This window comes from Pseudoalteromonas sp. NH0006-46 (assembly GCF_057547735.1).
The window spans coordinates 1-115,343 of sequence record NZ_BAAJML010000008.1 but is presented as its reverse complement, the minus strand read 5'-3'; the positions used below and the strand labels follow the sequence as shown (position 1 = coordinate 115,343).

Sequence of the window (115,343 nt, the reverse complement as noted above, 5' to 3'; positions counted from 1 at the left end):
AAAGCGACGCAGCTACAGCTTCGTCTGAATAATCTTCACGCGTTTCTGGGTTCATACCTAACTTTTTAATAAGGTTCATGTCTGCATCGGCTTCTGGATTTTCTGTAGTAAGTAGTTTATCACCATAAAATATAGAGTTAGCGCCCGCAAAAAAGCACATTGATTGCATTTGCTCATTCATGGCGTTGCGCCCTGCCGACAAACGTACATAGCTGTGCGGCATCATTATACGTGCAGTTGCTATGGTGCGTATAAACTCAAAATGATCTAAATCGTCCACGTTTTCAAGCGGGGTACCTTTTACTTTTACCAGCATATTAATAGGCACACTTTCTGGCTGCTGTGGTAAATTAGCTAACTGCATTAGTAAACCATAACGGTCGGCGGCTTGCTCTCCCATACCGACTATACCGCCTGAACACACTTTCATACCGGCATCGCGCACATGATCTATGGTATTTAATCTGTCTTCAAAAGTACGGGTTGATATAATTTGCTCGTAGTATTCAGGTGATGTGTCTAAATTATGGTTATAGTAATCTAAACCTGCACTGCTGAGTTCATGGGCTTTTTCGTTTGTGAGTTTGCCCAGCGTCATGCAGGTTTCAAGGCCAAGCTCTTTTACTTCTTTTACCATTTTTGAAATGTATGGCATGTCTCTGTCTTTTGGATCTGACCAAGCTGCACCCATACAAAAACGTGTAGCGCCTTTTTGTTTAGCAAGGCGTGCTTGCTCTACTACTTTTTCTACTTCTATTAGGCGTTCGCGTTCAAGGTCGGTTTTATAATGCCCCGATTGCGGGCAATATTTACAGTCTTCTGGGCAAGCGCCTGTTTTAATTGATAACAAAGTAGAAATTTGTACTTCATTTGGATTGAAGTTAGCACGGTGAACCGACGCAGCTTTAAACAGTAAATCGTTAAACGGCATTTCAAATAATGCTTTAACTTCGCTATGGGTCCAATCGTGACGAACAGGTGCACGTTCCATAATTCTCTCTTTATTTTTTTCATATTGGTGATGTTGGATTAGTCTAAAACTTCACGTACCATTGTCAACGAAGCTCACCCAGTTAAAGTTTACATATGAATAAAAAACAACCAATTGATTTAAATTTTGATCGTGAACACATTTGGCATCCATACACATCAATGACTCAGCCTATTCCTGTTTACCCTGTCACCCATGCTAAACACAATATAATTCACCTCGAAACAGGCGAACAACTAATTGATGGGATGGCATCGTGGTGGAGTGCTATTCATGGTTATAACCACCCTGCTATTAACCAAGCAATGGTTGGACAAATTAATGACATGAGCCATGTAATGTTTGGGGGTATTACGCATTCAAGTGCAGTTGAGCTGTGCAAAAAGCTCGTCAAAATTACACCTAGCAGCTTAAACAAAGTATTTTTAGCTGATAGTGGCTCAGTGAGTGTTGAAGTAGCTATTAAAATGGCACTGCAATACTGGTTAAGCCAAGGTATTAAAACAAAACAAAAATTAATGACGCCTTATAAGGGCTATCATGGCGATACGTTTGCTGCAATGAGTGTATGCGATCCTGTTAACTCTATGCATAGCCTATATAAAGGTTTTTTACCTGATCACATATTTGTACCTGCCCCGGCCAGTAAGTTTTCTGGTACTTTTGAAAAAAGTGAAGCGATTGAACTTGAACATTATTTTAAAAATAATCACCAACACGTAGCCGCTTTTATCATTGAGCCTATTGTACAAAACGCAGGTGGTATGAATTTTTACCACCCCGACTATTTAGCCTGTGTAAGGCAGCTATGCACGCAATATAATGTACTTTTAATATGCGACGAAATAGCCACTGGATTTGGCCGAACAGGTAAATTATTTGCGGTTGAACACGCCAATATCGAACCCGATATCTTATGCATAGGTAAAGCACTAACGGGTGGCTCAATGACTTTATCTGCCACACTGACTAGCGATAAAATAGCCAAAGGCATAAGCGAAGGTGAAGCCGGTGTTTTGATGCACGGTCCTACCTTTATGGGTAACCCGCTAGCGTGTGCAGCTGCGTGTGCCAGCATAGATTTATTACTTGAGCAAAACTGGCAACAGCGTGTATCTGATATAAATGACCAACTCCAGCAATTACATCAATGTATGGAGCTCAAAGATGTTGCTGATGTTAGAACCTTAGGTGCAATAGGCGTTGTAGAATTATCTGATGAAGTGGGAAGCATTGATGTTGCCACTATCCAAGCTTATTTTGTAGAAAAAGGCGTATGGATCCGCCCTTTCGGTAAACTAATTTATCTTATGCCACCGTATATAAGTGACGAAAACAGTATTAAAACGCTTTGCAATGCAATATACAGTGCAATTAAAGGCAAACATTACGCTAAAGCTTGTTAATTATTGTCGGTCTAAAAGTGATGCTAATTAGCCAAGGGCGGATTTAACTTGATGTAGATCATCTACATTAATTAAATTCGTCTTCAAGCCTTCAAATATGTGATTAGCGGTTTTAGTATATTGCTCTTCGTAATATTTACGGATATGATAATACCTATCATTTACAATTACCTTTTGGACGTCTTACATGAACTTATTTTTTAAACCAGCCAAAGCATTAGGTGCCTCTTTTTTAATCGCGTCTGCATTTATTTCACAACCTTTATTTGCTAACGGCCCTATTGGCGAGCATGTAAATCACCTTCAAGCTAACCTTAAAAGTTATAATGAAGAAGTTGAGTGGATGGTAGGTAAAGTGGACACGCTTGTTAGCACCTACGAAAGTAAAGGCGCTAAAGCTGTAAACACCGACGATTTAATTGAATATTGGGAATCGGTAAAATTTCACAGTGCAATTGAAACTAACTTAGTACCTGTTTATGCCTCTATTTGGCAAGGTTTGTACGGTGTAAAAATGGCAATTGATGGTGGTAAATCAGCAGCTGAAGTACGTACACAACAACACGCTATGAATACTGCCTTATGGCAAGGTTTAGGTGCAGTTAAACTAGCGGCTAAATTTCAACAAAAAGGCTTGTTAAAGGCGGTTACAGCCACAGCAAGCAAAGAAATGACACAAAGTGCAACAATAGACGAAATAAAGCACAAACTAGACCGCGTTATCGCAAAACTTGCTGAACGCCTTCAAGACGAAGCAACTGAAATTGTACACGACACCTACCTACACTTATTCGAAGGCGTTGAAGGAACACTTATTGAGCAAGATGCCAATTTAGTGGAGGCACTTGAAAAAGATTTTAACGTAACGCTTCCAAAAGCGATTGCAGACAACAAAAGTGTTGATGAAGTGCGTGATGTAGTAACTGACATGCAAACAAAATTAGACCGCGCTAAGGGTTTAATTGAAAAAGCCGAAAAAAATCGTAAGGACGTTTTTTAGTGGAACGCAGAACCTTTATACAAGGGTTGGCTGCATTAGGGGTAATGGGCTCATTGCCATTACCTCTATCGCAGGCTTTTGCCAATACGGTAAATAACCCCGTGTCGGTTGACGATTTACCAAAGCTTAAAGGTGATTTAACCTTATATTTAGGCCGAGGTGAAGGCGGTTTGTACGAAAATGTATTACAAGCTATCCAAAAAAATAACCCTGATTTTAATTTAGCTATTCGCCGCGGACCCACCGCTGCGCTTGCCAACACAATTGTTGCAGAAGCCAAAGCTGGCGTTAAACGCGCTGATTTATTTTGGGCTGTTGACTCTGGTGCTATTGGCCTAGTAACTGATGCAGGACTTGCTAAGCCACTGCCAAACGATTTATCAGTGCAACTGCAGCCACAATTTAAGTACAAAGAGTGGGCACCAGTAACTGGCCGTATACGTACATTACCTTATAACACATCACGTTTAACGAAAGATCAAATTCCAACGAGTATTATGGAAATTGCTCAAAGCGATTTGAGTATAGGTTGGGCGCCTGCCTATGCGTCTTTTCAATCATTTGTTACTGCAATGCGTATTTTAGAAGGTGATGATAAAACAGCTAAATGGCTCAAAAAAGTTAAAAAGCGTGCAAAAACCTACGCTGGTGAATTAGGTGTTGTTATGGGTGTAGAACGGGGTGAAGTAGATATCGGCTTTGCCAATCATTACTACACCTTGCGATTGAAGTCAGGCAAGCCTGATGCAAAACTTGATTTAGCGTTTACTCAAAACGACGCAGGCTGTTTGGTAAATGCTTCTGGCATTTTAACGCTTAACAGTGACCCGCTTGCAACTAACTTTATGCGTTATTTACTGAGTAAAGAAGTGCAAGGTTATTTAGCACGTGAAGCATACGAAATACCGCTAGTAAACGGTATTGAGCAGCCAGACGGTTTACCTTCGCTTTCAAGTGTTTTACCACCTAAAATTGATTTAACACAACTTGCAGATTTACGTCCCACTATTGACTTAATGCGCAGCAACGGCGTTTTATAATGCGAATACCTCCATCTTATCCAATGGCGCTGCTTGCAGCGCTCATTACGCTTACTCCTATTTGTATATTAATGGTGCTTGCAAGCGACTCAAGCTCTTATTTTGATAGCCATAACTTGGCCATTTTAGGCAATACACTGGCTTTAATGGGCTTAACTGTTTTGGGTTCTATTTTGATTGGCGTGCCACTGGCATTTATAAGTGCCTATGTTCATTTACCCTTTAAAAAAGCATGGCTTGTATTGTTTGCAGCCCCGCTTGCTATTCCCAGTTATATTGGTGCATTTACGCTTTACGCGGCATTTGGCCCTGGGGGCGAAATAAATAATTTATTGGGATTTGAAACACCCCCTATGTATGGGTTGTCAGGTGCTGCAATAGTTATGACACTGTATACGTTTCCATTTGTAATGATGACTACCCGATCATCGTTATTAAGTTTAGATGCCAGCATGGTAAACGCAGCACGTACATTGGGTATGTCGATGACCCAAAGTGTATTCAACGTTATTTTACCCCGTGTAGTGAATGGCATTGCTGCTGGGTCGTTATTAGTGGCACTTTATACTTTATCTGACTTTGGCACCCCAGCCATGATGCGTCTTGATACCTTTACACGTGTTATTTATGTTGAATACAACGCCTTTGCACTGGGTCGCGCAGCGATGCTGTCGCTTCAGTTAATGGTTATTGTAGGTTTTTTACTACTTATAGAATCACAAATAAAAACGGCTACTGAGCGCCATGGCCGCCCTCTTATTTTATTTCCAAATAAGCTACAACTAGGTGCTATATTTACTCTGTTCGCTCCTGTCCTACTACTGGCTATAGGTTTACCACTGGCCATATTTTTTATATGGCTTGCGAGAGATGGCGTAAGTAATTTTGACTTTACAATTGCATGGCACTCTACTTATGCGTCTGCGCTTGCTGCTATGGTGGCAGTTATTGTAGCTGTGCCAGTTGCACATGCAGCCCTTAGTGGTAAAGCTGGTCGAATTATGGAGCGAGTAACCTATTTTGGCTTTGGCATACCTGGCATTGTAATGGGCACGGCGCTCGTTTATGGCGGGTTACAATTACCATTTTTATATCAAACTTTAGGGCTATTAATCATAGCGTATATGCTACGTTTTTTACCCCTAGCGGTTGGTTCAATTCGCACCAGCACCGAACATTTAGATCCAAGCTTGGTGAAATCTGCTCGCGTCCTTGGCGCAAGCCCGCGTGAAGCCTTTACGCGTATTACCTTGCCTTTAACCATGCGCGGTATCGTGGCTGGTGGCGCATTGGTGTTTTTAGAATCAATGCGTGAACTTGAAGCAACCTTATTATTAGGTCCAACAGGGTTTGAAACTCTGTCTACTTATTTATGGCGTGTATACGAAGCTGGCTATTTTGGCCGAGCTGCCATTCCTGGGCTGTTATTAGTGGTGATCTCTGCTTGTGGTTTAGCTATTATGATGTCTGGCGAAAAACGTAACCAGTTTGAACATTAAGGATTAGAAGTAAATGCTATCTGTAAGTCAGTTGTCTATAGATTATGGCAGTAATCGTGTTGTAAGCGATTTAAATTTAACGCTTGGTGAAAACGAAATCCTAATGCTTGTTGGTCCAACCGGTTGTGGTAAAAGTACAATATTACAAGCACTCGCAGGCTTAATACCTATCTCTGAGGGTGAAATAAACGCAGATAAATGGCGTGCAACCCCTAATAAATCGGTGCCCCCTGAAAAGCGCAGTGTAGGTATGGTTTTTCAAGACTTTGCGTTATTTCCGCATTTAACGGTTGAGCAAAATATTTATTTTAAATTAAAAGATAACAGCGTTGCGAATCATTGGATTAACTTACTTGGTCTTGAAGAGTTTAGGACTAAGAAACCTGCAACTCTGTCTGGCGGTCAAAAACAACGTGTTGCTCTAGCACGTACCCTTGCCCACCAGCCAGAATTTGTATTACTCGATGAGCCGCTATCAAATTTAGACGCAGCTTTAAAAGACATGTTGCGTTGGGATATACGAAATGCACTTAAAAATGCGGGTGTGCCTGCTATTTGGGTAACACATGACCAAGAAGAAGCCCTATCTGTTGGTGACCGTGTTGGTATTTTAAAAGGCGGAGAAATACAACAAATTGACACTCCCGAAAAATGCTTTAGTACCCCCGCTAATCGTTTTGTTGCGCGTTTTTTGGGTGAAGCTAGCTTTATAAAAGGCACGTTAAATAATGGCCAAGCACTTACCGACATTGGTAATGTTCCCGCTCACGGTGTTGACTGCGCTCTAGGCGATGTTGATGTCTTATTGCGTCCAGACGATGTTTTATTAGTGCAAAGCAGTGTAGGTAATAATGGCGAAGTTATTTGGGTACGTTTTGAAGGCGGAAGCCGATTATGCGCAATAAAACTTGCCTGTGGTACATTAGTTACTAGCCGTGTGAGTCATGAAGTGGTTGTTCACCCTGGTGATAACGTGCATGTTTCGCTAAGCACTTCTCATCCACTGGCGGCATTTAAAAGCTAGCGGATTAACCATGTTACTTTGGAGGAAACTATGAACGGACCAAACCCAAATAACCCATCTCCAATGCCAGGGTTTCCTCAAGTAGGTTATTTAAAAAATTTTATTACGTCACCTAATATCGAAGTAGGTGATTACACGTATTACGACGACCCTGATGGGCCTGAACATTTTGAAAAAAATGTCCTTTATCATTTCGATTTTATTGGGGATCGTCTCATCATAGGTAAGTTTTGTGCGATAGCCAAAGATGTGACCTTCATAATGAATGGGGCCAATCATCAAAGTGCTGGTTTTTCTACCTACCCTTTTTTTATATTTGGTAACGGGTGGGAAAAGTCTGCACCCCAACCAGGTGATTTACCTTTTAAAGGCAATACTGAAATAGGGAATGATGTATGGATTGGCTATAACGCCACCATCATGCCTGGGGTAAAAATAGGAAGTGGCGCAATCATTGCCAGTAAATCGGTAGTGACCAGCGATGTACCTGCTTATGCTGTCGTTGGTGGGAATCCAGCAAAAATAATCAAACAGCGTTTTGACGATAAAACGATTAGTGCACTGCTATCCATAGCATGGTGGGACTGGAGCAGTGACAAAATCACTACTCATTTAGATGCTATAACTCACAATAATTTAGATGTACTGTCTAAACTTTAGCACTACCACTCAAACATATACGCCATTTTACTTATCGTTTTAAGCGGCACATTATGCGAGTTACGTTTAGCGTATAGGTGCTGCATAGATTTATCTTTAACTTCACCCACAATCACTTCTTTTACTTGATAACCTAATGCAACAGCTGCTTGAGTGTATGCCACAAATTCCCATTTTTTAATATTGGTGTTGTCTACAATTACAAGCGGAATGTCTTGTGCGAGGGCCTGTATAAAACGGGCTAAATTTAAATTATGGTATTGGGGTAATTTAAATTTATCAAAGTGATACTCACCCTGCTCGTTTAAAAAGTAATCGTCTGTTGAGCAAATTAAATATTGGCTTTCATCTGCAGTCGCTAATTCGTCTGCTAAATTTTGTGCATAATACGACTTACCGCTTCCAGGTAGTCCACGTAAAATAAAAACTTGTTTCATAGCATCCATTTCTAAAGTAATGGTCATTATTGAGTAATCAAAAAATATATAATGCCACAAAATCGTTAAACTTCAGAGCAGCAAATAACAAACTTAGTCATTTGTGCCTTAAAATCGACTAAAAATAAACCGCATTGATAAAAACTTTTAAAGAGTTGCCCGCAACAGTTTTTTTATTTTACTTTACTAGGTAAGATACAGGGTTCTAGTACAGCACCTTCTATTAATAAAATAGAGCGCATGTGTTGTACATATTTAAATAAATAAAGTTAGGCAACTTATATCATTGGAGTGAAGATGAGCCATTTAGCGATTTCAGAGCTATTAAAAGGCAATGTTGCGGTAGACAGCCAAGTAACAATTAAGGGCTGGATCCGTACTCGCCGCGATTCAAAAGCAGGAATATCATTTTTAGCCGTTCATGACGGTTCGTGTTTTGATCCTATTCAAGCGGTAGTTCCTAATTCACTAAATAATTATGATGAAGTTACTAGCTTAACAGCCGGTTGTTCTGTATCGGTTACTGGTGTTTTAGTTCAATCTGCTGGCCAAGGTCAATCGTTTGAAATTCAAGCTAATTCAGTAAAAGTTTTAGGTTGGGTAGAAAACCCAGATTCATACCCAATGTCGGCAAAGCGCCACAGCATTGAATACTTACGCGAACACGCGCACCTTCGCCCTCGTACTAACATGATTGGCGCTGTTACACGTGTACGTAACTGCTTAGCACAAGCTATCCATCGTTTTTATCACGAGCAAGGCTTTTATTGGATCAGTACGCCAATTATCACAGCAAGTGACTGTGAAGGCGCAGGTGAAATGTTCCGTGTATCGACACTCGATATGCAAAACCTTCCACGTACAGATAAAGGTGATGTTGATTACAGCGAAGATTTTTTTGGTAAAGAAGCATTCTTAACTGTATCTGGCCAGTTAAACGGCGAAACTTACGCGTCTGCAATGTCAAAAATTTATACGTTTGGCCCAACTTTCCGTGCAGAAAACTCAAATACTTCACGTCACTTAGCTGAATTTTGGATGGTTGAACCAGAAGTTGCGTTTGCTGATTTAGAAGACATCGCAAAACTTGCAGAAAACATGCTTAAGTACGTATTTAAAGCGGTACTTGAAGAGCGCCGTGACGATATGGAGTTTTTTGCACTACGTGTTGAAAAAACAGCCATTAGCCGTTTAGAAGAATTTGTAGAAAAAGACTTTGCCCAAGTTGATTACACTGACGCAGTAGAAATACTTAAAGCCTGTGGTAAAAAGTTTGAGTACGCTGTTGAATGGGGTGTAGATTTACAATCAGAGCACGAACGCTACTTAGCAGAAGAACATTTTAAAGCACCTGTAGTAATTAAAAACTACCCACGTGATATTAAAGCATTTTACATGCGCCAAAACGAAGACGGCAAAACCGTTGCCGCTATGGACGTAGTTGCACCGGGTATTGGTGAAATTATTGGTGGTTCTCAGCGTGAAGAGCGTTTAGATGTGCTTGATGCGCGCCTTGAAGAAATGGGCTTAAACAAAGAAGACTACAGCTGGTACCGCGATTTACGTAAATACGGTAGCGTACCGCATTCAGGCTTTGGTTTAGGTTTTGAGCGCTTAGTTGCTTATGTAACAGGTATGGGCAACGTACGTGATGTAATTGCCTTCCCTCGTACAAAAGGCAGCGCAACGTACTAAAATTTAGATTAATAAGTTGTTTTAATATTTAAAACCAGCCAATTGGCTGGTTTTTTTATAACAATAACTTAGCGTATAAAAAAAGCCGCAGCACCCATAAGGCACCACGGCTTTCAACCAGAATAGTTTTAATAAATGACTATAGTGCGCTTTCTAATTGCGGTAACACATCAAATAAATCGGCAACGAGTCCGTAATCTGCAACTTGAAAAATAGGCGCGTCAGGGTCTTTGTTAATTGCGACAATCACTTTTGAGTCTTTCATTCCCGCAAGGTGTTGAATAGCACCGCTAATACCCACAGCAATATACAGGTTAGGCGCTACAATTTTACCTGTTTGCCCCACTTGCATATCATTAGGTACAAAGCCTGCATCCACTGCTGCACGCGATGCTCCAATAGCAGCCCCCAGCTTATCTGCAACACCATTTAGTAATGCAAAGTTTTCACCATTTTGCATGCCACGGCCACCCGATATAACTACATCAGCTGCAGTAAGTTCAGGGCGCTCTGACTCAGTTTGTTCAACACTTACAAAACGACTTAACTGTGAAGCAGACACCATTTCTACAGTAGTAACAGGCGCTTGGGCTTGTTCACCTTGAAGATCAAAACTACTTGCACGAACAGTAATAACTTTCTTGCTATCAAGTGATTTTACTGTGGCGATAGCATTACCTGCATAAATTGGGCGTTTAAACGTATCGGCATCGATTACAGCAATTATTTCAGATATTTGCGCTACATCTAAAAGCGCTGCAACGCGTGGCATAAAATTTTTGCCCGTGGTAGTGGCGCTTGCCACAATATGACTGTAGTTATCAGCAAGGCTCAATACTAAGTCTGTCATGCTTTCAGCTAGTTGATGCTCATAAACAGCGTTGTCTGCTGTAAGTACCGCATTAACACCTGCAATACTCGCTAGCTTTTCGCTCATAGCGCCTATATTTAAACCTGCAACAAGTACATCTACGTCTAAGCCTAATTTAACAGCGGCGTTAATTGTTTTTGAGGTTTCTGGTTTTAAGGCACCGTTATCGTGCTCTGCAATTACAAGTGTTTTCATTTAAATCACCTTTGCCTCTGTTTTTAATTTTTCTACAAGTTGTGCAACGTCTTCTACAATAATACCGCCACTGCGTTTAGCGGGTTCTTCTACGCTAACAAGCTGAACACGCGGTGTTAGGTCTACGCCTAAAGAATCTGCTGCTATTACATCAAGGGGCTTACGTTTTGCTTTCATTATGTTGGGTAGTGATGCATAACGAGGTTCGTTCAAACGTAAATCAGTCGTAACAATGGCAGGCAATGAAAGGGCTACCGTTTGCAAACCGCCGTCTACTTCACGCGTTACATTTACTTTGCCATCAGCGACAACGACCTTAGAAGCAAACGTACCTTGCCCACGATTAGTCAAGGCTGCAAGCATTTGCCCTGTTTGATTATTATCTGAATCAATCGATTGCTTGCCTAAAATTACAAGCTCAGGTGCTTCTTGCTCTACTATTTTTGCGAGTAATTTAGCAATGTGTAATGACTCTAATTTTTCATCAGTTTCGATGTGAATTGCTTTATCTGCACCCAGTGCAAGCGCTGTACGTAATTGTTCTTGCGACGTTTTAGCGCCAATAGTAACAGCTACCACTTCAGTGGCAGTACCCGCTTCTTTTAAACGGATGGCTTCTTCTATTGCTATCTCACAAAACGGGTTCATCGCCATTTTGACGTTGGCTAAATCTACGTCGCTGTTGTCACTTTTGACACGCGCTTTTACGTTGTAATCTATAACGCGTTTTATTGGTACAAGAACTTTCATAGGAACTCCATAATTATTTAAACCTACAACCTAACGTGTACGTCAACCTATTTATTTTATGAAATCAGACTACTTCCTGTTGACGTAAACGTCAACCTAAAATAACCTTTAACTATTCACAGCCTGTAACGAAAAATTTGCATTGTAATAAATAGGCTGAACACCTTATTCAAATACTGATGCAGTATTGAGTGAGTCCGTCATAAATAAAGAGGTTATTATGGTCGAACGTGAAACCATGGAATTTGATGTAGTTGTTGTAGGCGCAGGACCTGCAGGACTTGCCAGTGCAATAAAACTCGCACAACTTGCACAAGAAAAACAACAAGAATGCATGATTTGTGTTGTTGAAAAAGGCTCTGAAGTGGGTGCACATGTTCTGTCGGGTGCTGTTTTTGAAACCAAAGCTTTAGATGAGTTACTGCCCAAATGGCAAGAGCAAGGCGCACCAGTCACTACAAAAGTAACCAATGATGAAATTTATTGGTTTAATAATGAAGAAAAAGCAACGTCAATCCCCCACTTTGCTACACCTAAAACGTTTCATAATAATGGCAACTATATTGTATCGATGGGTAACGTATGCCGTTGGCTTGCAGAGCAAGCTGAAAGTTTGGGCGTAGAAATATTTCCAGGCTTTAGTGCACATTCACTTATTATTGAAGACGACACTGTAAAAGGCATTATTACAGGAGACATGGGTGTTGATAAAGACGGAAACGAAAAAGACGGTTACATGCCAGGTATGGAACTAAGAGCTAAATACACTATTTTTGCTGAAGGTTGCCGTGGACATTTAGGCAAACAACTTATAAACCAATTTGCGCTTGATGCTGATTCATCGCCTCAACATTACGGTTTAGGTTTTAAGGAAATATGGCAAGTAGATGAATCGAAACACCAAGAAGGAACGGTGGTTCATGGCACGGGTTGGCCGTTAAATGGTGATACAAGTGGTGGTGCATTTATTTATCATAGCGAAAATAATCAGGTCGTTGTTGGCTTAATTGTTGATTTAAATTACGCAAACCCACACTTAAGCCCGTTTGATGAATTTCAGCGAATGAAACATCACCCTGTTTTTAAACAAGTGCTTGAAGGCGGTGATCGAATTGCTTATGGGGCGCGTGCTATTGCAAAAGGTGGATTGCATTCTTTACCTAAAATGCATTTTCCAGGGGGGTTATTAGTAGGCTGTGATGCTGGTACTTTAAATTTTGCAAAAATTAAAGGAAATCACACGGCAATGAAATCGGGTATGGTGGCTGCTGAAGTCATTTTTGAAGCACTTCAAAATGAACAAGAAAATACTGACTTAAAAAATTACCGCATACGATTTGAACAATCTTGGGCCTATAAAGAACTTTACCAGTCGCGTAACTTTGGCCCGGTAATGCATAAACTAGGTAAGTTTTTAGGGGGTGCATATAACACACTCGATCAGAATGTATTTAATGGTGCTTTACCGTTTACCTTTAAAGACAACGTACCAGACTACTCTACTCTTGTTGATGCTAACATTGCTGAAAAAATAAATTATCCCAAGCCTGATGGGTCACTGAGTTTTGATAAACTTTCAAGTGTGTTTTTATCAAATACTAACCATGAAGAGTCTCAACCTTGTCATCTAAAACTTAAAAACGCAGCAATACCAATACACGTTAATCTTGTAAAATATGATGAACCCGCACAGCGCTATTGCCCAGCAGGTGTTTATGAAGTTCAAGAAATAGAAGGTAAAAACGAGTTTGTCATTAATGCACAAAACTGTGTGCACTGTAAAACCTGTGACATTAAAGATCCAAGCCAAAACATAACATGGGTTACACCTGAAGGTGCTGGCGGTCCAAATTACCCCAATATGTAATATCTTTTACATATAAATTATAAACATATCCTAAATTGCAGGGGCTTCGGCCCCTTTTTTGCGCTATGCTGATTATATAATTAATAAAAAGAGTAAAGTTTATGCCGTCGTCAAATGTTGTTTTTCGTTTTTTAGCAGAGCCCACCGATGTTAATTTTGGAGGAAAAGTGCATGGTGGTGTGGTCATGAAGTGGATTGACCAAGCTGGCTATGCCTGTGCCGCTGGCTGGAGTGGTCATTATTGTGTAACCGTATCGGTGGCGGGTGTTAAATTCAGACGCCCTATTTTGGTTGGGCAAATAGTAGAAGTAGAAGCAAAAATAGCGCATACCGGTAAAACAAGTATGCAAATATTTATACAAGTTCGATGCGGCGACCCAAAAACACAAAACATGGTTGAAACCAACCATTGTGTAATAAGCTTTGTCGCCATGGATGAAACGGGTTACCCCGTTGCAGTGCCAGAGTTTAAAGCGGTTACCAATGAAGATATAAAATTAGAAAATTACGCAATTAAGATGAAAGAAATTGCGATAGAAACCGAAAACTTACTTCATCAAGTATAGTTACGCGTTAGCTAATTTTTGTACTGTAAAAAAATCCTAATACATTGTAAAAAATACAATTTATTTAAAATCGCTAAGTGTCACTATTTAGCGATTTGTTTAATAAAAAACCTAACCGACCCAAAAATCCAATCCTAAATAACTAGTCCTGCTGGTTTATTGATCTATTTAATCATTGGCACGTTCACTGCAACTAAGTAATTGAAGTTTGAATAAATCAAATCATATTATTTTTTTAAAGGAGCTATTTAATGATTAAATCACTTTCTCTTTCAGCATTAGCGCTAGCAACGCTTGGTTTTAATTCTGCAGCGCAGGCAGATATTTCCGATTTTGATTCTCCGCGTATTTATACCGGTATAGGCTACGGACAATATTCTTTTGAATTTGAAGACAGTGAAAACGATACTGACTTTGATGATGATTCGCAAATGCTAAAAGGATACATTGGTACACAATTTAATGAGTATTTGAGTGTAGAGCTGGCTTATCAAAATTTTGATGAAGTTAGCGACATTGACAGTAAAGCAGAGATTGATGGTGTGTCATTGGCCGCGCGCTTGGGTATTCCCCTAACTGAAAGCTTTTCGGTGTACGCTAAAGGTGGTTGGTTAGAATGGGATGCTGATATAAAACAAGAACTCCCAATTGGAAGCATCTCTACATCGCAAGATGGTGGTGATGCATTTTATGGTGCAGGTTTAGAGTTTGCCTTTTCAAGCAATGTACAAATGCGTTTAGAGTACGAACGTTACAAATTAGACGACGATATTGACCCTGATATGGATGTAGCATCTGTATCGTTGCAATACATGTTTTAAACTTTAAACACTATAGTTAACAAAGGTAAGCTAAAGCTTACCTTTTTTTCATTAAATATAAACCGCTCAGTCTAAAAGCGCTTTTAAACCACTGGGTCTAAATAAAATTCTTTGTATTAATGCGATAGCATCTAAATACAGGTAGAATAAATCTCTATTCTATTTGTACTTGAGTGACATGAGCGACTACAGCATTTCGGCCGTTGGCCATATACAATCTCCCTATAAACAAAAGTTTGCCATTCCAAGACAGCCGCGTTTAGTGCCTGAAGCTAAAGCCAAACTTATTTTTGCGCCCGACTTTAATCGCGAAGAATTTGTACGCGGCATTGATGAATTTACACACATTTGGTTATTGTTTCGCTTTCATGAAACCGCAGATAAAGGCTACTCAGCCATGGTGCGCCCACCTCGTTTAGGCGGTAATGAACGCAAAGGTGTATTTGCAACCCGCGCTACTTTCAGACCAAACGCCATTGGTATGAGCGCAGTAAAGCTTGAGGGTATAGAATATAAAAATGGCCAACTAAGTTTATTACTTGCCGGAATAGACCTACTTGATGGCACGCCCATCATCGACATAAAGCCCTACTTGCCTTACTCAGATGCCATGCTTGACGCAAGTGCTGGCTTTGCAGATACACGCCCAGAAACACAAATGAGTGTAGAGTTTACCCCCGAGGTGACTTTATTCATTGAGCAGCAAACTCAATACCCTGATTTATTAAACTTTATTAGTAATGTTTTAAAACAAGATCCACGCCCTGCTTACAAAAAACAAAAAGACGGCGAGCAGAGTTATGGAATGACTTTGTATGATTACAATATTCGCTGGCACGTTAATGGCGAGCACAACCTAGTAACAAATATAGAAAAAAGCTAAATAACTCACTTAGCGCTTTTGTGTAAAAGCAACCGCTGGTAAACTTAAGCTCTATTAAAAGAACATATTACTCTATTTCGGAAAAATAATGCGTACCAGTCAATATATACTCGCAACACTTAAAGAAACGCCTTCAGATGCTGAAATTGTATCGCATCAGTTAATGCTTAGAGCCGGTATGATCCGCCGCGTCGCTTCGGGTTTATACACTTGGTTACCCTCTGGTTTACGCGTTTTGCGTAAAGTTGAAAACATTGTTCGTGAAGAAATGGACAAAGCAGGCGCAATAGAAATGCTGATGCCTGTTATTCAACCTGCTGATTTATGGGAAGAGTCGGGTCGTTGGAGCGAATTTGGTCCAGAGCTCATGCGCTTTACAGACCGCCATAATCGTGAATTTGCCCTTGGTCCAACACATGAAGAAGTGATCACTGATTTTGTTCGTAAAGAAGTGAATAGCTACAAGCAGTTACCGCTTACTTTATACCAAGTACAAACTAAAGTACGTGACGAACGACGCCCTCGCTTTGGTGTAATGCGCGCACGTGAATTCACCATGAAAGATGCTTATTCGTTTCATTTAAGCGAAGAATGTTTAAATAATACTTACCAAGCAATGCACAAAGCATACTGTAATATTTTTGAACGTTTAGGCCTAGATTATCGCCCTGTAATTGCCGATACAGGCTCTATTGGTGGTAGTGTATCTCACGAATTCCATGTTTTAGCCGAATCAGGCGAAGACGCTATCGCATTTAGTGATGGTAGCGATTATGCGGCTAACATTGAAAAAGCCGAAGCCCTTGCGCCAACAGAGCCACGTGCTGATGTGACAAAAGAGTTAAAAGCGTTCCCTACTCCAGATGCTAAAACAATTGAAGAGCTTAAAAAGCATTACGGTGTTAAACCACATCGTAGTGTTAAAACTTTAATTGTTTATGGTGCGCCAGATGAAAACGAACAACGTGGTTTAGTTGCGCTTGTTATCCGTGGCGATCATGAGTTAAACGAATTAAAAGCAGAAAAGCACCCGTTAGTTGACTCACCTCTTGAAATGGCAAAAGAAGCAGATATTATTGCTGCAATTGGTGCAAAACCTGGCTCACTGGGCCCTGTAGGATTAACAATGCCAATTATTGTTGACCGCACAGCCAACGTAATGGCTGATTTTGTCGCCGGTGCTAATAAAGACGATGAACACTTTAGTGGTATTAACTGGGACCGCGATGTAACAAACTACGACGTTGCTGATATTCGAAACATCGTAGAAGGCGACCCTAGCCCTTGCGGCCAAGGCACATTACAAATTAAACGTGGTGTTGAAGTAGGCCATATATTTCAACTTGGTACTAAATACTCAGACGCCATGAAAGCAGGCGTATTAAACGAAGATGGCAAAAACCAAGTAATGACCATGGGTTGTTACGGTGTGGGTGTATCGCGTATTGTGGCTGCTGCTATTGAGCAAAACAACGATAAGTACGGTATTATTTGGCCGCAGTCTATTGCGCCATTCGATCTAGCAATTGTACCAATGAACATGCATAAATCGCATCGTATTCCTGATATTGCTAACAACCTTTATCAAGGTTTGAAAGATGCTGGTGTAGATGTGTTATTTGACGACCGTAAAGAGCGACCTGGTGTTATGTTTAACGACATGGAACTTGTAGGCGTGCCTTTCACGCTCGTAATTGGCGAGCGTAACCTAGACGAAAATAAAGTAGAACTTAAAAATCGTCGCACAGGTGAAAAACTTATGATCGACATAGATACCGCAATCGAAAGCATTAAAGCGGCTATGCAGGCCTAAACACTTACTCGTTATTCAATAACGTTAATAAAAAACCGCTTTTTTAGCGGTTTTTTTATGGCTGAATTTTGTGTCATATAGCTTTACTAAAAGTGTCGTGTAACTGTCATTTTTTCTCTCTAAAGTAATTTATAGTTAACAAAACTAATGAGGGACACTATGAAAGGCGCTGAACAACAAGCTAAATACCCTGCTATATGGATATCAGATGTTCACCTTGGCTATAAAGATTGTAAAGCTGATTATTTACTCAACTTTCTCAACTCTGTCGACACTGATGTTTTATATTTAGTGGGTGACATTATTGATTTATGGTCAATGAAGCGCCATTTTTATTGGCACCCTTCTCACTATCAAGTATTAAATTGCATTCAACAAAAAGCAGCCAACGGAACGCGTGTAATTTACATCCCTGGTAACCACGACGAAACGTTTAGACACTATGTGGATAAAACAATTTTTGGTGTTGAAGTCCACCAGCAATATATTCATACCACTCAAGCAAATAAGCGTTTTTTACTTGTCCACGGAGATGACTTTGATAGCGCAACTCGCTATAACAAAATTATTAGTATTGCAGGCGATGCTGGCTACGATTTACTTTTATTTTTAAATCGTTGGAGCAATAAAATAAGAAAGTTGTTTGGGGGTAATTATTGGTCGTTAGCGTCGTGGATAAAAGCACGGGTTCATAAAGCTCGTGAAGCAATAAATGCGTTTGAAGACGCCGCTATTCATGAAGCCAAAAAGCAAAAAGTAGATGGCATTATTTGTGGGCATATACACCACCCTAAAATAAAAGTGTGCGACGGCATAGTGTATTGCAACGACGGAGACTGGATAGAAAACTGCACTGCATTAGTAGAACAATCTGACGGAAAAATAGAACTACTTCACTGGTCAGATACACATACAATTTTAGACAGCGCCGACATATCTAACATATCATCGCCACTAATGAGTGATAACACGTCAAAACCCAATAAGTCAGCAGCTTAATAACTTCTGACTTTAGTACAAGTAATACGTTTTAATCCTTACCTTGATTCTAAAACAAAAAAGCACCACTTAAGTGATGCTTTTTTACAACCAGAAACACTATCTAAATAGTACATCTTCTCGGTTAAACCATTTAACACAAAATGCGAGTAGTGCCCCTGCAATAAGTACGGTTGCTAAAAATATTAGCCCTACAAAGGTGTAATCAACGGTGCCTTTAATGATGTCTTTAATGGCTAATGCAACGTTAGTGACCGGGATAAACGCGGTTTTAGCTGTCAATTCCATATTTGGCATTATTGAAATAATAATAGGGAAAAACACCCCCATACTCAACGGAGCCATATAATTTTGTGCTTCTTTAAACGTTCGCGCATAAATTGAGATAGCTAACGCTAAAGAAGAAAATATGGCAGCCAGTGGAAGTAATAATACAAAAATCATCAGTAAATCAGTTACCGCCAAGGTACTAAAGGCCGTTTTAATAAAATCTAAGTCAGCAAACGCCAATGCCACTGCAACCCAACACCCCATACTCACAACCGTAATAGTGGTTGATGCAATAGAGGTAGTAAGTAATGTAATAAACTTACCAAGTACTAGCTCTGTGCGTGTTATGGGTGTAAGTAACAATGTTTCTAATGTTCCGCGCTCTTTTTCACCTGCCCCCAAGTCAATTGCTGGGTAAGTAGCTCCCATTAAAACCAATGGGATAAGTAAATAAGGTAAATAGGCACCTATTTTTTCGCCTAAGTTTTCACGTTTATCGGCTGTATCTACTTTCACAACTTCAATAGGGTTAAGAATAGATTTATGCGCAGACTCTTCTATCCCAAAGCTTTTTAATTTTTCGGCTTGCAATACGTCGCTGTATTCTTGCGCTAGCTCTTTGACCCGATCAAATAAAAAGTTTATTGATTTAGCGTCGTTAAATACAACTTGCCATTTACTTTGCTCGCCGCTGTCGAGCGTTTTTACAGCATTACTTGGCAAGTAAATACCCATATCTATGTCACCGGCAGTAACACCTGCTTTGAGCTCTTCTATTGTATTAAAGGTTTTACTGCCTTTATAAAGTTCAAAGCTTTTGTGGTAAAACACTTTGTCGGTAAATTCTTGTGCGTATTCGCCGTTAATAATTACGTATGTATTCACTTTTTGATCGGCATCAAGAGCTGCTTGCGTACCAATAAATGCTACAATAGCAAAAATGACTGGAAAAATAAGTACTGGCAATAACACAACAAACATCAGCGTTTTCTTGTCGCGAAGGAGCTCTTTTAATTCCTTTTTATATACTTCAAACATTATGCTTCTCCGTTAATATGTTCATAAACGCTTGGTTTAACTCTTCACTGTTTCCGGCTTGTTTAAACGCTTCAACGGTGCCATCAAAGCAGCTTATGCCTTCGTTAATTACCGCTACGCGGTCACATAACAATGCAACTTCATCTAAATGATGAGTTGAGAAAATCACCGGTGTACCTTGTGCTTTTAAACCTTTGATAAATTCGATCACTGTTTGTGTGGTCATGATGTCTAGACCTGTTGTAGGTTCATCGAGCACAACCACCGCTGGGCGATGAACAACTGCACGGGCTATATTTGCTTTTTGTTTCATACCTGTTGATAAATTTTCAGCACGTTTATCTATAAATTTATGCATATCAAGTAACGTGAAAAGCTCATCACAACGTAAGGCTATATCGCTTTTTTTCATCCCGTGGAGTTTAGCAAAATATTCAATATTTTCTTTTACAGTTAAACGCCCGTATAAACCGGTAGAGCCTGATAAAAAGCCGATAGACTTGCGTCCTAAAAGAGGTTTTTTAACAATGTCGTTGCCAGCAATAGTAATAGAGCCTTCATCGGGCTTTAACGCCGTTGAGATCATTCTTAACGTGGTTGTTTTACCTGCGCCATTAGGGCCTAACAACCCTAATACTTCGCCTTCAGCACAGCGAAAGCTCACGTCTCGGACTGAATGAAAGTAGTCTTTATCTTCACGCGGATCGATATCATCTACTTTATTTTTTTTATGGTCTTTGGTTAGCTTAAAACGTTTTTTAAGCCCGGCAACTTCTATCATGCGCATGTCCTTCGTTTGGGTCTAAAGTAATCCGTATTATTGTAAAATGTGTCGTTTTCATTGTCTTCATGCCAGCCAGGTACACCTAACAATGGTAATGGCGAAAGCTGTGAGTTATCGGCTAAGCAATGATCTACTTTAATCTTCTCATAAAGTACTTGATCAAGGTACTGGTATTGCGTTGCTAAATCTTTACAAAATATTTCATCGGGCACATTTATAAACAATGCTTTTCCTGTAAGCCCAATATAGGGCCGAGTAAGCATTTCGTAATTTGCGTGACCAAACATAAAAGCCTGAATTGACTGCCCCCACTCGTGGCGGTGCTCTACAAATGCTTTTTGCCATTCGTGGGCACGTAGCCAGGTTTGCCACTTACTGTTGCTAATGGCAACTACAACACCACATTCATCAAATAGAGTTAGTGCGTTTCGATGTTTTGTGCGCTTAGTTAAACCATATTCGGCAATGTCTTGAACATGCCGTTGGTTTATAAGTGATTTGGTTTTAGGAAATAAGCACCAAATAAATCCACCAAATAGGTCGTGCCAATTTTCTGTACGAGTGGGGACTTCACCGGTTTCAAAAATAACTTGTTCGTAGTAGCGATCTGCAAAGTCTATTTTGGCGTCGTCAACAAACTGTATGGGTAAATTATTTTCGTTCGTTGCGTTTAAATAAGGAGTAAACCATTTTGGTGAAGGCCATTGAGTTTGCTCGCTAAGTTTAAACAAGCTGTTTATGTGATCGAATGCACCCGTTCTTAGGCAATTGGGTTGCCATTGTTCAGGAGGAGTAAAACGCTTCATTATTATAACTTTCTAACTTGTATAGGCCTTTAATTTTGTAACAGTTTACCGCAAAAACTAGCCCTACTTAATAGAAGTTAATATACTAATTTAATCTTAAAACAATAATCGAGTTAATATGAAACGCAATTTTTCTCTTACACTCCTTGCTGGCGCTGTTTTAGCTGGCTGTGCAACAACAAGCATTACTCCATCAGATGTTACCAATGGCTATAACAGTATTAAAGCCGATGAGTTAGCAAAACACATAAAAGTATTGGCATCTGACGAATTTGGTGGTCGTGCACCTTCATCACCGGGCGAAAAGCTAACATTAGATTATTTAACAAATCAATTTAAAGCATTGGGTTTTGAGCCTGGCAATGGCGATAGCTTTTTACAAGAGGTACCACTTGTATCACTTGAAGCTGATTCAAATATGGTTTTATCAATTGGTGGCAAAGATTACCAATACAAAAAAGACATGGTTATGGGCAGTAGCCGCATTAGTGCAAAGGAAGGCATTGAAAACTCTGAGCTTGTTTTTGTAGGTTACGGCGTTAATGCACCAGAGTATAACTGGAACGACTACGAAGGGATTGACGTAAAAGGTAAGACCGTGGTCATGCTTGTGAACGACCCTGGTTTTGCAACTAAGGATCCGGCTTTATTTACCGGCGATGCCATGACTTATTATGGTCGTTGGACATACAAATATGAAGAGGCAAGTCGCCAAGGTGCTGCAGGCGCTATTATTATTCACGAAACAGCCCCCGCTTCATACCCTTGGTCGGTTGTAGAGAACTCATGGAGTGGTGAGCAATTTGGTTTTCAAAAAGAAAACAACAATATGGATCGTGTTGCTGTTGAAGGCTGGGTAACTACTGATGTAGCTAAAGAGCTTTTCAGTAAAGCTGGTTTAGATTTTGATACTGTTAAACAAAATGCTGCTAATGGTGCTTATAATGTTGATATGGGTGATTTAACCGCCTCTGTTAATGTGAGCAATACAATTAAAACGTCAGTGTCTTATAACTTTATTGCGACATTACCGGGCAGCGAAATGCCAGATGAGCATGTAATATATTCAGCGCATTGGGATCACTTAGGCACAGATACAAGCCGTAAAGGTGACCAAATTTATAACGGTGCTCACGATAATGCAACGGGTACTGCAGGCTTAATAGAAGTTGCAGAGGCATTTACTAAATTACCTAAGCACCCTAGCCGTTCAATGACGTTTTTAGCAGTAACTGCTGAAGAGCAAGGGTTACTTGGCTCTAAGTATTACGCCGCAAATCCTGTTATTGCCGCAAACAAGACGGTTGCTAACATTAATATGGACAGCTTAAATTTATTAGGCAAAGTAAAAGATATGAGTGTGGTAGGCATTGGTAAATCTCAAATGGATGAGTTTTTAGCTAATGCAGCAAAAGATCAAGGCAGAACTTTATCAGGCGATCCTAAACCATCGTCGGGTGGTTATTACCGTTCCGATCATTTTGCGTTTGCTAACATGGGCATACCTGCAATGTACGCTGGTGGTGGTACACAAGCAGCCGATGAAGAAACGGCTAATTATCGTAAACGAATGAGCTTAGTATTACGCGGCTGTTACCACCAGCCTTGTGACCGTTACCGCGATGAGTGGGATTTATCAGGCGCTGTTCAAGACTTACAATTATTTTATAAAGTCGGTTTTGATATTTCTGAGCAACAGCAATGGCCTACTTGGAATGCAAACTCAGAATTTCAACGCAAATAGCCTAAAATTTAACATCGAAAAACTCAAAGTGAGTAATCGGTTTAAATACACCAAATGATATTGATTATCATTTACTAAAATTATACAGTGTTACCCTGTTTATTTAATTGGTAACACTGTATGACCTCAATAGTTCAAATAGGATTAATTACGGCTTCTTCAAAACGCTTTGTTAGCCAAAATAAACGCTTATTACTCCCTCTTTTTTTGTTGGTATGCTTTGCTGTGCCATCACTTCGTGATACTGCAATTACCGCACTAAGCGACGCGTTTTTTCAAGTCAGTGTATTTGTTGCTGCTACGTTACTGATTTATTACTACGCTATTGAGCGTTTACCTCAGTTGGAGCTTAGTTATCTAAGTGCCAAATCACCGGCATTAGAGGTCTTTTTTGCGGCTTTATTAGGTGCCTTACCTGGCTGCGGGGGCGCTATAATAGTGGTTACACAATTTACCAAAGGCCAAGCAAGCTTTGGTGCTATTGTTGCCGTACTAACAGCGACAATGGGCGATGCTGCATTTTTACTTTTAGCTACACGCCCTTCTGAGGGCGCCGTAATAATGGCTATAGGATTAGTTGTTGGAACAATATGTGGTGCTGTTGTTAATACAGTTCATAAACACGACTTTTTACGCCCTTCTTTAACAGAACAAACGCGCCAAGTTAAAATATTGCCTACCCGAATTATCAGAGTCAGTAAGCCTATTTGGATGTTGGCGATTTTTCCAAGTTTAATCATCGCGTTTTTAATCGCATTTAACGTGGACTTTAATCAATTTGGAGAGTACACAAACACTGGTATACATTTTTTTGGTGCGGGCATGGCTCTGTTTATTGTCACGGTATGGGCTTACTCGTCTAAAGGCGAAACATATAAACAAATTACCAGTGAGGAGGATGAGTGTAATCCACCCTCTAAAGTGATTAAAGTGCTCCAAGACACACACTTTGTGACTGCATGGGTAGTGGCATCATTTATGTTATTTGAAATACTCGTAAATGTAGCCGGACTTGATTTAAAAACATGGTTTGCCCATTACGCTTATTTAGCACCGCTGATTGCTGTATTCATTGGTTTTTTACCAGGTTGTGGGCCGCAAATAATTGTCACCACGCTTTATATACAGGGCATCATTCCATTTAGTGCTTTAACAGCCAATGCAATTTCAAACGACGGAGATGCTTTATTTCCTGCAATTGCCATGGCACCTAGAGCGGCTATAATTGCGACTTTGTATACGTCTATTCCTGCATTAGCTGTTGGCTATGGCCTTTACTTTTTAAGCTAAAATTGCCAAGCACAAAAAAGCTCAGCAATTGCTGAGCTTTTTATATTAAGTTATTTTTTATACAGTAGCTGGCTCTGCTGCTAGCTCTTTTGGATTTGGGCCAAAATCATTCTCGCCTTCATGTGAGTCTTGTGCAAGGAACACAATTAAAACAATCCAACCAATAATTGGCACTAACCAAAGTAGCTGCCACCAGCCAGAGCGGCCTGTATCGTGAAGACGGCGTGCACCTGCGCTTAAACCTGGTATTAATAACGCTAAGCTATAAATAGAACCAATAAACATTGTACCTAGTGCGCCATCAATTACATTACAGATAATTGAGAAAATAGTATTAAATAATACAAACATCCAATATGCTTTACGGCGATTACGGCCTGAAAAATCGGCGTAGCTGCGAAGAGCGTTCATGTAATATTCCATAAAAATTCCTTAGTATTAGTTTTTATATTCCCTAATGGGTTTAATTTTATTACTTTTTAGTAACACTTGTATCTTAAATAAAAACAGGCTCTTTTAAAACAAAAAACCAGCAAATTGCTGGTTTTTTATAAGTTTAATTTTTAACTCATTGCCATCATCATTGCCGACGGATTTTCTAAGTACGATTTCCATAGGTTATTAAAGCGAGCAATTGTTCCGCCATCAATAACGCGATGGTCGCCAGACCAACTCACTTGCATTATTGCCTTACTTACAACATGGCCGTTTTTATCAAAGCGTGGTAGGTGTTGCAATTTCCCAAGCGCTACAATGGCAACTTCAGGTTTATTAATAATTGGCGTGGCAATTGTGCCGCCTATTGCACCTATGTTTGAAATGCTAATAGTACCGCCTTTTAAGTCTTCAGGTGGTACTCGCCCTTCGCGAGCAGACTCAGTTAGCCGTGTAAGCTCATTGGCCACATCAACAATATTTTTACTTTGACACGACTTAATATTTGGTACCAGCAAGCCAATTTTAGAATCGACGGCTATACCAATATTATGATCGTCAAAATAAGTAAGCTCAGAGCAATCTTCATTTACTTTAGAGTTAAGAACAGGGAATTCTTTAATCGCAAGCGAAAGGGCTTTAACAAAGAAAGGCATCATAGTGAGTTTAACGCCTTGTGCTTTATACTGCTCCTTCATTGAAGCTCTTAGTGCAATAAGGTCTGTTAAATCTATTTCATCACAAAATGTAAAATGTGGAATGGTTGAAACAGAAGCAACCATTTGTTTTGCCATCGCCGCTTTTATGCCTTTAATTGGCTCGACACGCACGCCAGAGGTCTGTGTTCTACTTTGTGTGTTTACTGCACTGGCATTAAGTGGTGACGTATCAATACTGTTTGGTACTTCAGCTTTGATAAACTCTTCTATATCTTGCTTATAGATACGTCCATTTTTACCACTACCCGGTACTTGTGTTAAATCAACATCAAGCTCACGGGCTTTACGTCTAACAGCCGGTGATGCAACCGCTTTTGTGTTGACCACTTTTGCTGGTTTATTCACTTTTACTGGTGCTGCTTGCTCTGCTGCATTTGTTTGCGCTTTTACTACGGCTTGGTTTACATCTATATTTTGTTTAGATGCAGTTCCAGCAATAGTCATCTGAAACAATGGGCTATGTACTTTAGCTATTTCACCTTTTTGATAATAGAGCTTTTGAACAGTACCTGTGTATTTTGCTGGTATTTGCACAAGGGCTTTATCAGTCATTACATCACAAACAGCCTGATCTTCTTCAATTTCATCGCCTTCGGCGACTAACCAGTCGACTATTTCACATTCGACAATCCCTTCGCCAATATCTGGTAAAATAAAATCTTCTAATTGTTCAGTTTCACCATTGTTGCTTTGTGGTGCATTACTGGGCTGTTGTTTTTCAACACTGACCTCTTCGCCAGCTACATTCATTGCAAACAAGGGGGCATGTACTTTGGCAATTTCGCCTTTTTGATGGTAGAGCTTTGTAATTACTCCATCGTGCACAGCAGGTATTTGTACCAGTGCTTTATCAGTCATTACATCGCAAATAGGTTGATCTTCACACACGCTATCACCCTCTTGTACCAGCCATTCAACCACTTCACACTCAACAATGCCTTCACCAATATCGGGTAATATAAAATCTTTAGCCATGGTATCCCCTAAAAATCCATTGATTGTTTAATTGCGGCTAACACTTTGAGCGCATCAGGCACATACTCTTTCTCTAGTGCCAGTGGGTATGGTGTATCTAAACCACACACACGTAGAATAGGCGACTCTAAATGAAGGAAGCATGCTTGTTGAATTGAAGCTGCAATCTCTGCGCCAAACCCATTTGTAATAGGTGCCTCATGGCTTATTACCAAACGACCTGTCTTAGTCACTGATTTAGCAATCGTATCTATATCCCACGGCAAAATACTACGTAAATCTATAACCTCACAACGTATGCCTTGCTCGCTTGCTTGTTTTGCAGCGTCTTCAATAATTTCCATTTGAGCACCCCAAGCAAGGACTGTAATGTCAGTGCCTTCTTGCACAACTTCAGCTTTACCTAACTCTATTGAATAATCTTCTTCAGGTACTTCACCCGTCGATGCACGGTACAAACGTTTGGGCTCAAAAAATATAACCGGATTGTCATCTTTAATACTTGCACGCAGTAAACCTTTAGCTTGATATGGGTTACGTGGCACCACTATTTTTAAACCTGGCGTATGCGCAAAGTAAGCTTCTGGTGATTGCGAATGATACAAACCACCTGCAATACCACCACCATATGGGGTGCGTATAGTTAAGTTACCAACATTAAACTCGTTTCCGCTTCTATATCTAAACTTAGCCGACTCGTTTACTATTTGGTCAAATGCTGGAAAGATATAATCTGCAAATTGAATTTCTGCTAGTGCTGGTGCACCAAAAGCCGCTAAACCATTGGCAAAACCCAATATACCTTGCTCTGTTAGAGGCGTGTTGAATACACGGTGTTTACCGTATTTTTCTTGCAAACCTGAGGTTGCTCTAAATACACCGCCAAAATACCCGACATCCTCGCCAAATATGCACGCTTGCGGGTGTTCATTCATGGTTATATCAAGAGCAGAATTAATTGCATGTAGCATGTTCATTTTAGCCATTACTTAATTCTCCCTGCAGTAACTGGGTAAGCATCTGGGTGCTTTTGTATATGTTCTTTTAGTTCATTATATTGACGAACAAGTGATGGGATAGGTGTGTCGTAAACATCTGACACCAATTCCTCTAAAGCAGGCTTTTGTACTACTTCTGCACGCTTTAGGGCGGCTAAAATATCTTCACGTATAGACTCTTTCGCTTTTAAATCGTCTTCTTCGTTAAGCCACTCTTGTTTTACTAGCCACTTTCTAAATTTTTCTATTGGGCAGGTTTTATAATTCGCTTCTTCGTCTTTTGAACGATAGCCACTTGGATCATCTGACGTAGAGTGCGCACCTAAACGATAAGCTATTGATTCAATTAAAACAGGTTCGCCTTGTGTAGAGGCAATTTCACGGGCTTTTTGCGTTGCTGCAAACACAGCTAGTGCGTCTGTACCATCTACCCTAATTGTTTTTATGCCATAACCCACGCCACGCGAAGCAATACCATCACCTTTAAATTGCTCATCTGCTGGGGTCGAAATAGCATAACCGTTGTTACGTGCAAAAAATATCACGGGTGCTTTATGCACTGCAGCCATGTTTAATCCGGCATGAAAGTCACCTTCAGATGCAGCGCCTTCGCCAAAGTAACAAATAGTCACGTTGTCAATGGTGCTTGCAAGTTCGCCTGTTTTTGCATCTATATGCTTTACTTTTTGTCCATATGCATACCCTGTCGCTTGTGGTATTTGTGTGCCAAGTGGAGAAGAAATTGTCATATAATTTAATTCGTTAGAACCATAATGAATTGGCATTTGACGACCTTTGCCTAAATCTAATTCATTTGAAAACATTTGGTTCATAAATTGGTCTAGCGTAAAACCGCGGTAATGAAGTGCAGCTTGCTCACGGTATTGCGCCATTATCATGTCTTCTTGATCAAGCGCAGCAGCAGATGCCGTAACGGCAGCTTCTTCGCCTAAGCATTGCATATAAAAGCTTACACGCCCTTGACGTTGAGCACCTTGCATACGCTCATCTAATAAACGTATAAAACGCATAGTTTCATAAAGTTTAATTGCGGTATGTTTTGAAATAGCGGGTGCTGTCGCACTTGGGTGAATGTCGCCATCCTCAGTTAAAATACTAAGGGTTGGAATATTAAGCGCATTGCCGTCAATAAATTCAAGCGCATGGTTAATATTCAGCGATACGTTATTTGGATTACTCATAACCTACCTTCTGTTGTTGTCAGTAACATAGTGCCCCTATTACATTATTATTATGGGTGATTATTGCTGAATAAACTTTGCAATATCTGCACTATATTTAATTAAAGCTGCCAACACTTTACGTTAACGTAAAGTGTTATTCAACAAATCTGTGACGAAACAAAAGTAAATATTGGTTAAATAAGTGGCAAGTTAACAATACAGCTACTTAAATTTTTAGTAATCAGTGAGTTAACTTGCGGCTTAAAGAGGTCTAATGAGTTTAATTATACAAAGTTACTGTCTATTTCCATTGGAACAACTGTTAATAATGCACGTTGTCCTAATGCTACTTTTGCATTTGGGAATATAATAGCCTCGCCTTCAACGTCTGCATAATAGAGAGTATCACCGTCTGTTGCGAGGAGTTCTCCTTTGGCAAAACCAGTAAAGTTCTCTGCATCATCAGAAAAAGGGAAACTAAAATCATCTTGAGTGCGATTAATTGTACGGTGAACAGCGAACAGCTCAAAGTCTTTTGCATTAAATTGCGGATATTCAACTTCACTTTGACTAATTAATGCAATTAACGTTTTTTTGGTTTTTTCAAAACGAGTCATGTCGTTTTGCCCAAATGGTTTTACTTGCCCAAGCTCAACTGTGAACGAATCTGCACCATGTACAAACGATGAATAATAACTAAATGTGGTTGCTGGCGACTTCATCATTAAAACGGTATTTACACCACAGCTTAATAAAAACTGTAGCTGTGATTTTTTCCATGGTTTACCATGCAAAAATGGATACACGGCAAACTTTTCATTTTTAGACCCGCGTATAGCCGTATGCAAATCGTAATGACTACGCTCACTGCCCTTTTCGCCTCTAGCAAAAAAGTCACTTACATAACCTTCAAGTTTTGCCGCTCGAACACGTTCGTCGTTCATTTCAATACCATCAACTGTGTGGTGGCCATTAAATAAACGGTTAAGGTTTTCTTCTACAAAACGCAAACCAATATTAATAGATTTAGGGTTACCGTATATAAAAAGCACTCTTTGTTTAAGCTCAAGCTTTTGCAAAATAATTTGTTTTATTAGCTCATCACAAATTTCAATAGGCGCTGTTTCGTTACCGTGTACGGCACTTGATAACACAATATCTTTTGATGTAGTGAGCGCAGGCTGAAACTCAATAACGCCCGTATCGTGAACATTAACTTGGGTACCATTGTTAAGCGTAAAGTGGCTAGGCGCTAAATGCCATTCGTTATTTCGGCTAATGGTTAGAAAATCACCGGTTGATTGTAATAAATTTAAATAATCGGGTGTGGCTGACATAATAAAAGCCCTTTATAGTGTGAGAGACAAAAAAACGGCTGAATAATTCAGCCGTTTTTACATAGTTTAATCGGTATCAGCTAATTACTGAGTCAACTAACTTTTTAGCTTCTTTTTCTAAAAGGGCTAAATGTGCTTCGCCTTTAAACGATTCTAGGTATATTTTATAAATATCTTCAGTACCCGATGGGCGAGCAGCAAACCAGCCGTTTTCTGTAACAACTTTTAAGCCGCCAATCGCTGCGTTGTTACCAGGAGCATGAGTTAGCTTTTGTAAAATAGGCTCGCCAGCTAATGTATCGGCTTTTACATCGTCTGCACTTAATGCTTTTAAGCGCGATTTTTGGGCGCTGCTTGCTGGTGCATCTAAACGCTTATAAAGTGGGGAACCAAACTCTTGCTCTAACTCTTTATAAAGCGCTGATGGTGTTTTACCGGTTACTGCAAGTATTTCAGCTGCAAGTAGCCCCATGATAAATCCGTCTTTGTCGGTACACCATACGCTGCCATCAAAACGTAAAAACGCAGCGCCTGCACTTTCTTCGCCACCAAAAGCAAGATTTCCTTTGTTAAGGCCTTCAACAAACCATTTAAAGCCTACTGGCACCTCTTTTACTTTACGCGCATTACGCGCAACGACACGATCAATCATCGAGCTCGAAACGAGTGTTTTACCTATTTCTACACTGCTATCCCACTCGCGGTGTTTTAATAAGTAATCAATAGCGACAGCTAAGAAGTGATTAGGGTTCATTAAACCATCTGGAGTAACAATGCCGTGGCGGTCGTAATCAGGGTCGTTGCCAATCGCTATATCAAAATCATCTTTCAATTTAATTAAGTTAGCCATTGAGTAAGGTGATGAGCAATCCATACGGATTTTGCCATCTTTATCAAGTGGCATAAATGCAAAACGCGGATCGACACTGTCGTTTACTACGGTTAAATCTAAATTGTATTTTTGTGCAATTACAGGCCAAAAATTAATACCCGAACCACCTAGTGGGTCAATGCCCACTTTAATTCCTGCATCACTAATCGCTTTAAGATTAACGATATTTTCTAAATCGTTAATATACGGCGTCATTAAATCTTCGTAGCGAATAAAACCTGAACGAGAAGCTTTAGCAAATGGAAATAATTCAACCTCAACTAAATCTTCAAGTAATAATTTGTTAGCCCTGTCTTCAATCCAGTTTGTTACGTCTGTATCAGCAGGCCCGCCGTTAGGTGGGTTATATTTAAAGCCACCATCTTCAGGAGGATTATGCGAAGGCGTAACAACAATACCATCAGCCAATTCATTTGGATTAAGTTTGTTATGGCAAACTATCGCGTGGCTAATAACAGGAGTGGGTGTAAAGTCGCCGTCTTGCTGAGTAATTACCTGTACTTCGTTAGCCACAAGCACTTCTATTGCAGAGTTGAACGCAGCTTCACTAAGCGCATGTGTATCTTTACCTAAAAATAACGGTCCAAAAATATCGTTTTGCTTACGGTAATCACAAATTGCTTGGGTAATTGCTAAAATATGGGATTCATTAAATTTCACATCATATGAGCAACCGCGGTGTCCAGATGTACCAAAGGCAACACAATGCTCTGGGTTTTGCTCTAAATCTGGCTCATTTAAATAGTAGGCCGAAACTAATTTAGGAACATTAACAAGTGCCGATTGTGGTGCAGTTTTGCCTGCGCCTGAGTGAATAGCCATTATATTTCCTTACAGGTAATCGCGAATTTTTTCAGCTTGCTCTGCACTGTATCCTAGGCAAAGCGCAACTTCGTGAAGCATCATCTTTTTGCGTGTTGTATTAGAGTTAGTCATAACCCAATATTCACTGTCGGTGATATTTTTTGGATTCATGCTACTTCCACTATTTACTAAATCTTCTTTACTTGTTGCAAAGTAAACACGGTCGCGGCCTTTAATATCAAGCACAGCCGAAAAATCAGATTTATGAGTGCGATAAAATGCACTTAAAATAAACAAAAAACGACCCACAACGCCTTTCTGCATTGCCAGTTCTTCTTTATTTAGTACATTAAAAACGTTAGCATTTTTTTGCTTCACTGGTGTGACAGTTTTGGGGGTCTCAGTGTCCGCTTGTTGAAGCTCTGGCTCAACAGATACTGAAGATGCCGCAGATGCAGTGGTTAATTGTTGATTTTTTATTATTTCTACGTCGGCGGTTAATTGTTTTTCGCCGCTCATATTTAATAAACGACGCAAAATTGTGGATGCACTTTCACCAATACTTTGCGTGTTGCTGGCAATGTATTGATATAACTCGTCGTCTATGTCGATTTGTTTCATGGTCTTCCTGTCATTACGGGTCACATTTTTTTCTCACGCCTGATTATACCCAATCCAATAATAAATGCGAGTTACAACAAGCACTCCCAATCATTTCAAGCATACATACCCGATTAAGCCTGTTTTACTAGATCGATAGGTTAAGTTTTAGCAGATCTATCTGATAAATTGGTTTAAAAGGCACTATTTTTTGCTTTTTTATGTATAGCTCGGCAAACTAAGTCAATATTTGTAGGAGCAATGTATGAAGCTAAATTATAAGCAACTTGGGCAAGGTCCAAATGTTATTTTAATACATGGACTTTTTGGTTCTTTAGAAAACCTCAACGTAATTGCTAAGCCTTTAAGTGAAAACTTTATAGTCACTAATGTAGATTTGCGTAATCATGGCCTATCACCTCACAGTGACGAGATGAATTACCCTGCTATGGCAAAAGACATTGTGGAGTTACTACAACACTTAAATATAGACAAAGCACATATAATTGGCCATTCGATGGGGGGTAAAGTGGCAATGGAACTTGCATTAACTCAACCGCAATTGATTGAAAAATTAGTTGTACTGGATATTGCACCCGTTACCTACCCGCCACGACATACTGAGATATTGAAGGCACTTAACGCAGTTGCCTCTGAAAATATTGAAGACAGAAAGCATGCAGATGTAATAATGCAGCCTTTTATAGATGAGCTAGGAGTTCGTCAGTTTTTACTAAAAAGCTTAGCTAAAAATACAGCCGGAAACTTGACGTGGCGATTTAACTTACCTGTTATTGATAAAAAATATTCAGAAATACTCTCAAACGTTAATGAAAACAATTCTTGTTTATGTAATACTCTTTTCATTAAAGGAAATGACTCTGACTATATTTTACCCGAGCACCGTACAGCAATTACTACCCGTTTTAAAAACACCAATGCAAAAATCATTCATGGTGCCGGGCATTGGTTGCATGCCCAAAAGCCAATTGCAGTTAATAAAGCAATTAGTGATTTTTTGATTCAAAATTAAAGTTATTTTAATCGCTTGTTTTTAGATGTACGTACTAAATAAATGAATATTTTTATGCTATAGTACGCGCCGTTTAATTTAAAGGTTATACGTTGATGGTCAGTCAGTTAATTAACGAATTTGATACCCTAGGGTTGTACTTTGGCTTAGCCGGTATTTTGATATTCATCGGCTTGGCGATTAAAGACGTACTTAAAAGTGGTAATGTACCGAAGTTTGGTCGCTATATAGTATGGACCGTACTCTTTTTAGGCTGTTCAGGCTTTATTGCAAAAGGACTTATTCAAGTATTTTGGCAAGGCGCAGGTGTAGGTTAGGCATGGCGAAGTCAGAAACAGATAGAACAACGCTTGATTTATTTGAATACGAAAAACGACCAGGCAGACCCAAAACAAACCCCCTTTCTCGGGATATGCAGTTAAAGGTTAATAAACGTAATCAAATAAAAAGAGATAAAGCACGTGGTTTAAAACGTGTTGAATTTAAAGTTTCATCGCAGTTATATCAAGCATTAAGTGATATGGCAGATGCACAAAACATTAGCCGCAGTGCGCTGATTGAAACGATTTTACAAGAAAGATTGGCTATTGATACATAAAAGGTTGTAAATCCATGGCAAGTGTAGGCATTTTTTTCGGAAGTGACACAGGTAACACAGAACACGTAGCAAAAATGATCCAAAAAGAATTGGGTAAAAAGCTGGTGGCTGTTCATGACATAGCAAAAAGCTCTAAAGAAGAGATTGCAGAATTTGATTTAATCTTATTTGGTATTCCAACTTGGTACTACGGCGAAGCACAATGTGACTGGGATGACTTTTTCCCTGAACTTGAAGAAGTAGACTTTGAAGGCAAACTTGTTGCTATTTTTGGTTGTGGTGATCAAGAAGATTATGCTGAGTACTTTTTAGATGCTATGGGCATGATCAACGATATTGTTACTGAGCGTGGCGCTATTGTTGTAGGACATTGGTCTACAGAAGGCTACGATTTTGAGGCTTCAAAAGGCATGGCCGATGACAAGCATTTTGTTGGTTTAGGGATTGATGAAGACCGTCAACCAGAGCTTACTGAGCAGCGCGTTAAGGCTTGGTCAGCACAGGTATTCGATGAAATGTGTTTAAGCGAACTCGCAGACTAATTCACACAACATATCGCTAACTGTTTAAATAGTTATCAAACAGTTAGCGTTTTCTTTATTTGCTGCAATATAAATCAATTCTTCTTTGCACTTAAGGCTTAGGCACGTTATCCTATTTGTTGCTTATGTGTCGTGAGCATCTTTGCAAGATGTCTAGTATAACCAAATAAAATTGAGACAGATTTAATGACTGATCATAACTTGGAACTTAAAAAAGCCGGTTTAAAAGTAACTTTACCGCGTATTAAAATTTTAGAGATTTTACAATCTCCAGATAACCAACACATCAGTGCTGAAGATGTTTACAAAATTCTTTTGGATTTAGGTGAAGAAATAGGCCTTGCAACAGTATACCGTGTACTGAACCAATTTGATGATGCAGGCATTGTAAGTCGTCATCATTTTGAAGGTGGAAAATCGGTATTTGAATTATCAGGCAGTACTCACCACGATCATTTAGTTTGTTTAAAGTGTGGCAAAGTTGTTGAGTTTGAAGATGAAATGATTGAACGTCGTCAACTTGAAATTGCTCAAGAAAACGGTATTACATTAACCAACCATTCTTTATACCTTTACGGCGAATGTGATGACAAAGCTGCATGTAAAGCTTTTAGCGACGCAAACAGCTAATATAATTTAGTTATAAAAAAACCTGCCAATGGCAGGTTTTTTTGTGTCTAAATTACTATACCCGTAAATTAAAGGGGATAGTAATAATCAACTTATTGAGTTTTAGACCAAGAATCACGCAGACCCACTGTTTGATTAAACACGATATTGTCTGATTTAGAGTCTCGTGAAAAGTAACCCGTTCGTTCAAACTGAAAGCCCTGCTCTGCTTGAGAGTTAGCTAATGACGGTTCAAGTTTGGCATTATCTAATACAACTAACGATTTAGGATTCAATGTTGTTTCAAACTCCTCAGCTGCTGCTGGATTTGGCACATTGAACAAGCGATCGTATAGACGAACTTCAGCAGTGATAGCCTGTGAGGCCGATACCCAGTGAATAACGCCTTTAACTTTACGACCGTCACTTGGGTTTTTACCTAGTGTTTCGTTGTCGTAAGTACAGTAAATAGTCGTTATTTCATCGTTTTCGTCTTTTTCAACTCGGTTAGCTTTAATGACATAAGCACCACGTAAACGAACTTCCTTATCAAGCACTAAACGTTTAAATTTATTATTAGCCTGCTCTTTAAAGTCTTCTCGTTCAATGTATATCTCACGAGTAAATGGTACGTCACGTCTGCCCATTTCTTCTTTATTAGGGTGATTAGCCACCGATAAAGTTTCTATGCTCTCGGCATCATAGTTTTCAATAACCACTTTAACCGGATCGAGTACAGCCATGGCACGCGGGGCATTTTCATTTAAGTCATCACGAATACACGCTTCTAGCATACCCATTTCAACCATATTTTCTTGCTTAGTTACGCCTATTCGTAAACAAAATTCACGAATTGAAGCCGGTGTATAACCTCGACGACGCAGGCCTGCAATGGTAGGCATACGAGGATCATCCCAACCTTCAACCATATTATTAACAACTAGGTCATTTAACTTACGCTTAGACATAATTGTATATTCAAGGTTTAAACGAGAAAATTCTATTTGCTGCGGATGACACTCAATGCTGATGTTATCAAGTACCCAGTCGTATAAACGGCGATTGTCTTGAAACTCAAGAGTACATAATGAGTGGGTAATGCCTTCAATTGCATCAGAAATACAATGCGTGAAATCGTACATCGGATAAATGCACCACTTATCAGCAGTTTGATGATGATGAGCAAAACGAACACGGTATATAATTGGATCGCGAAGCACCATAAACGAGCTTGCCATATCAATTTTCGCACGCAATACACATTCACCCTCTTTGAAGCCCCCTGCACGCATTTTTTCAAATAGTGCGAGGTTTTCTTCAGGAGATGTATCTCTGTATGGGCTGTTTTTACCTGGCTCCGTTAAAGTGCCGCGGTATTCTCGTGCTTGGTCTGCAGTTAAAAAACAAACATAGGCTAAACCTTTGTTTATAAGCTCAACGGCATAACCGTATAGAGTGTCAAAATAATTAGAAGAATACTTTATGTCACCATCCCAATTAAACCCTAACCACTGAACGTCTTCTTTTATAGAATTAACGTAGTTAATGTCTTCTTTTTCTGGGTTTGTATCATCAAATCGTAAATTACATAAGCCGTTATAATCTTTTGCAATACCGAAATTTAAACAAATTGATTTTGCATGACCAATATGTAAAAAACCATTGGGCTCAGGTGGAAAACGCGTATGCGTTGAAGCATGCTTTTTACTTGCTAAGTCTTCATCAATTCGGGTTCTAATAAAGTTACTTGGGCGATTCTCAATTTCCGCCATAGGAGTACGATCCTCTAAATATTACTTATTAACAAAACTAGTGCATTATTACAAAAACAGTCACTAACATACAGCAATAGATTACGCTTTATCTTACTTATTGATAAACTTTAATCCATCTAATCTGTTTTTAACGAATAAAGTTTGTTTTAGCGCAATATTTAATTCATAGAAGCGCTTTATAGTGCGTCAATACCGTACTTTATAAGGATTAAGAGATGGCTACACTTAACCAGCACCGTGTTTATATACCTAGTAATGCACGTGCTAATCATTACTTACTTGCAGAAGTTACCCCTAACGATAGTTTTTACGAAAGCTTTAACTCAATAAACTGTTGTTACGAAAGAATAGCACGACAATTATTTGCAGCATGCGATGAATATGAGCTGCATAATGTGCATATTTTAGCAAACGACAAACTTCCTGTTGTCAGGTTTCATGATGAGTCTTATCAGTTAGAGACTAATAAGCAAATGCTTATTTTTTATAACCCACGCTATCACGAAGCACACAAACTCTATTATTCAACCGACACGCAAAGTAAAAAAGTGCGCTTACTCTTTTTAGCTACGGGTGATGATATACGAGCTAACTCCGCTGTATTTCACAGAAAAGTCCAAAAAGTATTAACGCTTATGCAAGAACAGTTATTTATTGATCAACCACAATTTAAAGTGCGTGATCATCAACATTTAACTTATGATTTATTTGCCAAAAATAAAGGTAATAAAGAAACCTACGGCTACAAATTGAGGAGTTTGTATCCTAGGTATCAAAATCGTCACTGTGTAATACCTAAAGACCATGCCGAGATGACATACGCGACATTTTCTATTCCTGTATCAAGGGCTATTAAAACTCAATTTCAAACTTTAATTAACAATGGCGACTTTAATCAATTTTATGATTACTTTTTAGATAGCTTTAAGCGATGTTGTGAAGTGAATAAACTCACCCATGGTGCTTTACTGGCAAATGGTGCTAAACCAATTATTCGTAATAGCAAAGTCAATGTAAATGAAGGAAATGAAGAACTTCAAAAATTAAGCTTTGAACTAGACAACGAAGAACAACAAGTAAAGTATTTTTACGATAACAAAAAGTTAGTCGAAACAATGCATTTTGTAATCGTTGCTACAAAGCAAAACAAGCAAGAAATTGGTTACGGTAAATTTATGAATCAGGTTGAAAAAACGATTTTTAGTCTTTGTGATGAGCTAGATATAAATAAAGAACGACAAGATTTAACGGTTAGATTTTTTCAACATATAAGTTACCCATTTTAATTGGGTACATAAACAAAAAGGCTCGCTAAATGCGAGCCTTTGCAAAGATTAAGCTAAGCTGATTACCAGCCTGTTTTCTCTTTAAGTGCTTTACCGATATCAGCAAGTGAACGTACAGTTTGTACGCCAGCAGCTTCTAATGCAGCAAATTTCTCATCAGCAGTACCTTTACCGCCTGCGATGATTGCGCCAGCGTGACCCATGCGCTTACCTTCTGGTGCAGTAACACCAGCAATGTAAGATACAACAGGTTTAGTTACGTTAGCTTTGATGTACTCTGCTGCTTCTTCTTCTGCAGTACCACCAATTTCACCAATCATTACGATTGCTTCAGTTTGTGGATCTTTTTCGAACATTTCTAGAACGTCGATAAAATTAGTACCTGGGATTGGATCACCACCAATACCAACACACGTAGACTGACCAAAACCAGCATCTGTAGTTTGCTTAACCGCTTCGTATGTTAAAGTACCAGAACGAGAAACAATACCTACTTTACCAGGCTTGTGGATGTGACCAGGCATGATACCAATCTTAGTTTCGCCCGGAGTGATAACACCTGGACAGTTAGGACCGATCATACGAGTACCTGTTTGATCTAGTTTAACTTTAACGTCAACCATATCAAGCGTAGGGATACCTTCGGTAATACAAACAATTAGCTCGATGCCAGCATCGATTGCTTCTAAGATTGCATCTTTACAGAAAGGTGCTGGTACGTAGATAACTGAAGCAGTTGCGCCAGTTTCTTGTACTGCATCACGTACTGTGTTGAATACAGGAAGACCAAGGTGCGTTTGACCGCCTTTACCTGGGCTAACACCACCAACCATTTGAGTACCGTACTCAAGCGCTTGCTCTGAGTGGAAAGTACCTTGGCCACCAGTGAAACCCTGACAGATAACTTTTGTATCTTTATTGATTAATACAGACATTATTTGCCCTCCGCAGCAGCAACAACTTTTTCAGCAGCGTCTGTTAATGATTCAGCAGCGATGATGTCTAAGTCAGAGCTCTTAAGAACTTCACGACCCAATTCAGCATTAGTACCTTCTAAACGTACAACTACAGGTACATTTACGCCAACTTCTTTAACTGCGCCAATGATGCCTTCAGCAATCATGTCACAACGAACGATACCACCAAAGATATTAACTAAAACAGCTTTAACATTGTCGTCAGAAAGGATGATTTTGAATGCTTCAGAAACACGTTCTTTAGTCGCGCCGCCACCAACATCTAGGAAGTTAGCTGGCTTGCCGCCATGTAGGTTTACGATGTCCATAGTACCCATCGCTAGGCCTGCACCGTTAACCATACAACCTACGTTACCATCTAATGCTACGTAGTTAAGCTCAAAGCTTGCTGCATGTGCTTCACGTGCATCTTCTTGAGATGGATCGTGGAACTCACGGATTTTTGGTTGACGGTAAAGTGCATTACCATCGATACCGATTTTACCGTCAAGACAGTGAAGGTTACCTTCGTCTGTGATTACTAACGGGTTGATTTCAAGAAGTGCGAAATCGAAATCGTTAAACATTTTACCAAGACCCATGAAGATCTTAACGAACTGTTTCATTTGTGTTGGGTTAAGACCCAATTTGAAACCAAGTTCACGTGCTTGGTAAGCTTGAGGACCAACTAATGGATCGATCTCAGCTTTGTGGATAAGTTCTGGTGTTTCTTCAGCAACAGTCTCAATTTCAACACCGCCTTCAGTAGACGCCATGAAAACAACTTTGCGAGAAGCACGGTCAACTACTGCACCTAGGTACAATTCGTTGGCAATGTCTGTACAGCTTTCTACTAAAATTTTAGCAACTGGCTGACCATTTTCGTCTGTTTGGTAAGTAACTAGGTTTTTACCTAACCAGTTAGCTGCAAACGCTTTAACTTCATCGATAGTTTTAACTAGCTTTACACCGCCAGCTTTACCACGTCCACCTGCGTGAACCTGAGTTTTAACAACCCACATATCACCGCCGATTTTTTCAGCAGCTGCTGCAGCTTCTTCAGGTGTATCGCAAGCGAAACCTTGAGAAACTGGTAAACCATATTCGGCAAAAAGTTGTTTTGCCTGATACTCATGCAAATTCATGATGCTTTATCCAATTTTTTATACTAAAAGAGCTGAATACTTTTTCAAATAAACAACTATCCCAAATTGCGCACCTAGTATAGTTGCCAAGGCTTAACATGAAAACCCCAGTACGACCAAAGGCGCAAAAAAAAAGCTGTGAACATCCATTCACAGCTTACATTTTATACAACTAGATTAAACATCTAGTAATAAACGTGTTGGATCTTCTAGTAACTCTTTAATTGTTACTAGGAAACCAACAGATTCTTTACCATCTATTTGGCGATGATCATAAGAAAGTGCCAAATACATCATAGGGAGAATTTCAACTTTACCATTTACTGCCATTGGACGGTCTTGGATTTTGTGCATTCCCAAAATTGAAGACTGTGGCAAATTAATGATAGGCGTAGATAGTAGCGAGCCGAATACACCACCATTTGTAATTGTAAAGTTACCACCCGTCATATCGTCAAGTGTTAGCTTACCGTCACGACCTTTAAGTGCTAGTTCACGGATACCTTTTTCAATTTCAGCAACTGATAACTTATCGCAATCTTTAAGAACTGGTGTTACTAAACCACGAGGTGTAGAAACAGCAATACTGATATCAAAATAATTGTGATATACAATATCGTCGCCATCAATAGATGCATTTACATCAGGGAAGCGTTTAAGTGCTTCAGTGACTGCTTTCACGTAAAAAGACATGAAGCCTAAACGAATACCGTGACGCTTTTCAAAAACCTCTTGGTACTGCTTACGAAGATCCATAATTGGTTTCATATTAACTTCGTTAAACGTAGTTAACATTGCAGTAGAGTTTTTAGCTTCAAGAAGACGGTTAGCAATCGTTTTACGTAAGCGTGTCATAGGAACGCGTTTTTGAGTACGATCACCCATTGGTGCAGCTGGAGCAGCTGACTCTGCTTTCTTAGCTGATGGTGCAGGTGCTTTTAAGAAAGTATCAACGTCTTCTTTAGTTACACGACCGTTTTTACCCGTACCTTTAATTTTAGAAGCGTCTAAGCCTTTCTCAGCAATTAAACGACGTACTGATGGCGTTAATACATCAGAGCTGTCAGCTGAATCAGCAGCAGGTGCAGCTTCTTGTTTTGCAGCAGGAGCTGCGGCTGTGCCACCGGCTTTAACTGAACCGATAACTTGTTCACCAAGAACAGTGTCGCCTTCAGCGTTAATAATATCACCCATAATACCGTCTTCTTGAGCTACCACTTCAAGAACAACTTTATCAGTTTCGATATCTACCAAGTTTTGATCGCGTGTTACCGCGTCGCCAGGTTGTACATGCCATGTAGCAATTGTTGCGTCTGCAACTGATTCCGGGAGTACAGGTACTTTAATATCCACTTCTTTACCTTCTGATGCTGGTGCTGATGGCGCCGCTGGCGCGTCTTCTGATTTTTCTGATTTGTTTGAAGATGTGCTTTCACTCGCAGGCGCTGCATCAGCATCGCCGAGCAAGCCCATAACTTGATCACCAAGTACAGTAGCACCTTCTTCTTGAGATATTTCTGTAATTACACCGTCGTGTTGTGCAACTACTTCTAACACTACTTTGTCTGTTTCAATGTCTACTAAGTTTTGATCGCGAGTTACTTTGTCGCCAACACTTACATGCCATGTAGCAACGGTAGCATCCGCAACCGACTCAGGAAGAACAGGAACTTTAATTTCTGTGCTCATCGCTTATCCTTTATTTTCTATAGTAAGCGCGTCGGCAACGAGCGCTTGTTGTTCTTTAGTATGTACTGACATGTAACCACACGCTGGTGACGCAGAAGCTTTACGGCCTGCGTATTTTAACTTAGCACCTTGTGGAATTGCATCAACAAAATGATGCTGAGAACAGTACCATGCACCTTGGTTTTGTGGCTCTTCTTGACACCATACAAAATCAGTAACGTGTTGGTAACGTTCCATAATAGTTTTCATTTCGTCATGTGGGAACGGGTATAATTGCTCTACACGAACGATGGCAATATTATTTTGTTCCAGCTTACGACGCTCTTGAAGTAGCTCGTAGTAAACTTTACCACTACAAAATACAACGCGTTCAACGTCATCAGATTTAATATCATCAACTTCGTCGATCATATTATGGAATACACCATTTGAAAGTTCTTCAAGTGAAGAAACAGCAAGTGGATGGCGTAGTAACGACTTAGGTGTCATAACAATCAGTGGTCGACGAAGAGGTCTGACCGATTGACGTCGTAACATTGCGTAAACTTGCGCTGGTGTAGACGGAACACAAACTTGCATATTATGATCAGCACAAAGCTGCAAGAAGCGCTCTAGACGTGCAGAGCTATGCTCTGGACCTTGGCCTTCATAACCATGAGGTAACAAAATGGTAAGACCACATAAACGGCCCCATTTTTGCTCGCCTGAACTCAAGAATTGGTCAAATACAACCTGTGCACCATTTGCAAAGTCACCAAACTGAGCTTCCCAAAGTACAAGAGAAGTTGGCTCCGCAGTCGCATAGCCATACTCAAATGCAACAACAGCTTCCTCAGAAAGTACCGAGTCAAAAACTTGGAACGTGCCCTGATCTTCGCTTAAATGCTGCAAAGGGAGGTAAGTTGCACCGTCTTTCTGGCTGTGAACAACTGCGTGACGATGGAAGAACGTACCTCGACCAGAATCCTGGCCAGTCATTCTAATATCTGTGCCTTCGGTTGCGATAGTTGCATAAGCAAGAGTTTCTGCCATCCCCCAATCAAGCGGCTTTTCGCCAGCGGCCATAAGCTTACGATCTTCGTAAATCTTTTTAACACGCGATTGAGCTTTATATTGTTCAGGGTAACTAGCTACCTTTTCACCAAGCTCTTTAAGCTTTTCTACCGAAACGCTTGCGTCGTAATCTACATCCCAATCGTGGCCTACGTATTTAGCCCAATCTGAAGAATGAGACGTTTCTTGCTGAATTTCAGATACAACACAATTGCCGTCATCTAATGCATTGCGGTACTCATCTGCAAGGGCTTTAATTTCCTGCTCTGTAAAAGAACCCTCAGCAATTAACTGATCCGCATATACCAGACGTGGAACTGGGTGTTTTTTAATTTTTTGGTACATTAAAGGCTGAGTAGCATTTGGCTCATCAGCTTCATTGTGGCCATGTCGGCGGTAACAAACTAAATCAATAACCACATCACGCTTGAATTTATTTCTGAAATCAAGTGCTATCTGCGTTACAAATGCAACTGCCTCAGGATCATCAGAATTCACGTGGAAAATAGGCGACTGTACCATTTTTGCAATATCAGTACAGTAATCTGTAGAGCGAACATCGTCTTGTTTAGAAGTAGTAAAACCAACTTGGTTATTTACAACAATTCGAATGCTGCCACCACAACTAAAGGCATTAGTTTGAGAAAGATTAAACGTTTCTTGAACCACACCCTGACCTGTTACAGCAGAATCACCATGAATAGTGATCGGGAGCGCTTTTATTCCCGTACTGTCACCCAAACGATCTAAACGAGCGCGTACAGAACCCATAACTACTGGATTAACTATTTCAAGGTGAGAAGGGTTGAAGGCCAACGCCATGTGAACATTGCCACCTTTAGTAGCAAAGTCTGATGAATACCCCATATGGTATTTAACATCACCAGAGCTAAGGGTTTCTTTATGCTTACCGGCGAATTCATCAAAAAGCTCTGATGGATTTTTACCTAAAACGTTTACTAAAACATTTAATCGTCCACGGTGAGCCATGCCTATTACAGCTTCTTGTTGGCCACTTTCACCAGCGCGGTGAATAAGTTCTTTTAGCATAGGTACCAGCGCGTCTCCACCTTCTAGTGAAAATCGTTTAGCACCTGGGAACTTAGCACCTAAATATTTTTCAAGACCATCAGCAGCGGTTAATCCTTTAAGGATACGTAGCTTTTCTTCTTTTTCGAATTTAGGCCTAGATTGAACAGATTCTAAACGTTGTTGTAACCAACGCTTTTCTTCTGTCGATGTGATGTGCATATACTCTGCACCGATAGAGCCACAGTATGTGGTTTTAAGCGCTTGGTATAGTTCACCTAAAGGCATAGAGTCTGAACCAACCGCAAAAGACCCTACATTAAACTCTCGCTCAAAATCAGCTTCTGATAAGTCGTGGTAATCTAGCTCTAAATCTCGAACACGCTCTCGTTCCCAAATACCCAATGGATCTAGGTTTGCATTTTGGTGACCACGAAAACGGAAAGCATTAATAAGTTGTAGAACTTTAACCTGTTTTAGGTCACCGCCACTACCCTCTGCTACCACTACTTCTCTATGCTTGTTTTTTGCAAGCTGTGCAAACTGTGCACGAACTTCTGAATGTTTTACTTCAACATCCACACCATTAACTTTTGGTAATTGTTCGAACACTTCTCGCCATTCATCTGGCACAGAAGTCGCATCGTCTAAATACGCTTCATAAAGCTCTTCTACATAAGCAACGTTGCCGCCGTTTAAATGTGAAGATTCTAACCATGCCTTCATCACACCTTCGTGCATTTATAAGCCCTTTTCTTTAGCGCAGAAATTAATAGTTATAATAACAAGATGGCTAATAATTAATACTAGCCATCTTACGTTTCTATATAATTAAACCGAACGGTTTAGTAACATAGATTTGATTTGCCCTATTGCTTTAGTCGGGTTAAGACCCTTAGGACAAACGCTAACACAGTTCATGATACTGTGGCAACGGAACACACTGAACGCATCGTCTAAGTCTGCTAAACGCTCTTCTGTTGCTGTATCTCGGCTATCAGCCAAGAAACGGTAAGCATGAAGAAGGCCTGCTGGACCAATGAACTTGTCTGGATTCCACCAGAACGAAGGACACGATGTTGAACAACATGCACATAAAATACACTCATATAAGCCGTCTAATTTGTCACGCTCTTCAATAGACTGAAGACGCTCACCAGCAGCAGGCGTGTCATTAATTAGATACGGTTTAACTTTTTCGTATTGAGTGTAGAACTGACTCATGTCAATAACAAGGTCACGTACCACTGGTAATCCAGGAAGAGGACGAACTACTATTGTACCTTTACCATTATTTTGCAACGTTGATAAAGGAGTAATACATGCTAAACCATTCTTACCATTCATGTTAACACCGTCAGAACCACACACGCCTTCACGACATGAACGACGGAATGAAAGTGAAGGATCTTGCTCTTTTAAAAGTAAAAGTGCATCCAACACCATCATGTCGTGCCCATCGTCTATTTGCAAGGTGTAATCTTGCATACGAGGTGCGTTGTCAACATCTGGATTGTAACGATAAACTGAAAATTGTACTTGTGCCATCGTCTCGCTCCTAGTATGTACGTGCTTTAGGTGGAAATGCTTCACGCGTCTTAGGCGCGTAGTTAACTTCACGCTTACTCATTTCATCCGTAACCGGATTATATACTGAGTGACATAGCCAATTCGTGTCATCACGATCTGGGAAGTCAAAGCGAGAGTGCGCACCACGGCTTTCTGTACGGAAGTTTGCAGCTACTGCTGTTGAGTAAGCTGTTTCCATTAAGTTATCAAGCTCAAGACACTCGATACGCTGCGTGTTGAAGTCTGACGACTTATCGTCAAGACGTGCATGCTGTAGTCGTTCACGAATTTCTTTAAGTTCTTGTAAACCAGTAGCCATAGAGTCACCTTCACGGAATACCGAGAAGTTAAGCTGCATACATTGTTGAAGATCTTTCTTAATTTGAACAGGATCTTCACCTTGCCCAGCTGTTGAGTTTTCCCAACGATTATAACGAGCAAGTGACGCTTCTAAGTCTGACTCAGACGCCGCTTTAGATACCTCGACCTCTCTTAGGTATGTGCCTAAGAAGTTACCCGCAGCTCGACCAAATACAACTAAATCTAGTAACGAGTTACCACCAAGGCGGTTTGCACCGTGTACAGATACACACGCAATCTCGCCAACCGCAAATAGACCTTCAACTACTTTTTCATCGCCTTGAGCGTTGATTTGAAGTACTTGACCATTTACGTTAGTTGGTACACCACCCATCATGTAATGACATGTTGGTATAACTGGAATCGGCTCTTTAGCTGGATCAACGTGAGCAAATGTTTTTGCAAGATCACATACGCCAGGAAGACGTAAGTTAAGTGTTTCTTCACCTAAGTGGTCAAGCTTAAGCTTGATATGAGGACCCCAAGGACCATCACAACCACGACCTTCACGTATTTCGGTCATCATTGAACGTGCAACAACATCACGAGATGCTAAGTCTTTTGCATTAGGTGCATAACGTTCCATGAAACGCTCGCCATCTTTATTTAAAAGATAACCACCCTCACCACGACAGCCCTCAGTTACAAGCGTACCTGCTCCTGCAATACCTGTCGGGTGGAACTGCCACATTTCCATGTCTTGCATAGATATGCCAGCACGCGTAGCCATACCAACACCGTCGCCAGTGTTTATATGAGCATTTGTGGTTGAGGCGTATATGCGACCTGCACCACCAGTAGCGAGAACAACTGCCTTTGATTTGAAATAAGTGATTTCACCTGTTTCAATTTCAATTGCAGTACAGCCAACAACATCACCATTATCGTTTTTAACTAAATCAAGTGCATACCACTCAGAGAATACATTTGTTTTGTTTTTAACATTTTGTTGATAAAGGAGATGTAATAAAGCGTGACCAGTACGGTCAGCTGCGGCTGCAGTACGTGCTGCTTGCTCACCACCAAAATTTTTCGATTGGCCACCAAACGGACGTTGGTAAACACGGCCATTTTCAAAACGAGAAAATGGTAAACCCATGTTTTCTAATTCAGTAATAGCTTCTGGGCCAGTTTGACACATGTATTCAATAGCGTCTTGGTCACCGATAAAATCGGAACCTTTAACGGTATCGTACATATGCCATTCCCAGTTATCTTCGTGTGAATTACCAAGCGCTACTGTAATACCGCCTTGAGCGGATACAGTGTGTGAGCGTGTTGGGAATACTTTAGATATTAATGCACACGTTTTGCCAGATTCAGTAATAGCCAAGGCAGCGCGCATACCTGCACCACCAGCACCGATTACTACGGCGTCAAATTCACGAACAGAATATTTCACTTAAACACCCCATAATACAATTAGACCAATAGCTACGTAAGCAACGGCCATTAGGTTTAGAACAAACCCTAAAAATGCGCGTAACTTTGAGTTTTTAACATAGTCTGTTAAAACCTGCCAAAGGCCAATGCGGGTATGAACCATGATGCATATTAGAGTTACTAACGTAAACCCTTTCATAGCTAGGTTAGAGAAGAGGCCTGTCCAGGCTTCGAAAGTGACTTCTGGCGTCGCTAAAAAATAGCCGATAATAAAAATAGCATATGCGCTAATTATTAATGCCGTGGTACGTAAAGATACATAATCTTGTACACCATCACGTTTAAGAGTTGCTTGATTTAAGACCATATCCACACTCCCGCCAATACAGCGAATACAACGCCAAGAGCCATTGCAATTTTAGCGCTTAGGTTACCTGACTCAAGTTCTTCCCAGTGTCCCATATCCATTACCATATGACGGATACCACCAATTAAGTGATAACCTAGTACTGAAATGGTGCCCCAAGCTATAAATTTGGCAATAAATCCGTTAAACAGACCCTTGACGAATTCAAAACTTTCAGCTGACGAGAGAGACTCAGACCAAGCCCAAATGACAAACGTTAAAGCAAAAAATAATGCAACACCGGTGACGCGGTGAAAAATTGATGCTTTAGCCGTTGCCGGCATAGATATAGTTGTTAGATCTAGATTTACAGGTCTTTGCTTTTTCACAGTTACTTGCCCATCTTGCTCACAGTGGAGCTCATCTACTTGCTTTTCTAAAAACCCACCAAATGTTTCTGGTGGAACTATCAAGATAAACGAATTAAAACACTAAAAGTTCACATTAATGTAAATTTTTTGGTGTAAAAATATCTTTACCCAAATACAATACGGTTTAAAACCTCCGTTAGTATATATACCCACAAGGCTTTTTACAATTCTTGTTTATTTAGAGATGTTTGCGAATTAGCCAATAGTATAATACTTATATGATACAGAATATTTATTATACAAATGTGCATAATGTTTATAAAAATTGACTTTAACCCCCTCTTTCACGTTAAAATGCGTAGATGTGCTTAAAACAGATTTCAGAACTTTAAAAATCTAAAAATCAGAATAGATATCTTAATAGGAGATACATAGCGATGGCAGATAAAAAAGCCACAGTTCATATTGATGGACTTGATCCAATCGAACTTCCAATTTATCAAGGCACTGCTGGCCAAGATGTAATCGACGTACGTACGTTAGGTTCACACGGCCACTTTACTTATGACCCAGGCTTCATGTCGACTGGTTCTTGTGAATCTGCAATCACCTATATTGATGGTGGTAAAGGTGTTTTACTTCACCGTGGTTACCCAATTGAGCAACTAGCTGAAGAGTCAGATTACATCGAACTTTGCTATTTATTGCTCAATGGTGAATTACCATCAAAAGAGCAATACGATGCATTTGCTGAGAAAATCACTCGCAGTACTATGCTCGATCAAAAAATTGCCAACTTCTTCCAAGGCTTCCGTTTTGACGCACACCCGATGGCTATGCTTTGTGGTGTTGTTGGTGCTCTTTCTTCTTTTTACCATGAAGATCTAGATATCACTGATGCTGAACAACGCAAAACAAGTGCTGTTAGATTAGTTGCTAAATTACCAACAATTGCAGCAATGGCTTATAAAACAAATATTGGCCAACCTTTTGTATATCCACGTAACGATTTAAGCTATGCAGAAAACTTCTTACACATGATGTTCTCTGTTCCAGCTGAAGAGTACAAAGTAAATCCAATTACTGCTAAAGCCATGGATAAAATATTCATGCTTCACGCTGACCACGAACAGAATGCTTCGACGTCTACAGTTCGCCTTGCTGGTTCTTCAGGTGCTAATCCTTATGCATGTATTGCGGCAGGTATCGCATCTTTGTGGGGCCCTGCTCACGGCGGCGCAAACGAAGCATGTTTAAACATGTTAGAAGAAATTGGTTCAGTAGATCGTATTGACGAGTACGTTGCTAAAGCAAAAGATAAGTCAGACCCGTTCCGCCTAATGGGCTTTGGACACCGTGTTTACAAAAACTTTGACCCACGCGCTACAGTAATGCGTCAAACGTGTCATGAAGTTTTAGAAGAGTTAAACATTCAAGATCCACTTCTAGATATCGCTATGAAGCTTGAGCAAATTGCTTTAGAAGACCCGTACTTTGTTGAGAAGAAACTATACCCTAACGTAGACTTCTACTCTGGTATTATCTTAAAAGCGATTGGTATTCCGACAAGTATGTTCACTGTAATTTTTGCAATGGCTCGTACTGTTGGTTGGATCACTCACTGGGATGAAATGCTTTCTCAGCCTGGTCATAAGATCAGCCGTCCACGTCAAATGTATACTGGTTACACTGCCCGTGACTACGTATCTACTGACAAACGCTAATACTATTTAGCTATAAAAGGCCGCTTTTGCGGCCTTTTTTGTTTTTGGCTACTTGAGTTTAAATTCAAAGTGGCTACAATCCTCGCCAACAATGATAACGTTGATATTACCATGCCAGAATTAAAGTTTGACATAACGCGTGTGCGACAAGATTTCCCCACATTAAATCAAAGTATTAACGCCTGCCCGCTCGTTTATTTAGATTCTGGTGCAACAACACAAAAACCGCAATGTGTGATAGACACTACTGCTAAGTTTTACACTGATGAAAATGCAAATGTTCATCGGGGGCGCCATACCCTGAGTGAAAATGCGACAATTCAATACGAAAATGTAAGAGCACAAACAGCCACTTATTTTGGTGTTAACAGTAGCGAAATTGTATGGACTAAAGGCGCCACCGAGGCAATTAATCTTGTCGCAAATGGATTGCGTAAGCAAGTCACGGCAAACGATACAATTATAATTACCCCCATTGAGCACCATGCTAACCTTGTACCTTGGCAGGTGCTTGCCCAGCAAACCGGTGCAAAGTTAGCTGCAATGCCACTTAACAAAGATGGAACATTTGATACTGAGCTCTGTTTAAAATTTATCAAAAAGCAAAAGCCTGCAATAGTTGCAATTTCTCATGCATCTAATGCTTTAGGCAATATTACTGATTTGCCCGCTATTATTGAGTGTGCAAAATCACTTGGTGCTATTGTGGTTGTTGATGGTGCACAAAGCGCCATGCATCTGAAACCAAACTTAAAAATTCTAGATTGTGACTTTTATGTTTTTTCAGCTCACAAAATGATTGGCCCAACAGGTGTTGGTGGTTTATACGGGCGCTATGAGCTCTTAAACGCCTTAACACCTTATCAGACAGGCGGAGAAATGATTCAAACCGTCACCCTGTATGAAAGCGTCTATAGAGATGCTCCTGCTAAATTTGAGTCTGGTACCCCCAATATAGCTGGGATCACCGCTTTTGGTGCAGCTCTTAGCTACTTAAGCCAATTTCGTCATGCTGAAATATTTGAACATGAACAAGCAGTATTTAATTATGCGCACTCAAGATTAGCTAAAATAGATGGCATTTATTTATACAGCTCTGTAAAAAATAATATTGGTACGCTTTGTTTTAACTATAAAGACGAACATCCGTTCGATGTGGCAACATTACTTGACGGTTATGGCGTTGCGGTAAGGGCTGGCCATCATTGTACTCAACCATTAATGGCACACTTAGGAATTAACGGCAGTGTCAGAGCAAGCTTTGCATTTTACAATAATTACAGTGATGTAGATAAGTTTATAGATGCACTTCAAGCGTGCATTGCAATATTAGACTAATTTGGGATAACTAATGACAAATACATTTAACAAGGTGAGTGAGTCGATAAGAAACGCATATGTATGGCAGCAAAAGTACCGTGAAATCATGCTACTTGGCAAAACATTACCTAGCTTACCTACAGCGCTTAAGATTGATGATGCTTTAGTACCGGGTTGTGAAAGTAAAGTATGGATGTATGTAGAATTTGACCTCACAGAAAACGTTCTAGTTGTTGCAGGTGATTCTGACACACGAATAGTTAAGGGGTTACTTGCACTTATCCTAGCGCTTTATAACGGACTAACGCCAGAACAGGTTTTACAAGTTAATGCTTACAATGAATTCGAAAAACTTGGATTAATAAGCCACTTAAGTCCTTCTCGTGGTAATGGTATTAAAGCCATGGTTGAAAAAATTCAAACCATGGCAAAGCAAAAATTAATCTAAAATTGTTTTTATCTCTCTGCCACGTTTATCTAAGAATTTACGAACAGCTTTGGCCGCTACAAAAAAACCAAAACTGCCTGTAATCATAGTTACAGAACCGAATCCATTATTGCAATCCATATTCATCGAGCCATCAGCCCCCTGTTTAGCACTACATACTGTGCCATCTACAGCAGGATAAACTAATTGCTCTGTTGAATACACACAATCTATATTAAACTTTCGTTTGGGATTATTACTAAAGTTATACTGCTTACGTAGTATGTAGCGTACCTTTGCAAGTAAAGGGTCTTGCGTTGTTTTAGCTACATCACCAAATGTAATTTGACCAGGGTCTGTTTGCCCACCTGCTCCACCCGTTGTGATGATTGATAACTTATTTCGTTTACAATGTGCAATTAACGCTGCTTTTTCTTTTACGGCATCGATACAATCAATAATATAATCAAAACCTTTAATATGTTCTTTAATATTGTCGATTGTAATAAAGTCATCTATTACATTAACGTCGCAATCAGGATTAATTAATTCGCAACGAGCTTTCATCGCATCTACTTTAGCTTGGCCAATTGTACCTGATAAAGCATGAATTTGACGGTTTACGTTTGTTGCACATATGTCATCAAGATCTATAAGTGTTATTTTTCCTACGCCAGTACGGGCTAGTGCTTCAGCAGCCCAACTGCCAACACCACCAATGCCAACAATACAAAAATGTGCTTCTTGCAGCCAATTAAATTGCTGATGGCCATATAAACGTTTAATACCGCCAAAGCGGATGTCAGTTATTTTTTCACTCATTTACCAATCCAGTTGCCATGGCGAGCGCCATGCTTGAAAATTTTCATGTTGTACTAAAGCCATAAACTCATCATCGTTGCTTGGTAATTGCATATATTGTAAATGTTCACCCTTCCAATTAAAGCTCAATGCATAAGCATGCAAATAAGTTCTGTTTGACTGCGTCCCCGTATAAGCAATATCACCCAATATTGGTGCTCCAATACTTTTTAAAGCGACCCTTAATTGGTGCGTTTTACCGGAAAAAGGCTTTAAAATAAACGCCCTAAAACCTGGTTTAAAACTAATAGAATAAAAACGAGTAATCGCAGGATTTAATTTTGATACCAAAAGTTTATAAGTGCCACGACGAGACTTTACCATGTCTCCTTTAACCCACCCTTGCTTTTTTTTAGGTTTTGAATCTGTGATAGCAAGATAAAATTTATCGATAGCATGCTGTGTAAAAAGCGCTGTTAAATCTGCAGCAGCGTCTTTATTTCTAGCTAAAATAATTAGACCCGACGTTACTTTATCTAATCTATGCACTGCGTAAAGTTTTTCGTTAACTTGCCGCTCTGCTAAAACAACAAAGCCAGGCCCATCTTCTGAATGAAAGCTAAGTTCTGCAGGTTTTTCTATAATATAAAAATCAGCATGTTTACATACCACGTTTAATATTAAGCTCATTCAAAGATCACACGTTTTTGCTTTGTAAAAAGGCGATTACCTTAGCTAAATCTTCGGCGGTATCAACGCCTGCGTGAGGGGCTATTTTAGCTTGCTCTATTTTAATAGTATAACCATGGTACAAAACACGCAGCTGTTCTAATGACTCTAATAACTCCAAAGGTGAAACACTAAGTGCAATATATTGATTAATAAAACCCGCTCTGTATGCGTAAATGCCAACGTGGCGCTGAAATGAGGAAAGTTCTAATTCAGTTTTTTCGTCTAGCATAGCATTTCGATCAAACGGAATACTGGCACGCGAAAAATACAACGCGTTTTTGTTTATATCACTTACAACTTTGACAGTATTAGGATTAAATACTTCGTCTTTATCCTCAATAGCGACACTTAACGTTGCCATAGGTGCTGATGATTCATCAAGTAACTTAGCTACTTGTAAAACGTTATCTGGTGCTAAAAGTGGCTCATCACCTTGAACATTCACAACTATGGTGTTGCTATCTAAATTTAATAAAGCAACCACTTCAGCTAAGCGTTCAGTGCCGGATTGATGATCTTCACGTGTCATTACTACGTCGTTAGTAAACGTACTTACTGCATCAAACACTTTTTGATGATCGGTTGCTATTATTACTTGGCTTGCACCTGATAAACATGCTTTATCATAAACATGCTGAATCATTGGCTTGCCACAAATATCCGCCAATGGTTTACCTGGTAACCTAGTTGAAGCATAACGCGCAGGTATTACAACTACGAATTCCACTTTTCAACCTCATCTAAAGATAACTCTCTTGCTTCATTTTCTAGTAATACCGGAATATCATCTTTAACAGGGTATGCTAATTTTGCAGCAGTACTAATTAGTTCATTGTTATCTTTGTCAAAACGTAATTTTCCCTTACATACTGGGCAAGCAATTATTTCGAGTAATTTAGTATCAAAGGCCATTTAGGATCCCTTTTTCTTTTAATATTAAAGTTAATTTGTTTATTACAGCCTGTGTTGGCTTTGCATCTACTGGTAAATAATACCAGTTATCTTTGGCGAACTCGCCGCATTTAACTGCGTCTTTTTCGGTCATTAGAACATTGTCATTGCCAAATTGTTTGAAATCCTCAGCTGTATACGCATAGTGATCTCTAAAATGATTTGAAGACAATAGTGTTATGCCCTGTTTTATTAGGGTATTTTCGAAACGTTTAGGGTTTCCTATAGCACTAACTGCATGGCCTTTTGTAATCGATTCAACAACAGGGATGGAGTTTTTAACTGATTTGAGCGCTGCAGGTTGTAATGTATAGTTGTTATTACTTTGTCCACCATTTTCAACAACCAAATCCACCGATTTTAAACGTTGTGGGGTTTCTCGTAATGGTCCAGCAGGCATTAATAACCCATTTCCAAATTGCCGTTCACTATCTACAATACAGCATTCAATAGTCCGTGCCATTTTATAATGCTGCATGCCATCATCTGAAATAATGATATCTAAATTATATTCACGTACCAGTAACTCAATATTGTGTTGCCGATTTGGGCCTATCGCAATTGGGCATTTAAGACGATGAAACAAAAGTTTAGGCTCATCACCCGCCTCAGATGCTGACGTGTTATTAGTAACAATTAAAGGGTAACTACCTGCTTTTCCACCATAACCACGGCTGATCACTCCAACTGATAACCCTTGCTTTGTTAAAAAGTCATAAAGCCATAACACAAACGGTGTTTTACCATTTCCACCTACACTTATATTACCGACTACGATTATGGGTATTTTGCTTTTAAATTGCCTAAGTATTCCCACACTGTACAACCACTTTCTTGTAATCGAAATTAGCCAAAATAAAACTGACAATGGCAACAATAGTAATGTTATTAGCCCAACCGGTTTATACCAGCTTTTTTCAATGGTATTCACGAGTGATCGCCAAACTGCATTTTACATAGTGCTGAATAGGTTCCATTGTTTGAGAGTAGGCTCGTGTGGTCACCACTTTCAATAACGCGGCCATTATCAATAACGTAAATTTTATCGCTGTTTTCAATTGTAGATAGCCGATGTGCAATTACGATGGATGTTTTATCCTTCATTAAGTCATCAAGCGCATGTTGAATCAGTTTTTCTGATTCTGTATCCAATGCAGATGTTGCCTCATCTAATATTAAAATAGGGGCATCTTTTAAAATAGCTCTGGCTATAGCAATACGCTGACGTTGACCACCAGAAAGCATCACCCCATTTTCTCCTACCATTGTATTTAGCTTTTCAGGTAAATCTTTTACAAACTCCCACACGTGAGCTTGCTTAGCCACTTTTTGTAACTCAGTCTCTGAAATTTCTCGCTGTATTCCGTAACATATATTGTTAGCAATAGTATCGTTAAACAAAACAACCTGTTGCGATACTAGAGCAAATTGGCGGCGCAAATCCGTAAGTTTATAATCACTAAGAGGAACTCCATCTAAGAGAATTTCACTAGGTAGATCTAAATCATAGTAACGAGGCAATAAATTTGAAATTGTTGATTTACCGGAGCCCGACCGCCCAACTAACGCAATGCTCTGGCCAGCCTCAATTGTAAGTGTTAAGTCATTTAACACAGGCTCGTCTTTTGTTGGATATTTAAAGGTCACATTTTTAACCTCAATTAAACCTTTGGCCTTCTTAACTGATACCGTGCCTGTGTCTTTTTCTATGTTTTCGTCAAGAATTAAAAATATGCTCTGTGCTGCAGAAATACCACGCTGCATATCACTATTAACATTAGCTAATTGTTTTAGCGGGCGAAGTAACATCATCATAGATGAAATAAGCACAACAAAGTCGCCTGAGCTGATTGTATCTATCATTGAAGGCATTGATACCACCCACAAAATAACTGCCATAGCGCTCGCTGCAAGTATTTGAATAATTGAAACGCTCAGCGCTTTAGTAGCATCCATTTTTATACGCTGCTGGCGATTATGATTATTAATTTTAGAAAACTTACTCACTTCTTGTTCTTGCCCACCAAAACCATGAATCACTTTGTGGCCGCTTAACATTTGCTCTGAGCTTCTTGTAACTTGACCCATAGCAGATTGAATGTTTTTAGAAATATGACGAAATCGCTTAGATACAATGGCAACAATTAAGGCAACTAAAGGAATAATAACTAAAAATATAAGTGATAGCTGCCAACTGGTATAAAACATAAGTGCAAGTAAAAATATAACAAACGCCCCCTCACGCACTACTATTAATAATGCTTTAGTAATCGCTTGTTGGACTTGCTCTGTATCAAACGTGATTTTAGAGATTAAATCACCCGTTGAGTTCTTATCATGAAAAGATACGGGGAGATGTAAAATATGGTCGAATAATTCCTGGCGTAAAGAACGAACAACTTGCGAGCCAACGTAACTGAGGCAATAAGACGACATAAAATTGAAAATACCACGACCAATAACCAAAGCAATAACCACAAAAGGGGCATACTTTAATACTTCGGTATTACGTTGATTTAAACCTTCATCGATAAATGGTTTCATTAATTGAATAAATAGTGCATCCATACCTGAATATCCAATCATGCCGACAACAGCAACAACGGCTACACTTTTAAAGGCTCCAACGTAGGAAATTAAACGCTTGTAAATTTGTGTAGTACTTTGATCCATAACACTCTCTTTTTACAATTACAGCCCCTATTGTATCCTTGCTTGAACTAAAACAAAACGTCAATCTTTTATAAACCAGTAGCTTTGCTGAGTTCTTGCTGAAATAACAGACGTATCACCTTTATAGAATTCTATCGTGATTTGCCCTTGAACACCGGTGCTATATTGCAAGGCATCAATTTTATTATAACGTTCAACAACTTCAGCTTTGGGAAATTGCCACTGTCCTTTATAAGCACTAGAGTGAATAACGACCTGTGGCATAACTGTATTAATAAATTCATTACTTGATGACGTATTACTTCCATGATGTGGACTCAGTAAAACGGTGCTCTTTAAAGCATCACTGAGGTTTACAAGCTGAGATTCTCTATTTTTTGAAATATCGCCCGTTAGTAGAACGCTATGCTCCTCATCTGAAACTTTAATCACGCAAGATTCATCATTTTCATTACCAAATAGCTCTGTTGGAAAGCTTTTAATTTTAAGCCCCACCATGTTTAACTCATTTTGTATGCAGCTCTTTTTAGGTCCATCAGGGTGAAATTCATTAAATGAAAACTTTAACCCAGCATCGATAAAATGCATCAAACCGCCTGAATGGTCGTTATCAAGATGACTAACGACCGAATGAATAATTGTTATGTTGTTTGCTTCAATAAAAGGCAACAAAATACTCTTAGCCCGACTAAAACGATTAAAGTAACTTGGCCCAAAATCATAAATAAACCCCTTTTTATCTTTTTCAATAAGCACCATAAGGCCATGACCTACATCAAACACATGTAATTTCCATTTAGGCTTATCAGTCAGTAAAGAGTCGATATAAAGTATAGTTAAAGGTAAAAAAATGAGCCGTTTGTATGGTGCAAAATAAAATAGTGCAAGAGTAAGATAAACATAAATAATGACACCTCCCCCCATAAAGCCAAGGTTTAGCCAACCAAAACCTGGCGGTAGTTTATTTAAACAGGCGAAAATAAACGCTAAACCACTATCGATAAAAATAATAGCGATACTAATATCAAACACAGCACTGATAGCCGTTAATAAGATTAAACAGGGCATTAAAATAAATGAAAGAAATGGAATAGCGACTAAATTTATGACTAAACCAGCAATGCTAACCCCATTAAAGAAATATAAAGACAAAGGCAGTAAACTAATGAATAGTGTGGCCTGAATAGCAATTAGAGCAAAAACCATTTTTAAAAATATATTGTTAAAGGTAGGTAGTTTTTTTATAACTAAAAATATAACCGCGACTGCAAAAAATGAAAAATATAATCCAGGATTCAACACATTAAACGGATTAACTACAAGTACAATAACAAGCGCGAATAAAATACTGCGCCATCTCATCGGCTGTCTTTGCAAATTGTACAATAGCAAATAACAGCCAAGCATAATTAGGGCTCTTGTTGCAGAAACCAAAAAATTGCTTAAATATACATAAACAAACGCTAGTACAAAACCTACCACGCTATATACAATTGAGAAATTAAGCGTTTGATTGTTTACAAATTTAACTTGTATGAATACAAACTTTGTAATAAAAAAACCAAAACCAAATATCAACCCAATATGTAAACCGGAAATGGCAAGTAAATGGCTTAAACCAAGTGATTGCATAAGCTGCTTATCACTCGGCGTCATCAACGACTTATCTCCTGTTAATAACGCATAATAAAGCCATTTTAGTGTTGTATTTTCATATGTGACTTTAATAAAGCTTCTGTAGTTTTCAACGGTGCTTTGCACTAAAGTGCTTTTAATTTTTAACTCTTTATTAAGGACTTTACCTTTAAAAAATACTCGCTGCTTGAATGCATACAATTCATTATCAAATACATTAAAGTTTTTCGTACTTCTAAAATTTTTTAGATTAACACTCGCTTCAAACTTATCATTGGTACGCAGTGGTTGTTCTACATTAACACTTAGCATCGCGCTTGGTGCGGTGAAATCAGAGTAGTATTGGCCATTAATTTTAACTAATTTCGCTTTGATGTATTGTGGAGCCTTGCTTGAAACTACTTCTTGAATGACAACTTCGACTGGATACGCGTATTTATCATGTTTTATTATGTGGTTAAAGTCATAAAACATAAAATAATGAACTACAACTAGGCAAATACCTAAAATAAAGCCTAACAATACGGACAAAAACGGCTTAAAATAAGCACCTATTATTACAATAGAAATTGTAATAATAGAAAACTCGAGCGTTTCGTAATAAAACACGGTTGAAATACAGCCAATTACCAAACCAAGACTGATCCACACTGATGTAAATGGTTGCTTTAAATGGCTAAGAAAACTATCCAAAGATTTTTACCCGATCCGAATAAAATTAGACATCACAAATCGTTAAAAATTTTTGGTAAACTTTTGCAAGACGCAAACCTTTGGCACTTAAACCGGCGCTCTGCACGTGGGGCCTTTGCAGTTGGTTTATTTTTTGCGTTCATCCCTGTTCCTTTTCAAATGGTTTTAGCCGCAGCAACCGCTATTGTGTTTAGAGTCAACTTACCTATCTCAGCAACACTTGTTTGGCTCACTAATCCGCTGACTATGCCACCTATTTTTTATGGCTCTTATCTCGTAGGTACGCTTGTTTTAAATCAGCCAGAGCAACACTTTGCCTTTGAACTTAACTGGGCTTGGTTCGAGCAAAGTATCGAAACTATTGGCCCTGCATTCCTTGTAGGCTCGCTTGTATGCGCCTCCATAGCATCAATTATCGGTTATTTTGGAATTGATATTTTATGGCGTCGCTCTATTGTTAATGCAAGAGCAGCTCGTAATAAACATTAGTATTCACTTTATTATAGACGAAAAAAAACCCAGCTGACTAGCTGGGTTTTTTGTTAAAAAATTTAGTTAAAAACGAAATATGCGTCTAAAACCAACTAATGGTAATAACAAGAACGCTAACCAAGACATACTCGCTGAACTTCTTTCATAAACTTCAGCTTCTGGCGGTGCACAATTTTCAATTGAACCATTCTCAAGTGGTGTTAATTTAACTGCAACAGCTACACTTTCAAATTCTATATTGCCATTTACATCGGTAACTATTCCGCCGAGTGTATCACGCTTTTCTACGGTTTTGGTTGCAACACCAAAAACTTCGTTATTCTCATTAATAACATTCGCTTCTACGACCGTATATGGATAATCAGTCTCACCGTCTGTTTCATAACAAGGTAAAAGATCATTTAAATTGGTTATTTTGTCTTCACCAATTTTATAAATAAATGCAGCTTTGTCGCGTGAACTGTCCGATCCACCTAACTCGCTCTCACCCACAATGTAACCTTGATTATTTATATCGTTAGCAGTCGAGTTTGCAGCTAAAAAGAAGTTTGTAGGGTAAACCGTGTTGCCTGTGGCGATATCATGATAAAAGAATTTTCTTATCCGAGTGTTTTCAACTATTCGAGTTGCATAACCAGCAATGATATTATCATCATTTATTGCTGAAGAAATTCCAGTTTGACTAGAGTCATTTTCTTGCTCAATAAAGGTAACAACCTCTCCATCTTTGAAGTACACAGGCATTGTAACGAATATATTATCATTATTTTTATAACGTGTATGTGAAGAGCCTACTGCAGTACCATTCGCATTTACTGAAAAAGCCGTACTGGTAAATGTGTCCTCTTCTATTTCATCTTCATCAGGAGTTAAAGCTAAACCAAGTTCTTCTACAGAAGTAATATTAAGGGAGGCGTCCAACTGCCATTTCACTGCTCGCTTGTTAAAAATCCCACCAAGAAAATTACTATTTAATAGGTTAATACAAGAAGAAACAGGTTCATCTTCGCCATCGCAGTTCTCATCAATATCTTCTAATCTATCGAAATTAATATCCGTTGATATATTACCTACAACAATATACCCATTATTAGTTTTGACAATATCATTGGCTCGGCTTGTACCGCCGTATTCATTGAACTCAGGTACAAGAGGCACTTCTGTACCATTAGCACCTATTACAATGCCTCGTTCTATAAAATCATGGGTAAACCAAATTTCAGCATCGTCTTCACCATCGGGCGTAAAAGAGACTTTATCATAAGGCGCACTGCCCCATCCGACTGAAACACCGTCTTCACTCACTGCATTGTAAACATTAAAGGTAGAGCGTGTTAAACCATCATAGTCTACTGAGGCAATATCAAAAAGAGGCTGTTCAACTACTCCATTTTCACTAAATCTAATACCGGTAAACGAATTTAGTTTTTGATATTCAAAATTAGTCGATAAACCAGACAAAAACCTAACCATAAAATTGTGTGCATCAGGATTAGTGGAAGCTGCATTATTATTTTCAATATCATCAAGTGTAAAAGTTATTACCTTATCACTCAGTTCAAAAATTGAAACTTCATTATCATATGCATTTTCTATAAGGTTATCAGTAAAATCTATATAGCTAATATCAATTGGTAAATTATATAATCCGTTTGTTAAACCAATTATGTGTCCACTCTCACTTGCATCAGTAACATAAGAAAACTTCGCATTATCAGGAGTCCCTAATTCACTTAATTGGTATGTTGCACTAATAGCTGATGTACTCAATGTTGCTAAGATACTGGCAGCGAGTAATTTATATTTCATTTTAGTCCTTACTACTGATTCTGTAATTCTTCAAGTTCTTCCCATCGCTCAAAAGCGGCTTCAAGGTCAGACTCAAGTTGTGCTAAATGGTTCAATGCTTTGGTTGTTATGTCACTGTCTTGTTTAAAAAAGTCAGGATCGCCTACCACGTTTTGTTGAGCTTCTACGTCAGCTTCAAGTTGCTCCATTTTATTCGGCAACTGTTCTAATTCAAGTTTTAATTTGTAAGATAGCTTATTCGTTTTAGCGGCTGGCTTTGCAACTGGGGTCGGTTGCTTTTCTACTTTTTTTACACTTGGTTTAACCGTTTGTTTTTCTTGTTCTGCTAAATAACTTACATAGGCTTCATAGTCACTATAACCACCGACTATATCTGTTACTTTGCCGTTTCCTTCAAACGCCCACACACTAGAACACGTATTATCAATAAATTCACGGTCATGGCTTACAATAATTACGGTGCCTTGATATTGATTGATAATGTCTTCTAACAGCTCAAGTGTTTCAATGTCTAAATCATTTGTTGGCTCATCCAACACCAGAATATTCGATGGTTTTAAAAAAAGCTTAGCAAGTAATAATCGATTTTTCTCGCCGCCCGATAAAGCTTTAACTGGTGTTCTCGCTCGTGCAGGTGGAAACAAAAAGTCTTGTAAATAACCTAATACATGACGAGAGCGGCCGCCCATCATCACTTCTTGTTTTCCTTCGGCAACATTGTCTTGAACCGTTGCTTCTTCGTCTAATTTTTCACGGTATTGGTCAAAGTAAGCAAACTCTAAGTTAACACCCTGCTTAGTTTCCCCGCTGTCAGGTGCTAAATCACCAAACATAAGTTTTAATAGTGTCGTTTTACCTACACCATTAGGTCCAACTAATCCAATACGATCGCCACGCATTACTAAGGTAGAAAAATCGCTTACAATAGTTTTTTCTTTAAAAGCATGAGATAAATGTTTCGCTTCAAAAACTAACTTTCCTGAGCGGTCTGCAGTCTCAATATTAAAATCTGTTTTACCAACTTGATCAACCCGTTGCTTGCGCTCATTACGTAATTGTTTTAATTCACGTACACGACCTTCATTACGAGTTCTTCGGGCTTTTACGCCCTGACGGATCCACGCTTCTTCTTCAGCTAATCGTTTATCAAATAATGCGTTTTGGCTTTCCTCTACCTTTAAATCATGCGCTTTTTGTTCTAGATAAGTGGCGTAGTCACCTGGGTATGAAATAAGTTTGCCGCGATCTAAATCTAAAATACGCGTAGCAATTGCACGAATAAACGCACGATCGTGAGATATAAATACAATCCCACCTTTAAAGTCTTTTAAAAACTGCTCTAACCACATCACACTTGTCATATCTAAGTGGTTTGTTGGTTCGTCTAATAGCAACAAGTCTGGCTCACTAACTAATGCACGTGCCAGTGCAACTTTACGTAACCACCCACCTGACAGCGATTCAAGTTTTGCATCGGGTGTGAGCTCAAGCTTTGTTAAAACGAGTTGAATGCGGCTATCAAAGCGCCAGCCATCCGCAGCTTCTAATTTATTCGATAAACGCTCAAGTTTATTTAATAATTGATCAGTACATTCAGTTTGAAGCTCATTACTAACATGATGATAATCAATAAGTAAATTAGCTATATCTGGCATACCTTGCGCAACGTAATCAAATACAGTACCGCTGGCCCCTTTTGGCGGGTCTTGTTCAAGACGAGATATTTTTAAACCACCTAACTGGTTTATTTCGCCATCATCTAAAATTACTTGGCCGTCTAACACTTTTAACAGTGTCGACTTACCTGCGCCGTTTCGACCAACAATACATACTCGCTCGCCACTTTCAATAACAGCCTCTGCGTTATTAAGTAACGCATGTGTACCAAAGGCGAGTTGGGCTTTTGAAATTCTTATTAAATCCATAATTCTACTATGCTCTTAATCTGCCAGTGCTAAAAAGATTTGCACTTGTTCTGCAGTAAAAGGCCAAAAAAGTTGTTGGCCATGTTCATTTTCTAAAACAGGAATACTTACCTGGTACTGCGCAATAAGTTGCTTGTCAGTCATTATGTCTGTTAAAAGTAAACTTTTTTCACTCGTTAATAACGGTGTTATTAACGAATGAGCTTGTTCACATAAATGGCAACCTTCCGTATGGTATAACGTCCATTTAGCCATGGGTAATTAACCAGCTGTTATGAATTTTTTTATTACGCTTAAAGTCTGGTGACAGTGTTTTGTCAGAAATATTAACGGCTTTTAAACCCAAGCCAATCAAGCCAACTTCATCCATAACGAAACCGCGTTTATTGTTAGAAAAAATCAATGTGCCAGACGGGCTAAGAATTTTTTTAACCCAAGTGAGTAATTTGATGTGATCGCTTTGCACATCAAACGCATCTTTCATTCGCTTTGAGTTTGAGAATGTAGGCGGATCAAGGAAGATTAAATCATATTGCGCAGTCGCATGTTCTAACCACTTAAGACAGTCTGCTTGTTCAAAACGGTAACGCGTATTGCTGATATTATTTAAATCAAAGTTATCTTGCCCCCATTTTAAATAGGTTTTGGATAAATCGACTGTGGTAATAGCCTTTGCACCACCAAGGGCTGCATGGACTGATGCACTACCCGTGTAGGCAAATAAATTTAAAAAACGTTTGTCTTTAGCATTTTCTTGGATGTAACGGCGCACTAAACGATGATCTAAAAACAACCCGGTATCTAAGTAGTCAAATAAATTAACTTTAAACTTTGCACCAAACTCTTCAACAACCATGGTTCTATTTTGCTTAGCCATAGGTGTGTACTGCTCTTCACCTTTTTGCTTTTTACGGACTTTTACAGCTATGTTTTCAGGTGCAATATTTAATTGTTGCGCTGTTAAGCTAATTACGTCTTGAAGGCGTTTATCGGATACTTTTTCATCTATTTCTTTCGGTGCAGCATACTCAAAAATTACAGCACTGTCGTTGTAAACGTCAACTGCTACATTATATTCCGGAATATCAGCATCATAAACACGATAAGCATCTACTTTATTTTGCTTTAACCAATTTTTGAGGCCTTGTTTATTTTTTTTCAGACGATTAGCAAATGACATTGAACCTTCATAATTAAGGGCTTTTTTATCATCCGTAGTCAAACTGACTTGCTTATCATCTAGTTGATATAAATTAAGCTCAACATCTAAAGGACCATTTTTAAATTTATAACGTTTTAATTTAACCAGCTTTAAAAGTTTAAATAAACTTTCATCCATGCCCAATAACGCCAGTTTCCAATGATTAAAATGCTTTTTAAAGCCAACACCTAAGTTGCGGTGTAAATTAACTAACTCAGCCATAGAGCCAATACGTTCGCCATAGGGTAAATTTGAAATAACTACACCAGGTAATTTAGCCACTGCGGTTAACTTTGTCGCATCGCTTTGTTTAAATTTAATTATGTCATCAAGCTCTGCACGTTTTGCGTTATCAATGGCTTTACCTAGTACCTGAGCATCGTAGTCGTGGCCTATTAACCATAATTTTGGATCTGTAATATTTTCGAACAACTCTTCTTTTAATGCGTTGAATTTTGCCACTCTAAAACTAGGTAAACGCTCAAAAGCAAACCCTTCACGAAATAGCCCTGGCGCCTCATTACGCGCCATACCAGCAGCTTCTATTAAAATAGTACCCGCACCACAACATGGGTCAAACAAAGGTTGCTTTACATTATCAAGCCATCCACTGCGCTTAATAATTGCCGCCGCTAAATGTTCTTTTATTGGCGCTTTACCTTGTCCTTGACGATATCCACGTTCAGATAGTCTTGGTCCTGAATAATCAATGTAAAGAGAAACACCGTGTCGATTTAAACGCGCAACAACACGAACATTGGCATCCTGTTTATCAACATTAGGACGCTGCTCGTACAAGTCATTAAAATAGTCAACAATTGCGTCTTTAATGACTAAACCTGAAAACTGTGTATTTTTTAATGAATCATTAGTACCGTTAAAATCTACAGCGAATGTTTGGGTTGGGCCAAACCATTCTTGCCAAGGTTGAAAACGAGCAAATTTATACAAGCTATCTTTATCATTAACGCCTTCTTTTTCTTCGATAAGCATAAGCACACGAGTAGCAAAACGGCTTGATAAACAAACCTTTTGCGCCAGTAATGAGTCAGCCTCAAAACGAACAGAACCAACAGTTTGCTTAGACACAGCAGCGCCAAGTTCTGTTAACTCATCAACCAATAAATTTTCGATTCCGATAGAAGTAAGTGCGATAAATTGCAAAGTAGTAACCCTTAATAGCTAATTGCGCAGGATTATACCATAGGTTGAGGGACAAACACGCCATAACGCATGCTTAATAACGTAAATTTGATTAGGCGGTTTTAAATTTAAACTGCTGGGTTAAGATGGGATGAACGCGGTTGTTTAAAATTTTTATAACTTCAAACTGAGCAAGAGATAAATTTTCGTCTAGCTGAAAGTTCTCGCTTAAGTTTAAGCAAACTGACGCATCGCTGCAATGATCGACGATTAGAAAGTCCCCAGATTGCGCCTTAGAAACTAATTTAACGACAGCTTCAACACTGGGTTGAGTGCCTGTATATTCGTTAAAAAACCAGCTTTTAGCTAACACTGGTTTTAAATGAAATTTTACAGCGGTGGCATTGAGCGCTATCTGACAAACTTGCACACTAGACCAGATTTCAAACTCATCTAAGTAATTATAAACTTGTTCGTAAAAAGCGGCATCTTCTAAACTAAAATTTGGGTTTTTGATAACTAAATCTGTTAACTGCCTTATTTTGTAAGGTGTGCAAAGTTGCATTTCGTCGTTCAAATCAAGTAATAAACGATTTTTATTAGGACAAGCAATCCACTGCCATTGCTTTGACGCTTGTAACATATGCTCCTCCTTGTGGGCTTTATTAAAAATGGTATAAGTTCAAAGTATAACCGCTTTTGACCATTTTATATATAATTGCTTAGAACATTTATCTAACGATCAAAAGCTTAGATAACTGATCCTTATAAGCCATTAACGATCGATTTTACCAATTCAGGGCCTTTATAAATAAAACCGGTATAAACCTGAACTAAACTAGCGCCCGCGTTGAGTTTCTCTTTAGCTGATTTAGCATCGTCAATTCCCCCTACGCCAATGATAGGTAATTCGCCTTTTGTTAATCGCTTTAATTCACTCACTACTTCTGTAGAACGCATTCTTACAGGGTGTCCAGATAAACCACCGGCCTCGTCTGCATACTGTTGGCCAATAACATCACCCCGTTCCAGTGTTGTATTAGTTGCAATTACCCCGTCTATTTTATTATTTAGTAGTGATTCACTCACCTGCTCTATTTGAATAGGATCAAGATCTGGCGCAATTTTAACAAGCATTGGAACCTGCTTATTATGTTTTGAAATTAAATCTAGTTGCTCATTTTTCAGGCTTTGCAATAAATCATCCAGTGCTGCACCGTATTGTAAATCTCTTAGGCCCGGTGTATTTGGTGAAGAAATATTTACGGTAATATAAGAAGCATGCTCAAAAACTTTTCTCATACAGTGTATATAATCGTCCTTACCTTGCTCATTAGGCGTATCTTTATTTTTACCAATATTAATACCTAAAATACCGTTGTATTTTGCTGCTTTTACGTTAGCAACAAGGTTGTCAACGCCTTTATTATTAAAGCCCATACGATTAATAATAGCGTTTGATTCTGGTAATCGAAATATACGAGGCTTGTCGTTACCTGCTTGCGGACGAGGTGTAACTGTGCCCACTTCAATAAAACCAAAACCCATTTGGCTAAATGCATCTATACAGTCTGCATTTTTATCTAAACCTGCAGCTAATCCAACCGGATTCTTGAATTCAAGACCTAAAAAGTTAACCGGCTTGTCTGCTACAGATTGCGACCATGCAGCGCTCAATGGTGTGTTAGCGAAACGACTAAGGTTGTTAAGAGCAAATTCATGTGCCCACTCCGCATCACGGGTAAACATAAAACGGCGAGCTAAATCGTAAAACATGAATATATTCCTCTTTAAATAACAGACAAAAAAATACCTCAGACAAGGCTGAGGTATTATATAACATTTTTAATAATTAGCTTATTACTTAGTTAATAAATAATAAGTTAACTTACTAGTTTATTTGGCTGGTGTATCGCAATTGTGACTTAATAACATTAATTCACGCAATGCCACAGAAAACTTAGCAAAGTCATGACTTTGTGATGTTTTAAATTCAGCCAGCATTTGCTTCCAACGAGTAAGTAGTAACTCTTGCTTATCCATCCACTCATCAATTTGATAATCAACGTCTTTCTCATCTGCTTCAAAGCTGTTTAATACAACCTGTGCGAGTGTACGTTGTTGCCAATCAAGCTCTTCTCGATAAGATGAACGTGCCAACGCCTGCCAATGGTTAGCTACTGGTTGGTTGGTTATTTGATCTAAGAACCAATGTAAGCCCATTCTTGCACCAAGCTTGAAGTAAGTATTCGACACCATAGCAATGCCTCTACGTGAATTATTAGCAATTTCTGCTAAGTCCATCACCGAGAACAAGCTAGATAACGACACTATACGCTTAGCAATATCTACTGGTACGCCACTGTCAGTTAACTTAGCCGCAGCTTGATCTATGCGAGCACTTTCCTTTTCAACAATGTATGTGGTCAAGTTATCACTCAAATCACTAAATGTTGGTGAGAAGTACTCAATCCCTTGTTCAATTGTTTGCGATTTATTGCGATGACGCAAGAACCAGCGTGTTGCTCTACGAACAGTTCTACGGAGTTGGTAAAGCATTTCTGTTTGTACTGCCGCAGGTATTTTATTATCTAATGCGCTAATTGATGACCAGGTATCACGCATTTCAAAAATTTCACTGGCAATTGAGTAACACATTGCAATTTCTGCTTCGCTTGCACCTGTTTCTTCATGCATGCGAACCATGAAATTTAAGCCCATGTCGTTAACAATATTATTAGCAAGCTTGGTTGCTATAATTTCTTTACGAAGTGGGTGATTGTTCATTGCATCATTAAATTTCTCACGTAATGGACGTGGGAATGATTTAACCAGTAACTGACGATAATATGGATTCTCAGTAATATCATCTGTAACAAGCGAATCTTTTAACACCATTTTAGCGTAAGAAACTAACACTGAAAGCTCAGGGCGTGTTAGGTCTTTACCTGATGCAGCTCGCTCTGCTAGTTCTTCATCGCTCGGAATAAACTCTATAGCACGGTCTAATTTGCCATCTTTCTCAAGGGCATGAATAAAGCGGATTTTCTCTTTAAGCGTCGATGTACCACGAGATTGAGTAATCGAAAGCGTGTGCGTTTGACGATAGCAGTCTTTTAATACCAATTCTGATACTTCATCAGTCATAGAGTATAAAAGCTCATCACGCTGCTTAAGTGTTAAATCACCTTCAGCAACTAAACCATTTAGAAGAATTTTAATATTTACTTCATTATCTGAACAAGCAACACCGCCAACGTTATCAATAAAGTCAGTATTAACGCGTCCACCTTGTTCAGCAAATTCTATGCGTCCAAGTTGCGTAGCACCTAAGTTACCACCCTCACCAAGTACTTTAGCACCCAGTTCTTTACCGTTTATACGCAGCGCGTCGTTAGCACGGTCGCCTACGTCAGCATCTGTCTCTTTTGTGTGCTTGATATATGTACCAATACCGCCATTCCAGAGTAAATCAAACTCCATCATTAATGATGCTTTCATTAACTCGTTAGGCGTCATGCTTGCTTTTTTAGTACCCAACATTTTTTTCATTTCTGGGCTAAGGGTAATCGATTTCGCTGCACGAGAGAAAATACCACCGCCAGCAGAAATAAGATCTTTATTATAGTCTTCCCACGAAGAGCGAGGCATATTAAATAAGCGTTCACGCTCTACATACGACTTAGCGGCGTCTGGATTAGGATCAACAAATATATGCATATGGTTAAATGCAACTTGTAAGCGAATGTGCTTAGACAGCAACATACCATTACCAAATACATCTCCAGCCATATCGCCAATAGCAACCACTGTAAAATCAGTTGTTTGACAGTCAATGTCCATCTCACGGAAATGACGTTTAACAGACTCCCACGCACCTTTTGCTGTTATACCCATTTTTTTATGGTCGTAACCTACTGACCCACCTGATGCAAAGGCATCACCAAGCCAAAAGTTGTATTCATTCGCAATACCGTTAGCAATGTCAGAAAACGTTGCCGTTCCTTTATCGGCTGCAACTACCAAGTAAGCATCATCTTCATCATGACGAACAACGTCGGTTGCAGGGACTACTTCACCACGAGCAATATTATCAGTGATGTCTAATAAACCTCTGATAAAGATTTTATAACACTCTTGGCCTTCTTTAATGAAAGCCTCACGCTCTGATGGAAGCTGTTTACAAACAAATCCGCCTTTAGAGCCAACGGGTACAATTACGGTATTTTTAACTTGTTGTGCTTTAACTAAGCCTAATACTTCAGTTCGGAAGTCTTCACGACGATCTGACCAACGTAAGCCACCACGAGCAACCTTACCAAAGCGTAAGTGAACACCTTCAACACGAGGCGAATATACAAATATTTCAAAAGCAGGTAACGGTAACGGTACGTCAGGTATTAAACGTGGTTGAATTTTAAATGACACATAAGATTTAAATTGGTTTTGAGCGTCTTTTTGATAGTAATTAGTACGAAGCGTAGCCACAATCATATCAACGTACAAACGTATGATACGGTCATCATCAAGGTTAGCTACATTTTCCAGCTCAAGATAGATTTGCGCTATTAACTTGTCCAGCGTTTTAGCACTTGCAGGGTTTTTAATAGAAAATCGTTTCGCAAATAAGTTAACAATTTGCGACGCAATATGAGGGTAGTTTGCAAACGTACTTTCAATATATGTTTGAGAGAAAGTAACACCAATTTGGCGCATATATTTAGCGTAAGCACGCAATATAGATGCTTCACGACCCGTTAAACCGCCCATTAGTACTAAACGGTTAAAACCATCATTTTCTAAACGGTTATTCCATACATTAGTTAAAGCTGCGCGAAAACGTGCAGACACCTTATCAAAATCATCCATTCCTTTGCTATCAATCAGCATAGAGAAATCCATGATCCAATTAATTCGGCCATCACTTGTTTTAACTGAATACGGTGTTTCACCAATAACACGTAAACCAAAGTTTTCTAACATTGGCATTACATCTGACAAATGAATTGGCTCGTCTTTATGGAATAAGCTCAAGCGCACAATATTGGTATTCGCCTCTTCTTGAGGGCGATAAAAAAGCATCTCAAGTTTATTTTCTTCACTCAATAGCTCTAGCTTTTCAATATCGACTACTGCCGCACTCGGTAACACTTCATCTTTGTAAGAACGCGCAAATGCACTACAGTATTTGCGATTTAAGTCATTACCACGCGCTTCGCCTGCAGACTCTAGAAGCGCTGATTGTAGTTTGTCTTCCCAAGTACGGGCTGCTTCGATTAAATTGTTTTCGATGTCTTTCACGTTATATTCGATATTGTTGTCGGTCACACGAACAGTGTAATGAGTACGTGCTAGTGTTGACTCAGAGAAATAAGTTGTAAATTCGACTTTTTCGTCGGAATTAAATGCATTGCCTAGTATATCTTGAGTTTCGCGGCGCAGAGCTGTGTTATATCGCTCACGCGGAACATAAACCATGCAAGAAAAGAATCGGCCATAGGCATCTTTACGCACAAATAAGCGACACATATCTCGCTCTTGTACTTGTAATACACCCGTTGCAACTTCAAGTAACTCATTCTCGCGTGCTTGAACTAATTCATCACGAGGGTACGTTTCGAGAATATTCAATACAGCTTTATAGGCATGCGTCCCTTTAGCAAAATCACACATGTCCATTATGCGAGTAATTTTACTTTTTAAAACAGGGACGTCGGCTGCGCTATTATTATAAAAATTAGATGAAAACAGGCCTATAAAGCGATCTTCGCCAATTACATTTCCTTCATCATCAAAACGTTTAATTCCCACGTAATCAATATAAGCTGGACGATGTACGCGAGACTGAGAATTTGTTTTAGTCAATATGAGTAGATTACTACTGCGGGCTTCTTGTCGTGCTACTTCTGGCAGCTCAGACAATAATCGAGTGTGCTCTTCTGTTGAATTTTTTAACAAGCCCAGACTTGTATCCATTTTACCTTTTAGCTGGTAGTCACCTTGTACTGGACTTAACTCGTATTGTCGGTAACCCATGAGGGTAAAATTGTCGCTAACTAGCCAATCTAAAAACTCAACAGTTTCTGCTACCTCGCTCTTGTTTTTACCGTGGCGGCGTTTTGGTAGTTCTTTACTAACCTCAATTAACTTTTTGCGAATCGGTTGCCAATCTTCTACAGCAACTGATACATCAACCAGTACAGACTCGAGTTCTTGTTTAAAAGACTCAATAGCAGAGGAATCTGTTTGACGGTCAATTTCTATAAAAAAAACTGTTTTTGTTGATGTAGATTCTTGCTCTGCTTTTAAGTTAGATAAACCAGAAATCTTCGAGCTCTCGTCGCGTTGAATTTTAAGAGGGCTATGAAGTAGTAAGTGAGAGGCGATATTTTCGCGTGTCATGGCCATCCGAACAGAATCAACCAAAAACGGCATGTCTTTAGCAATAATTTCTACGATGGTATGTGATGACTGCCAGCCATCCTTTGCCACTTCTGGATTGAAAACGCGAATAACGGCGTCGTCGGTAGTGTTTTTTTCTAGCGAATTCCAAAGGCTGAGTGCAGCGCCGTATAAGTCACTGTCGTTTCGATTTGCCAAATCCTCTTTAGACATATTGCTGTACAAGGCTTTGGCGAATTTTTCAACGAGTAACACATTATCAGCGTGAACTTTTTTCTGGATAAGCTTACAGACATTATCTAGGATAACCGAGGCTTGGCCTTCATTTCGTGTCATTGTATGTTCCTTAATCTATTACTGCTCAAGAGCAGGAATTTGTACAGCCATTTATTAGTGTGGAGTCAGATAAATTCTAACCCTTTTACAGCTAATAAACAGCTTTTTCGATGAAAACATTTCAAGCTTTTCAGCTATTTGGTCATCTATTCACAAATTATAGATATAAATGGCCAATAGTGGCCATTTAGGAGCAATATTATTCACATTATTTTTTCTGGTCGGTCCACAGAAGACTACCAATTGCAGGTAATAACAGGACTGCGCCTAACATATTTACTAAAAACATGAAGGTAAGGAGTATTCCCATATCAACTTGGAATTTCAAATCTGAAAAAATCCATGTACTTACACCAATGGCAAGCGTGATACCAGTAAATAGTACTGCGCTTCCACGTTCAATGAGTGCATTGCGATAGGCAATCGACAACGGCACATTTTGTTTAAGTTGCCCCATCATTGACGATAATATATAAATACCGTAATCCACACCAATACCAACACCCAAAGCAATAACAGGTAGTGTTGAAACTGTTAAGCCAATTTCTAGCTGCACCATTAAAGCTTGTGCAAGTGTTGATACAATATAAAGCGGTAGCACAACAGCAATGGTCGCTTTGACACTTCTAAAACTTAATAAACACAATGCAATTACAGCACCGTATACATAAAGCATCATCGGTATTTGAGCTTCTGAAACAGATTCATTCGTAGCAGCCATAACACCAACTGGGCCAGATGCTAATTTAAATGCAAGTTTATCTGTCCCTTCCTCATTTGCGAACTGTTTTACGCTAGCAATAACACGATCAATAGTTTGCGCTTTATGATCATCTAAAAAGATAATGACAGGCATAACAGAACAATCACCGTTTAGTAAACCGGTACTTGTTTCCACCCGAGAAGTAGATTGCACTAATGTAGCTGAATTACGAGGCAAACTCTGCCATTTTAAATTACCTTCGTTGTAACCCGCATTAACAGACTGGGCAACTGAGCTTAAACTAACTGCAGATTGAACACCGTCAACATTTTCAACTTTATATTGAAAACGGCTAATACGTTCCATTACATCATGCTCTGTACATGCTGCTGGGTAAGCTTCAACTATTACCTTTAAAATATCTGATGAAATTGTATATTTGTCCGATATTAAAAAAGTATCCTGGTTATAACGTGCATCTTGATGAAGTGACGGCGCACCCGCATGTAAATCACCAATACGCATTTTATCCGCTTGCCAGTAACCCAGCGCAAACAAAACAAGCGTAAAGCCAATAATGAGTTTAGCTACTTTAGGATCGGTTGCTTTTACCAATAAATCCCTAATTTTATCAAGCATATTTGGTTTGTTAGCATCACCTGATTGAATATGAATGCTATTTTCAAACTGCATGTATGATGCCCAAACAGGCAACAAAATTAGATTTGTAAAAATAATTACTGCAACACCTAAGCTGGCAGTAATTGCAAGCTCTCGGATGATACCTATATCAATCGTCAACAGAGTTAAAAAACCAACAGTGTCTGATAGAAGCGCAATACCACCGGGAATCAAAAGCGCTCTAAAACTCGACTGGCAACAAATACGAGTACTTTTTCCCTCGCTTACTTTTTTACCAATGGCATTAATCATTTGCACACCATGGCTTACACCAATAGCAAATACTAAAAATGGGACTAATATCGACATTGGATCAAGACCAAAGCCAAGGCTTGAAAGTAAGCCCAACTGCCATGCAACTGCAATAATCGAGCATGCGATAGGTAAAATTGTGAGCTTTAAACTACCGCAAAACAACCAAACCATAATAAAAGTAAAGGCAATGGCAATGGCAAAAAATAACACAACACCTTTAGCCCCTTCTGCAATATCACCGGCCATTTTTGCAAAGCCAATAATATGAATACTCACCTTATCAGTGCTCAAAGGCTCTCTTAACTCTGTTTCGAGCTTTTCTGCAAAGGCTAAGGTATCAAGTTTTTCTTGTGTTTGTGGATCAGTTTCTAATAACTGAGCTGTTACCATTGCACACGAATAGTCGCTGGCAATCATACGACCAACAACTTTTGCTTTTTCTATATTTTCTTTTACAACGGCTAAACCACGTTCGTTTGCTTTAAAGTTTGCAGGAATAATTGGACCACCTGCAAAACCGTCTTCAACTACTTCTACAAATCGGGCACTAGGAGCAAATATAGAGTTTACAAGTGGCCTGTTAACACCCGGTATAAAGTAAAGCTGATCATGAACTGCTTTTAATTGAGTAAAAAATTCTGGATTGAATATATTACCACTGTCATCACACACAGAAATTAAAATGCTATTCGCACCACCAAACTGCTTCTCATGCTTGGTATACACTTTCATGTATTCGTGATTTAGGGGGATATTTTTATTAAATGAAGCATCAAGTTGAATATGCGTAGCTTTAAAAATAAGTAAACAAGTAATAATTGCAAAACTTATAAGCACAACCAAGCGATGTCTGAATATCGCTTTTTCTATAAAATCTAAAATAGTATGCATTAAGGGGTCAACTCCTTCACTTTAATGCCATCTTCAGTAGCCATAACCAATTTATTATTTTTAATTACACCATCAAGTATCGCTTTACCGTCGGCAAGTTGCTCATGAGTTAATAACTCATCTTGTAAGTGAAAAATCACCCCACTGTTTGCTAACATTAACCACTGCTCGTCATTGTAATTAATAATGCTATTTATAGTAGCGGCTTTAGTGCTATCAAGGTGAAGCCATTCTTTTTCATCGCGCTGCTTGCTGTATACATTACCTCTAAGCCCAGCAACCACCTCTTGGTTATTATCTGAATTAAATGCGAAGAAAGAGCCTGGGTATATTTCTTCAAGACGCTGCCACGTGTTGCCGTTATCCGTGCTTCGAGCTAATAAACCCATCTCACCAACAAGTATTAAGCCATCTTCGGTTTTTTCAATTCGATTAAAATGTGGTAAAATTGATGCTGTTTCTGCTTCGTAACCCTCGGGATCATTTTCTTTTAAGTCATTTAAGTACTCTCTGTCTTCACTGAACAACAAAGAATCTAAAAATCGCTTTTCCCATTGTTTTCCACCATCGGTCGTATGGTAAAACATGCCATACGCACCCACTGCAAAACCTTCTAATTGATCTTTAAATAAAATGTCTAAACATGGCTTATCTAAAGAAGGTTTAGCCTGTTGTAATTGCCAATTATTCCCCCCATCAACGGTGTTAATAATTGTTGCATCATGCCCACATGCCCAACCGTTGTTTTCATCACTAAAATCGACAGCGGTCAACAATACTTGCGTAGGTACTAATTTTGCTTGTTGCCAAGTTTCGCCATTTACACTTTTTATTACTGTGCCATGCTTACCTACAGCAACTAATTCATTACCTGTATTGATAATATCTGTTAATAGTGTTTTTTGTGCATTAGGCGCACTAATTGCGTTTTTTGGTGTATCTTGAGCAAAACTTGCACTGCTTATAATCAGGCTGGCACATACCAAATACTTCATAAATTTTAATCGCCTTGAACTGAAAGGAGTGTTTGTCTTTGTAAACGAGGAAAGTTTTTTGCGTTGAAAGACAAACGCGATGAGAAAGGAAAAAGGCACCTAACTTGCGACTAGGTGCCTACTTTTAACTTATCTACCTGCGCGGCGTAATGCGCTAGATGTAAACTCGTTATCATTAAATGATTTTGAGAAATCGTACATTTTTTCTTGATTATCTAAACCAATAGCTAAGTAACGACGTGAATTCAAATCATGATAAACCTCTAAAGTACTCCACTGAGTAGGTACTTCATAGTAGTTAAGACCATAGGCCATTGCTACACGGTAAAGTTGGTCACGGTTATCATAAATATCAGTCACCGTTACCTGCCAGCTATCTTCATCTATATAAAACACACGTTTTTTATAAATGTGACGAGTATCATCTTTAAGGTTAGCCTCTACTACCCAAACACGGTGTTTTTCATAACGTGTGTGCTCAGGATTTATATGACCTGGTTTTAAAATATCATCGTACTCAAGCTTGTCACTGTGAAGTTTGTAGCTATTATATGGAACATAAAGTTCTTGCTTACCTTTGAGTGTCCAATTATAGCGATTTGGCGAGCCATTAAACATGTCAAAGTCATCAGTAGTACGTAAGCTATCTGCTGCTGTACCCGGTGCATCATAGGCGACATTTGGTGCACGACGAACACGGCGTTGGCCAGAGTTATATGTCCATGCTTGGCGAGGCGTTAATATTTGGTCCATCGTTTCATGTACCAATAAGGCTGTTCCTGCAAGGCGAGCTGGCTGAGTAACGCTTTGTTTAAATTTAAACAAAATGTTTGAGTCTTGAAGCTCAGCAGGTGTAGCACTTGGATCAGAGTATTTAACAAGTAGTTGTTCATCAAAACCAACATAGTTGTAAGAACCTGATGCTGTAGGTGCTGCTTGACCACCAAAACGCTCAATTGACTCACCTCTAAAGCGAAGTAAATGGTTCCAAATTGCTTCTAAACCTGTTTTAGGAATTGGAAATGGAATGCCAATGGCTGTGTTCTTAATCCCATTACCGCCTTCAATCAATTCAGCAGTAGGTGCAAACTCTTTGGTTGCATCATAAACAAATTGAGGGTAAGACGCTGATCGGCGTGTTTCATACACTGGCATTTTAAACGTGTCAGGGTAAGCCTCAAATAAAGCAATCTGACCCGGGCTCAGGTTTGCCTTGTATTTATCGATGTTTGTTTTGTCAATTGTAAAAAGTACTTTGTCACTTGAGAAAGGGTCAAGGTGATGCATACCCGCTTCGTAACCTGTTGGAGCAGCAGTAATGCCGTTATTCCACGCAGGAATAGAGCCGTCAGCGTTACCCGCTTTCTCAGCGCCCATAGGAGTTAGGTCTTGACCTAAACGTGCAACTTCTTCAGCTGATAGTTTTGCTAAAGCAGCATTACTTGCAAACAAGCTAGCAAAAGCTGCTGCAATGAGGGTAGGTTTTTTAAGCATAATAATGTTACCCCTAAATAGAATATTTTAAGTTAAAAGAAACGTAATCGCGGTCTGAGAAGGTATTTACACCACCACCGCCCCAAAATGAGTTGTAGCTTACATCAAGTGACCACGCATTTTGGTAGTTAAAGTTCATAGTAGCACCTAGTGACTTACGATCTTCAATGAACAAGAACATAGGATCAGGTGTATTACCATTTACGTCATGTGAAAATACAAAACGAGGTGAAAAGTTGATACCGTTGTAAAGGTTGAAATAGTCACCCTTCGCAATTAGTCGATAACCCCAAGATGAGCCAGTGGCAAACGACTTTTCTTCAGGACCATTTGAAAGACCTAAATGCAACGTTGAGTAATCTGTTGTACCTGGGCCAGTGATAACACCACTTCGACCAGTACCTGACACATTTAAACGCATTTCATCGTAATCTGGCATATCGTGAATTTTAACGGCGCCCACTTCACCTACCACAGCCCAACTGTCAGCTCCTAATGACGGGCCAAATAAATGCGTTGCAGTAAACTGAATTTGTGACGTATCACGTTCAATATAACCTTTTGCAACTTCACCTGGACCTACAGAACTGATTGCATCACCAATACTCATTTGCGAAATACCGGCAAAATCAGGACGAATACCAGCAACGGCTAGCTGTTCAGGCATTGCTGTGTAAAGTAATTCTACATCATCAATTTGCAGAGGCTCGTCTTGTCTAAAAGCAAATTCACCTGCAAACGCAGTCTCGCCAATAGTCGTATTAAAGCTCACACCATAAAGTTTTATATCTTCAGGGTATTCATTCTCAGCTTTAGAAAATGCAACTAAGTCAGCAACATTATCATCAGTGATTTCTGTTGTAGAAATCATTGCTAAGTCTTGTGCAATGGCAGCTTGAGAAAAATTAGATACACGCCCTGAAATAAGCGGACGACGGCTGTGGTAATTTACGTGGTAAAGCGCAATTTCAGTGTCATTCCACTCGGGTAAAAATATGCCTAATCGTAAACCATATTGACCACCATCATCTGGTTCAGTTTTACCGTTACTACCTTTACCTTTAAGTGCAACCTTGGTTGGGTGCGCTAGGTACATATTAGCTAGTAGAGCTTGGCCTTCTGCACTTGCAGGATCAATACCCTGAGCCGCAGCAACTTGAGCAAATGTAGCTGTTAAGTTATTCAGGCTATCCGTTAAAAATGCAACATCAATATCTGGGTTTGATGTAAAACCTAACTGTACATTTTGTTGGTAACCATTTTCTGCTGCAAAGTCATTGGTAGAAAAGTAAGTTCCCGCAGCTGGCAAGCGAGTCTCATGCCATTGGTATTGGTAAAAACCCTCAAGGGTAATGTTATCTGTAATGCCCAATGATGCCCAAAGCATGCCTACTGGGATAAATGCTTCTTTGAGCTCTGCGCCTGGCGCTTTCAATCTATCAATATCTACAGGGTTCACATTTATACCATGAGATATAAGTGTACTTTCACCCCAGTTAACTACTTGTTGGCCAAGTCGGACTGATAATGGGTTTTTGCCTTCGTTTAAATCAAAGTCAGCCCAAACAAACGCGTCTAATAAGCGAATATCTGCACAGCTTTGTTTTTTAGTGTCTTTATCATCACAAGGATCAACGCTTTGGCCTGATGTAGGATTTGCGTAGGCAAAGTCACCATCCATTAGAGCAAAATCATAAAAATACATAAAGCGAGTGAATAGACCGTAGTTGTCTTTGTTTATTGAAAGATCATGTGTACCTTTCAATAATTTTGAAAACGAATCACCGCTGTCAAAATTAAGGTCACCAGCATCACCATTATTAGAGTAAGAGCCAGGCTGAGCCCAAACATCTTGCGAAGAATAAATAGTATTTACAGCAGGATTGTAACCTGTCCAATTAAATGCGGGGTTGTTGCTTTTACCTATTAAACCAAAGTCTCTGTCTTCTACACGAATACTCTGGCCGTACGAAAATGTAGAATCGAAGGTTATGTCAAAGCCTCCGGCGTCAAATGTTACAGCCTGTGAACTTGCTGTAGTTAAAGCTAAACTAGCGGCTGCTAAACCTATAGCGATTTTGTTTTTAACAAAAAGCGATCTTCTTATCATTGTGGTTCCCCCCTGTCGCGGGTCATATTGTGTGATCAAGTTATTGTTTTTAGTGTAATCGTAACGATAGAAGCGAATTGTATAAATTACAAATAGTCGCATTCAATCTGTCATATATATAGTGTGTCAGCTGACGTTTACGTATTGGTAAGACGTCATACCAGATAATTTATACACGTTATTTAACAATAGAACAAATTGAAATTAACAAAAAGACAATATTTTTATGGTTTTATAACATAAAAATAGCGCTCTAAGCCACTCGTTCAATACGAATAAATTTATTTTCAGGGGTGAGTAACATTCTAAAACGCCCTCTTACACCCAAGCTTGTAACAAACGGTCTTAAATGATCGGCAGAAAACCGAATTGACTTCCCACCCTCTTCAACCACTTGGACAGAACTATATCGACCGTGGTAATAATCCATGCAGTCGTTATAGCTCAATCTTAAATTAAAGTAATATTCAAGCATTTAATTCAGCGCTTTTTCAACCTTCTCGAATAAGTCGTCACTTAGTCCATCTAAATTAGATAAACGTTCCAATTGCGTTTTCATAAGTGCTGAACGTGTTTTATCATAACGCTTCCAAGACATAAACGGTGTTAACATTCTTGACGCATTTTGTGGATTTATTGCATTAAGCTTAACAAGTAAATCACCTAGCAATTCATACCCTTGCCCGTCCGCACGATGAAATTGCTGAGTATTAAAGTAACTAAAGCTACCTACTAAAGCACGCACTCTATTAGGATTTGAAAAATCAAAACTTGGGTGTTCGTATAATGACTTAATGTTAATAATTGCGTCTTCACCAGTTTGCATTGCTTGAAGCGCAAACCATTTGTCCATGACAAGTACATCATGTCGCCACTGACTATCAAAGTGCGACAGTAATTCATCACAAAGCTCATGAGAAGCTTTTACCACAGCGCTAAGCGAACCCAACACATTGGTCATATTTGATGAGCTAGCAGCACGTTTAATAAATTTATCTGTTTGTTTACTTGGAACCTTTGCAAGATAATGCAGGCATATTTGCTGTAGTGAGCGCACAGCAACCGCTTCAGCACTTATGCTGCCATCGTCATGTAATAAACCAAAACATGCTGTCAGCTCATCATTAAGGCTTGTGGCAATTTGCACTTCGAACTGTGCTACAACGCGAATAATTTCATCAACAGGAATAATTTCAAATTCAGCAGCTAATGTGTCAAAGCTAGGAAGTTTTAATAGCTCAGCAATTAACGCTAAATCGCCTTGTTTTGATACGATCAACACACGCAAGGCTTCAATTATTTCGTCACTCAATTGAAATTGTATATCAGAGTTAATTGCTGTTTTTACTGCTTTTATGAACAATTGTTGTTGTGCATCCCAACGTGAAAAATCACTTCGTGCAAAACGCATGATATGCAAAAGCTCTAGCTCAGTTGTTTGTTGAGTCAAAATGCACGGTGCTGAAAAATCTTCTGATAAAACGGCAACGGGTTTGCACGTCACATTATCAAAAATATATCGCTGCTTTGTATCGGTAACATTAAGTACATTACTTACTTTTAAGCCTTTGTACTGTAGTTCGATGCTATTACCAGATTCGTCTAACAACTCAATTGCAAATGGGATATGCAAAGGTGCGTTATCTGGCTGATTAACGGGTGCATTTTGTTCTATGGTTAGTGTGTATACATTAGAAGCACTATCGTAATGCTCTATAGCATTTAAACGAGGCGTGCCTGCCTGGCTATACCAACGCTTAAATTGCTCTAAATTAACACCCGATGCGTCACTCATAGCACTGACAAAGTCATCACATGTAACAGCTTGGCCATCATGGCGTTTAAAGTAAAGGGCCATACCTTTTTGGAAGTTATCCTCACCAAGCAAGGTATGCATCATTCTTATTACTTCAGCCCCCTTGTCGTATACTGTTACAGTATAAAAGTTATTCATTTCAATAACTTTTTCAGGCCGTATAGGGTGCGCCATAGGTCCTGCGTCTTCACTAAACTGGTGAGTTCGCATTACCTTTACAGCATCAATGCGGTTGAGCGCGCGCGAACCTAGGTCACTACTAAATTCTTGATCTCTGAATACAGTTAGCCCCTCTTTAAGTGATAACTGAAACCAATCTCTGCAGGTAACACGATTACCAGTCCAGTTATGAAAGTATTCATGACCCACTATAGACTCAATGGTATGGTAATCTTTATCCGTTGCTGTTTCTTGATTTGCCAAGACACATTTACTATTGAATATGTTTAGGCCTTTATTTTCCATCGCACCCATATTAAAAAAATCTACGGCTACAATCATATATATATCAAGATCATATTCTAGGTTAAAACGCTCTTCATCCCATTGCATAGACTTTTTAAGTGATTGCATCGCATGAGGTGTTTTAGACAAATTACCCTTGTCTACAAATAAAGCTAAATCAATTTTTCGACCACTTTTTGTTGTATACGTATCCTTTGATACATCAAAATCACCGGCAACTAATGCAAACAAATAGCTAGGTTTTTTAAATGGGTCTTGCCATTTAGAAAAATGACGGCCGTCGGATCTCTTACCGGTATCAACTTGGTTACCATTAGACAACAAATGCGTGTACTTTAAATCTGCAACAATAGTCACATCAAACGTCGACAACACATCAGGGCGATCCATGTAGTAAGTTATCTTTCTAAATCCCTGTGCCTCACACTGTGTACAATATGCTCCACCAGACAAATAGAGACCTTCTAAAGACGTATTCGTCTCAGGAGATATCTCAGTCACAATACGTAATTTACAATGATCTGGTAGGTTATTAATGACTAGCTGTTCGTCAACAACACTGTAATCTGTTAGCTCAAGCGCATCTATCGATAAGGAAATTAACCGTAAATCTATGCCATCAAGTATTAGAGGTGATTGATCGTCACTAACACGTTTTAAGGTAAGTACGCTTATTACCGTTGTAGCTGTAGGCTGAAGATCAAAAGTTAGGTCTGTATGGTCAATTAAAAAATTAGGGGCTTTATAGTCTTTGAGATATTGAGCTTGAGGTGTCTTTGAGTTAATCATATTTACTCCAAAGTAGCGCCTTTATCAATAAAGGCGCTACTAAATTTAGGCAGATTGTTTCGGCTTAATACGTAAAATTTTAATACCAAGGTAAGCATATATAACAGCTAAAACGGGATTAATTAAGTTGAAGAAAGCATAAAGCGCGTAATCGAAAGGGTTTATTAAAAGTACACTTTGCATGTAAGCACCACAAGTATTCCAAGGAATAAGCGGGCTGGTAATCGTACCGCCATCCTCTAAGGTGCGAGATAAATTAACTGGCTTCAAACCACGCTTTTTATATTCGTCTTTAAACATACGTCCAGGAACCACAATAGCGATATACTGATCAGCTGCAATGAGGTTGGTGCCAATACATGTTGCAATTGTAGAGGCAATTAAAGAGCCTGTACTTTTCGCTATTTTTAAAATACTTTTTACAAAAATATCCAACAGGCCCGTTTTTTCCATAATTGCGCCAAACATTAACGCAGTCATAATTAACCAGGTAGTTGTCAACATGCCCGCCATACCGCCACCGCTAAGTAGTGAATCCATTTTGTCATCACCGGTATCGATACTAAAGCCGTCAAAAAATGTCGTCCATACCAATTTGAAATACCCAACCACTTGGCCCTGGGAAGTATCAATTTGAGAGCCTATTAGGTCAGATTGAAATAACATTGCCCAAACAGCACCAACAACAGCACCAATAGAAATGGCAGGAAAAGCAGGCATTTTTTTAATTGCTAACACTAAAAGTACAATTAAAGGAATAAGCATTTCAAAACCAATGTTGAAATTTTGCTCCAAAATTAGCGTAATTTCGTCTAAGCGCCCCGCCTCATTAGATGCCGTTGCATTAAAGCCCATAAATATAAATATAATGAGTGCAATCACAAAGCTAGGGACTGTTGTCCATAGCATATGCTGAATATGTTCAAATAAGTCAGAGCCAACCACAGCAGGTGCAAGGTTAGTTGTTTCAGAGAGTGGACTTAGTTTATCACCAAAATACGCACCCGATATAACAGCACCAGCTGTAACCGTCTGCTCTAAGCCAAGGCCAGTGGCTACACCTAACAAAGCAACACCAATTGTAGCTGCTGTGGTCCACGAGCTACCAATACTCATAGCTACAATGCCACAAATTAAACAACTTGCGGCATAAAACCAACTAGGGTTAATTACTTGCAAACCATAATAAATTAACGTTGGTACTGTGCCAGATAGCAACCAAGTACCTATCAATGCGCCTACCATCAATAAAATGAGTATAGCGCCAAGTGACAGCGTTATACCTTCTATCATGGCTTGCTCAAGCTTTTTCCAAGTATAGCCGTTTTTTAGGCCAATGAGAGCAGCTGCAAAGGTTGCAAATAAAAGTGCAATTTGGTTTGGTCCAGATGACGAATTGTCGCCAAATAAATAAACCGCGGCCCCTAACAAACAAATTAAAACTGAAATGGGAATTAATGCATCAAGGAATGAGGCGGATTTGACTGGTTTATCATCCAATGGGTTCAAGGTTGAGACTCCTACACACATACAGCGTGTTTAATTATTATTTTTAGCACTTAGTGCGTATTAACTGAGCATTACTAAGCTGGCTCAATTTTTAATATTTAGAGATTATAACAATTTAGGCAGTGATAGGTAGCAAAAAAGGCGCATAAGCGCCTTTTTTATAGTGGTAAAACCAGTTTTACTTTTTGGCTATACGCCCAAAATTTATATAATCTTGAGTTATTAAGGCTGCCTCTTCAAGGAAAGGGTCAAGCTCATCAATAATTTCGGGTACATCATCTAGGTTTTCAACAGGGTCTTTACCTAACCGTTTCAAGCGTTCATTTGTACGTACTAATGCACGCGCTTCACCCTCTTCTTTTTCTTTAATGCGAGAAGCTTCAACTAAAGAAATTGTTTTACGATCTTTTTCTTCATTGTAAAACGCAATATCGTCAAACACATAACCAAATTCTGGCTCAGATTTAATCCGATCTTTATGTTGTTTTTCAAGATACGGAATAACAGGTGTTAAGTTTCCTAACTTCTTATATTTTGCTTTTACAATGCTATCCCATGGTAATGCATTATCTTGTTTACTTTCACCCCACTCAGCAGGGTCAATCGCTGATGGAAAAGAAATATCAGGAATAACACCTTTGTGCTGAGTACTGCCGCCATTAATACGGTAAAACTTCGCTATGGTGTATTGCACGCTACCTAGTGGGTTATCATAAAGGTCATATGCTCTTGCAAGACCTTTATGTTGCTGCACAGTGCCTTTTCCAAACGTTTGTTCGCCAATAATAACAGCGCGACCATAATCTTGCATTGCAGCGGCAAAAATCTCAGAAGCAGAAGCACTGTAACGGTCAACTAAAACCGTTAAAGGGCCGTCGTAATAAGTAACGCCATCACGATCCCTTTGTTCTTCAATTCTGTTGTTCAATGTATGTATTTGTACGACAGGCCCTTGGTCAAAAAACAAACCAGAAAGCTGAGTAGCTTCATATAAAGAGCCGCCCCCATTTTGGCGTAAGTCAATAATAATACCGTCTACTTTAGCCTCTTTTAATTTAGCTAACTCAACTTTGACGTCTTTAGATAGGTTATTGTAAAAACCTGGGATTTCAATAACCCCAATTTTGCTTGTTAAATCAGAATATTTAGCTTCGAACACTTCTGACTTGGCAGCTCTGTCTTCAAGTCGGATTTTATCACGAGTAATTTCGACAACTTTAGGTGTGCCGTGAGCATCTGCCCCTTTTAAATATTGTAAACGTACTTTAGTGCCCTTTGGCCCTTTAATTAAATCTACAACATCGTCTAAACGCCAACCAATAACGTCAGTAAAATCTTCACCCTCTTGTGCTACACCAATAATTCGGTCATCGGCTTTAATTTGTTCTGTTTTATCCGCTGGACCGCCGGGAACAAGACTACGAATAACGGTGTAATCTTCGTCAGGAGTTAGCACTGCGCCAATCCCTTCAAGCTCTAAGTCCATATCCATTTTAAATTGTTCAGCACGTCTTGGTGATAGGTAAGACGTATGCGCCTCAATTGAGCGAGCTAAAGAATTTAAAACAATTTGAAAGGCATCTTCTGAGTTTGATTGAACCAAACGTTTTTCTGCGTTTTTGTAACGCTTAGTGAGAACCTCTTTAATCCCTTCCCAATCTTTACCTGTCATTTTTAAACGTAGTGCATCGTACTTGACGCGTTCACGCCAAATTTCATCTAGCTCAGCTTGCGATGTTGGCCAGGCTGCATCTTCACGATCAAAAAAATATTCATCTGGTTTCTCAAACGTCATTTCATTTTCTAGTAAAGAAAGTGAATATTCGTAACGCTCAAAACGGCGCTTTAGGCTTAAATTAAATATATCAAACGTAAAGCCTAGTTTGCCGGTTGTTAAAGCGTTGTCAAAGCTATCGCGATATTGCTCAAACGATGCAATATCACTGGCTAAAAAAACGCTTTTATTAAAATCAAGGGATTCGATGTAACGATCGTACACTTTACTAGAAAGCTCATCGTTAAATCGAACCGGGATGTAGTGTGAACGAGTAAATAAGCTTGCCACGCGTTTACTGGCAGTGCCATGTTGACTTTCTTGCTTGAGTAGAGGTAAATCATCAATTGTGACAGGCTCTACAGCAGCAAATAATGAACCTGAGAACAGGGCTGCAACTACCGGAATGAGCGTAAACTTTTTACTCATACAAACTCCTTAATTTATGTACAGCTTATATAGTGTATAAGCTGTCTGCTTTGGTTTTAACTTGCATACCAGTCACTAATTCAACATGAACGTCGTCTTTGTTTACTTCAGTGATTACTGCATTTACAAGTGCTTGGCCTAGTTTAACCTTAACCTTGTTATTAACCTTGACCTCTGTCGCTGGTAAAGGTTCAATTTTACCTGAACGTTTAGCAGGTGCAGCTTTAGCTGTTTTGTTAGCCGACGCGTTTTTATCTGCGCCTTTACTTGCATGTGCTGGTTTTTTCTTAAAGTTTTTAGAATCTGAGTCTTGACGTGGACGCTGTTGTTTTTTGCGCTTAGCCATTTTTGCACGACTTTCTTCTAATGCTTTTTGAGCATGGTCAATATGCTCTTGCTCAACTTTTTCACCTTGATTACCATCAAGGTCAATACGAAACTCCGACTTTGTCACAGCTTCTAAATAACGCCAGTTAGACGTGTATTTTCTTAGTGCTTGACGAACTTGAGTCTTGCTTACTTTTTCAGACCCTTCAATACGCTCAGCAATATCTTTAAAAATACCGACTTTAAGCGGTTTGATACCGTCTTTTTGTTTAAAACATTGTGGAAATTCTTGGTACAAGAATTCCAATACTTCATTAATATCTTTTAGCTTGTTTGTGGTTTCCATTTTAGAACCTATTTTTCACATCTTTTCATCAAGGGACGAATCAACATAGTGTATTACCCAGTCGACCAGTTCTTCGAAATCGGCTTCAAGTACAGCCATATCACCTCGAAGGTGTTCCCAAATACCATTTATTATTTCATCGATTGATTCACAATCTAAATCATCTGGGAGTTTATCCCAAGCGATGTGAATCAAATCATTGAGCGTTTCCGCTACATGTTCTTCTTCGCCTTCCCAGTCACCTACATCTTGTAAAGCAAATAGGTAGTCTTGAACATTTAGCAAATCTTTCATTATAAGCTAGCCTCAAAGCATTTAACCAATGCTTCTAATCCCGCTTTGTCATCAGTGTCAAATCTAGAAATACTAGGACTGTCAATATCTAGCACCGCAAATATTTTACCATGTTTCATGATAGGTACAACAATCTCAGAGTTCGATGCTGCATCACAGGCAATATGCCCATCGAAGGCATGAACATCTTCAATTAGTTGTGTTTGCAACGTAGCTGCAGCCGTTCCACATACACCCTTTCCAACTGGAATACGGATACATGCTGGGTTACCCTGAAATGGGCCTAGCACTAATTCTGATGGCGAATCAATAAAGTAAAAGCCCGCCCAATTTACATCATCTAAAGAGGTAAATAACAGCGCGCTTATATTTGCCATATTAGCAATTACATTCGACTCACCGGCAATCAGCGATTCAGTTTGTTTAACTAATGACTGGTAAAAATCGTGCTTTTGCATACCAAACTACTTCTTATTAAACATACAGTAGCTAAAGGTACTCTTTGTGGTGAAAAATTGGAACCTTTTGCAGGTAAAAAAAAGGAATTTCCGCAGTTTAAAAGCGTCCTTGGTTAATAAAGACGCGATTATGATTTTGAAGTTTTACGAAGACCAAATAAAAACAGCCCTGCCGCTATTGCCGACATAACACTATTAATCAAAAATATTTCGCCTGTAGATGCACTCAGTAGAAAACTAAAAATAGCCCCACCAACTAAACCAAGCGTTAAAACACCTGAGTAGTTTACTTTTGAATATTTAAACATTAATAAATAGCCAGGGACAACAAATGCAGCCATTGTTAACCCAACAATATGTGCGTTAGAAATAGCTGTCATTAATAAAGAGAAAAATATTGAGACAAATTCACCTTGTAAGGTTACCGAATAGTAGACTCCTAATAAGCAACCCACAATAACAGGAGAAAGTAATGAAAGCGCAACGCTTTTTGCTAATTGGTGTTTCATTTAATAGTCCTTAATTACACATATACTTTACTAATAAGCATGCACCAAGAACCCAAAGTTAGAAACAGAGACTATGGTCGTAAATTACGCTCAAAAATAAAACACATTAAACGACGAACGAACTATCGTTCTCGGGAGGTAATTTTAATATAGGTAAAGTTATTGCTTTTAAATAACAAGACAGGTGATTCAATCTGCAGATGTTAAACAGAAGAATTATTTGATGACATAAGTTCTATGTTTAATTTTAAAATTAATTAAACAAGAATGCTGATTTCAATTAATAGTTAAATCTAAAAAAACAAAAAAGCCCGCTGTTTAGCGGGCTTTAATATAATGGTGGAGAGATAGGGATTTGAACCCTAGATAGGCTACAAACCTATGCCGGTTTTCAAGACCGGTGCATTCGACCACTCTGCCATCTCTCCTAAAGTGCTATAAACTACAAGTAAGAGTGTACTCATAGTTATTGTAATAAGTGGTGGAGAGATAGGGATTTGAACCCTAGATAGGCTACAAACCTATGCCGGTTTTCAAGACCGGTGCATTCGACCACTCTGCCATCTCTCCGCACGGCCTGCATAATAGGGAAACCCGTTGGCTTTGTGAAGCTTTTTTTTAAAAAAATTGCTTAAGTGCTTAAAAAACAATTAATTTGTTCAAAGATAAAACAAAAATTTTCTTTTTGGTGCTTAAATGAACTTTAATTAAAAAATTAATGTCTATTGATCCACAAAGGTTTGCCCAAACATATAAGAGTTGGTAATCTAATTTTAGTTAAATTATCGAAACACACGTTTCACTTAAAGGAGCTCTACAATGGCGTTTAATCAATCGTACAATACCGCTAAACCGGTAATGTCTACCATTGAAACAAACAAGGTACTTAAAAACACCTACTTTTTACTAGCGATGACACTGGCATTTAGTGCAGTAACGGCTGGTATCTCAATGGCACTACAATTACCTTACTTTATGGGAATTGTGTTCACACTGGTTTCGTTTGGTTTACTATTTGTTGTAAACAAAAAAGCTGACACCGCATCTGGTGTATTTTGGGTATTTGCTTTCACTGGTTTAATGGGAGCTGGTTTAGGTCCAATGTTAAACCATTACGCTGCCATGCCTAATGGCCCAATGCTGATTATGCAAGCACTTGGTTCGACGGCACTTATTTTCTTTGGTCTATCTGCATATGCGCTTAACACCAAAAAAGACTTCTCTTTTATGGGCGGCTTTTTAACCGTTGGCCTAATTGTTGTTATTGTTGCGAGCATTGTTAACATATTCATCGGCAGCTCTTTAATGTTTATGGTGCTTAACGCTGCTGTTGTATTAATTATGTCTGGCTTAATTTTATTTGATACAAGCCGCATTATTAACGGCGGAGAAACTAACTACATTCGCGCTACAGTATCTTTATACCTGAATGTGTACAATCTATTTACTTCATTACTGCACCTACTTGGCGCAAGTGATGACTAATTAAATAGTTCTGTTAAAATAGCCCCTTTATTGGGGCTTTTTTATTGGAATTGTTTTGGCACGATTTGTTCTTTCATTACACACACCACCATCAGATCACGACACCAGCCAACGTATAATTAAGTTTGCTAATGCGTGTTTATCTCAAGGGCACACCATAGACGCAATATTTTTGTACCAGCAAGGCGTTTATCATGCATCAACCCATTTTGACTTAGCCTCTGATGAGCTTCAAATTGGCGCATTATGGCAGCAGCTATCAAGTCAAAATATTAATCTTATGCTGTGTGTAACCGCTGCAGAAAAAAGAGGCCTAGATACGTCAAATACAGGCGTGTTTTCTGTGGCAGGTTTAGCGGAGTTTGCAATGCTTGCAAGCGACGCTGATAAATGGGTGCAATTTAAATGATTAATGTATTAGTAATGAGTCAAAGCAGTCCATTTGATGATCTAAACCTGCGAGACGCGCTCGATATGACGCTAATTTTTGCAGCTGTCGATCAAAATATCAGTTGGTTGTTTAGCGGCCCCGCCGTTTTAGCTTTAAAAAAACATCAAACCCCTTCTACAATAGGTATAAAAGATTTTTTTAAAAACATAAAAACGCTTGAAATTTATGACGTAGAGAACATCTATGTATGCGAAAAGTCCCTTCTTGATTATGGTTTAAGCAAAACTGATTTACTCATAGACGCGCACACAATGACATTTAGTGAACAACAAACACTTATTAAAAAACAACATCATGTGGTGACCTTATGAGCACGCTACATATTTTTTCAAAACCTTTAAATTATTACTCAGCTAATCAATTAGAGAACTTAATTAACCTTGATGACCGGGTATTACTGTTAGGTGACGCGTGCTTTGCTTGTAAACAATTTAAACAGTTTTCAGACGCTCTCTTAGTACTTGAAGAGGACGCACACGTTCGCGCAATTAAGTTATCACACAACGACACTCCCATTAGCTACGACGAGTTTGTAGCGCTTACTTTAACCTCTACGCAATTAATTACTTGGTAATCCATGCTTGAATTTAACGAACAAATAATCGAAACCGATAAGCAAGGTTACTTACTTGACCATACACAATGGTCTAAGCAACTAGCCCCCCTTATTGCAGAGCAAGAAAATATATCGCTTAGCGAACAACACTGGGAGGTGATTAACTTCGTCCGCGAATTTTATATTGAATACAACACAAGCCCAGCCATCCGCATGCTTGTAAAAGCAATGGCTAAAGCACTCGGAGAAGATAAAGGCAATAGTATTTATCTTTATAAGTTGTTCCCAAAGGGCCCGGCTAAACAAGCGACAAAAATTGCTGGATTACCAAAACCAGCCAGGTGTATTTAATGAGAAGTAAATCAAGTAACAAGCAAACACCCGCCTCCTCAAATAAGCGCAATACGGGTCGTAGCTATTCTAGAAGTGCAATTAAAAAGCCAACAAACAAAAGAGAAATAAAACCTCAAATAGACGCTAAAGACAAAAAAATTGTACTTTTTAACAAGCCTTTTGATGTACTTTGCCAGTTTACCGACGATGCAGAGAGAAAAACGCTAGCTGAATTTATTCCCATTAAAGATGTATACGCTGCAGGACGATTAGACCGCGATAGTGAGGGGCTATTACTGCTAACAAACTGCGGTAAACTACAAAATACATTAACAGCACCTAATAAAAAAACCAATAAAACGTACTGGGTCCAAGTAGAAGGCGAACCTTCTACACAATCAATACAAGCTTTATGTAAAGGTGTTGAACTTAAAGACGGGCTCACACTGCCTGCTAATGTAAAAATAATTAATGAACCTGATATTTGGCAACGTACCCCGCCGGTTCGTGAACGAAAGTCTATTCCTACCACATGGCTCAGTATTACCATTAATGAAGGAAAAAATAGACAAGTTCGCCGAATGACAGCTCATATTGGCCACCCAACTCTTAGGCTCATCCGTTACAGCATAGGTAATTACACTTTAGACGACATTAATAATGGTGAATATAAAATCATTAAAGGTAGCGTTAATGCATAAGCCAAATGTAACAGTAGCCGCCATCGTAAAAAAACATAACGAATACTTATTAGTAAAAGAGCGCGATAAATTTACTAGCCGCATTTGCTACAATCAACCAGCAGGCCATTTAGAAAAGAATGAAACGCTAGCCCAAGCAGCAAGCCGCGAATTATATGAAGAGACAGGTTTGTCACTCACCCCTACAGGCCTTTTAGGCATTTATAACTTATACGCTGATAACGGTGTTCATTACTTGAGATTTTGTTTTTTATTTGATGCGACTGGCACCAGCCAACAACTCAATCCAATTGATAAAGATATTATAAGTGCCCACTGGTTCAACCTTGAACAGATTAAGTCTTTAGCATTACGAAGCCCGCTCGTTCAAAAATGCATTGATGACGCGATAACGCGTCCGCCATTAAGCCTAGATACTATTTATAACTAATAAAAAATTAAGGCATGTTGATGGTGTGTTTAAAAGTTTGCTCTGACTAGAGAGCTTAAATAGCGACGTGGGGTATGTAATTGCTCTTGTGTTATTTTTGTGAGTTGCGACCATGTACGGATAAGTAATAAAGAGCAGAACTTCTGCGTTCAGCCTAAGCCCTTGCCTACCCCATATAGGCAACAAATAATTAATTTAACTTTGAGAGTGTAGTGCAATACAGTTTCTGCCTTGGTCTTTTGCATAATACAGTGCGCTATCGGCTCCTTTAACAAAGCTTACTTTATCGTTTTCGTAATTAGCTGTTGAGTTAACACCCATACTGACAGACAATAAACCGCTGTATGTATCTTCATGCACAATTGCCAAGCTTTCAACGGCCTTCTGTATTTGCTCAGCAATAAATAGTGCACCTTCCCTATCCGTATCAGGAAGTAACACAACAAACTCTTCACCACCGTATCTGGCAACAAAGTCCTCAGGACGGTTTACAGTCGATGCAATAGTTTGAGCCACTTCGTATAAACAAGCGTCCCCTGCTAAATGACCGTAGCGGTCGTTAAACTGTTTAAAAAATCAACATCAATAATTATTAAGGATATTGCCCCTTCGCATTCCTTGGCTTTATCAAATTCATGGGCAAGTTTTTCATCAAATCGACGCCTATTAGCAATTTTGGTTAATGAATCCAAAAACGCCATATCCCTTAAAATATCCTCAGCCTCTATTCGTTCGGTTGCATCTTTAAATACGGCTAAAAATTCTTCGCCAATATTTATCCCCGACACCTCCATAACCACTTGTGTGCCATCACTTCGTGCAACAGTGTAGTTATTGGCTGGTATATCGTCATTATTACTCTTCGCTTTTTTCAAAGCTTCAGACCATAGATTTTGAGCTTGTAACCTATATTGAGGATCTGGGTAGGCCTTTTTCCACCATGCATGAAGGTTAGGCACATCCTCAACTGTATAACCAAACACATCTACAAACCGTTGGTTTACCCTAAGGATATCGCCAGTTTTACTACACACATTACACACCGGCATAGGGAGTACTGAAAATAACTTAGCATAATGACTTATCTCATGCTTTCGCATTGGGTTTAAGGTACTGCGGGATAAAAAGCTCATCGGCATTTCTTTGCTTTCAGCACTTAATTGTTCGTGCATTTGCATAGCAAAATCCCATTCTAGCCACCAATGTTCTAATTTATCCAAAAGCTGCATTTCGATACTATGCACTTCTGTAGTGTGCTTAATTAAATTGAACAAATCACTAATTTGATGATGGGATTGGGCGTGTTTGAGTTTTATTAATTCATAAAAAAGGTTATAAGCTGACTTTTTTAAATCTAACAAGTTTATGATTAAAAGCTTATTAGAAATGAGATTTACTTGATGTTTGTTTTGTTCTACGAACGATCTAATTTTATTAATTTTGTATGCGTGATTCATATACTCATTCCATTGATTATATTTTACAGCTCATTGATTGGGTTCACCCATCCAACTTTATTACTAATGAGTGTATCTATACTCTAAACACTTTAAAAGAACTTATTATTAAATTTTAATAAGAGACTCATATTTTATTTTGTTTTTAACCATTGAATTGGAATCAAATTTGCTCAAAAAAATATTGTGTTAGCGCCTTAGGTAACTTAGCTATTTATTATATTAATAAAATACCCACTAATTGTTAGGTTTGCCTTGTTAGTCTCTTTAAGCAGAAACAAAATACATGCTATAATCGCCACCTTTCCAAGTTAACAGTAATCTGTATAAGCGAAATTATTCATGAGCGAAAATAGTCACATTAAAGTCATCGTTGGCATGTCCGGCGGTGTTGATTCTTCTGTATCTGCATATTTGTTACAACAACAGGGCTACCAAGTAGAGGGCCTGTTTATGAAGAACTGGGAAGAAGACGACAATGACGAGTACTGTGCCGCCGCAGAAGACTTAAAAGATGCACAAGCTGTATGCGACAAGCTAGGCATTGAGCTACATACAGTAAACTTTGCAGCTGAATATTGGGATAACGTATTTGAATACTTTTTAGAAGAATACAAAGCAGGCCGTACTCCTAACCCCGATATAATGTGTAACAAAGAAATCAAATTTAAAGCCTTCTTAGAATTTGCTGCACAAGCACTGGGAGCCGACTTTATTGCAACAGGCCATTATGTGCGTCGTGAGCTTCGGGACGACAAATATGTAATGTGTCGTGGTTTAGATAACAACAAAGATCAAAGCTACTTTTTGTACACTTTGAGTCACGAACACATCGCTCAAACACTATTCCCTGTGGGCGATATCGCCAAGCCAGAAGTTCGCCGTATTGCTGAAGAGCAAGATTTAATTACTCATGATAAAAAAGACAGCACCGGTATTTGTTTTATTGGCGAACGTAAATTTAAAGACTTTTTACAAAAGTTTTTACCTGCTCAACCAGGTGTTATTGAAGACACAGAAGGCAATAACGTCGGCGAGCACGAAGGCTTAATGTACCACACACTTGGCCAACGAAAGGGCTTGCTAATTGGTGGTATGAAAGAAGGTTCTGGCGAGCCTTGGTACGTTGTAGACAAAGATGTTGGGCGTAACGTACTTATTGTGGGTCAGGGTAAAGACCACCCTCGCCTATATAGTAATGGTTTAAATGCTAACCAACTCCACTGGGTAGACCGTACAGGTCCAAAAGGAACGACACGTTGCACCGTTAAAACACGTTACCGCCAAGAAGATATAAACTGTACTTTGCTTGTTGGGGATGACGGTATGGCCCGTGTGTTATTTGATGAACCTCAAAAAGCGGTTACACCAGGTCAGTCTGCGGTATTTTATGCGCAAGAAGTTTGCTTAGGCGGCGGTATTATTGACTCGGTGATCAAGTAATGAATGAACACCAAGTTATGGCGCTTGCCGCTATGTGCCAAGCCGCTAAACAAGTACAAAAAATCGCGCAATATGGCAGTAATAATGAGCACGATTTAGACATACTGCTTTCTAGTATTGTTCAAACATCACCAGCATCACCAGAAGATGTATACCAAGGCACTCATAATTTACGAGATGGCTACAAAACCTTGATGGAACAGCTCTCTGCGGGCGCTCAGAAAGATGTTGAGATTGTAAAATATGTTGGTGGCTTAATGCAGCTTGAGCGAGCACTTAGCGCAAACGACAAAAGCTTAAACGAATTAGGTAAACGTATTGATGATATTCATCGTCGTTTAGACCATTTTGCCATAACCGATGACACCGTTGTTGCCGGTTTGGCAGATATATACTCGTCGGTGCTAAGCCCCCTTGGGCACCGAATACAGGTTTATGGTAAACCCGAGTTATTAAAACAGCAACTCACTCAAAATAAAATCCGCGCATTACTACTTGCCGGGATCAGAAGTGCAGTATTGTGGCGACAAATGGGCGGTAAACGCCGTCACTTTTTCTTTGCAAAAAGAAAAATAATCGCCATTGCTAAAGCAAAAATTTAATTATCGTTCAAACAAATATTTAGGAGTTATTATGGAGCTTTCAGCGTTAACGGCTATCTCGCCAGTTGATGGTCGCTACGGCAGCAAAACCACTGAACTACGCAGTATTTTCAGCGAATTTGGCTTAATTAAATACCGCGTAATTGTTGAAGTGCGTTGGTTGCAAGCGCTAGCTGCAGCAAGCGACATTAAAGAAGTACCGGCATTTAGCGAACAAGCAAATGCACTTTTAAACGCTATTGTTGATAACTTCAGTGAAGCCGACGCTCAGCGCGTTAAAGACATTGAACGTACAACTAACCACGACGTTAAAGCCGTTGAATACCTTCTAAAAGAAAAAGTGGCTGATAACGCAGAGCTTCATGCTATCAACGAATTTATTCACTTTGCATGTACCTCTGAAGATATTAATAACCTATCACATGGTTTAATGTTAACTGAAGCCCGTGACAACGTATTGCTACCATATTGTGACCAATTACTTAACGCCATTAAAGAAAAAGCGATTGAGTATAAATCAGTGCCAATGATGACTCGTACACACGGACAACCTGCTACACCATCAACTATGGGTAAAGAGTTTGCAAACGTATACATGCGTTTAAAGCGTCAACGCGACCAAATTGCGCAAGTTGAAATGCTAGGTAAAGTAAATGGTGCTGTAGGTAACTACAATGCTCACCTAAGTGCATACCCAGATTACAACTGGCATACACATGCAGATAAGTTTGTATCAAGCTTAGGTTTAACATTAAACCCATTTACTACACAAATTGAACCGCATGATTACATTGCAGAATTATTTGATGCAATTGCACGTTTTAATACTATTTTGCTTGATTTTGATCGTGACGTTTGGGGTTACATTGCCCTTAACCACTTTAAGCAAAAAACAATTGCAGGCGAAATTGGCTCATCAACAATGCCGCATAAAGTTAACCCTATTGATTTTGAAAACTCAGAAGGTAACTTGGGTTTAGCTAATGCAATTTTTGCACACCTTGCACAAAAACTGCCTGTTTCTCGCTGGCAGCGTGACCTTACAGATTCAACTGTGTTACGTAACCTTGGTGTGGGTATGGGTTATGCGCTTATTGCATATCAATCAACCCTTAAAGGTGTTAGTAAACTTGAAGTTAACGAACAACGTCTGCTTGAAGAGCTAGATCAAAACTGGGAATTACTTGCTGAGCCTATTCAAACTGTTATGCGCAAATACGGTATTGAAAAGCCATACGAAAAACTTAAAGATTTAACCCGTGGTAAACGCGTAAATCAAGAAATAATGGCTGACTTCATCGATGGCTTAGACCTGCCAGAAGATGCCAAAGTAGAAATGAAAAAACTAACACCGGCTAATTACATTGGCCGCGCGGTTGAATTTATTGACGATTTAGTTTAATTATTAATCGCGACTATTAAAAAGCGAAAGGTTTATCCTTTCGCTTTTTTTGTATAAAAAACAAAGCAATTTCTAGCAGGCAAACGCATGTATCAATTAAAAATAAACGATTTATCTGAACAAGAATTTTTAACCCATTTTTGGCAAAAAAAGCCGCTTTTGATCAAACAAGGGTTTAGTCACTTTGAAGATCCACTTGATGCAAACGAACTTGCTGGCTTGGCCATGGAAGACGCTATTGAGTCGCGTATTGTTACCAATCACAACAACGATTGGCAAACTCATCAAGGGCCTTTTGAAGACTTTGAAGTCCTTACAGAGCAAAATTCAACGTTATTAGTACAAGCAGTTGATCACTGGCATCCTGATGCAGCTTTGCTGCTAGAGCCCTTTAGATTTATTCCTAACTGGCGCATTGATGATTTAATGATCAGCTTTTCTACCCCTAATGGGGGTGTTGGCCCGCATTTAGATCAATACGATGTTTTCATTATTCAAGGTGAAGGAAAACGTCATTGGCGAGTAGGCCTACCCGACCCAACGCTTAAGCAATTTGCTCAAAATAAAAAACTATTACAAGTTGAAGCCTTTGAAGCAGTCATAGACTGTATTTTAGAGCCCGGTGATATTTTGTATATCCCGCCAGGCTGCCCGCATGAAGGCTACGCAGTTGAAAATGCGCTTAATTACTCTGTTGGATTTAGAGCACCAAATCAGCAAGATTTACTTTCAAGCTTTGCCGATCATATTATTGATACTGAAAGTGGCCAAACGCGCTACACCGATCATAATTTAGTAAGCAGAGCCTCTAAAGGTGAACTTAACAACGCTGAAGTAGAAAAAGTTAAACACCTTATGGCATCAATGCTAGAAAATGACGATTTATTTAAACAGTGGCTTGGCAAAACCTTAAGCCAACCAAAGCATGAAATGGACTTAGCACCAGTAGAGCCTGCTTTTACCCAAGAGCAAATATTAAATGAATTAGCAGAGCCAGAAACTATTTTTGAACGTGTAGGTGGCACACGTGCAATTTATCAGCTGTGTGATAATGAACTTCTTGTCAGTGTGAATGGTGAAAATTTTACACTTCCTCTCGAGGACTTAGCAGCAGTAAAATTACTGACCGACGAGACTGAGTTTAATACTGACGAATTAGTTAAAACAAAAAACAGCCTAGTTTTTGTTCAAATGTTTACTACACTTGTTAATGAAGGTATTTGGTTTAACACAAACCAAGAGTAACAAGTAGGAGGCCATTGTGGGTTATCGAGTAACTAAAGTTGAATGGGATCGACAAAAAGATCAGTTACAACAAATAAGGGAGCGCGTTTTTGTTTATGAGCTGCACATACCTAAACGCGTTGAATTTGATAACCACGATAAATTAGCTCTGCATGTACTTGTAACAGACGATACCCGTTGTCCTGTAGCTACTGCACGATTATGTGATGACGGCTTAATTAGTCGCTTAGCTGTACTGCCTGATCACAGAAACCGAAAGGTATATTGCTCATTACTCAATTACATTTTTGATTTGGCTACAGAGCAAGGCATTGAGTCTATTAGCGTTAACTGTGTATTACACGAAGTTGAACGCTTTATACGTAATGGATTTATAAAGCAAGGCAACGTATTTATGGAAGCGGGTATACCTAGGCAAAGGCTTAAATGCCCAGTTAGGTGTGCAGATACAACACCTTTTACGTTAGTTCATTAATTAAATTGTAAGGGTAATCGACAATCGATTACCCTTTTTTGATTATTTTGGTTCGTGAGCCCAAAGCTTATCGTTATCGTATAACTCGTATAGACCATGTGCTCTTTTCACTAATAAGTTAGCAAAATCTGCCTGTGTTTTATCACGTGCGCCCGTACTCATTATCTGGTCTGCTTTTAACTGCCATTGCAGCGAAAAATAACGCATAGCATCACGTGCATCTGATGCCGCCCCCACTTCAGCATGATCTGTTGGTAATTGGCCTGTAACAACCCAATACGTTTTTCCATTTTGCGCTTTAAATTTCCACATAGCGCAAATAGGCGCTAAAAAACGGCTGTCTTGCTCAACTACCGACTTAGGCATAATGCCTTTTTCTGCTAAATATTTTTGTGCTGTTTGAAAACATCCACGTTGCCATGCAACACGTTGTTGTTCGGCTAAAGCTTGCTCTTCAGGTGTTAATTGTTTTTGTTGTTGTTCCATTGTAATGACCTTATTACTTCTTTTTAAACACTGTAAGGTCTTAGTAAATAAGGTGCAAGCATAAAACAGGCTGCTTGCACTTTAAAAACTCTGACTGCTTTGTTTTTATACAAATTGCTATTTTATATTATGGTCAAACGAACCAACATCCCCCGGAAACACAACTGGCGACTCAAAACCATCATGACTTACTGATGATACGCCAAAGTAGTAATTATCTATTACAACGTTTTCAAGTGTGAAATCAGAAACATTACCTACGTATTTACTAAACTGCCATTGCGGTTCGCTTGTGTAACGCCAGTATATTTTGTAACCGGCAACAGTATCATCATTACTTTTTTGCCACGAAAAGGAAGTACTGGCCTTAACCGCGCCTGTAATTTTAACGTCTTTTGGAGGGGGTGGAGCCCATGCCATAGATGCCATAGTCACTGCGTTAAGTGATGTTAATTTTGCTGCATAATCAAAATCAACACCGTCAATTGTATCTCCGTATGTAATGCCATTTTCTGTGCGTAAGTCTTGGTGTTGGCGATCATAATGCTCATTGGTTTCCATTATACGCACCGCTGCAAACCCGGCATCATTAAATGGTCTATGGTGTCCGCCTCGTGCAAACCTGTCTAATCTGTAAACAAGCATTGTGTCTAGGTTGGGTATATATCTATCTGCAACGGTATCAATATAACGCGCTAGATTTCTGCTCGCAGAATCAACCTCACCACCAGTAAACCGGCGAGTACGAGCTTGCGCTTTTGTTTCTACAACACGTGTACCTTCTGAAAAAATACGTGCAGTCGTATTATCGGTCACACCGTTTATGCCCGTAATATTGCCTATCATGTCATTATTTAAAACACCATGTACTTGCCAGTTATTCTTTTGAGCGTACGCTGTTAAAATTTTACCACCAAATAACCCCTGCTCTTCTCCCGATAACGCGGCGTAAACTACAGAGCCATTAAATTTATATTTACTTAATACCCGAGCTGCTTCAATAACTCCAGCGACCCCAGATGCATTATCATTTGCACCCGGTGAGTCACTAGTAAAGTCCATGACATCGCTGACACGTGAATCTATATCACCCGACATCATCACCATACGATTTGGCTCAGTGCTTCCTCGTTGAATAGCAACAATATTGACTACCTCAACTGGGTTAGGGATACGTTTTTCACCAGATATAGTGTCCGATACCTCAATAATTTCTAGGCAACCACCACATTGCGCTGATATTTTTTCAAACTCGGCTTTAATCCAACGTCGTGCGGCGCCAATACCTCGCGTGTCAGATTTAGTTTCTGAAAGTGTATGACGTGTACCAAAGTCCACCAGCGTTTGAATATCACTACCAATTCGCTCAGCTGATACGTTTGCGGCAATATCATGTAATTTCTGTTGGTCTTTGTATTGCACCTCAGCCGCACTAGCTCCGCTCGATACTGAGCAAGCAAGCGCAAGCGCGCTTACCTTTAATAATTTTATTGATGGTTTAAGCATATATGTCGCTCCTTATTGTTATTGGTTCACAATTACCTATGTATTTGTATATCGCAATTGATTTGAGGTAAATACGAAAATAAGTACGCTAAAGCGCAGTAAAGAAGGGTTCTAATTCGAGTTCAATATAAAAATAGTTGCCATGATTATAAAGTAAGGGATCAAACCAAATATCCACAGCTTTAGCCCTAAGGTATAATGTTTAATAACTTTTTTGTTCACCCTTTTGCGAACTCTGATTTTATAATCAGAGGCGTTACCAATTACTAAATTCATCCCCCCTATAATAAGCGCTAAATAAAGTGCACTAGATACTATTAAATTATGTCTTAATGAATCTGTCAGTATTTTTGCATAGTCAAAACAAAAAATAAGAGCAAATATCCCTATATAAACAGATAAGACCATACCGATGAGTACACTCGCTTTGTAACCCGTATGCGTGTTTTTTGGATCCACTTTTTTCAGCCACTGAGCACACACAAAATGTACAGCGCAAATAAACGATCTCATCTTCTATCCTTGAATTAATGAGTAAGTTGGATATTGTTATAACTTATAAAACGGTCATGCATACCCACACTTAATAATACCGAAGCTGAAAACACAAACAAAATTACAAAAACAACACAGACAAGCCCTACGCTATTTTGTAAGCTAGTAATAAAAAATTTTATACATAAAGCCAAAACAACACTGAATATTGCAAATTTGTTGAAAACAAAGTACCTAGGTATCTCAAATGCCCATATTGACGTTTCATTTATAAATTGTCTGTAACCATAAAATACAAAGGCAATAGCACCAACTAAAGCCACTGTAAAAGTAATGAGCGTGATCTCTAAAACCATATTTTTGTGAATAAGCAAATAACCAAGTCGAGTTGAATAAATAAAAATAGCGAGCCAAACTACCAATACAGGGCCTAAAATTAATCCCATTTTTCTTTCCTTGAATGTATTAAATGATTTAATTTAAACCAAAATACTACACGGTTAAGCAAATCAATAAACTTAAAACCGAATAACTTAAGTAAACTTTTTATTTTCGTGCCAAACTAATAAACGAAGACTCTGGATAATAAATCAATTTCGAGCAACTATTGCCTGTAAGTTCGCCTTGTTTTTATTAAAGGTCCTAGGCTTGGAAAGTTTAATTATCATCATGATTTGATAAGTTAGTAAATCACTTAATCAGAATTCCAATTTAGTCATCATTTAAAATAGTAAAAGTATGCGCCAGTTAAAAAATGAAACGCTAAAATGTAACCTTGTGCAGTTTAAGCAAACGGCGCTAGGCCCAATCTATGTTTATGAAAACTCGCAATACCGTTGGTTAACACTTGATGAAAAACGTGAGCAAGATGCTGTTATTCAGGGTGTAATGAGCCAAAGTAGTCCAGAGCGCGTCTTAGTACCTGTTAATCAAAGCATGCTACTTTTTTTATTAAAGTCAGTAACCAATCTCAAAATGCTAAATTTAGGACTGGGAACGGCGGGAGTAGAGCGCGCTATATATTACTTGCTTAATAAAAAACAACTTATAAAAAATCTACATACTTTTAATACCATTGAAATTAACCCTGATGTGGTTGAAATTGCACATACACATTTTAAATTGCCAAAAACACACTCTGTATTTATACAATCAGCTGAGCAATTTATTCAGCAATGTGAAATTAAATACGATGTGATCACCATCGACATATTCAGTGGAGAGCATCACCAGCCCTTTTTAAATAATGCTCTTTTTTGGCAAAATATGACGCACTTTTGTCATTCAAATAGCCAAATAACACTCAACATAAACCCTAAAACAGCTCAAGAGTTACACCTGTTACTGGCCATGTTAAGAAAGTACTTTAAAGCAATCGCGCTTGTTGAATTTAATGAGTATAAAAATATAGTTATTGTTTTAAGCCCCAGTTCGTTAAAACACATTAGCGTTGATGAAATTCAAAATTCTGCAGTTTTTGAGCACCTTGCACCCAATTTATATAAAGATATTAACCATATTTATCACATTGAATCGCAGTAATTAGCGACCTGGCTCATGCTTTTCATAGCAAGGCAAACTGGTTTCTAACTGCTCCCAATTCGCTTTTGAAGTAACAAAATTATGAGATAACGGTTTTTCTGTAATATCTGTATCCAGTAAACCTAACCGAATACGAATACGGCTAATATCACTGCTGTTTGCGCTATAAATAGGCGAACCGCAGCAGGTGCAAAAATACCGTGTTCTACCAGGTTTAAACGAATAACCACTTAATGAGTCTTGCCCTTGAGTAATTAAAAACTCATCTGCATTTACAAAACCATTTGTAGCAAATGCCGTCCCGCTGTTTTTTCTACACAAAGAGCAGTGGCAGTGAATAATACTGGTAATATTACCTGTAATTTCTACGTTTACTTTTCCACACAAACAAGCGCCTGAATACATAATATTTCCTTATTAATTTCTTAAAAATAAATACATACGCATGTTAACTATAAAGTTATTTAATATGAATAAGTTTCAGTAATTTACTGCGAACACATCAAATCTTATATTATTTTTACCTATATTTAATCCTGTCAAATTATTTTGATTTACAATCAGGTTATTATTGGTTATAAAGTAAATGTAATTTGGTAATAACAAATTAAAACCATTCAACTAAATCTTATTACCAATATAAATTTACTTCTGTTTATGCTGTCAATACCAATTACATAAAGAGCAAACAATGCGCTATAAAAACGGTCTTCTACTAATGGGGTTAACCTCGTTAGTGGCATGTAGTCAAAATCATCAACACCCTTCCACGTCTCAATGGTTGTTGATCGATAATTTTGAAACGCAAACGTTAACATGGCAAAAAGCTGATACAGACAATCAAACCAATCCATACGTAACCTACCCACAAGTGACAAAAATATCGCAAGAGGCTGAATCCTCAAATCATTATTTGTTAAAAAAACCAGCCGCCGAAGGTATTGTTGGCAACCGAAAAGCACTCAGCTTTACCAAACTGCCAAAAGTAGTAGAAGTTGGTGAAACTTACACGTTTTTTACACGTATAAATGTAGAAACATTTCCTAATAACCATGCTTTTGGATTAAGTAATCTGCAACCAAATGAAATAAAAAAGCAGGGTTACAACGCGTTTGAACCCACGTTGCGTGTAACAGATAAAGCCGAGTCGAATGGGCTTAAAAACAACGGTACGTTAATGGTTAAAACAGACAATGGCTACAGCAATATACAAAACTACAAAGCCGCTCAATCAGCACAGCCACTAAATACAAATCAATGGTACAGCATTTGGTATGTGGTTAATAACGCGCCTACAAAAATGCAAGGCCAACAATATAATGTGTATGTTCAAGGGGGGGAGTTTACAACTCAAACACTGGTATATAAAAATGCAAAATTTAGAATGAAACGCGAACAACCACTTATTTACTTTTTAGCAAACGCGAACACCGGACCGGCTAAAAAGCCCTATGGCAACGGTGGGTTAAAATACGACGACTTATATATGAGCCGAGGCATAAACCTTTCGAACCCTGTTAGGTAAAATAGCCTACCTAAGTAATGATTAACCTGAGTTCAGGTTAGTGAACACAAAACTGCATTTAAAAATACTTAAATGGTATGATACCCCATATTATTTGCTATTTAAGTTTTTAAAATGTATCGATTATTTGAAAGAATGACCAACGCATTTCCTGAGGAAAAACCCACTCAGCCGCCTTCTACTTTATTTGCGTTTTGCCGCCATTACACCAAGGGCATGGAACTCTCACTAGTACTTATGTCGATAAGTGCGGCGCTCTTGGCTATTTTAGAAGTTTCGTTATTTAGTTATATGGGCCAATTAGTAGATTGGCTAAGTACGCATACACCTCAAACCCTGTTTGTAGAACAAAAGTCTGAACTTATCAAAATGGCTATTATGCTGTTAGTCGTTTTGCCCATAGTGGTATTTTTTCATGCAGCCATCTTGCATCAGGCCTTACTGGGCAACTACCCTATGTCAATTCGTTGGTCGGCGCATCGATATTTACTTCGCCAAAGTGTGAGTTTTTACCAAAATGAATTTGCTGGACGAATAGCCACCAAAGTCATGCAAACGTCTTTAGCGGTTCGCGAAGCAGTAATGAAGTTGCTTGATGTACTTATGTACATAGTGGTTTACTTTGGCGCAATGGTGTTTTTAGTGGCTGAAGCTGACTGGCGCTTAATGATCCCTTTGCTTGTATGGCTTGCGTTGTACGCTTCTATACAGGTTTACTTTGTGCCTAAACTTAAAAAAATAGCCAGTTCACAAGCCGACGCCCGCTCAGAAATGACGGGCCGTATTGTTGATAGCTATACAAACATTTCAACTATTAAACTTTTTTCGTACACCCAACGCGAAGAGCAATATGCTAAACAAAGCATGGATGTATTTTTACAACCCGTGTACAAACAAATGCGCTTAGTAACCAGCCTTAACTTTGCAATTAATACGCTAAACTACTTATTGGTTTTTAGTGTTGCCGCCTTATCACTTTATTTATGGTCATTAAGTGCAATTAGCGCTGGCGCCATAGCTGTTGCAGTGAGTTTATCGCTTAGATTAAATGGCATGGCGCAATGGATCATGTGGGAAATAAGTAGCCTATTTGAAAACATTGGCACCGCCACCGATGGTATGAAAACGCTATCAAACCCAATAAAAGTAGACGATAAACCTAATGCAAACACCCTTGAAGTAACACAAGGCAGCATTGAGTTTCAAAATATACACTTTAATTATGGCAAAGCCGCTAACGAAACCCACCGCGGACCGGTAATGAACGGGTTAAATCTCAACATAAAACCCGGTGAAAAAATAGGGTTAGTTGGACGTTCTGGCGCGGGTAAATCAACGCTTGTTAACCTACTACTGCGCTTTTACGATACCGATTCTGGATGCATAAAAATTGATGGGCAAAATATTACTGATGTAAGCCAAGAAAGCCTACGTCGTTACATTGCTATGGTAACCCAAGATACCTCACTACTTCACCGCTCAGTAAAAGACAATATTTTATATGGCCGCCCCGATGCCACCGAAGCCGAAATGTTAAACGCAGCAAAGCAAGCTAAAGCCCTAGAGTTTATTAATGACTTAGAAGATTCAAAAGGCAACAAAGGGTTTAATGCACAAGTAGGAGAACGTGGTGTCACGCTATCGGGCGGTCAGCGCCAACGCATTGCAATAGCACGCGTATTACTAAAAAACGCCCCTATTCTTATTTTAGACGAAGCAACCAGTGCGCTTGATTCAGAAGTTGAAGCGGCTATTCAAGCAAGTCTGGATGATTTAATGACAGGCAAAACGGTAATTGCTATTGCGCACAGGCTGTCTACCATTGCTCAAATGGATAGACTCATCGTGTTAGATAATGGTGGCGTAGTTGAGCAAGGCTCGCACGATGAACTGATTGCTCAAGGTGGAATATATGCAGGCCTTTGGGCACATCAAACCGGCGGGTTTATTGGGGTGGAGTAGCTGTAAATATAACACGACGTTATAGCGCTACAGCTATAACGTCGTGGTTTACTTATTAAGCAATTAACCGTAAACCTATTAATACCAACATGACAATGTTGGCAATAAAACTGATTAAAAAGAAATAAGTACGTGGGCTTGGGTTTTTTTCTGTTGCTATAACGTAATAAAGCACCATATGAACTATACGAGCAACAACATACACCCATACACATAGGGCAAAAGCAGCACTTTGGTAGTTAATTACAAATGCAAATAACACTGTACCAATAAACAATGCGCTGTTTTCTAATGTATTTTGAAAGGTACGATGCGCTCTAAATATAAAGCTATCGTGCGATAAATCGTCGCTAATTTTACCCGGTACTGCACCCGGTTCTTTAGCTTTACTAAATGTTGCTACCCCCCACTGCACCACCAGCATAATTAAGTAAAAATAAAACCCTAAATAAGCAGATAAAGAAACTTCCGTCATTGTTAAATCCTTTATTATTAAAACTAAGTAATTAAAGCTGCAATACTTTTTGCAAAATGAATACCAAATATAAATTCAATTTATTCAGCACCTTGTAATAAATTAAAAATCACTTTTGTAATAAATACATATTACTATGTGCCTTTTTACAACGGTTTTTTAAGTTCTGAGGCTTAAAGTAATACACACAACACCATGATCGGTTGTTAGGTCATCTCGCTCGTATTCTGGGTTAATTAAATGCCTATCGTAGGTAGTATGGTTGCTGACCTCAAAAAAACTATCGTCGTAACTTGAATCAAACTCACAAGACAGCAAAATATAATCGAGCACTGAGCTGCTGGTGCCAAAGTAATGCGTTGGCTTACGCGTTAAAGGCGCTTGTTTGGCAATATTATTATCACTATTGGTATTGGCTAGTTGAGAATCATCAGTCGTAATAACTAATTTTTCAAATAACGCCCACGAGTCATACAAACAATATTTAGCAAGGTAGGCTTTGGCATCCAATGCGGGCGCAAACCTGAGTGTATTTGTCAGTAAATGGCTAAGCACACCATCGGCTAGGTCATTATTAAAATCCCCCATTAACACCATGGGGTATTGAGTTGCTTCGCGTCGGGTGATCATTTGTATCATAAGTAAAGTAGCTTCGCTGCCGCGCTGTATAGTAGAGCCCCAGCAACCTGCTACATTCGCTTTTAATATTTCGATTATGTTTTGCTCGGCTGTTACCGCTTTATTGTGTTCGTCTACCTCAAGCATGCCCCGCTTAGATTTAAAGTGCACAACATAGCAATCAGTGTTCCCTAAATGCGGTAAAGTAATAGTGGCTCTTAGTACCTTTCGGCTAAATAAAAATGCTTCTGTTAAACCAAGTGAGCATGCAAGTTCTTTATCATGCTCTACAGCTATAACATCAACAATCGGGTATTTAGAGGCGATGCCGACGACTGGGTGCTTAAAAATAAAATCATCTATAACATGGGGTTTATCAACCACAGCAAAGTGCTCGTAACCTTGGTTTAGCATTAACTCTTTAAGCGACTCGATGCTAAATATTTCCTGAAAACCAATTACATCGGGCTGCTGCTCGTTTATGTATTGAGTTATCCATCGTTGTTTTCTTACCCATTGCTCAGCGGTGTATATGCGTTCAAATTCATAATAGGCGTTAGGTGGTTCAAGGTAGTTAAATAAATTAAAGGTGGCTATTTTAAGCTCGGAGTTATTAATTACGGGCTCTGCGGGCAAATTAACAACGTTGTTGATTTTTTCATTTGGGTTTTTGATAGCTAAACACCTGCATTTAGTAATGCATTTATTATAACGCAGCAAGGCTGTATTTCTAAGGCGTGAATTATTCTCATCTATAAATTTACACCGTTTTTTTACGTTATACTCACAGGCTAATTTATTAACTGTATTAGGTTTTATGAACTATTCACACTTTGGTCGTAAATTTACTCAACCCAATGGCATCACACAGCTTATGGAAGATTTAGGTAAAGCCAAAAGCAGTAATAATCCTGATATTGTTATGCTAGGTGGGGGTAATCCCGCTTCAGTACCACACGTAAACACCGTATTTATAAACGAGTTAAATTCCCTAGTAAAAAATAATAAAATAACGCAAATAATGGGTCTTTACGATGGTCCAACGGGTAACGATGAATTTAGAACAGCCCTTGCTAATCAACTCAATAGAGAATTTGCATGGGGAGTAACTGAACAAAATATAGCATTGGGGAATGGGAGCCAAGCAAACTTTTTTGTTCTGTTTAATATGTTAGCGGGCAAAATGAGCGATGGCAGTACCAAGCGCATTCTGTTTCCACTTGCCCCAGAATACGTAGGCTATGCCGACCAAGGTTTATCTGATGATATGTTTGTGGCTATAAAGCCCGACATTGAAATTTTAAATACACCAAACGGCTCTAAACAATTTAAATACGTGATTGATTTTGACGCGGTTGAAAGAGTACTTGCTGAAGATATCAGCATAAGCGCGCTGTGCGTATCGCGTCCTACCAACCCAACCGGTAATGTCATTACCGATGAAGAGATACGCCATCTAGACGCCCTAGCGCACAAATACAATATCCCACTCATTATTGATAACGCCTATGGCGACCCATTCCCTGGCTGTATTTACACCGATGCAAACCTAACGTGGAACTCAAACATTATATTATGTATGTCGCTTTCAAAACTGGGCTTGCCGGGCCTTCGCACCGGTATTGTAGTTGCTAACAACACAGTTATTAAAGCAATTGGCCGTGTTAACGGTGCCATGGTTTTGGCACCAAATAGTTTTGGCCCAAGCTTAATAACTCGCTTAATTAACAACGATGAATTACTTCCCCTGTGTAAAAATAGTATTTTGCCTTTTTATAAAAATAAAGCACAGGTAGCTATTAACCTATTTGATGAAATATTTGCAGACCTGCCGGTTTATTTACATAAAGTAGAGGGTGCATTTTTTATGTGGCTGTGGTTTAAAGAGTCAAAAATAACCAGCGAACAGCTTTACCAAAAGCTTAAAAAACAAGATGTGTATATTATCCCTGGCCACAATTTTTTTATCGGTATTGAAGATAGCTGGGAGCACAAACATCAGTGTGTACGTATTAATTACGCAACCGATGAAACAACGCTCAAAAAAGGTCTTGAGGCTATTAGGCCGTTAATTACTTAACACGACGTGCACAAGGTAGACCTCACTTTTACATATTCACGAGCACAATATATGTCCAAGCATGTGTTAACCCCTTTAAATTTATATATGAATTGGTATCCTACGCAGCATTCTTAACTTACAGTTGTTGTTAAATGTGCATTGCTACTAAATAACCTGAACTCTGAATAATAAATCTCTTAACCAGAGTTCGGCTTAAATAAATATAAAATTCTACTTTTAAGATTAAAAAATATTTTAAGGTAGGCTGTGGCATCAGGTGCAACATTGAATAAAATACACAAACCACGATTAAGGTAAATTATGCGATTAGGCCCAGGATTACTTGTCACTGCAGCCTTTATTGGGCCAGGCACAATCACCACTGCCAGTGTGGCAGGCGCCAATTTTGGTTTTGCCCTTATATGGACATTACTTTTTTCAGTTATTGCCACTATATTACTGCAATCTATGGCTGCACGACTGGGTGTTGCCACAGGGCAAGACTTAGCGCAGGCACTGAGAGCTAATATTCAAACACCGTTATTTAAATTGTTAGCTATATTTTTGGTTATCAGCGCTATTGGAGTTGGCAGTGCAGCATACGAAGCAGGCAATTTAAGCGGCGCGAGTATGGGGTTAATAGGTATATTTCCAAACGTTAACCCGCAAATATGGACCCCTCTAATCGCTTTTGTTAGTGCAGTATTACTTTATAGCGGCAAACACAAAGTAATAGAAAATGCACTAATAGTATTAGTGATTTTAATGAGCTTAGTGTTTATATCTACACTGATTATGGCTGCCCCTTCACTAAATGATGTATTTTCAGGCTTTATGCCTAGCTTGCCTGAAGGTTCAATAACAACGGTACTCGCACTCGTTGGCACCACCATAGTACCTTATAACTTATTTTTACACTCTGGCGTTTTAGCAGCCAAGCACGATAGTAAAAGCGATTTACAAAAAGTAATAAAGCAAACCAATGTTGATACCGGATTATCAATTACCTTAGGCGGTGTGATCACATTAGCTATTTTGTCTACCGCATCGGTCGCCTTTTATGGCACAGAGGCAGGGCAAATCAGCGCAGCAAACATGGCTGTACAACTAGAGCCCCTGTTAGGTGATGCAGCCCATTACTTTTTTGCTATTGGCTTGTTTGCAGCAGGGTTAACAAGCGCCATTACAGCGCCCCTTGCTGGTGCTTATGCGGTATGTGGTATGTTGGGTTGGTCAAACAACATGGCCAGCACTCGCTTTAAAAGCGTGGCGATTATTATTTTATTGTTTGGTGCAGGCGTAGCATCGCTTGGGCTAGACCCTGTCGCGGTTATAATATTCGCGCAAGCAGCTAACGGTTTATTACTGCCTGTTATTACTATTTACTTAGTATGGTTGGTGAATCAAAAATCAGTGATGGGGCAATTTACAAACTCCATTTTTTTTAATTTGATTACTCTTCCTGTTTTAATACTTATTTTTGGCTTAAGTAGCTACAAACTTATCGGTTTAATTTTTAACTAAATGCTAAAAAATCATATTTAAAAGCCGCTGTTTACTAAAAATAGCGGCTGTTGCTTATTAACAAAACAGTTAATTTTTTTTAGTACTTTTAGCTACTTTTATCAGCTGTGCAAACGTATAGCCTCCAACCGCACCAGCAAGCAACTGTAAGTAAAATCCCCAACCTCTCGCGCCAGCAATTATGGTTATATTCATAATTGATTCAATAGCAATGAGCGCGGTCGCAAAAGCAGCTATACCCCCTATAACAAACAGCCCGGCATAATGACCTTTTAATTTTTTACTAATAAACCAGGTAACAAAAAAAGCAATAATAAGTGCAACAGCAATAATAGCGCCGTACGTAGGAAGTAAACCTAACCAATCGTCGAATGTTAAATTAACACGATCGGCAAACCCTACCACTACACCTACATTAACTAATTGATTGACAACGTATTGGCTATGAAACAAGCTAGCAAGCGTAAACGTAAGTAACCAAGCAACTAAAAATGAAGGGAGTATACGTGTTAAAAACAACATGGTTATCTCAACTTAAACAAAATAATTTTTCTTACAGTAGCAAAGGCTTGCACCTTAAACAATCTATCTCACTTTTTATACTATGCGTGCTCTTTGCGTTTAACGTTAATGCAAACAATGATTTACCTCAAAAACAATATAAAACGCAAACATTAGCTACACAGTTAAACTCACCGTGGAGCATGGTGCAACTACCAAATGGCACGTGGTTAGTAACCGAGCGTGATGGCCATGTAGTGATCATTAAAAACAATCAACAAAGTAAAGTAAAATTACCTCTTGAAGGGTTATATGTTGCAGGCCAAGGTGGTTTACTCGACATAGTACTCACGCCTAATTTTGCTGAGTCTAAGGAGCTAATATTTACGTATGCCCAAGGCAGTCTTGAAGCAAACAGGCTCGTTATTGCCAAAGCTAGGTTTGATGGAACACGCTTTTCGGTACCAAAAGTTATTTATAAAGTCGCCACCGATAAGGGTACACCTCAGCATTACTCTGGCCGCGCCCTCTTTCTCCCCGATAGCACTTTACTTTTTTCAAGTGGCGACGGTTTTGACTACCGCGAGCAAGCACAAGTTATAACCAGCCAGTTAGGTAAAGTACTACGAATTAATTTAAATGGTACTACTCCAACCGATAATCCGTTTATCAAACATGAAAACTCTACCGCGCATGCCATTTATTCACTCGGCCATCGGAACCTACAAGGTTTAGTGTATGATGACGATACACAGCAAATTATTAGTCATGAACACGGTCCTGCAGGCGGTGACGAGCTGAACTATTTAACGGCTGGAAATAATTATGGGTGGCCGGTAATTACAAACGGTGACGATTACTCACAAGCACGTATTTCTCCGTTTAGAGACTACCCCGGAATGGCTAAACCAAGCGTAGATTGGACGCCATCAATCGCCCCATCAGGCATGGCGTATTATGGCTCTAAGCATGCAGCCTTCCCTTCACTGCAACGCCACGTACTTATCACTACATTGGTCGATAAAAAGCTCTACAGTGTTAATTTAGTGAATGGTAAATATACCCAGTCGCATGTATTTCCAGAAGCAACAGGCAGGCTAAGAGATGTGTTTGTTACAGCTAAAGGTAATGTAGCAATATTAACCGATGGCAAAGAGGCAAAGCTGATGTTGTTTAAAGCAAATTAATGTACAAATAGGGTTAAAGGTGCTTCGCTTTTAGAGGATACTAGCGGCTTAAGAGAGCCGCTTTAATCACTCACAATCAGGTAATGGCTCACTAATTGTGAGTGTATGAGTAACAAAATCTACTATAGCTTGATACTTTCTAAAAAATGGAGAACCTAATAAGCCATGTATTGTATTGCCGCCACCAGCGGCCTGAACATGGTCTAGGTTGAGTGATACAAACTGTGTACTTTCATACAACTGGCCTGCTAGTTCAAATTTCAAAACGTCTATTAAGCCCATTTCGTGATCAGCTGTACCTAACCCTGCGGCATTTTCTTCGCTTAGTTCCTCTTTTACCCCAAGCTTTTTAATACATGCCCTATCTAAAACAGATGCCCCCGCGGCTGTATCTAAAATTAAATTTACTTTATGCCCGTTTATTTCAGCTTGTATAATTTGATGCCCTGTTTCTGTTACTTCAAATTGCAAGCTTGTGGTTTTAACTAATTCCATGAATGTTCCTTATTTAGGTTGATTTACAAACACTCTACTACAGTTGCCTTCTAAAACAACCGCATAAATAGTAAGCAAGTGACTTTTCACTTACATCCCTTTTGTATTTCAAATCTGGCAGTAATTTCTCAAACTAAAGATACAAAAACTAATTATATTAAAGCAAATTAATGCACAAAGAGAGTCAGAGGCGCTTCGCTTTTAGAGAAATCTGGGAAGTCCATATAATGGCTTAAATAAAGGTGCATCTAACTAATTGCGACTTGATGTCTGAAGTCAAGATTTGACCCCCTTAACTCCTATTAGCAGTTTAGCGCAGAACCCTAATAGTTTCTGTTGTTGTAAAATTGACATTAATATTTTGACCAATAGCATTGTTAATTTTTAAATCTTTAATTTTAAACTCGATACTTTCCTGCTTTTTAAACATGAAAGTAACTCTTAAGTTTGTAGTCTCTAAAACATCAGAAGGTAGCTCTGATAGTGACGTATAATCATGACTAAACCACTTTTCGTCAGAAACCCTGTAGAAATATTTTATTTCGTGGGGTGTGATTACTTTACCACCAACGTTAAATGAGATGTTTGCAGGATTAGCCGATATTTTAAATTTTTTATCAGAAATCGCCTCAAACCAAATCCATGTTTGATCGTAATTTATTAGTACGTCAGCAGCCTGAGTAGTAACTTTTACATCGTTGTCTAGTAAAACTAATTTTGAAGGAGTGTTGTCACCACAATGTCCAGTAGTAATCACTTCACCGCTTTTAGATTCCGGATAGTAGTACGTTCCTGGATAGGCGATACATCCCTGAATCGATATTAGACTAACAATTGCTAGAAATTTACGCATGACTTCCTTTGCTAATATAACGCCTTGCTAAGCGCGCAAAAAATTGTTGGCTAAAATAGGCGAGGAACGAGCAAAAGCCAACTGTTTTTTGTCCGTTTAAGCAACTTGTATGGATAATAAACCCATAAATTAATTAATACTTTAACCTAGTTCGGGTAATGTGAGGCCCAAGCTTTGGCTGCAACCAAAGCCTTTTATACAGTAGTTCGATTGAGCGTAGGCTCCTCTATTGAGAGACCGGTAACAAGTTAGAACGCTGTATAAACTCCAAGCATTAAACTCGGATAGTCAACGGGGCCTCGAGCCCGAATAGCAAGGCAGAGTCAGCTTATTATGAATACAATAAATAATCAAAATGAAATTAACGTCGGTGTCGATACAGGTAAAACACAACTCGATATTTATATCAGGCCTTTAGACATTTACTTTACTGTAGAAAATAATCAAAGTGGCATTAAACACGCCATTCAAATCTTAAAAAAACACCCAGTAACACGCGTTACTATTGAGGCAACTGGACGTCTGGAACAGCCTTTTATCATAGCCTGCGCTGAGGCGAATATTCCCTTCGTTATTGCTAATCCCGTAAACATAAAACGGTTCGCAGGCGCTATCGGCCAAAAAGCAAAAACGGATAAACTTGATGCACAACTTATTGCTCACTTTGGTGAAGCGATTAAACCGCCTTTATCATCTTTAAAGCCAGAGCAAATGCGCTTGATGAGCGATTTACTCTCGAGAAGACGCCAGTTAATGGATATGCAAACGATGGAGAAAAATCGCTCTCAAATAATGCCAAAAACACTATCATCACTCATAAAACCTATCCTAACGGCATTAAAAAATCAGATTGAAAAAGTCGATTTGAAACTTCAAAAACTGGTTAGTGAATGTGACGAATACAAAGCAAAAAATGCCATTATCCAAAGTGTGCCAGGTGTTGGCAATGTGGTCGCATTTAACTTACTTAGTGATATGCCTGAGTTAGGTTATGTGAACAACAAAGAGGCCGCTTCTTTAGTAGGTGTAGCCCCATTCAATCGTGAAAGTGGCGTGTATCAAGGTAAGCGAATGATACGTGGCGGCCGACCCAAAATAAGAACTGCCATGTATATGGCGATGATGTCAGCCATTCAGTGCAACTCTAAATTTAAAGACCTTTATCAACGCATGGTTAAAGCAGGAAAGCCTAAAAAAGTAGCCATTATTGCGTGTATACGAAAGCTGGTAGTGATCATAAATTCTATGGTGAGGGATGGTGTCATGTGGGATCCTAAAATGGTTTG

Annotated in this window: 103 protein-coding genes, 2 tRNA genes and 1 pseudogene (1 of these 106 running past the window's edge); 44 read left to right on the top strand and 62 right to left on the bottom strand. The window is 39.0% G+C overall.

Going from position 1 to position 115,343, the window contains the following annotated elements; all coding sequences use genetic code 11:
• Nucleotides 1-991: the 5' portion of a biotin synthase BioB gene (gene bioB, locus AC27I2_RS15160; protein ID WP_058405598.1), read on the bottom strand. It extends 50 nt beyond the left edge of the window; the window shows 991 of its 1,041 coding nt (coding positions 1-991); its start codon is at nucleotides 989-991; its stop codon lies off the left edge, out of view.
• Between the two features lie 95 nt (nucleotides 992-1,086).
• On the opposite strand from bioB, the gene bioA reads away from it, so the two are divergent.
• The 6 genes from bioA to AC27I2_RS15130 all read left to right on the top strand — a co-directional run bounded on the left by bioA (nucleotide 1,087) and on the right by AC27I2_RS15130 (nucleotide 7,620).
• Complete coding sequence (bioA, locus tag AC27I2_RS15155; RefSeq protein ID WP_487204750.1) at nucleotides 1,087-2,397, top strand: adenosylmethionine--8-amino-7-oxononanoate transaminase; 1,311 nt, start codon at nucleotides 1,087-1,089, stop codon at nucleotides 2,395-2,397.
• 187 nt (nucleotides 2,398-2,584) lie between these two features.
• Nucleotides 2,585-3,397: a hypothetical protein gene (locus AC27I2_RS15150; RefSeq protein ID WP_487204749.1), complete on the top strand. Its 813-nt coding sequence runs from the start codon at nucleotides 2,585-2,587 to the stop codon at nucleotides 3,395-3,397.
• Nucleotides 3,397-4,437 (top strand): extracellular solute-binding protein, encoded by a 1,041-nt coding sequence (locus tag AC27I2_RS15145; RefSeq protein ID WP_487204748.1) that lies wholly within the window; start codon nucleotides 3,397-3,399, stop codon nucleotides 4,435-4,437. Before AC27I2_RS15150 ends, AC27I2_RS15145 begins: the two co-directional genes overlap by 1 nt.
• Entirely contained in the window at nucleotides 4,437-5,936 is a 1,500-nt protein-coding gene (locus AC27I2_RS15140; protein WP_487204747.1) for an ABC transporter permease, read from the top strand. Before AC27I2_RS15145 ends, AC27I2_RS15140 begins: the two co-directional genes overlap by 1 nt.
• Nucleotides 5,937-5,949: 13 nt before the next feature.
• Nucleotides 5,950-6,960 (top strand): ABC transporter ATP-binding protein, encoded by a 1,011-nt coding sequence (locus AC27I2_RS15135; protein WP_487204746.1) that lies wholly within the window; start codon nucleotides 5,950-5,952, stop codon nucleotides 6,958-6,960.
• 30 nt (nucleotides 6,961-6,990) lie between these two features.
• Entirely contained in the window at nucleotides 6,991-7,620 is a 630-nt protein-coding gene (locus tag AC27I2_RS15130) for a Vat family streptogramin A O-acetyltransferase (RefSeq protein WP_487204745.1), read from the top strand.
• A gap of 2 nt (nucleotides 7,621-7,622) precedes the next feature.
• On the opposite strand, the gene AC27I2_RS15125 is transcribed toward AC27I2_RS15130, so the two are convergent.
• Complete coding sequence (locus AC27I2_RS15125; RefSeq protein WP_008131176.1) at nucleotides 7,623-8,057, bottom strand: ATP-binding protein; 435 nt, start codon at nucleotides 8,055-8,057, stop codon at nucleotides 7,623-7,625.
• 297 nt (nucleotides 8,058-8,354) lie between these two features.
• On the opposite strand from AC27I2_RS15125, the gene asnS reads away from it, so the two are divergent.
• Nucleotides 8,355-9,752 carry an asparagine--tRNA ligase gene (gene asnS / locus AC27I2_RS15120; protein WP_138527587.1) on the top strand — a complete coding sequence of 466 codons (1,398 nt, stop codon included), beginning with the start codon at nucleotides 8,355-8,357 and terminating at the stop codon, nucleotides 9,750-9,752.
• A gap of 139 nt (nucleotides 9,753-9,891) precedes the next feature.
• Here asnS and AC27I2_RS15115 read toward each other — a convergent pair whose 3' ends face one another.
• Together AC27I2_RS15115 and AC27I2_RS15110 are read right to left on the bottom strand one after the other, a co-directional pair.
• Nucleotides 9,892-10,818, bottom strand: coding sequence for an electron transfer flavoprotein subunit alpha/FixB family protein (locus tag AC27I2_RS15115; protein ID WP_487204744.1), 927 nt, complete (start codon nucleotides 10,816-10,818; stop codon nucleotides 9,892-9,894).
• A complete protein-coding gene (locus AC27I2_RS15110) occupies nucleotides 10,819-11,568 on the bottom strand; it encodes an electron transfer flavoprotein subunit beta/FixA family protein (protein ID WP_487204743.1) in 750 nt (249 codons plus the stop codon). It abuts the gene before it with no gap.
• A gap of 220 nt (nucleotides 11,569-11,788) precedes the next feature.
• Here AC27I2_RS15110 and AC27I2_RS15105 point away from each other — a divergent pair, with 220 nt between their 5' ends.
• From AC27I2_RS15105 to AC27I2_RS15080, 6 genes are all read left to right on the top strand, one after another.
• Nucleotides 11,789-13,435, top strand: a complete 1,647-nt coding sequence (locus AC27I2_RS15105; protein ID WP_487204742.1) for an electron transfer flavoprotein-ubiquinone oxidoreductase — start codon at nucleotides 11,789-11,791, stop codon at nucleotides 13,433-13,435.
• 101 nt (nucleotides 13,436-13,536) lie between these two features.
• A complete protein-coding gene (locus AC27I2_RS15100) occupies nucleotides 13,537-14,001 on the top strand; it encodes an acyl-CoA thioesterase (RefSeq protein ID WP_058405587.1) in 465 nt (154 codons plus the stop codon).
• Nucleotides 14,002-14,252: 251 nt separating this feature from the next.
• On the top strand, nucleotides 14,253-14,822 hold the full coding sequence (locus AC27I2_RS15095) for an outer membrane beta-barrel protein (protein ID WP_487204741.1): 570 nt from the start codon (nucleotides 14,253-14,255) through the stop codon (nucleotides 14,820-14,822).
• Nucleotides 14,823-15,000: 178 nt separating this feature from the next.
• Nucleotides 15,001-15,705 carry a tRNA (N6-threonylcarbamoyladenosine(37)-N6)-methyltransferase TrmO gene (gene tsaA, locus AC27I2_RS15090; protein ID WP_219421982.1) on the top strand — a complete coding sequence of 235 codons (705 nt, stop codon included), beginning with the start codon at nucleotides 15,001-15,003 and terminating at the stop codon, nucleotides 15,703-15,705.
• An 88-nt stretch (nucleotides 15,706-15,793) separates the two neighbouring features.
• Nucleotides 15,794-17,518, top strand: a complete 1,725-nt coding sequence (locus AC27I2_RS15085) for a proline--tRNA ligase (RefSeq protein ID WP_487204740.1) — start codon at nucleotides 15,794-15,796, stop codon at nucleotides 17,516-17,518.
• Between the two features lie 159 nt (nucleotides 17,519-17,677).
• Complete coding sequence (locus tag AC27I2_RS15080; RefSeq protein ID WP_487204739.1) at nucleotides 17,678-18,517, top strand: UDP-2,3-diacylglucosamine diphosphatase; 840 nt, start codon at nucleotides 17,678-17,680, stop codon at nucleotides 18,515-18,517.
• Nucleotides 18,518-18,616: 99 nt separating this feature from the next.
• Here the strand turns inward: AC27I2_RS15080 and AC27I2_RS15075 are convergent, their stop codons facing one another.
• Genes AC27I2_RS15075 through AC27I2_RS15065 form a run of 3 tightly spaced genes read right to left on the bottom strand, consistent with a single transcriptional unit; the run spans nucleotide 18,617 to nucleotide 21,415 of the window.
• A complete protein-coding gene (locus tag AC27I2_RS15075) occupies nucleotides 18,617-19,825 on the bottom strand; it encodes an ABC transporter permease (protein ID WP_487204738.1) in 1,209 nt (402 codons plus the stop codon).
• Nucleotides 19,818-20,606 carry an ABC transporter ATP-binding protein gene (locus AC27I2_RS15070; RefSeq protein WP_487204737.1) on the bottom strand — a complete coding sequence of 263 codons (789 nt, stop codon included), beginning with the start codon at nucleotides 20,604-20,606 and terminating at the stop codon, nucleotides 19,818-19,820. The genes AC27I2_RS15075 and AC27I2_RS15070 overlap by 8 nt, the downstream gene beginning before the upstream one ends.
• Nucleotides 20,603-21,415: a DUF3025 domain-containing protein gene (locus AC27I2_RS15065; RefSeq protein ID WP_487204736.1), complete on the bottom strand. Its 813-nt coding sequence runs from the start codon at nucleotides 21,413-21,415 to the stop codon at nucleotides 20,603-20,605. Before AC27I2_RS15065 ends, AC27I2_RS15070 begins: the two co-directional genes overlap by 4 nt.
• A 118-nt stretch (nucleotides 21,416-21,533) precedes the next feature.
• On the opposite strand from AC27I2_RS15065, the gene AC27I2_RS15060 reads away from it, so the two are divergent.
• Together AC27I2_RS15060 and AC27I2_RS15055 are read left to right on the top strand one after the other, a co-directional pair.
• Complete coding sequence (locus AC27I2_RS15060) at nucleotides 21,534-23,159, top strand: M28 family metallopeptidase (protein WP_487204735.1); 1,626 nt, start codon at nucleotides 21,534-21,536, stop codon at nucleotides 23,157-23,159.
• Between the two features lie 120 nt (nucleotides 23,160-23,279).
• Nucleotides 23,280-24,449: a putative manganese transporter gene (locus tag AC27I2_RS15055; protein ID WP_487204734.1), complete on the top strand. Its 1,170-nt coding sequence runs from the start codon at nucleotides 23,280-23,282 to the stop codon at nucleotides 24,447-24,449.
• Nucleotides 24,450-24,506: 57 nt separating this feature from the next.
• On the opposite strand, the gene AC27I2_RS15050 is transcribed toward AC27I2_RS15055, so the two are convergent.
• The 7 genes from AC27I2_RS15050 to seqA all read right to left on the bottom strand — a co-directional run bounded on the left by AC27I2_RS15050 (nucleotide 24,507) and on the right by seqA (nucleotide 32,414).
• A complete protein-coding gene (locus AC27I2_RS15050; protein WP_333299090.1) occupies nucleotides 24,507-24,872 on the bottom strand; it encodes a DUF805 domain-containing protein in 366 nt (121 codons plus the stop codon).
• Between the two features lie 140 nt (nucleotides 24,873-25,012).
• The gene (locus AC27I2_RS15045; RefSeq protein WP_487204733.1) at nucleotides 25,013-26,578 is read right to left on the bottom strand and encodes a dihydrolipoyllysine-residue acetyltransferase; all 1,566 of its coding nucleotides are present in this window, start codon (nucleotides 26,576-26,578) and stop codon (nucleotides 25,013-25,015) included.
• Nucleotides 26,579-26,586: 8 nt separating this feature from the next.
• Nucleotides 26,587-27,564 carry an alpha-ketoacid dehydrogenase subunit beta gene (locus AC27I2_RS15040; protein ID WP_219421974.1) on the bottom strand — a complete coding sequence of 326 codons (978 nt, stop codon included), beginning with the start codon at nucleotides 27,562-27,564 and terminating at the stop codon, nucleotides 26,587-26,589.
• Nucleotides 27,564-28,778 carry a thiamine pyrophosphate-dependent dehydrogenase E1 component subunit alpha gene (locus AC27I2_RS15035; protein WP_058553206.1) on the bottom strand — a complete coding sequence of 405 codons (1,215 nt, stop codon included), beginning with the start codon at nucleotides 28,776-28,778 and terminating at the stop codon, nucleotides 27,564-27,566. The genes AC27I2_RS15040 and AC27I2_RS15035 overlap by 1 nt, the downstream gene beginning before the upstream one ends.
• 266 nt (nucleotides 28,779-29,044) lie before the next feature.
• Nucleotides 29,045-30,097 carry a succinylglutamate desuccinylase gene (gene astE / locus AC27I2_RS15030; protein WP_058405573.1) on the bottom strand — a complete coding sequence of 351 codons (1,053 nt, stop codon included), beginning with the start codon at nucleotides 30,095-30,097 and terminating at the stop codon, nucleotides 29,045-29,047.
• 76 nt (nucleotides 30,098-30,173) lie between these two features.
• Complete coding sequence (gene pgm, locus AC27I2_RS15025) at nucleotides 30,174-31,811, bottom strand: phosphoglucomutase (alpha-D-glucose-1,6-bisphosphate-dependent) (RefSeq protein WP_219421972.1); 1,638 nt, start codon at nucleotides 31,809-31,811, stop codon at nucleotides 30,174-30,176.
• A 9-nt stretch (nucleotides 31,812-31,820) separates the two neighbouring features.
• Nucleotides 31,821-32,414: a replication initiation negative regulator SeqA gene (gene seqA / locus AC27I2_RS15020; RefSeq protein ID WP_138529166.1), complete on the bottom strand. Its 594-nt coding sequence runs from the start codon at nucleotides 32,412-32,414 to the stop codon at nucleotides 31,821-31,823.
• Nucleotides 32,415-32,658: 244 nt separating this feature from the next.
• On the opposite strand from seqA, the gene AC27I2_RS15015 reads away from it, so the two are divergent.
• The 5 genes from AC27I2_RS15015 to fur all read left to right on the top strand — a co-directional run bounded on the left by AC27I2_RS15015 (nucleotide 32,659) and on the right by fur (nucleotide 35,196).
• Entirely contained in the window at nucleotides 32,659-33,426 is a 768-nt protein-coding gene (locus AC27I2_RS15015) for an alpha/beta fold hydrolase (protein ID WP_487204732.1), read from the top strand.
• A 95-nt stretch (nucleotides 33,427-33,521) separates the two neighbouring features.
• Nucleotides 33,522-33,743, top strand: a complete 222-nt coding sequence (locus AC27I2_RS15010; RefSeq protein WP_006793041.1) for a DUF2788 domain-containing protein — start codon at nucleotides 33,522-33,524, stop codon at nucleotides 33,741-33,743.
• Nucleotides 33,744-33,745: 2 nt separating this feature from the next.
• Nucleotides 33,746-34,024, top strand: coding sequence for a LexA regulated protein (ybfE, locus tag AC27I2_RS15005; RefSeq protein WP_002962928.1), 279 nt, complete (start codon nucleotides 33,746-33,748; stop codon nucleotides 34,022-34,024).
• Nucleotides 34,025-34,038: 14 nt separating this feature from the next.
• Nucleotides 34,039-34,566, top strand: a complete 528-nt coding sequence (gene fldA, locus AC27I2_RS15000) for a flavodoxin FldA (protein WP_058405570.1) — start codon at nucleotides 34,039-34,041, stop codon at nucleotides 34,564-34,566.
• Between the two features lie 186 nt (nucleotides 34,567-34,752).
• Nucleotides 34,753-35,196 (top strand): ferric iron uptake transcriptional regulator, encoded by a 444-nt coding sequence (gene fur / locus AC27I2_RS14995; protein WP_006794887.1) that lies wholly within the window; start codon nucleotides 34,753-34,755, stop codon nucleotides 35,194-35,196.
• Nucleotides 35,197-35,288: 92 nt separating this feature from the next.
• Here fur and glnS read toward each other — a convergent pair whose 3' ends face one another.
• Complete coding sequence (glnS, locus tag AC27I2_RS14990) at nucleotides 35,289-36,947, bottom strand: glutamine--tRNA ligase (RefSeq protein WP_487204731.1); 1,659 nt, start codon at nucleotides 36,945-36,947, stop codon at nucleotides 35,289-35,291.
• 218 nt (nucleotides 36,948-37,165) lie between these two features.
• Between glnS and AC27I2_RS14985 the strand changes: the two genes are divergently transcribed.
• Entirely contained in the window at nucleotides 37,166-38,236 is a 1,071-nt protein-coding gene (locus AC27I2_RS14985; RefSeq protein WP_487204730.1) for a DUF3083 family protein, read from the top strand.
• A 62-nt stretch (nucleotides 38,237-38,298) separates the two neighbouring features.
• Here the strand turns inward: AC27I2_RS14985 and sucD are convergent, their stop codons facing one another.
• The 8 genes from sucD to sdhC form a co-directional block, all read right to left on the bottom strand.
• Nucleotides 38,299-39,171, bottom strand: coding sequence for a succinate--CoA ligase subunit alpha (gene sucD / locus AC27I2_RS14980; protein WP_008127375.1), 873 nt, complete (start codon nucleotides 39,169-39,171; stop codon nucleotides 38,299-38,301).
• Nucleotides 39,171-40,337, bottom strand: coding sequence for an ADP-forming succinate--CoA ligase subunit beta (gene sucC / locus AC27I2_RS14975; protein WP_006794719.1), 1,167 nt, complete (start codon nucleotides 40,335-40,337; stop codon nucleotides 39,171-39,173). The genes sucD and sucC overlap by 1 nt, the downstream gene beginning before the upstream one ends.
• A 177-nt stretch (nucleotides 40,338-40,514) precedes the next feature.
• Nucleotides 40,515-42,026 (bottom strand): 2-oxoglutarate dehydrogenase complex dihydrolipoyllysine-residue succinyltransferase, encoded by a 1,512-nt coding sequence (gene odhB / locus AC27I2_RS14970; RefSeq protein WP_487204729.1) that lies wholly within the window; start codon nucleotides 42,024-42,026, stop codon nucleotides 40,515-40,517.
• A gap of 3 nt (nucleotides 42,027-42,029) precedes the next feature.
• Nucleotides 42,030-44,849 carry a 2-oxoglutarate dehydrogenase E1 component gene (gene sucA / locus AC27I2_RS14965; RefSeq protein WP_487204728.1) on the bottom strand — a complete coding sequence of 940 codons (2,820 nt, stop codon included), beginning with the start codon at nucleotides 44,847-44,849 and terminating at the stop codon, nucleotides 42,030-42,032.
• A gap of 90 nt (nucleotides 44,850-44,939) precedes the next feature.
• Complete coding sequence (locus tag AC27I2_RS14960) at nucleotides 44,940-45,656, bottom strand: succinate dehydrogenase iron-sulfur subunit (protein WP_006794722.1); 717 nt, start codon at nucleotides 45,654-45,656, stop codon at nucleotides 44,940-44,942.
• 10 nt (nucleotides 45,657-45,666) lie between these two features.
• Nucleotides 45,667-47,439 (bottom strand): succinate dehydrogenase flavoprotein subunit, encoded by a 1,773-nt coding sequence (gene sdhA, locus AC27I2_RS14955; protein ID WP_487204727.1) that lies wholly within the window; start codon nucleotides 47,437-47,439, stop codon nucleotides 45,667-45,669.
• The gene (gene sdhD, locus AC27I2_RS14950) at nucleotides 47,440-47,787 is read right to left on the bottom strand and encodes a succinate dehydrogenase, hydrophobic membrane anchor protein (protein ID WP_058553197.1); all 348 of its coding nucleotides are present in this window, start codon (nucleotides 47,785-47,787) and stop codon (nucleotides 47,440-47,442) included.
• Nucleotides 47,778-48,155, bottom strand: a complete 378-nt coding sequence (gene sdhC / locus AC27I2_RS14945) for a succinate dehydrogenase, cytochrome b556 subunit (protein ID WP_074210168.1) — start codon at nucleotides 48,153-48,155, stop codon at nucleotides 47,778-47,780. The genes sdhD and sdhC overlap by 10 nt, the downstream gene beginning before the upstream one ends.
• Before the next feature lie 419 nt (nucleotides 48,156-48,574).
• Between sdhC and AC27I2_RS14940 the strand changes: the two genes are divergently transcribed.
• The 3 genes from AC27I2_RS14940 to AC27I2_RS14930 all read left to right on the top strand — a co-directional run bounded on the left by AC27I2_RS14940 (nucleotide 48,575) and on the right by AC27I2_RS14930 (nucleotide 51,629).
• On the top strand, nucleotides 48,575-49,861 hold the full coding sequence (locus AC27I2_RS14940) for a citrate synthase (RefSeq protein ID WP_058405563.1): 1,287 nt from the start codon (nucleotides 48,575-48,577) through the stop codon (nucleotides 49,859-49,861).
• A gap of 111 nt (nucleotides 49,862-49,972) precedes the next feature.
• Nucleotides 49,973-51,199: an aminotransferase class V-fold PLP-dependent enzyme gene (locus AC27I2_RS14935; protein WP_487204790.1), complete on the top strand. Its 1,227-nt coding sequence runs from the start codon at nucleotides 49,973-49,975 to the stop codon at nucleotides 51,197-51,199.
• Nucleotides 51,200-51,212: 13 nt separating this feature from the next.
• Nucleotides 51,213-51,629: a SufE family protein gene (locus AC27I2_RS14930; protein ID WP_487204726.1), complete on the top strand. Its 417-nt coding sequence runs from the start codon at nucleotides 51,213-51,215 to the stop codon at nucleotides 51,627-51,629.
• On the opposite strand, the gene tcdA is transcribed toward AC27I2_RS14930, so the two are convergent.
• From tcdA to AC27I2_RS14895, 7 genes are read right to left on the bottom strand one after another with little or no spacing between them, the layout of a single operon-like run.
• Nucleotides 51,621-52,430: a tRNA cyclic N6-threonylcarbamoyladenosine(37) synthase TcdA gene (tcdA, locus tag AC27I2_RS14925; RefSeq protein ID WP_487204725.1), complete on the bottom strand. Its 810-nt coding sequence runs from the start codon at nucleotides 52,428-52,430 to the stop codon at nucleotides 51,621-51,623. The two genes, AC27I2_RS14930 and tcdA, sit on opposite strands and share 9 nt — an antisense overlap.
• On the bottom strand, nucleotides 52,431-53,099 hold the full coding sequence (locus tag AC27I2_RS14920) for a TIGR01621 family pseudouridine synthase (protein ID WP_487204724.1): 669 nt from the start codon (nucleotides 53,097-53,099) through the stop codon (nucleotides 52,431-52,433). It lies immediately after the preceding gene.
• Nucleotides 53,100-53,106: 7 nt separating this feature from the next.
• Complete coding sequence (kdsB, locus tag AC27I2_RS14915) at nucleotides 53,107-53,868, bottom strand: 3-deoxy-manno-octulosonate cytidylyltransferase (RefSeq protein ID WP_487204723.1); 762 nt, start codon at nucleotides 53,866-53,868, stop codon at nucleotides 53,107-53,109.
• Nucleotides 53,856-54,053: a Trm112 family protein gene (locus AC27I2_RS14910; RefSeq protein ID WP_138529188.1), complete on the bottom strand. Its 198-nt coding sequence runs from the start codon at nucleotides 54,051-54,053 to the stop codon at nucleotides 53,856-53,858. Before AC27I2_RS14910 ends, kdsB begins: the two co-directional genes overlap by 13 nt.
• Entirely contained in the window at nucleotides 54,043-55,023 is a 981-nt protein-coding gene (gene lpxK, locus AC27I2_RS14905) for a tetraacyldisaccharide 4'-kinase (RefSeq protein WP_487204722.1), read from the bottom strand. Before lpxK ends, AC27I2_RS14910 begins: the two co-directional genes overlap by 11 nt.
• Entirely contained in the window at nucleotides 55,020-56,765 is a 1,746-nt protein-coding gene (gene msbA, locus AC27I2_RS14900) for a lipid A export permease/ATP-binding protein MsbA (RefSeq protein ID WP_138529192.1), read from the bottom strand. Before msbA ends, lpxK begins: the two co-directional genes overlap by 4 nt.
• A 60-nt stretch (nucleotides 56,766-56,825) precedes the next feature.
• Nucleotides 56,826-59,093 (bottom strand): DNA internalization-related competence protein ComEC/Rec2, encoded by a 2,268-nt coding sequence (locus AC27I2_RS14895; protein WP_487204721.1) that lies wholly within the window; start codon nucleotides 59,091-59,093, stop codon nucleotides 56,826-56,828.
• Here AC27I2_RS14895 and AC27I2_RS14890 point away from each other — a divergent pair.
• The gene (locus tag AC27I2_RS14890; protein WP_219421959.1) at nucleotides 59,073-59,582 is read left to right on the top strand and encodes a DUF2062 domain-containing protein; all 510 of its coding nucleotides are present in this window, start codon (nucleotides 59,073-59,075) and stop codon (nucleotides 59,580-59,582) included. The genes AC27I2_RS14895 and AC27I2_RS14890 overlap by 21 nt on opposite strands.
• Before the next feature lie 66 nt (nucleotides 59,583-59,648).
• Here the strand turns inward: AC27I2_RS14890 and AC27I2_RS14885 are convergent, their stop codons facing one another.
• From AC27I2_RS14885 to AC27I2_RS14785, 21 genes are all read right to left on the bottom strand, one after another.
• Complete coding sequence (locus AC27I2_RS14885) at nucleotides 59,649-61,394, bottom strand: DUF3466 family protein (protein WP_487204720.1); 1,746 nt, start codon at nucleotides 61,392-61,394, stop codon at nucleotides 59,649-59,651.
• Nucleotides 61,395-61,405: 11 nt separating this feature from the next.
• Nucleotides 61,406-63,319 (bottom strand): ATP-binding cassette ATPase Uup, encoded by a 1,914-nt coding sequence (gene uup, locus AC27I2_RS14880; RefSeq protein ID WP_487204719.1) that lies wholly within the window; start codon nucleotides 63,317-63,319, stop codon nucleotides 61,406-61,408.
• A 15-nt stretch (nucleotides 63,320-63,334) separates the two neighbouring features.
• Nucleotides 63,335-63,574, bottom strand: coding sequence for a glutaredoxin family protein (locus AC27I2_RS14875; protein ID WP_138529202.1), 240 nt, complete (start codon nucleotides 63,572-63,574; stop codon nucleotides 63,335-63,337).
• The gene (gene rlmKL, locus AC27I2_RS14870; RefSeq protein ID WP_219421957.1) at nucleotides 63,567-65,684 is read right to left on the bottom strand and encodes a bifunctional 23S rRNA (guanine(2069)-N(7))-methyltransferase RlmK/23S rRNA (guanine(2445)-N(2))-methyltransferase RlmL; all 2,118 of its coding nucleotides are present in this window, start codon (nucleotides 65,682-65,684) and stop codon (nucleotides 63,567-63,569) included. Before rlmKL ends, AC27I2_RS14875 begins: the two co-directional genes overlap by 8 nt.
• A gap of 91 nt (nucleotides 65,685-65,775) precedes the next feature.
• Nucleotides 65,776-66,306: a cell division protein ZapC gene (locus AC27I2_RS14865; protein ID WP_487204718.1), complete on the bottom strand. Its 531-nt coding sequence runs from the start codon at nucleotides 66,304-66,306 to the stop codon at nucleotides 65,776-65,778.
• 122 nt (nucleotides 66,307-66,428) lie between these two features.
• Entirely contained in the window at nucleotides 66,429-67,439 is a 1,011-nt protein-coding gene (gene pyrD, locus AC27I2_RS14860) for a quinone-dependent dihydroorotate dehydrogenase (RefSeq protein WP_058405549.1), read from the bottom strand.
• Between the two features lie 120 nt (nucleotides 67,440-67,559).
• Entirely contained in the window at nucleotides 67,560-72,401 is a 4,842-nt protein-coding gene (locus AC27I2_RS14855; RefSeq protein WP_487204717.1) for an NAD-glutamate dehydrogenase, read from the bottom strand.
• Nucleotides 72,402-72,609: 208 nt separating this feature from the next.
• Entirely contained in the window at nucleotides 72,610-74,931 is a 2,322-nt protein-coding gene (locus tag AC27I2_RS14850; protein WP_219421956.1) for an efflux RND transporter permease subunit, read from the bottom strand.
• Nucleotides 74,931-75,926 (bottom strand): WD40/YVTN/BNR-like repeat-containing protein, encoded by a 996-nt coding sequence (locus AC27I2_RS14845; RefSeq protein ID WP_487204716.1) that lies wholly within the window; start codon nucleotides 75,924-75,926, stop codon nucleotides 74,931-74,933. Before AC27I2_RS14845 ends, AC27I2_RS14850 begins: the two co-directional genes overlap by 1 nt.
• Nucleotides 75,927-76,055: 129 nt before the next feature.
• Nucleotides 76,056-77,420, bottom strand: a complete 1,365-nt coding sequence (locus tag AC27I2_RS14840; RefSeq protein WP_487204715.1) for a DUF1329 domain-containing protein — start codon at nucleotides 77,418-77,420, stop codon at nucleotides 76,056-76,058.
• Nucleotides 77,421-77,433: 13 nt separating this feature from the next.
• Complete coding sequence (locus tag AC27I2_RS14835) at nucleotides 77,434-79,530, bottom strand: DUF1302 domain-containing protein (RefSeq protein WP_487204714.1); 2,097 nt, start codon at nucleotides 79,528-79,530, stop codon at nucleotides 77,434-77,436.
• A gap of 253 nt (nucleotides 79,531-79,783) precedes the next feature.
• Complete coding sequence (locus AC27I2_RS14830) at nucleotides 79,784-80,005, bottom strand: DUF2835 domain-containing protein (RefSeq protein WP_008127316.1); 222 nt, start codon at nucleotides 80,003-80,005, stop codon at nucleotides 79,784-79,786.
• Entirely contained in the window at nucleotides 80,006-82,600 is a 2,595-nt protein-coding gene (gene pepN / locus AC27I2_RS14825; RefSeq protein WP_487204713.1) for an aminopeptidase N, read from the bottom strand.
• A gap of 45 nt (nucleotides 82,601-82,645) precedes the next feature.
• Nucleotides 82,646-84,109 (bottom strand): Na+/H+ antiporter NhaC, encoded by a 1,464-nt coding sequence (gene nhaC / locus AC27I2_RS14820; RefSeq protein WP_171034606.1) that lies wholly within the window; start codon nucleotides 84,107-84,109, stop codon nucleotides 82,646-82,648.
• Nucleotides 84,110-84,287: 178 nt separating this feature from the next.
• Nucleotides 84,288-86,312 carry a carboxy terminal-processing peptidase gene (gene prc, locus AC27I2_RS14815; protein WP_487204712.1) on the bottom strand — a complete coding sequence of 675 codons (2,025 nt, stop codon included), beginning with the start codon at nucleotides 86,310-86,312 and terminating at the stop codon, nucleotides 84,288-84,290.
• Nucleotides 86,313-86,337: 25 nt separating this feature from the next.
• Nucleotides 86,338-86,985, bottom strand: a complete 648-nt coding sequence (proQ, locus tag AC27I2_RS14810; RefSeq protein WP_138529216.1) for an RNA chaperone ProQ — start codon at nucleotides 86,983-86,985, stop codon at nucleotides 86,338-86,340.
• A gap of 15 nt (nucleotides 86,986-87,000) precedes the next feature.
• Nucleotides 87,001-87,279, bottom strand: coding sequence for a hypothetical protein (locus tag AC27I2_RS14805; RefSeq protein WP_058405538.1), 279 nt, complete (start codon nucleotides 87,277-87,279; stop codon nucleotides 87,001-87,003).
• Entirely contained in the window at nucleotides 87,279-87,737 is a 459-nt protein-coding gene (locus tag AC27I2_RS14800; RefSeq protein ID WP_010556413.1) for a GAF domain-containing protein, read from the bottom strand. Before AC27I2_RS14800 ends, AC27I2_RS14805 begins: the two co-directional genes overlap by 1 nt.
• A gap of 128 nt (nucleotides 87,738-87,865) precedes the next feature.
• Entirely contained in the window at nucleotides 87,866-88,246 is a 381-nt protein-coding gene (locus AC27I2_RS14795; RefSeq protein ID WP_487204711.1) for a hypothetical protein, read from the bottom strand.
• Nucleotides 88,247-88,583: 337 nt separating this feature from the next.
• Nucleotides 88,584-88,674 (bottom strand) — tRNA-Ser (locus AC27I2_RS14790).
• A gap of 51 nt (nucleotides 88,675-88,725) precedes the next feature.
• A tRNA-Ser gene (locus AC27I2_RS14785) sits at nucleotides 88,726-88,816 on the bottom strand.
• 249 nt (nucleotides 88,817-89,065) lie between these two features.
• Here AC27I2_RS14785 and AC27I2_RS14780 point away from each other — a divergent pair.
• Genes AC27I2_RS14780 through AC27I2_RS14750 form a run of 7 tightly spaced genes read left to right on the top strand, consistent with a single transcriptional unit; the run spans nucleotide 89,066 to nucleotide 92,202 of the window.
• Nucleotides 89,066-89,731 carry a Bax inhibitor-1/YccA family protein gene (locus tag AC27I2_RS14780; protein ID WP_006792828.1) on the top strand — a complete coding sequence of 222 codons (666 nt, stop codon included), beginning with the start codon at nucleotides 89,066-89,068 and terminating at the stop codon, nucleotides 89,729-89,731.
• Nucleotides 89,732-89,786: 55 nt separating this feature from the next.
• Nucleotides 89,787-90,140: a sulfurtransferase complex subunit TusD gene (gene tusD, locus AC27I2_RS14775; protein WP_058553173.1), complete on the top strand. Its 354-nt coding sequence runs from the start codon at nucleotides 89,787-89,789 to the stop codon at nucleotides 90,138-90,140.
• Nucleotides 90,137-90,493, top strand: coding sequence for a sulfurtransferase complex subunit TusC (gene tusC / locus AC27I2_RS14770; RefSeq protein WP_487204710.1), 357 nt, complete (start codon nucleotides 90,137-90,139; stop codon nucleotides 90,491-90,493). Before tusD ends, tusC begins: the two co-directional genes overlap by 4 nt.
• Nucleotides 90,490-90,756 carry a DsrH/TusB family sulfur metabolism protein gene (locus tag AC27I2_RS14765; protein ID WP_487204709.1) on the top strand — a complete coding sequence of 89 codons (267 nt, stop codon included), beginning with the start codon at nucleotides 90,490-90,492 and terminating at the stop codon, nucleotides 90,754-90,756. The genes tusC and AC27I2_RS14765 overlap by 4 nt, the downstream gene beginning before the upstream one ends.
• A gap of 3 nt (nucleotides 90,757-90,759) precedes the next feature.
• Nucleotides 90,760-91,089 carry a TusE/DsrC/DsvC family sulfur relay protein gene (locus AC27I2_RS14760; protein WP_058553170.1) on the top strand — a complete coding sequence of 110 codons (330 nt, stop codon included), beginning with the start codon at nucleotides 90,760-90,762 and terminating at the stop codon, nucleotides 91,087-91,089.
• Nucleotides 91,089-91,772 (top strand): pseudouridine synthase, encoded by a 684-nt coding sequence (locus AC27I2_RS14755; RefSeq protein WP_487204708.1) that lies wholly within the window; start codon nucleotides 91,089-91,091, stop codon nucleotides 91,770-91,772. Before AC27I2_RS14760 ends, AC27I2_RS14755 begins: the two co-directional genes overlap by 1 nt.
• Nucleotides 91,765-92,202: an NUDIX domain-containing protein gene (locus tag AC27I2_RS14750; RefSeq protein WP_058405531.1), complete on the top strand. Its 438-nt coding sequence runs from the start codon at nucleotides 91,765-91,767 to the stop codon at nucleotides 92,200-92,202. The genes AC27I2_RS14755 and AC27I2_RS14750 overlap by 8 nt, the downstream gene beginning before the upstream one ends.
• 195 nt (nucleotides 92,203-92,397) lie before the next feature.
• On the opposite strand, the pseudogene AC27I2_RS14745 reads toward AC27I2_RS14750, so the two are convergent.
• Nucleotides 92,398-93,659 (bottom strand): annotated as a pseudogene (locus tag AC27I2_RS14745) (GGDEF domain-containing protein).
• A gap of 342 nt (nucleotides 93,660-94,001) precedes the next feature.
• Here AC27I2_RS14745 and mnmA point away from each other — a divergent pair.
• The 5 genes from mnmA (at nucleotide 94,002) to AC27I2_RS14720 (ending at nucleotide 98,826) form a co-directional block, all read left to right on the top strand.
• Complete coding sequence (gene mnmA, locus AC27I2_RS14740) at nucleotides 94,002-95,102, top strand: tRNA 2-thiouridine(34) synthase MnmA (protein WP_487204707.1); 1,101 nt, start codon at nucleotides 94,002-94,004, stop codon at nucleotides 95,100-95,102.
• A complete protein-coding gene (hflD, locus tag AC27I2_RS14735) occupies nucleotides 95,102-95,704 on the top strand; it encodes a high frequency lysogenization protein HflD (RefSeq protein WP_006792838.1) in 603 nt (200 codons plus the stop codon). The genes mnmA and hflD overlap by 1 nt, the downstream gene beginning before the upstream one ends.
• A gap of 31 nt (nucleotides 95,705-95,735) precedes the next feature.
• Complete coding sequence (gene purB / locus AC27I2_RS14730; protein ID WP_487204706.1) at nucleotides 95,736-97,106, top strand: adenylosuccinate lyase; 1,371 nt, start codon at nucleotides 95,736-95,738, stop codon at nucleotides 97,104-97,106.
• Between the two features lie 87 nt (nucleotides 97,107-97,193).
• Complete coding sequence (locus AC27I2_RS14725; RefSeq protein ID WP_487204705.1) at nucleotides 97,194-98,351, top strand: ribosomal protein uL16 3-hydroxylase; 1,158 nt, start codon at nucleotides 97,194-97,196, stop codon at nucleotides 98,349-98,351.
• Nucleotides 98,352-98,367: 16 nt separating this feature from the next.
• A complete protein-coding gene (locus tag AC27I2_RS14720) occupies nucleotides 98,368-98,826 on the top strand; it encodes a GNAT family N-acetyltransferase (RefSeq protein WP_138529233.1) in 459 nt (152 codons plus the stop codon).
• Between the two features lie 42 nt (nucleotides 98,827-98,868).
• Here AC27I2_RS14720 and AC27I2_RS14715 read toward each other — a convergent pair whose 3' ends face one another.
• The 4 genes from AC27I2_RS14715 to AC27I2_RS14700 all read right to left on the bottom strand — a co-directional run bounded on the left by AC27I2_RS14715 (nucleotide 98,869) and on the right by AC27I2_RS14700 (nucleotide 101,759).
• Nucleotides 98,869-99,312, bottom strand: coding sequence for a DUF4826 family protein (locus AC27I2_RS14715; protein WP_058405525.1), 444 nt, complete (start codon nucleotides 99,310-99,312; stop codon nucleotides 98,869-98,871).
• A 117-nt stretch (nucleotides 99,313-99,429) separates the two neighbouring features.
• Nucleotides 99,430-100,818, bottom strand: a complete 1,389-nt coding sequence (locus tag AC27I2_RS14710) for a M28 family peptidase (RefSeq protein WP_487204704.1) — start codon at nucleotides 100,816-100,818, stop codon at nucleotides 99,430-99,432.
• Nucleotides 100,819-100,929: 111 nt separating this feature from the next.
• Nucleotides 100,930-101,331: a hypothetical protein gene (locus AC27I2_RS14705; protein WP_487204703.1), complete on the bottom strand. Its 402-nt coding sequence runs from the start codon at nucleotides 101,329-101,331 to the stop codon at nucleotides 100,930-100,932.
• Between the two features lie 14 nt (nucleotides 101,332-101,345).
• The gene (locus AC27I2_RS14700; RefSeq protein ID WP_487204702.1) at nucleotides 101,346-101,759 is read right to left on the bottom strand and encodes a hypothetical protein; all 414 of its coding nucleotides are present in this window, start codon (nucleotides 101,757-101,759) and stop codon (nucleotides 101,346-101,348) included.
• A gap of 292 nt (nucleotides 101,760-102,051) precedes the next feature.
• On the opposite strand from AC27I2_RS14700, the gene AC27I2_RS14695 reads away from it, so the two are divergent.
• Nucleotides 102,052-102,855, top strand: coding sequence for a polyamine aminopropyltransferase (locus AC27I2_RS14695; RefSeq protein WP_487204701.1), 804 nt, complete (start codon nucleotides 102,052-102,054; stop codon nucleotides 102,853-102,855).
• Here the strand turns inward: AC27I2_RS14695 and AC27I2_RS14690 are convergent, their stop codons facing one another.
• Nucleotides 102,856-103,260, bottom strand: coding sequence for a GFA family protein (locus AC27I2_RS14690; RefSeq protein ID WP_487204700.1), 405 nt, complete (start codon nucleotides 103,258-103,260; stop codon nucleotides 102,856-102,858).
• Between the two features lie 286 nt (nucleotides 103,261-103,546).
• Between AC27I2_RS14690 and AC27I2_RS14685 the strand changes: the two genes are divergently transcribed.
• Together AC27I2_RS14685 and AC27I2_RS14680 are read left to right on the top strand one after the other, a co-directional pair.
• Nucleotides 103,547-104,380: a hypothetical protein gene (locus AC27I2_RS14685; RefSeq protein ID WP_487204699.1), complete on the top strand. Its 834-nt coding sequence runs from the start codon at nucleotides 103,547-103,549 to the stop codon at nucleotides 104,378-104,380.
• Between the two features lie 114 nt (nucleotides 104,381-104,494).
• The gene (locus AC27I2_RS14680) at nucleotides 104,495-106,342 is read left to right on the top strand and encodes an ABC transporter ATP-binding protein (protein ID WP_487204698.1); all 1,848 of its coding nucleotides are present in this window, start codon (nucleotides 104,495-104,497) and stop codon (nucleotides 106,340-106,342) included.
• Between the two features lie 55 nt (nucleotides 106,343-106,397).
• Here the strand turns inward: AC27I2_RS14680 and AC27I2_RS14675 are convergent, their stop codons facing one another.
• Together AC27I2_RS14675 and AC27I2_RS14670 are read right to left on the bottom strand one after the other, a co-directional pair.
• Nucleotides 106,398-106,817: an MAPEG family protein gene (locus AC27I2_RS14675; RefSeq protein WP_058553156.1), complete on the bottom strand. Its 420-nt coding sequence runs from the start codon at nucleotides 106,815-106,817 to the stop codon at nucleotides 106,398-106,400.
• A 159-nt stretch (nucleotides 106,818-106,976) separates the two neighbouring features.
• Nucleotides 106,977-108,071 carry an endonuclease/exonuclease/phosphatase family protein gene (locus AC27I2_RS14670; protein ID WP_487204697.1) on the bottom strand — a complete coding sequence of 365 codons (1,095 nt, stop codon included), beginning with the start codon at nucleotides 108,069-108,071 and terminating at the stop codon, nucleotides 106,977-106,979.
• 181 nt (nucleotides 108,072-108,252) lie between these two features.
• Between AC27I2_RS14670 and AC27I2_RS14665 the strand changes: the two genes are divergently transcribed.
• The gene (locus tag AC27I2_RS14665; protein WP_487204696.1) at nucleotides 108,253-109,515 is read left to right on the top strand and encodes a valine--pyruvate transaminase; all 1,263 of its coding nucleotides are present in this window, start codon (nucleotides 108,253-108,255) and stop codon (nucleotides 109,513-109,515) included.
• Between the two features lie 303 nt (nucleotides 109,516-109,818).
• Nucleotides 109,819-111,021, top strand: coding sequence for an Nramp family divalent metal transporter (locus AC27I2_RS14660; protein WP_487204695.1), 1,203 nt, complete (start codon nucleotides 109,819-109,821; stop codon nucleotides 111,019-111,021).
• Between the two features lie 69 nt (nucleotides 111,022-111,090).
• Here the strand turns inward: AC27I2_RS14660 and AC27I2_RS14655 are convergent, their stop codons facing one another.
• Nucleotides 111,091-111,543 carry a hypothetical protein gene (locus AC27I2_RS14655; protein WP_487204694.1) on the bottom strand — a complete coding sequence of 151 codons (453 nt, stop codon included), beginning with the start codon at nucleotides 111,541-111,543 and terminating at the stop codon, nucleotides 111,091-111,093.
• On the opposite strand from AC27I2_RS14655, the gene AC27I2_RS14650 reads away from it, so the two are divergent.
• On the top strand, nucleotides 111,528-112,709 hold the full coding sequence (locus tag AC27I2_RS14650) for a PQQ-dependent sugar dehydrogenase (protein WP_487204693.1): 1,182 nt from the start codon (nucleotides 111,528-111,530) through the stop codon (nucleotides 112,707-112,709). The genes AC27I2_RS14655 and AC27I2_RS14650 overlap by 16 nt on opposite strands.
• Before the next feature lie 66 nt (nucleotides 112,710-112,775).
• Here AC27I2_RS14650 and AC27I2_RS14645 read toward each other — a convergent pair whose 3' ends face one another.
• On the bottom strand, nucleotides 112,776-113,204 hold the full coding sequence (locus AC27I2_RS14645; RefSeq protein ID WP_487204692.1) for an aspartyl protease family protein: 429 nt from the start codon (nucleotides 113,202-113,204) through the stop codon (nucleotides 112,776-112,778).
• Between the two features lie 310 nt (nucleotides 113,205-113,514).
• Nucleotides 113,515-114,057 (bottom strand): hypothetical protein, encoded by a 543-nt coding sequence (locus AC27I2_RS14640; RefSeq protein ID WP_487204691.1) that lies wholly within the window; start codon nucleotides 114,055-114,057, stop codon nucleotides 113,515-113,517.
• A 333-nt stretch (nucleotides 114,058-114,390) separates the two neighbouring features.
• Between AC27I2_RS14640 and AC27I2_RS14635 the strand changes: the two genes are divergently transcribed.
• A partial coding sequence (locus AC27I2_RS14635) for an IS110 family RNA-guided transposase (protein ID WP_487204690.1) occupies nucleotides 114,391-115,343 on the top strand: 953 nt, incomplete at its 3' end.

What these genes read in the sequence shown, in the direction of transcription:
- AC27I2_RS14685 (WP_487204699.1), top strand. Translation starts at nt 103,547, where the DNA reads ATGCGCTATAAAAACGGTCTTCTACTAATGGGGTTAACCTCGTTAGTG.
- tusC (WP_487204710.1), top strand. Translation starts at nt 90,137, where the DNA reads ATGATTAATGTATTAGTAATGAGTCAAAGCAGTCCATTTGATGATCTA.
- AC27I2_RS14715 (WP_058405525.1), bottom strand. Translation starts at nt 99,312, where the DNA reads ATGGAACAACAACAAAAACAATTAACACCTGAAGAGCAAGCTTTAGCC.
- AC27I2_RS14830 (WP_008127316.1), bottom strand. Translation starts at nt 80,005, where the DNA reads ATGCTTGAATATTACTTTAATTTAAGATTGAGCTATAACGACTGCATG.
- purB (WP_487204706.1), top strand. Translation starts at nt 95,736, where the DNA reads ATGGAGCTTTCAGCGTTAACGGCTATCTCGCCAGTTGATGGTCGCTAC.
- msbA (WP_138529192.1), bottom strand. Translation starts at nt 56,765, where the DNA reads ATGGATCAAAGTACTACACAAATTTACAAGCGTTTAATTTCCTACGTT.
- AC27I2_RS14835 (WP_487204714.1), bottom strand. Translation starts at nt 79,530, where the DNA reads ATGATAAGAAGATCGCTTTTTGTTAAAAACAAAATCGCTATAGGTTTA.
- AC27I2_RS14710 (WP_487204704.1), bottom strand. Translation starts at nt 100,818, where the DNA reads ATGCTTAAACCATCAATAAAATTATTAAAGGTAAGCGCGCTTGCGCTT.
- AC27I2_RS15085 (WP_487204740.1), top strand. Translation starts at nt 15,794, where the DNA reads ATGCGTACCAGTCAATATATACTCGCAACACTTAAAGAAACGCCTTCA.
- hflD (WP_006792838.1), top strand. Translation starts at nt 95,102, where the DNA reads ATGAATGAACACCAAGTTATGGCGCTTGCCGCTATGTGCCAAGCCGCT.
- AC27I2_RS14675 (WP_058553156.1), bottom strand. Translation starts at nt 106,817, where the DNA reads ATGACGGAAGTTTCTTTATCTGCTTATTTAGGGTTTTATTTTTACTTA.
- AC27I2_RS14755 (WP_487204708.1), top strand. Translation starts at nt 91,089, where the DNA reads ATGAGAAGTAAATCAAGTAACAAGCAAACACCCGCCTCCTCAAATAAG.
- AC27I2_RS15060 (WP_487204735.1), top strand. Translation starts at nt 21,534, where the DNA reads ATGAAACGCAATTTTTCTCTTACACTCCTTGCTGGCGCTGTTTTAGCT.
- proQ (WP_138529216.1), bottom strand. Translation starts at nt 86,985, where the DNA reads ATGGAAACCACAAACAAGCTAAAAGATATTAATGAAGTATTGGAATTC.
- AC27I2_RS14805 (WP_058405538.1), bottom strand. Translation starts at nt 87,279, where the DNA reads ATGAAAGATTTGCTAAATGTTCAAGACTACCTATTTGCTTTACAAGAT.
- AC27I2_RS15080 (WP_487204739.1), top strand. Translation starts at nt 17,678, where the DNA reads ATGAAAGGCGCTGAACAACAAGCTAAATACCCTGCTATATGGATATCA.
- pyrD (WP_058405549.1), bottom strand. Translation starts at nt 67,439, where the DNA reads ATGTTTTACGATTTAGCTCGCCGTTTTATGTTTACCCGTGATGCGGAG.
- AC27I2_RS15040 (WP_219421974.1), bottom strand. Translation starts at nt 27,564, where the DNA reads ATGGCTAAAATGAACATGCTACATGCAATTAATTCTGCTCTTGATATA.
- AC27I2_RS14885 (WP_487204720.1), bottom strand. Translation starts at nt 61,394, where the DNA reads ATGAAATATAAATTACTCGCTGCCAGTATCTTAGCAACATTGAGTACA.
- AC27I2_RS14865 (WP_487204718.1), bottom strand. Translation starts at nt 66,306, where the DNA reads ATGTTACAAGCGTCAAAGCAATGGCAGTGGATTGCTTGTCCTAATAAA.
- AC27I2_RS14960 (WP_006794722.1), bottom strand. Translation starts at nt 45,656, where the DNA reads ATGGCACAAGTACAATTTTCAGTTTATCGTTACAATCCAGATGTTGAC.
- AC27I2_RS15015 (WP_487204732.1), top strand. Translation starts at nt 32,659, where the DNA reads ATGAAGCTAAATTATAAGCAACTTGGGCAAGGTCCAAATGTTATTTTA.
- AC27I2_RS15035 (WP_058553206.1), bottom strand. Translation starts at nt 28,778, where the DNA reads ATGAGTAATCCAAATAACGTATCGCTGAATATTAACCATGCGCTTGAA.
- AC27I2_RS14910 (WP_138529188.1), bottom strand. Translation starts at nt 54,053, where the DNA reads ATGGCCTTTGATACTAAATTACTCGAAATAATTGCTTGCCCAGTATGT.
- AC27I2_RS15010 (WP_006793041.1), top strand. Translation starts at nt 33,522, where the DNA reads ATGGTCAGTCAGTTAATTAACGAATTTGATACCCTAGGGTTGTACTTT.
- AC27I2_RS14875 (WP_138529202.1), bottom strand. Translation starts at nt 63,574, where the DNA reads ATGGCTAAATGGACGTTATACCATACGGAAGGTTGCCATTTATGTGAA.
- AC27I2_RS15140 (WP_487204747.1), top strand. Translation starts at nt 4,437, where the DNA reads ATGCGAATACCTCCATCTTATCCAATGGCGCTGCTTGCAGCGCTCATT.
- sucC (WP_006794719.1), bottom strand. Translation starts at nt 40,337, where the DNA reads ATGAATTTGCATGAGTATCAGGCAAAACAACTTTTTGCCGAATATGGT.
- AC27I2_RS14705 (WP_487204703.1), bottom strand. Translation starts at nt 101,331, where the DNA reads ATGAGATCGTTTATTTGCGCTGTACATTTTGTGTGTGCTCAGTGGCTG.
- AC27I2_RS15070 (WP_487204737.1), bottom strand. Translation starts at nt 20,606, where the DNA reads ATGATAGAAGTTGCCGGGCTTAAAAAACGTTTTAAGCTAACCAAAGAC.
- seqA (WP_138529166.1), bottom strand. Translation starts at nt 32,414, where the DNA reads ATGAAACAAATCGACATAGACGACGAGTTATATCAATACATTGCCAGC.
- tcdA (WP_487204725.1), bottom strand. Translation starts at nt 52,430, where the DNA reads ATGAGTGAAAAAATAACTGACATCCGCTTTGGCGGTATTAAACGTTTA.
- AC27I2_RS14800 (WP_010556413.1), bottom strand. Translation starts at nt 87,737, where the DNA reads ATGCAAAAGCACGATTTTTACCAGTCATTAGTTAAACAAACTGAATCG.
- AC27I2_RS15055 (WP_487204734.1), top strand. Translation starts at nt 23,280, where the DNA reads ATGACCTCAATAGTTCAAATAGGATTAATTACGGCTTCTTCAAAACGC.
- AC27I2_RS14765 (WP_487204709.1), top strand. Translation starts at nt 90,490, where the DNA reads ATGAGCACGCTACATATTTTTTCAAAACCTTTAAATTATTACTCAGCT.
- mnmA (WP_487204707.1), top strand. Translation starts at nt 94,002, where the DNA reads ATGAGCGAAAATAGTCACATTAAAGTCATCGTTGGCATGTCCGGCGGT.
- AC27I2_RS15130 (WP_487204745.1), top strand. Translation starts at nt 6,991, where the DNA reads ATGAACGGACCAAACCCAAATAACCCATCTCCAATGCCAGGGTTTCCT.
- AC27I2_RS14760 (WP_058553170.1), top strand. Translation starts at nt 90,760, where the DNA reads ATGCTTGAATTTAACGAACAAATAATCGAAACCGATAAGCAAGGTTAC.
- AC27I2_RS15135 (WP_487204746.1), top strand. Translation starts at nt 5,950, where the DNA reads ATGCTATCTGTAAGTCAGTTGTCTATAGATTATGGCAGTAATCGTGTT.
- AC27I2_RS14645 (WP_487204692.1), bottom strand. Translation starts at nt 113,204, where the DNA reads ATGGAATTAGTTAAAACCACAAGCTTGCAATTTGAAGTAACAGAAACA.
- AC27I2_RS14930 (WP_487204726.1), top strand. Translation starts at nt 51,213, where the DNA reads ATGACAAATACATTTAACAAGGTGAGTGAGTCGATAAGAAACGCATAT.
- AC27I2_RS14725 (WP_487204705.1), top strand. Translation starts at nt 97,194, where the DNA reads ATGTATCAATTAAAAATAAACGATTTATCTGAACAAGAATTTTTAACC.
- AC27I2_RS15095 (WP_487204741.1), top strand. Translation starts at nt 14,253, where the DNA reads ATGATTAAATCACTTTCTCTTTCAGCATTAGCGCTAGCAACGCTTGGT.
- uup (WP_487204719.1), bottom strand. Translation starts at nt 63,319, where the DNA reads ATGGATTTAATAAGAATTTCAAAAGCCCAACTCGCCTTTGGTACACAT.
- AC27I2_RS14640 (WP_487204691.1), bottom strand. Translation starts at nt 114,057, where the DNA reads ATGCGTAAATTTCTAGCAATTGTTAGTCTAATATCGATTCAGGGATGT.
- AC27I2_RS14855 (WP_487204717.1), bottom strand. Translation starts at nt 72,401, where the DNA reads ATGACACGAAATGAAGGCCAAGCCTCGGTTATCCTAGATAATGTCTGT.
- AC27I2_RS14655 (WP_487204694.1), bottom strand. Translation starts at nt 111,543, where the DNA reads ATGTTGTTTTTAACACGTATACTCCCTTCATTTTTAGTTGCTTGGTTA.
- ybfE (WP_002962928.1), top strand. Translation starts at nt 33,746, where the DNA reads ATGGCGAAGTCAGAAACAGATAGAACAACGCTTGATTTATTTGAATAC.
- bioA (WP_487204750.1), top strand. Translation starts at nt 1,087, where the DNA reads ATGAATAAAAAACAACCAATTGATTTAAATTTTGATCGTGAACACATT.
- AC27I2_RS15125 (WP_008131176.1), bottom strand. Translation starts at nt 8,057, where the DNA reads ATGAAACAAGTTTTTATTTTACGTGGACTACCTGGAAGCGGTAAGTCG.
- sucD (WP_008127375.1), bottom strand. Translation starts at nt 39,171, where the DNA reads ATGTCTGTATTAATCAATAAAGATACAAAAGTTATCTGTCAGGGTTTC.
- AC27I2_RS15050 (WP_333299090.1), bottom strand. Translation starts at nt 24,872, where the DNA reads ATGGAATATTACATGAACGCTCTTCGCAGCTACGCCGATTTTTCAGGC.
- fldA (WP_058405570.1), top strand. Translation starts at nt 34,039, where the DNA reads ATGGCAAGTGTAGGCATTTTTTTCGGAAGTGACACAGGTAACACAGAA.
- AC27I2_RS15100 (WP_058405587.1), top strand. Translation starts at nt 13,537, where the DNA reads ATGCCGTCGTCAAATGTTGTTTTTCGTTTTTTAGCAGAGCCCACCGAT.
- AC27I2_RS14920 (WP_487204724.1), bottom strand. Translation starts at nt 53,099, where the DNA reads ATGAGCTTAATATTAAACGTGGTATGTAAACATGCTGATTTTTATATT.
- sucA (WP_487204728.1), bottom strand. Translation starts at nt 44,849, where the DNA reads ATGCACGAAGGTGTGATGAAGGCATGGTTAGAATCTTCACATTTAAAC.
- odhB (WP_487204729.1), bottom strand. Translation starts at nt 42,026, where the DNA reads ATGAGCACAGAAATTAAAGTTCCTGTTCTTCCTGAGTCGGTTGCGGAT.
- astE (WP_058405573.1), bottom strand. Translation starts at nt 30,097, where the DNA reads ATGTCAGCCACACCCGATTATTTAAATTTATTACAATCAACCGGTGAT.
- prc (WP_487204712.1), bottom strand. Translation starts at nt 86,312, where the DNA reads ATGAGTAAAAAGTTTACGCTCATTCCGGTAGTTGCAGCCCTGTTCTCA.
- AC27I2_RS14935 (WP_487204790.1), top strand. Translation starts at nt 49,973, where the DNA reads ATGCCAGAATTAAAGTTTGACATAACGCGTGTGCGACAAGATTTCCCC.
- AC27I2_RS15110 (WP_487204743.1), bottom strand. Translation starts at nt 11,568, where the DNA reads ATGAAAGTTCTTGTACCAATAAAACGCGTTATAGATTACAACGTAAAA.
- AC27I2_RS14695 (WP_487204701.1), top strand. Translation starts at nt 102,052, where the DNA reads ATGCGCCAGTTAAAAAATGAAACGCTAAAATGTAACCTTGTGCAGTTT.
- AC27I2_RS14660 (WP_487204695.1), top strand. Translation starts at nt 109,819, where the DNA reads ATGCGATTAGGCCCAGGATTACTTGTCACTGCAGCCTTTATTGGGCCA.
- asnS (WP_138527587.1), top strand. Translation starts at nt 8,355, where the DNA reads ATGAGCCATTTAGCGATTTCAGAGCTATTAAAAGGCAATGTTGCGGTA.
- AC27I2_RS14680 (WP_487204698.1), top strand. Translation starts at nt 104,495, where the DNA reads ATGTATCGATTATTTGAAAGAATGACCAACGCATTTCCTGAGGAAAAA.
- AC27I2_RS14780 (WP_006792828.1), top strand. Translation starts at nt 89,066, where the DNA reads ATGGCGTTTAATCAATCGTACAATACCGCTAAACCGGTAATGTCTACC.
- glnS (WP_487204731.1), bottom strand. Translation starts at nt 36,947, where the DNA reads ATGGCGGAAATTGAGAATCGCCCAAGTAACTTTATTAGAACCCGAATT.
- pgm (WP_219421972.1), bottom strand. Translation starts at nt 31,811, where the DNA reads ATGGCTATTCACTCAGGCGCAGGCAAAACTGCACCACAATCGGCACTT.
- sdhD (WP_058553197.1), bottom strand. Translation starts at nt 47,787, where the DNA reads ATGGTCTTAAATCAAGCAACTCTTAAACGTGATGGTGTACAAGATTAT.
- AC27I2_RS14940 (WP_058405563.1), top strand. Translation starts at nt 48,575, where the DNA reads ATGGCAGATAAAAAAGCCACAGTTCATATTGATGGACTTGATCCAATC.
- AC27I2_RS15065 (WP_487204736.1), bottom strand. Translation starts at nt 21,415, where the DNA reads ATGAAGCGTTTTACTCCTCCTGAACAATGGCAACCCAATTGCCTAAGA.
- AC27I2_RS14700 (WP_487204702.1), bottom strand. Translation starts at nt 101,759, where the DNA reads ATGGGATTAATTTTAGGCCCTGTATTGGTAGTTTGGCTCGCTATTTTT.
- tsaA (WP_219421982.1), top strand. Translation starts at nt 15,001, where the DNA reads ATGAGCGACTACAGCATTTCGGCCGTTGGCCATATACAATCTCCCTAT.
- AC27I2_RS15150 (WP_487204749.1), top strand. Translation starts at nt 2,585, where the DNA reads ATGAACTTATTTTTTAAACCAGCCAAAGCATTAGGTGCCTCTTTTTTA.
- AC27I2_RS14985 (WP_487204730.1), top strand. Translation starts at nt 37,166, where the DNA reads ATGGCTACACTTAACCAGCACCGTGTTTATATACCTAGTAATGCACGT.
- AC27I2_RS14845 (WP_487204716.1), bottom strand. Translation starts at nt 75,926, where the DNA reads ATGAAGTATTTGGTATGTGCCAGCCTGATTATAAGCAGTGCAAGTTTT.
- AC27I2_RS14795 (WP_487204711.1), bottom strand. Translation starts at nt 88,246, where the DNA reads ATGAAACACCAATTAGCAAAAAGCGTTGCGCTTTCATTACTTTCTCCT.
- AC27I2_RS15075 (WP_487204738.1), bottom strand. Translation starts at nt 19,825, where the DNA reads ATGTTTGAAGTATATAAAAAGGAATTAAAAGAGCTCCTTCGCGACAAG.
- pepN (WP_487204713.1), bottom strand. Translation starts at nt 82,600, where the DNA reads ATGATTAACTCAAAGACACCTCAAGCTCAATATCTCAAAGACTATAAA.
- AC27I2_RS15045 (WP_487204733.1), bottom strand. Translation starts at nt 26,578, where the DNA reads ATGGCTAAAGATTTTATATTACCCGATATTGGTGAAGGCATTGTTGAG.
- AC27I2_RS14665 (WP_487204696.1), top strand. Translation starts at nt 108,253, where the DNA reads ATGAACTATTCACACTTTGGTCGTAAATTTACTCAACCCAATGGCATC.
- AC27I2_RS14890 (WP_219421959.1), top strand. Translation starts at nt 59,073, where the DNA reads ATGGCTAAGAAAACTATCCAAAGATTTTTACCCGATCCGAATAAAATT.
- AC27I2_RS14690 (WP_487204700.1), bottom strand. Translation starts at nt 103,260, where the DNA reads ATGTATTCAGGCGCTTGTTTGTGTGGAAAAGTAAACGTAGAAATTACA.
- AC27I2_RS14750 (WP_058405531.1), top strand. Translation starts at nt 91,765, where the DNA reads ATGCATAAGCCAAATGTAACAGTAGCCGCCATCGTAAAAAAACATAAC.
- fur (WP_006794887.1), top strand. Translation starts at nt 34,753, where the DNA reads ATGACTGATCATAACTTGGAACTTAAAAAAGCCGGTTTAAAAGTAACT.
- AC27I2_RS15115 (WP_487204744.1), bottom strand. Translation starts at nt 10,818, where the DNA reads ATGAAAACACTTGTAATTGCAGAGCACGATAACGGTGCCTTAAAACCA.
- AC27I2_RS14840 (WP_487204715.1), bottom strand. Translation starts at nt 77,420, where the DNA reads ATGCTTAAAAAACCTACCCTCATTGCAGCAGCTTTTGCTAGCTTGTTT.
- AC27I2_RS14850 (WP_219421956.1), bottom strand. Translation starts at nt 74,931, where the DNA reads ATGCATACTATTTTAGATTTTATAGAAAAAGCGATATTCAGACATCGC.
- AC27I2_RS15105 (WP_487204742.1), top strand. Translation starts at nt 11,789, where the DNA reads ATGGTCGAACGTGAAACCATGGAATTTGATGTAGTTGTTGTAGGCGCA.